The organism is Nocardioides salsibiostraticola, from assembly GCF_054783655.1.
The window spans coordinates 1-114,393 of the sequence record NZ_BAAGQD010000027.1 but is presented as its reverse complement, the minus strand read 5'-3'; the positions used below and the strand labels follow the sequence as shown (position 1 = coordinate 114,393).

At 67.2% G+C, this 114,393-nt stretch carries 106 protein-coding genes, 2 tRNA genes and 1 pseudogene (1 of these 109 only partly in view); 42 read left to right on the top strand and 67 right to left on the bottom strand.

From position 1 onward, the window contains the following. Positions 1-40, top strand: partial view of a glycosyltransferase gene (locus tag ACYVLV_RS18375; protein WP_460812518.1) — the final stretch only. 356 nt of this gene lie to the left of the window's left edge; only the last 40 of its 396 coding nucleotides appear in the window; its start codon lies off the left edge, out of view; it ends in the stop codon at positions 38-40. 337 nt (positions 41-377) lie between these two features. Next, entirely contained in the window at positions 378-1,685 is a 1,308-nt protein-coding gene (locus ACYVLV_RS18370; RefSeq protein WP_460812515.1) for an O-antigen ligase family protein, read from the top strand. 42 nt (positions 1,686-1,727) lie between these two features. Here the strand turns inward: ACYVLV_RS18370 and ACYVLV_RS18365 are convergent, their stop codons facing one another. The 15 genes from ACYVLV_RS18365 to ACYVLV_RS18295 form a co-directional block, all read right to left on the bottom strand. Continuing rightward, a complete protein-coding gene (locus tag ACYVLV_RS18365) occupies positions 1,728-2,792 on the bottom strand; it encodes an oligosaccharide flippase family protein (RefSeq protein ID WP_460812511.1) in 1,065 nt (354 codons plus the stop codon). 346 nt (positions 2,793-3,138) lie between these two features. Then, positions 3,139-4,350, bottom strand: a complete 1,212-nt coding sequence (locus tag ACYVLV_RS18360; protein WP_460812509.1) for a glycosyltransferase — start codon at positions 4,348-4,350, stop codon at positions 3,139-3,141. Further along, a complete protein-coding gene (locus ACYVLV_RS18355) occupies positions 4,343-4,696 on the bottom strand; it encodes an LbetaH domain-containing protein (protein WP_460813081.1) in 354 nt (117 codons plus the stop codon). The genes ACYVLV_RS18360 and ACYVLV_RS18355 overlap by 8 nt, the downstream gene beginning before the upstream one ends. Positions 4,697-4,902: 206 nt before the next feature. After that, a complete protein-coding gene (gene wecB / locus ACYVLV_RS18350) occupies positions 4,903-6,030 on the bottom strand; it encodes a non-hydrolyzing UDP-N-acetylglucosamine 2-epimerase (RefSeq protein ID WP_460812506.1) in 1,128 nt (375 codons plus the stop codon). Next, positions 6,027-7,154: a polysaccharide biosynthesis C-terminal domain-containing protein gene (locus ACYVLV_RS18345; RefSeq protein WP_460812503.1), complete on the bottom strand. Its 1,128-nt coding sequence runs from the start codon at positions 7,152-7,154 to the stop codon at positions 6,027-6,029. The genes wecB and ACYVLV_RS18345 overlap by 4 nt, the downstream gene beginning before the upstream one ends. Next, positions 7,151-8,191 carry a polysaccharide biosynthesis protein gene (locus ACYVLV_RS18340; RefSeq protein ID WP_460812500.1) on the bottom strand — a complete coding sequence of 347 codons (1,041 nt, stop codon included), beginning with the start codon at positions 8,189-8,191 and terminating at the stop codon, positions 7,151-7,153. Before ACYVLV_RS18340 ends, ACYVLV_RS18345 begins: the two co-directional genes overlap by 4 nt. Then, on the bottom strand, positions 8,188-9,477 hold the full coding sequence (locus tag ACYVLV_RS18335) for a glycosyltransferase family 4 protein (RefSeq protein ID WP_460812498.1): 1,290 nt from the start codon (positions 9,475-9,477) through the stop codon (positions 8,188-8,190). Before ACYVLV_RS18335 ends, ACYVLV_RS18340 begins: the two co-directional genes overlap by 4 nt. Next, complete coding sequence (locus tag ACYVLV_RS18330; RefSeq protein ID WP_460812496.1) at positions 9,474-10,118, bottom strand: acetyltransferase; 645 nt, start codon at positions 10,116-10,118, stop codon at positions 9,474-9,476. Before ACYVLV_RS18330 ends, ACYVLV_RS18335 begins: the two co-directional genes overlap by 4 nt. Further along, on the bottom strand, positions 10,111-10,725 hold the full coding sequence (locus ACYVLV_RS18325; RefSeq protein ID WP_460812494.1) for a sugar transferase: 615 nt from the start codon (positions 10,723-10,725) through the stop codon (positions 10,111-10,113). The genes ACYVLV_RS18330 and ACYVLV_RS18325 overlap by 8 nt, the downstream gene beginning before the upstream one ends. Continuing rightward, positions 10,722-11,843, bottom strand: coding sequence for a DegT/DnrJ/EryC1/StrS family aminotransferase (locus ACYVLV_RS18320; RefSeq protein WP_460812492.1), 1,122 nt, complete (start codon positions 11,841-11,843; stop codon positions 10,722-10,724). Before ACYVLV_RS18320 ends, ACYVLV_RS18325 begins: the two co-directional genes overlap by 4 nt. A gap of 16 nt (positions 11,844-11,859) precedes the next feature. Beyond that, complete coding sequence (locus ACYVLV_RS18315; RefSeq protein ID WP_460812490.1) at positions 11,860-13,599, bottom strand: DUF4012 domain-containing protein; 1,740 nt, start codon at positions 13,597-13,599, stop codon at positions 11,860-11,862. Between the two features lie 234 nt (positions 13,600-13,833). Continuing rightward, positions 13,834-14,244: a hypothetical protein gene (locus ACYVLV_RS18310; RefSeq protein WP_460812488.1), complete on the bottom strand. Its 411-nt coding sequence runs from the start codon at positions 14,242-14,244 to the stop codon at positions 13,834-13,836. Positions 14,245-14,547: 303 nt separating this feature from the next. Further along, complete coding sequence (locus ACYVLV_RS18305; RefSeq protein ID WP_460812485.1) at positions 14,548-14,958, bottom strand: hypothetical protein; 411 nt, start codon at positions 14,956-14,958, stop codon at positions 14,548-14,550. Between the two features lie 129 nt (positions 14,959-15,087). Continuing rightward, positions 15,088-15,924, bottom strand: a complete 837-nt coding sequence (locus ACYVLV_RS18300; protein ID WP_460812482.1) for a beta-keto acid cleavage family enzyme — start codon at positions 15,922-15,924, stop codon at positions 15,088-15,090. Beyond that, positions 15,921-16,850, bottom strand: coding sequence for a VanZ family protein (locus ACYVLV_RS18295; protein ID WP_460812480.1), 930 nt, complete (start codon positions 16,848-16,850; stop codon positions 15,921-15,923). The genes ACYVLV_RS18300 and ACYVLV_RS18295 overlap by 4 nt, the downstream gene beginning before the upstream one ends. A gap of 353 nt (positions 16,851-17,203) precedes the next feature. Here ACYVLV_RS18295 and ACYVLV_RS18290 point away from each other — a divergent pair. From ACYVLV_RS18290 to ACYVLV_RS18280, 3 genes and pseudogenes are all read left to right on the top strand, one after another. Further along, positions 17,204-17,689: pseudogene (locus ACYVLV_RS18290) on the top strand (IS110 family transposase); the annotation flags it as partial. Between the two features lie 256 nt (positions 17,690-17,945). Then, on the top strand, positions 17,946-18,446 hold the full coding sequence (locus ACYVLV_RS18285; protein ID WP_460812477.1) for a transposase: 501 nt from the start codon (positions 17,946-17,948) through the stop codon (positions 18,444-18,446). A gap of 241 nt (positions 18,447-18,687) precedes the next feature. Continuing rightward, on the top strand, positions 18,688-21,054 hold the full coding sequence (locus ACYVLV_RS18280; RefSeq protein ID WP_460812475.1) for a M1 family aminopeptidase: 2,367 nt from the start codon (positions 18,688-18,690) through the stop codon (positions 21,052-21,054). Between the two features lie 407 nt (positions 21,055-21,461). On the opposite strand, the gene ACYVLV_RS18275 is transcribed toward ACYVLV_RS18280, so the two are convergent. Together ACYVLV_RS18275 and metX are read right to left on the bottom strand one after the other, a co-directional pair. Next, positions 21,462-21,620, bottom strand: a complete 159-nt coding sequence (locus tag ACYVLV_RS18275; protein WP_460812472.1) for a hypothetical protein — start codon at positions 21,618-21,620, stop codon at positions 21,462-21,464. 80 nt (positions 21,621-21,700) lie between these two features. Then, positions 21,701-22,828, bottom strand: a complete 1,128-nt coding sequence (gene metX / locus ACYVLV_RS18270; protein ID WP_460812469.1) for a homoserine O-acetyltransferase MetX — start codon at positions 22,826-22,828, stop codon at positions 21,701-21,703. Positions 22,829-23,038: 210 nt separating this feature from the next. Between metX and ACYVLV_RS18265 the strand changes: the two genes are divergently transcribed. Then, positions 23,039-23,674: a hypothetical protein gene (locus tag ACYVLV_RS18265; protein WP_460812465.1), complete on the top strand. Its 636-nt coding sequence runs from the start codon at positions 23,039-23,041 to the stop codon at positions 23,672-23,674. 15 nt (positions 23,675-23,689) lie between these two features. Here ACYVLV_RS18265 and ACYVLV_RS18260 read toward each other — a convergent pair whose 3' ends face one another. Further along, on the bottom strand, positions 23,690-24,862 hold the full coding sequence (locus tag ACYVLV_RS18260) for an AI-2E family transporter (RefSeq protein WP_460812462.1): 1,173 nt from the start codon (positions 24,860-24,862) through the stop codon (positions 23,690-23,692). Between the two features lie 176 nt (positions 24,863-25,038). On the opposite strand from ACYVLV_RS18260, the gene ACYVLV_RS18255 reads away from it, so the two are divergent. Beyond that, complete coding sequence (locus ACYVLV_RS18255) at positions 25,039-25,698, top strand: fibronectin type III domain-containing protein (protein WP_460812460.1); 660 nt, start codon at positions 25,039-25,041, stop codon at positions 25,696-25,698. 115 nt (positions 25,699-25,813) lie between these two features. Here ACYVLV_RS18255 and ACYVLV_RS18250 read toward each other — a convergent pair whose 3' ends face one another. After that, positions 25,814-27,121 carry an O-acetylhomoserine aminocarboxypropyltransferase/cysteine synthase family protein gene (locus ACYVLV_RS18250; RefSeq protein ID WP_460812458.1) on the bottom strand — a complete coding sequence of 436 codons (1,308 nt, stop codon included), beginning with the start codon at positions 27,119-27,121 and terminating at the stop codon, positions 25,814-25,816. Then, entirely contained in the window at positions 27,118-27,351 is a 234-nt protein-coding gene (locus ACYVLV_RS18245) for a DUF1416 domain-containing protein (RefSeq protein ID WP_460812456.1), read from the bottom strand. The genes ACYVLV_RS18250 and ACYVLV_RS18245 overlap by 4 nt, the downstream gene beginning before the upstream one ends. A 98-nt stretch (positions 27,352-27,449) precedes the next feature. On the opposite strand from ACYVLV_RS18245, the gene ACYVLV_RS18240 reads away from it, so the two are divergent. Continuing rightward, complete coding sequence (locus tag ACYVLV_RS18240; protein ID WP_460812454.1) at positions 27,450-29,249, top strand: acyltransferase family protein; 1,800 nt, start codon at positions 27,450-27,452, stop codon at positions 29,247-29,249. A 187-nt stretch (positions 29,250-29,436) separates the two neighbouring features. On the opposite strand, the gene ACYVLV_RS18235 is transcribed toward ACYVLV_RS18240, so the two are convergent. The 6 genes from ACYVLV_RS18235 to ACYVLV_RS18210 form a co-directional block, all read right to left on the bottom strand. Continuing rightward, positions 29,437-29,733 carry a DUF1416 domain-containing protein gene (locus ACYVLV_RS18235; RefSeq protein ID WP_460812452.1) on the bottom strand — a complete coding sequence of 99 codons (297 nt, stop codon included), beginning with the start codon at positions 29,731-29,733 and terminating at the stop codon, positions 29,437-29,439. Next, entirely contained in the window at positions 29,733-30,593 is an 861-nt protein-coding gene (locus ACYVLV_RS18230; protein ID WP_460812449.1) for a sulfurtransferase, read from the bottom strand. The genes ACYVLV_RS18235 and ACYVLV_RS18230 overlap by 1 nt, the downstream gene beginning before the upstream one ends. Before the next feature lie 213 nt (positions 30,594-30,806). Beyond that, positions 30,807-31,328 carry a DUF4395 domain-containing protein gene (locus tag ACYVLV_RS18225; RefSeq protein WP_460812448.1) on the bottom strand — a complete coding sequence of 174 codons (522 nt, stop codon included), beginning with the start codon at positions 31,326-31,328 and terminating at the stop codon, positions 30,807-30,809. Positions 31,329-31,569: 241 nt separating this feature from the next. Continuing rightward, positions 31,570-32,067: a thioredoxin family protein gene (locus tag ACYVLV_RS18220; RefSeq protein WP_460812446.1), complete on the bottom strand. Its 498-nt coding sequence runs from the start codon at positions 32,065-32,067 to the stop codon at positions 31,570-31,572. Between the two features lie 3 nt (positions 32,068-32,070). Then, on the bottom strand, positions 32,071-32,346 hold the full coding sequence (locus tag ACYVLV_RS18215; RefSeq protein ID WP_460812444.1) for a MoaD/ThiS family protein: 276 nt from the start codon (positions 32,344-32,346) through the stop codon (positions 32,071-32,073). A 51-nt stretch (positions 32,347-32,397) separates the two neighbouring features. Further along, positions 32,398-34,185: a DUF4012 domain-containing protein gene (locus ACYVLV_RS18210; RefSeq protein WP_460812441.1), complete on the bottom strand. Its 1,788-nt coding sequence runs from the start codon at positions 34,183-34,185 to the stop codon at positions 32,398-32,400. A gap of 212 nt (positions 34,186-34,397) precedes the next feature. On the opposite strand from ACYVLV_RS18210, the gene ACYVLV_RS18205 reads away from it, so the two are divergent. Further along, positions 34,398-35,759, top strand: coding sequence for a tyrosine-protein kinase domain-containing protein (locus ACYVLV_RS18205; RefSeq protein ID WP_460812439.1), 1,362 nt, complete (start codon positions 34,398-34,400; stop codon positions 35,757-35,759). A gap of 15 nt (positions 35,760-35,774) precedes the next feature. Here the strand turns inward: ACYVLV_RS18205 and ACYVLV_RS18200 are convergent, their stop codons facing one another. Beyond that, the gene (locus ACYVLV_RS18200; protein WP_460812437.1) at positions 35,775-37,019 is read right to left on the bottom strand and encodes a glycosyltransferase family 4 protein; all 1,245 of its coding nucleotides are present in this window, start codon (positions 37,017-37,019) and stop codon (positions 35,775-35,777) included. Beyond that, on the bottom strand, positions 37,016-38,008 hold the full coding sequence (locus ACYVLV_RS18195; RefSeq protein WP_460812435.1) for an NAD-dependent epimerase/dehydratase family protein: 993 nt from the start codon (positions 38,006-38,008) through the stop codon (positions 37,016-37,018). Before ACYVLV_RS18195 ends, ACYVLV_RS18200 begins: the two co-directional genes overlap by 4 nt. 213 nt (positions 38,009-38,221) lie before the next feature. On the opposite strand from ACYVLV_RS18195, the gene gmd reads away from it, so the two are divergent. Both gmd and ACYVLV_RS18185 read left to right on the top strand, forming a co-directional pair. After that, complete coding sequence (gene gmd, locus ACYVLV_RS18190; protein WP_460812433.1) at positions 38,222-39,226, top strand: GDP-mannose 4,6-dehydratase; 1,005 nt, start codon at positions 38,222-38,224, stop codon at positions 39,224-39,226. Positions 39,227-39,236: 10 nt separating this feature from the next. Continuing rightward, positions 39,237-40,271, top strand: coding sequence for a GDP-mannose 4,6-dehydratase (locus ACYVLV_RS18185; protein ID WP_460812431.1), 1,035 nt, complete (start codon positions 39,237-39,239; stop codon positions 40,269-40,271). A 27-nt stretch (positions 40,272-40,298) separates the two neighbouring features. Here the strand turns inward: ACYVLV_RS18185 and ACYVLV_RS18180 are convergent, their stop codons facing one another. The 4 genes from ACYVLV_RS18180 to ACYVLV_RS18165 all read right to left on the bottom strand — a co-directional run bounded on the left by ACYVLV_RS18180 (position 40,299) and on the right by ACYVLV_RS18165 (position 44,683). Continuing rightward, the gene (locus ACYVLV_RS18180; RefSeq protein WP_460812429.1) at positions 40,299-41,366 is read right to left on the bottom strand and encodes a sulfotransferase family protein; all 1,068 of its coding nucleotides are present in this window, start codon (positions 41,364-41,366) and stop codon (positions 40,299-40,301) included. Positions 41,367-41,449: 83 nt separating this feature from the next. After that, positions 41,450-42,637: a glycosyltransferase family 61 protein gene (locus ACYVLV_RS18175; RefSeq protein ID WP_460812427.1), complete on the bottom strand. Its 1,188-nt coding sequence runs from the start codon at positions 42,635-42,637 to the stop codon at positions 41,450-41,452. After that, positions 42,634-43,668, bottom strand: coding sequence for a glycosyltransferase family protein (locus tag ACYVLV_RS18170; protein WP_460812425.1), 1,035 nt, complete (start codon positions 43,666-43,668; stop codon positions 42,634-42,636). The genes ACYVLV_RS18175 and ACYVLV_RS18170 overlap by 4 nt, the downstream gene beginning before the upstream one ends. Next, on the bottom strand, positions 43,661-44,683 hold the full coding sequence (locus ACYVLV_RS18165; protein WP_460812423.1) for a hypothetical protein: 1,023 nt from the start codon (positions 44,681-44,683) through the stop codon (positions 43,661-43,663). The genes ACYVLV_RS18170 and ACYVLV_RS18165 overlap by 8 nt, the downstream gene beginning before the upstream one ends. 155 nt (positions 44,684-44,838) lie before the next feature. Here ACYVLV_RS18165 and ACYVLV_RS18160 point away from each other — a divergent pair, with 155 nt between their 5' ends. Beyond that, positions 44,839-45,921 carry a putative sugar O-methyltransferase gene (locus ACYVLV_RS18160; RefSeq protein WP_460812421.1) on the top strand — a complete coding sequence of 361 codons (1,083 nt, stop codon included), beginning with the start codon at positions 44,839-44,841 and terminating at the stop codon, positions 45,919-45,921. A 4-nt stretch (positions 45,922-45,925) separates the two neighbouring features. On the opposite strand, the gene ACYVLV_RS18155 is transcribed toward ACYVLV_RS18160, so the two are convergent. Further along, positions 45,926-47,170: an MATE family efflux transporter gene (locus ACYVLV_RS18155; RefSeq protein ID WP_460812419.1), complete on the bottom strand. Its 1,245-nt coding sequence runs from the start codon at positions 47,168-47,170 to the stop codon at positions 45,926-45,928. A gap of 150 nt (positions 47,171-47,320) precedes the next feature. On the opposite strand from ACYVLV_RS18155, the gene ACYVLV_RS18150 reads away from it, so the two are divergent. Then, positions 47,321-48,244 carry a hypothetical protein gene (locus tag ACYVLV_RS18150; protein ID WP_460812417.1) on the top strand — a complete coding sequence of 308 codons (924 nt, stop codon included), beginning with the start codon at positions 47,321-47,323 and terminating at the stop codon, positions 48,242-48,244. Beyond that, the gene (locus ACYVLV_RS18145) at positions 48,237-49,025 is read left to right on the top strand and encodes a class I SAM-dependent methyltransferase (protein ID WP_460812415.1); all 789 of its coding nucleotides are present in this window, start codon (positions 48,237-48,239) and stop codon (positions 49,023-49,025) included. The genes ACYVLV_RS18150 and ACYVLV_RS18145 overlap by 8 nt, the downstream gene beginning before the upstream one ends. On the opposite strand, the gene ACYVLV_RS18140 is transcribed toward ACYVLV_RS18145, so the two are convergent. Further along, entirely contained in the window at positions 49,011-49,913 is a 903-nt protein-coding gene (locus tag ACYVLV_RS18140) for an FkbM family methyltransferase (RefSeq protein ID WP_460812413.1), read from the bottom strand. The two genes, ACYVLV_RS18145 and ACYVLV_RS18140, sit on opposite strands and share 15 nt — an antisense overlap. A gap of 119 nt (positions 49,914-50,032) precedes the next feature. Here ACYVLV_RS18140 and ACYVLV_RS18135 point away from each other — a divergent pair, with 119 nt between their 5' ends. Then, a complete protein-coding gene (locus ACYVLV_RS18135; RefSeq protein WP_460812411.1) occupies positions 50,033-51,091 on the top strand; it encodes a glycosyltransferase in 1,059 nt (352 codons plus the stop codon). On the opposite strand, the gene ACYVLV_RS18130 is transcribed toward ACYVLV_RS18135, so the two are convergent. Then, on the bottom strand, positions 51,054-52,385 hold the full coding sequence (locus ACYVLV_RS18130) for an O-antigen ligase family protein (protein ID WP_460812409.1): 1,332 nt from the start codon (positions 52,383-52,385) through the stop codon (positions 51,054-51,056). The genes ACYVLV_RS18135 and ACYVLV_RS18130 overlap by 38 nt on opposite strands. 181 nt (positions 52,386-52,566) lie before the next feature. Between ACYVLV_RS18130 and ACYVLV_RS18125 the strand changes: the two genes are divergently transcribed. From ACYVLV_RS18125 to ACYVLV_RS18105, 5 genes are all read left to right on the top strand, one after another. Beyond that, positions 52,567-53,307: a response regulator transcription factor gene (locus ACYVLV_RS18125; RefSeq protein ID WP_460812407.1), complete on the top strand. Its 741-nt coding sequence runs from the start codon at positions 52,567-52,569 to the stop codon at positions 53,305-53,307. A gap of 39 nt (positions 53,308-53,346) precedes the next feature. After that, positions 53,347-54,201, top strand: a complete 855-nt coding sequence (gene mshD, locus ACYVLV_RS18120) for a mycothiol synthase (RefSeq protein ID WP_460812404.1) — start codon at positions 53,347-53,349, stop codon at positions 54,199-54,201. Positions 54,202-54,264: 63 nt separating this feature from the next. Beyond that, positions 54,265-58,755: a hypothetical protein gene (locus ACYVLV_RS18115; protein ID WP_460812400.1), complete on the top strand. Its 4,491-nt coding sequence runs from the start codon at positions 54,265-54,267 to the stop codon at positions 58,753-58,755. Between the two features lie 206 nt (positions 58,756-58,961). After that, a complete protein-coding gene (locus tag ACYVLV_RS18110) occupies positions 58,962-63,026 on the top strand; it encodes a coiled-coil domain-containing protein (RefSeq protein ID WP_460812398.1) in 4,065 nt (1,354 codons plus the stop codon). 3 nt (positions 63,027-63,029) lie between these two features. After that, the gene (locus tag ACYVLV_RS18105; protein WP_460812396.1) at positions 63,030-63,671 is read left to right on the top strand and encodes a hypothetical protein; all 642 of its coding nucleotides are present in this window, start codon (positions 63,030-63,032) and stop codon (positions 63,669-63,671) included. 173 nt (positions 63,672-63,844) lie between these two features. Here the strand turns inward: ACYVLV_RS18105 and ygfZ are convergent, their stop codons facing one another. The 5 genes from ygfZ to ACYVLV_RS18080 form a co-directional block, all read right to left on the bottom strand. Beyond that, positions 63,845-64,843 (bottom strand): CAF17-like 4Fe-4S cluster assembly/insertion protein YgfZ, encoded by a 999-nt coding sequence (gene ygfZ, locus ACYVLV_RS18100; RefSeq protein WP_460812393.1) that lies wholly within the window; start codon positions 64,841-64,843, stop codon positions 63,845-63,847. Beyond that, on the bottom strand, positions 64,836-65,282 hold the full coding sequence (locus ACYVLV_RS18095) for a Fur family transcriptional regulator (RefSeq protein ID WP_460812390.1): 447 nt from the start codon (positions 65,280-65,282) through the stop codon (positions 64,836-64,838). The genes ygfZ and ACYVLV_RS18095 overlap by 8 nt, the downstream gene beginning before the upstream one ends. Further along, the gene (locus ACYVLV_RS18090) at positions 65,283-65,777 is read right to left on the bottom strand and encodes a heme-binding beta-barrel domain-containing protein (protein ID WP_460812388.1); all 495 of its coding nucleotides are present in this window, start codon (positions 65,775-65,777) and stop codon (positions 65,283-65,285) included. A 119-nt stretch (positions 65,778-65,896) separates the two neighbouring features. Continuing rightward, positions 65,897-66,259: a DsrE family protein gene (locus ACYVLV_RS18085; protein WP_460812386.1), complete on the bottom strand. Its 363-nt coding sequence runs from the start codon at positions 66,257-66,259 to the stop codon at positions 65,897-65,899. 29 nt (positions 66,260-66,288) lie between these two features. Next, entirely contained in the window at positions 66,289-67,329 is a 1,041-nt protein-coding gene (locus ACYVLV_RS18080; protein WP_460812383.1) for an alpha/beta hydrolase, read from the bottom strand. A gap of 70 nt (positions 67,330-67,399) precedes the next feature. On the opposite strand from ACYVLV_RS18080, the gene ACYVLV_RS18075 reads away from it, so the two are divergent. The 3 genes from ACYVLV_RS18075 to ACYVLV_RS18065 all read left to right on the top strand — a co-directional run bounded on the left by ACYVLV_RS18075 (position 67,400) and on the right by ACYVLV_RS18065 (position 71,378). Further along, the gene (locus tag ACYVLV_RS18075) at positions 67,400-69,613 is read left to right on the top strand and encodes an RNA degradosome polyphosphate kinase (protein WP_460812379.1); all 2,214 of its coding nucleotides are present in this window, start codon (positions 67,400-67,402) and stop codon (positions 69,611-69,613) included. A gap of 105 nt (positions 69,614-69,718) precedes the next feature. Further along, positions 69,719-70,336, top strand: a complete 618-nt coding sequence (locus tag ACYVLV_RS18070; RefSeq protein WP_460812376.1) for a DUF47 domain-containing protein — start codon at positions 69,719-69,721, stop codon at positions 70,334-70,336. Positions 70,337-70,379: 43 nt separating this feature from the next. After that, positions 70,380-71,378 carry an inorganic phosphate transporter gene (locus ACYVLV_RS18065; protein ID WP_460812374.1) on the top strand — a complete coding sequence of 333 codons (999 nt, stop codon included), beginning with the start codon at positions 70,380-70,382 and terminating at the stop codon, positions 71,376-71,378. 45 nt (positions 71,379-71,423) lie between these two features. Here the strand turns inward: ACYVLV_RS18065 and ACYVLV_RS18060 are convergent, their stop codons facing one another. Further along, the gene (locus ACYVLV_RS18060; protein WP_460812371.1) at positions 71,424-72,053 is read right to left on the bottom strand and encodes a TetR/AcrR family transcriptional regulator; all 630 of its coding nucleotides are present in this window, start codon (positions 72,051-72,053) and stop codon (positions 71,424-71,426) included. A gap of 104 nt (positions 72,054-72,157) precedes the next feature. On the opposite strand from ACYVLV_RS18060, the gene ACYVLV_RS18055 reads away from it, so the two are divergent. Next, positions 72,158-73,252 carry a zinc-binding dehydrogenase gene (locus ACYVLV_RS18055; RefSeq protein WP_460812367.1) on the top strand — a complete coding sequence of 365 codons (1,095 nt, stop codon included), beginning with the start codon at positions 72,158-72,160 and terminating at the stop codon, positions 73,250-73,252. A gap of 120 nt (positions 73,253-73,372) precedes the next feature. Further along, on the top strand, positions 73,373-74,464 hold the full coding sequence (locus ACYVLV_RS18050; RefSeq protein WP_460812363.1) for a fatty acid desaturase family protein: 1,092 nt from the start codon (positions 73,373-73,375) through the stop codon (positions 74,462-74,464). Between the two features lie 111 nt (positions 74,465-74,575). Here the strand turns inward: ACYVLV_RS18050 and ACYVLV_RS18045 are convergent, their stop codons facing one another. The 6 genes from ACYVLV_RS18045 to ACYVLV_RS18020 form a co-directional block, all read right to left on the bottom strand. After that, the gene (locus ACYVLV_RS18045) at positions 74,576-75,628 is read right to left on the bottom strand and encodes a hypothetical protein (protein ID WP_460812360.1); all 1,053 of its coding nucleotides are present in this window, start codon (positions 75,626-75,628) and stop codon (positions 74,576-74,578) included. A 130-nt stretch (positions 75,629-75,758) separates the two neighbouring features. Then, complete coding sequence (pstB, locus tag ACYVLV_RS18040) at positions 75,759-76,538, bottom strand: phosphate ABC transporter ATP-binding protein PstB (RefSeq protein WP_460812358.1); 780 nt, start codon at positions 76,536-76,538, stop codon at positions 75,759-75,761. Positions 76,539-76,561: 23 nt separating this feature from the next. After that, complete coding sequence (pstA, locus tag ACYVLV_RS18035) at positions 76,562-77,626, bottom strand: phosphate ABC transporter permease PstA (RefSeq protein ID WP_460812356.1); 1,065 nt, start codon at positions 77,624-77,626, stop codon at positions 76,562-76,564. Positions 77,627-77,630: 4 nt separating this feature from the next. Next, positions 77,631-78,587, bottom strand: coding sequence for a phosphate ABC transporter permease subunit PstC (pstC, locus tag ACYVLV_RS18030; RefSeq protein WP_460812354.1), 957 nt, complete (start codon positions 78,585-78,587; stop codon positions 77,631-77,633). A gap of 185 nt (positions 78,588-78,772) precedes the next feature. Beyond that, positions 78,773-79,873, bottom strand: coding sequence for a phosphate ABC transporter substrate-binding protein PstS (gene pstS / locus ACYVLV_RS18025; protein ID WP_460812352.1), 1,101 nt, complete (start codon positions 79,871-79,873; stop codon positions 78,773-78,775). A 196-nt stretch (positions 79,874-80,069) separates the two neighbouring features. Next, entirely contained in the window at positions 80,070-80,936 is an 867-nt protein-coding gene (locus ACYVLV_RS18020) for an NUDIX hydrolase (protein WP_460812349.1), read from the bottom strand. 47 nt (positions 80,937-80,983) lie between these two features. Between ACYVLV_RS18020 and ACYVLV_RS18015 the strand changes: the two genes are divergently transcribed. Beyond that, on the top strand, positions 80,984-82,069 hold the full coding sequence (locus tag ACYVLV_RS18015) for a hypothetical protein (protein WP_460812345.1): 1,086 nt from the start codon (positions 80,984-80,986) through the stop codon (positions 82,067-82,069). Between the two features lie 69 nt (positions 82,070-82,138). Here the strand turns inward: ACYVLV_RS18015 and ACYVLV_RS18010 are convergent, their stop codons facing one another. Together ACYVLV_RS18010 and ACYVLV_RS18005 are read right to left on the bottom strand one after the other, a co-directional pair. Then, a complete protein-coding gene (locus tag ACYVLV_RS18010) occupies positions 82,139-82,282 on the bottom strand; it encodes a hypothetical protein (RefSeq protein ID WP_460812342.1) in 144 nt (47 codons plus the stop codon). Positions 82,283-82,555: 273 nt separating this feature from the next. Further along, entirely contained in the window at positions 82,556-82,759 is a 204-nt protein-coding gene (locus tag ACYVLV_RS18005) for a cold-shock protein (protein WP_460812339.1), read from the bottom strand. A gap of 448 nt (positions 82,760-83,207) precedes the next feature. Between ACYVLV_RS18005 and ACYVLV_RS18000 the strand changes: the two genes are divergently transcribed. Together ACYVLV_RS18000 and ACYVLV_RS17995 are read left to right on the top strand one after the other, a co-directional pair. After that, positions 83,208-83,630, top strand: a complete 423-nt coding sequence (locus ACYVLV_RS18000) for a cyclic nucleotide-binding domain-containing protein (protein WP_460812337.1) — start codon at positions 83,208-83,210, stop codon at positions 83,628-83,630. 125 nt (positions 83,631-83,755) lie between these two features. Continuing rightward, a complete protein-coding gene (locus ACYVLV_RS17995; protein ID WP_460812335.1) occupies positions 83,756-84,475 on the top strand; it encodes a class I SAM-dependent methyltransferase in 720 nt (239 codons plus the stop codon). A gap of 6 nt (positions 84,476-84,481) precedes the next feature. Here the strand turns inward: ACYVLV_RS17995 and ACYVLV_RS17990 are convergent, their stop codons facing one another. Then, on the bottom strand, positions 84,482-85,060 hold the full coding sequence (locus ACYVLV_RS17990) for a DinB family protein (RefSeq protein WP_460812333.1): 579 nt from the start codon (positions 85,058-85,060) through the stop codon (positions 84,482-84,484). Positions 85,061-85,214: 154 nt separating this feature from the next. Between ACYVLV_RS17990 and ACYVLV_RS17985 the strand changes: the two genes are divergently transcribed. The 4 genes from ACYVLV_RS17985 (at position 85,215) to ACYVLV_RS17970 (ending at position 88,087) form a co-directional block, all read left to right on the top strand. Beyond that, a tRNA-Lys gene (locus ACYVLV_RS17985) sits at positions 85,215-85,287 on the top strand. A gap of 182 nt (positions 85,288-85,469) precedes the next feature. Then, entirely contained in the window at positions 85,470-86,339 is an 870-nt protein-coding gene (locus ACYVLV_RS17980; protein WP_460812331.1) for a universal stress protein, read from the top strand. Between the two features lie 27 nt (positions 86,340-86,366). Continuing rightward, positions 86,367-87,293, top strand: coding sequence for an ABC transporter ATP-binding protein (locus tag ACYVLV_RS17975; protein WP_460812329.1), 927 nt, complete (start codon positions 86,367-86,369; stop codon positions 87,291-87,293). Beyond that, positions 87,290-88,087 (top strand): hypothetical protein, encoded by a 798-nt coding sequence (locus tag ACYVLV_RS17970; protein WP_460812327.1) that lies wholly within the window; start codon positions 87,290-87,292, stop codon positions 88,085-88,087. Before ACYVLV_RS17975 ends, ACYVLV_RS17970 begins: the two co-directional genes overlap by 4 nt. Positions 88,088-88,118: 31 nt before the next feature. Here ACYVLV_RS17970 and ACYVLV_RS17965 read toward each other — a convergent pair whose 3' ends face one another. Further along, positions 88,119-88,601: a DUF2231 domain-containing protein gene (locus ACYVLV_RS17965; RefSeq protein WP_460812324.1), complete on the bottom strand. Its 483-nt coding sequence runs from the start codon at positions 88,599-88,601 to the stop codon at positions 88,119-88,121. A gap of 142 nt (positions 88,602-88,743) precedes the next feature. Beyond that, complete coding sequence (locus ACYVLV_RS17960) at positions 88,744-89,367, bottom strand: TetR/AcrR family transcriptional regulator (RefSeq protein WP_460812322.1); 624 nt, start codon at positions 89,365-89,367, stop codon at positions 88,744-88,746. Between the two features lie 97 nt (positions 89,368-89,464). Here ACYVLV_RS17960 and ACYVLV_RS17955 point away from each other — a divergent pair, with 97 nt between their 5' ends. From ACYVLV_RS17955 to ACYVLV_RS17945, 3 genes are all read left to right on the top strand, one after another. Next, a complete protein-coding gene (locus tag ACYVLV_RS17955) occupies positions 89,465-90,205 on the top strand; it encodes an esterase/lipase family protein (protein WP_460812320.1) in 741 nt (246 codons plus the stop codon). Between the two features lie 88 nt (positions 90,206-90,293). Next, a complete protein-coding gene (gene pta, locus ACYVLV_RS17950; protein WP_460812317.1) occupies positions 90,294-92,387 on the top strand; it encodes a phosphate acetyltransferase in 2,094 nt (697 codons plus the stop codon). Next, the gene (locus ACYVLV_RS17945) at positions 92,384-93,610 is read left to right on the top strand and encodes an acetate/propionate family kinase (protein WP_460812314.1); all 1,227 of its coding nucleotides are present in this window, start codon (positions 92,384-92,386) and stop codon (positions 93,608-93,610) included. The genes pta and ACYVLV_RS17945 overlap by 4 nt, the downstream gene beginning before the upstream one ends. A 79-nt stretch (positions 93,611-93,689) precedes the next feature. Here the strand turns inward: ACYVLV_RS17945 and ACYVLV_RS17940 are convergent, their stop codons facing one another. From ACYVLV_RS17940 to ACYVLV_RS17915, 6 genes are all read right to left on the bottom strand, one after another. After that, positions 93,690-94,745: an LLM class F420-dependent oxidoreductase gene (locus ACYVLV_RS17940; RefSeq protein ID WP_460812312.1), complete on the bottom strand. Its 1,056-nt coding sequence runs from the start codon at positions 94,743-94,745 to the stop codon at positions 93,690-93,692. Between the two features lie 25 nt (positions 94,746-94,770). Further along, positions 94,771-95,937, bottom strand: coding sequence for a zinc-binding dehydrogenase (locus tag ACYVLV_RS17935; protein ID WP_460812309.1), 1,167 nt, complete (start codon positions 95,935-95,937; stop codon positions 94,771-94,773). Positions 95,938-96,114: 177 nt separating this feature from the next. After that, a complete protein-coding gene (locus tag ACYVLV_RS17930) occupies positions 96,115-98,499 on the bottom strand; it encodes an enoyl-CoA hydratase-related protein (protein WP_460812307.1) in 2,385 nt (794 codons plus the stop codon). Beyond that, positions 98,499-99,767 (bottom strand): acyl-CoA dehydrogenase family protein, encoded by a 1,269-nt coding sequence (locus ACYVLV_RS17925; RefSeq protein ID WP_460812304.1) that lies wholly within the window; start codon positions 99,765-99,767, stop codon positions 98,499-98,501. The genes ACYVLV_RS17930 and ACYVLV_RS17925 overlap by 1 nt, the downstream gene beginning before the upstream one ends. Before the next feature lie 81 nt (positions 99,768-99,848). After that, entirely contained in the window at positions 99,849-100,349 is a 501-nt protein-coding gene (locus ACYVLV_RS17920) for a hypothetical protein (protein ID WP_460812302.1), read from the bottom strand. Next, positions 100,349-100,894, bottom strand: coding sequence for a hypothetical protein (locus tag ACYVLV_RS17915; RefSeq protein ID WP_460812300.1), 546 nt, complete (start codon positions 100,892-100,894; stop codon positions 100,349-100,351). Before ACYVLV_RS17915 ends, ACYVLV_RS17920 begins: the two co-directional genes overlap by 1 nt. A gap of 188 nt (positions 100,895-101,082) precedes the next feature. Here ACYVLV_RS17915 and ACYVLV_RS17910 point away from each other — a divergent pair, with 188 nt between their 5' ends. Beyond that, positions 101,083-102,237 (top strand): hypothetical protein, encoded by a 1,155-nt coding sequence (locus tag ACYVLV_RS17910; protein ID WP_460812298.1) that lies wholly within the window; start codon positions 101,083-101,085, stop codon positions 102,235-102,237. 49 nt (positions 102,238-102,286) lie between these two features. Beyond that, entirely contained in the window at positions 102,287-102,919 is a 633-nt protein-coding gene (locus tag ACYVLV_RS17905; RefSeq protein ID WP_460812295.1) for a PaaI family thioesterase, read from the top strand. 147 nt (positions 102,920-103,066) lie between these two features. Here the strand turns inward: ACYVLV_RS17905 and ACYVLV_RS17900 are convergent, their stop codons facing one another. Further along, positions 103,067-104,542, bottom strand: coding sequence for an NAD(P)/FAD-dependent oxidoreductase (locus ACYVLV_RS17900; protein ID WP_460812293.1), 1,476 nt, complete (start codon positions 104,540-104,542; stop codon positions 103,067-103,069). Between the two features lie 285 nt (positions 104,543-104,827). On the opposite strand from ACYVLV_RS17900, the gene ACYVLV_RS17895 reads away from it, so the two are divergent. From ACYVLV_RS17895 to ACYVLV_RS17885, 3 genes are read left to right on the top strand one after another with little or no spacing between them, the layout of a single operon-like run. After that, positions 104,828-105,823 (top strand): ATP-binding protein, encoded by a 996-nt coding sequence (locus tag ACYVLV_RS17895; RefSeq protein WP_460812289.1) that lies wholly within the window; start codon positions 104,828-104,830, stop codon positions 105,821-105,823. Beyond that, positions 105,820-106,251, top strand: a complete 432-nt coding sequence (locus ACYVLV_RS17890; RefSeq protein WP_460812286.1) for a fluoride efflux transporter FluC — start codon at positions 105,820-105,822, stop codon at positions 106,249-106,251. Before ACYVLV_RS17895 ends, ACYVLV_RS17890 begins: the two co-directional genes overlap by 4 nt. Next, positions 106,248-106,592 (top strand): fluoride efflux transporter FluC, encoded by a 345-nt coding sequence (locus ACYVLV_RS17885; RefSeq protein ID WP_460812282.1) that lies wholly within the window; start codon positions 106,248-106,250, stop codon positions 106,590-106,592. The genes ACYVLV_RS17890 and ACYVLV_RS17885 overlap by 4 nt, the downstream gene beginning before the upstream one ends. 34 nt (positions 106,593-106,626) lie before the next feature. Here the strand turns inward: ACYVLV_RS17885 and ACYVLV_RS17880 are convergent, their stop codons facing one another. The 5 genes from ACYVLV_RS17880 to ACYVLV_RS17860 all read right to left on the bottom strand — a co-directional run bounded on the left by ACYVLV_RS17880 (position 106,627) and on the right by ACYVLV_RS17860 (position 111,115). Continuing rightward, on the bottom strand, positions 106,627-106,983 hold the full coding sequence (locus ACYVLV_RS17880; RefSeq protein WP_460812279.1) for a metallopeptidase family protein: 357 nt from the start codon (positions 106,981-106,983) through the stop codon (positions 106,627-106,629). A 14-nt stretch (positions 106,984-106,997) separates the two neighbouring features. Further along, complete coding sequence (locus tag ACYVLV_RS17875) at positions 106,998-108,476, bottom strand: NCS2 family permease (RefSeq protein WP_460812275.1); 1,479 nt, start codon at positions 108,474-108,476, stop codon at positions 106,998-107,000. Between the two features lie 170 nt (positions 108,477-108,646). Further along, positions 108,647-108,720: transfer RNA gene (locus tag ACYVLV_RS17870), tRNA-Asp, on the bottom strand. Between the two features lie 134 nt (positions 108,721-108,854). Further along, entirely contained in the window at positions 108,855-109,538 is a 684-nt protein-coding gene (locus tag ACYVLV_RS17865) for a hypothetical protein (RefSeq protein WP_460812272.1), read from the bottom strand. Positions 109,539-109,780: 242 nt separating this feature from the next. Next, positions 109,781-111,115 carry a GAF domain-containing sensor histidine kinase gene (locus ACYVLV_RS17860; protein ID WP_460812268.1) on the bottom strand — a complete coding sequence of 445 codons (1,335 nt, stop codon included), beginning with the start codon at positions 111,113-111,115 and terminating at the stop codon, positions 109,781-109,783. A 213-nt stretch (positions 111,116-111,328) separates the two neighbouring features. Here ACYVLV_RS17860 and ACYVLV_RS17855 point away from each other — a divergent pair, with 213 nt between their 5' ends. Continuing rightward, the gene (locus tag ACYVLV_RS17855; RefSeq protein ID WP_460812266.1) at positions 111,329-112,150 is read left to right on the top strand and encodes a class I SAM-dependent methyltransferase; all 822 of its coding nucleotides are present in this window, start codon (positions 111,329-111,331) and stop codon (positions 112,148-112,150) included. Positions 112,151-112,497: 347 nt separating this feature from the next. Here ACYVLV_RS17855 and ACYVLV_RS17850 read toward each other — a convergent pair whose 3' ends face one another. From ACYVLV_RS17850 to ACYVLV_RS17840, 3 genes are all read right to left on the bottom strand, one after another. Further along, on the bottom strand, positions 112,498-112,821 hold the full coding sequence (locus ACYVLV_RS17850; RefSeq protein WP_460812263.1) for a HepT-like ribonuclease domain-containing protein: 324 nt from the start codon (positions 112,819-112,821) through the stop codon (positions 112,498-112,500). After that, entirely contained in the window at positions 112,818-113,186 is a 369-nt protein-coding gene (locus ACYVLV_RS17845) for a nucleotidyltransferase family protein (protein ID WP_460812260.1), read from the bottom strand. The genes ACYVLV_RS17850 and ACYVLV_RS17845 overlap by 4 nt, the downstream gene beginning before the upstream one ends. 378 nt (positions 113,187-113,564) lie before the next feature. Continuing rightward, complete coding sequence (locus ACYVLV_RS17840; RefSeq protein ID WP_460812258.1) at positions 113,565-113,696, bottom strand: hypothetical protein; 132 nt, start codon at positions 113,694-113,696, stop codon at positions 113,565-113,567. Positions 113,697-114,075: 379 nt separating this feature from the next. On the opposite strand from ACYVLV_RS17840, the gene ACYVLV_RS17835 reads away from it, so the two are divergent. Beyond that, positions 114,076-114,393: transposase (locus ACYVLV_RS17835; RefSeq protein ID WP_460812255.1), on the top strand; the 318-nt coding region annotated here is incomplete at its 3' end.

The following is a 114,393-nucleotide window of genomic DNA, read 5'->3' as shown; positions in this document are numbered from 1 at the left end:
CGCTGCGGCTAACGTAATCGCCGATTGGATTGGCGAGTAGGATCAGCGTCCCCCAGGGCAGAGCACCTGTATGGCCGATATGCAGTGCAAGGTTGAATTGTTCCAGCCGCGATCCGGGCGCCTACTGACCGGGGGTTTATCACCTCTGGCTCTTCCAACCATCATGCTCAATTACAAATTCGCAGGCACCAGCGGGTGACCGGGGTCAGCCACGACGGATGTGCTCATCATCCGACCCCCATCCCAGACCCAGTAACCGTCTCACACCGGAATCTTGGCGAACCATGATGCGCCCCGAAGGCGGCGAGATGCTCAATTGTGAAGGGCCGCCACAGGAGCCTGAGACACGCCCGCACCGCATGGCCTAGGATGGATCAGTGAGTCTTCCGATCGATTATCCTAAGTACAGATCCACGGAACGGCGGAGGGGGATGGCGCCGCCCGCAGAGAGGCTCCCGTGGGGGTCGGCCGAGAACCTGCTTGGCGCGGCACTCGTTCTGAGCCTCTTCGTTACTAGCTTTTCTGTCGACGCGTTCGGCGGAGCGGCAATCACCTACCGCAACATCGGCCTGGTTATTGCGGCCGGTCTAGCCAGCATCACGGTCATCCAAGCCTTCGCACCGAAGGCCAAGAGTGCCTGCATAGACGACCACCGCGGCAAAGACCTTCTGGCTCTGCTGTCCATCTGCTACTTTGGCTGGACTGGCGCTCAGAACTACCTGCTCCAGAACGACTTCATAGGCACCGCTCTGCCAGGCATTGGCTTACTCATCATTCTGGGCGCACTGCGTGCCGACCTAGCCAAAGTGGTGGCGGGTCTCAGGCGATGGCTGTTCGCGGTCGCCGTAGCGTTCATCATCCCTGCGCTGTTTAATCAGGGATTCGAGGAGAATTCGCGCACGTGGTTAGGCATCCTCCCAGGACGATACTTCGCCTTCTCCAATCCCAATGCCGTGGCATTCCTGGCCGGGATCGCCGCGCTCTTGGCGATTCCAGTCATCCGGCAAGGCAGGGGTCGAATGATGCTGCTCATCGCTTTCGTGCTCGCCATCCTGACCGCTGGCTACACCACCGCCATAGCGCTGGGTATCAGCATCTTCGCCTACCTAGCCCTGGCGCGGGTCAAACGTGTGGGACATCTGCGGTTTGGGGTCGTCAGTCTATCAATAGTGACTCCCGGACTACTCCTCTGGCTCCCTTCTGACCACGCCCTGGGGTTCCTCAGTGGCCTCCAAGAACGGGTAGACCTGAGTGGTCGCACCTTCTTGTGGGTCAGCCTTGCCCGCCTCGCGCGCGATAACGGCAACTTTTGGACCGGCATGGGCGACATTGAGCTCGCCGCCTATACGACCCCCGTGCTGGGCGTCAACTCAGCACACTCCACCCTGTTGCAACTCTTTCTCAGCGAGGGGTTCATTACTGCGACGTTCTTTATCGTGCTCGCCGGCAGCGCTGTGAATCGGATCTTGTCGTCGCCACGGAGGGCTTCGCTACCGAAGGCGAATCGGATCGCATTCGCTGTGGCCGTCTACTGGTTCGTGATTTCCCTGACCTCCACTCAACCGGGTACGGCGGTTGGGCTCTGCGTCATCCTGCTCCTCGCGGTCGCCAGTAATCAGCGGGTCGCCGACACGCCCCCGGAGGCGTCCGCAAAACCCAGTACCCTGACCCAACCTGTCACCTGATCGTGCAGCAGTCCCAATATCACGCTAAAAGTCGAAGAGCCTTCATTCCTGAGTCGCCGGCACCCAATCGCCCTTTCTGCGTTGTAGCAGCGTGAGCACGGCCCACGTTCCAATGCTGAACCCAAGCCCAACCAGTCTCCATATCGGATTCATGTTCAATGCGATGCATCCGACGGCCGCGGCTGCCGCCCCGATGGGCACAACCCATCCCCTCATCAGGTCCAGCACGACGGGGATGCGCAATCGACGTGTCATGACCAGCAGTGGCAAACCCGAGGTAAGTGCCGCGCCAACTGCATAACCTAGGGCAACCCCATCTACTCCTGCCATCGGCACTGCCAAAAGCCACGTGGCGACTCCGATTCCAGCGCCTACGAGGCCGATCTTTGCGGAGTCCCTCATCCCAGTCACACCTGTAGAGGTCAGAGCTTGAGAACCGGGCATACCTACTCCGAGGAAGGCGACTGCGCATACCAATATTGGCAGGACCTGAGCCGAGGCATCAAACCCATCCCCCCAGACCAGGGTCGTGACTTCGGGAGCCGAGAACATGACGACCAAGAAAACCGGGACGATAAGGGTAACCATCACCTGAAGCGAACGTCGCATCAGATGACGCATCCGGGCTTCGTCAGCATGTGCTTCGGCAAATGCTGGGAAGAGCACAAGCCCAACTGAGGTTGTCACGAGCGACAGCGGAGTTGCCAGCGCGAAAGCGGCGGCGTATTGGCCCGCGGCGACTCCACCGATTCCTTCCGCTGCCAGAAGGACAGAGCCCTGCAGAAAGCCTGCACTTACTAACGTGCCCAACACTCCTAGGCGAGTAAACTTGGAGATCTCTCGACGTTCAGATGCGGCTATCTCCTCCCCCCTGGGCACGGATACCCACGTCATGGCACCGCACAGCAAGGCTGTTGCAGCCACCGGCCAAAGCAGACGGATATCCCGCACCCCAAGGCTAAGCATGAGCGCCATCAGAAGAACGCCCATCACCGCGGTCAGCACTTCACTAACGACCAGGCGACGGACCTTTCCCGTCCCAAGCATGTGACTCTTCGCAAGACCGTAGACGATCAACCCGCCGATCAACGCGAGTAGCGTCGCCACATGTTGGCTTGAAGCGCCCAGACAGAGACCCCACACGGTAGCCGCAAGAAGCGCCAAAAGAAGGCCCAACTGTAGGGTCCGCCGACGTGTGTAGCGAACGATTCCATCTCTCGTGGTGGTGGGATTCTGTGTATCAGCACCATGACGAGCGAGGTATCGCGTCTGGGCAGCAGCCAAACTCGTTGGTCCAAGCAGAGTCAGAAGTTGGGCGGCGGCCAATATCCCGGCAGATTGTCCGAGGACCACGGCACCTGCAAATCGCCCGATTACCACATTCACGATGACTCTAAAGCCACCTTGAGCTAGGACGCCAAAGAATGCTAGAAGCGACGCGCTCCTGAGGCCCCTAACCAAAACGCACGCCGGAATCCGACAGCAAGCGTCGAGCTAGGGATGAGGTATTGAGCCAGCGATTCAAGGTCGCCCGGTGGATTCGGTCCGTCGTGTCGTGCGGCTCACGTCCGAATATCGCCACGGCGTCACTCAGCACCCTCCTCAGTGCGACGTTGAGCGGTTCCGTTGGCGTATATTTAATTCCAACCACCGGGTCAGTGATAAGATGCCCGACCAGATCGTTATCCGGAAGAACGACGGGCAGGCCTGTCCCCATCGACTGCTGAATGGTGATTGCCGGCATAAGTGGCCACACACCAAGGTCAGCCCCGTTAAAGGCCGCATTTAATCCAGCTGGGTCAACAAAACCTTCGATCGTGACGACGTCCCCCATCGCCCTCTTCTCCAGGATGGACCGCAGATCGAGAGTCGCCTCAGACGTGTCCGACCCAACTATATGAAGTCGGACTCTGGGAACAGTCCGAGACATACTTCCGACCGCTTCGATCAATTCGTCAACGCGTTTCTGCTTCTGTGATTTACCAGCGGCGAGAATGACGAAGTCACCCTCCGAATACCCATGGTCTTTGCGCCACTCAGCGCGAATCTCGTTCGACATATAGTATACGGATTCGTCGAACGCAAGCGGCAAAACCTCTGGAATTCTGCCTGACCCAAAGCGACTGAGACGCTCGACGGTGTTAGGAGTATAACCATATATCCGGGTCGCTTTGCGGTTCACGAGTCGATACAATCCACCCTTTGTCAGGGAAAATATGACGAACTTTGCTGCAGCAATGTTTTTGTTCAACGCTGCGTACATTGCGACGTTATCTCCGTACAAGACCAAGCGGGGGGCAGAACTACTGGAGAAACTCGCAACAGCGGGCAACCCCTGACCTGGCATTACTTGGATCACAAGGTCGTACTGCCCTTCGTCAATCAACTCCTTCGCTCGCGAGGACCACACCATCGATCGCCACTCTTGGGACCGCACGCGTGTGACCTGAACATCATCGACGCGAGTTGTCCCGGTTGGGTAAAAACGCTCCTGTCCGATCTGAAGCAGATGGTTTTGGGAGAAAATTGGACTCACTCGGTCGCTTGCCAGCACATGGGTTTCCGCGTAACGAGTGAGGGCGCGCGCCAGCCCCACCTCTTGGTACCCGCTAAACCAGTCGAAATACCCACAGACAAGGAGCACCCTCGGGCGTGGATCAGTCATTCGCGGAGTCCAATGGGGTTGCAAAGTTGGGAGCGATATTGCCTGAGTCGAGCCGCTCGCGGTGTCTTAAGCGTTCGGCTGGCGAGAAACGAGCGCGTAACCTCCGCGCTGGGTTGCCTACCCAAACCTCGTACTCGGGAACATCTCCCGTCACCACGGCGCCGGCCCCAATTACTGCTCCGTCCCCGACGCTTACGCCCCGCCGCAGAATGACCCCTCGCCCAACCCAAACGTCACGGCCAAGCAGGGTGGGAGACTGCTCAGCGCGACCAGTGAATTGAATTGGGGTGCCCACAACGGTCCAAACGTGATCCCCCCCAACGATCGCTACGTTGGGCGCCAGCATTGTATATGCACCGATTTTCGTCATGGGCGGAATCCAGCAGTTTGGACCGACAAACACGAAACGGTCTGCCTGTAAATCCCTGCTGACCTGTGCGGTGCGGTGTATTGATGCTGTTAGATGTACATCCCGCAGCCTCTTCGTCAAAATTGTTGCGCGGTTCCTGGCACCACGCAGTGCGAAGTAGACACGGCCATTGCGGTCGATGTTCATCGGGACTTCCGAATCCCTGACCACTGGTGGTGACGACCAGCCGTGGAGGAAATGAACCGCACCACACGATTGGATGTGTCGTTGACCTCGTAGCCTGCCGGATACGAAGACACCACGGGCCCATCAGCCAGCGCAATGCCCACTGCTCGCACCACGTCGTCGACTTCTAGCCCCGTCATGATGATGGAGCCGCTGTCCAGTGCCTCGGGACGCTCAATGGCGTCGCGGAGAGTTATCGCCGGGAACCCCAGGAGCGATGACTCTTCGGAGATGGTGCCGGAATCCGACAACACACAAGCAGCGTCGAGCTGGAGCTTGTTGTAGTCGTGGAAGCCGAACGGCTCCATGAAGTCGATGTTCGACAGGTCAAGACCGCTGTTGAACGCCTCAAGCCGCTTCTCTGTACGGGGGTGAGTCGACACGACCACGCGCTTGCCGAATCGGTCACGAACTGCGACCAAGCACTCGAGCAACTTCTGCAGGCGCTCGGGGAGGTCAACGTTCTCCTCACGGTGAGCGCTCACAAGGAAATACTCGCCCTTTGACAGCCCGAGACGCTCGACGGCGTCAGAGGCGTCGATCTGGCCACGAAATGTCTCCAACACCTCGCGCATGGGCGAGCCGGTCACCAAGATACGGCGCGCCTGCACGCCTTCGGCGAGCAGGTTGCGCCGAGCGTGCTCGGTGTAGGCCAGATTGAAGTCGGCGACATGGTCAACCAAGCGCCGGTTGGTCTCCTCAGGGACGTTCTCATCGAAGCACCGGTTTCCGGCCTCCATGTGATAGGTCGGGATCCTCATCCGCTTACTCATCACTGTTGCTATGCACGAGTTGGTGTCACCCAACACCAGCATCGCGCCAGGGTTCTCTTCCAGGATCACCTTCTCCGTGCCCACCAGCACTCCCCCAAGCACTGCACCCAGGCTGGAGGTGTCGACACCCATGTAGTGGTCAGGAGCCCGCAGGCCGAGATCGTCGAAGAAGACCTGGTTCAACGAGTAGTCGAAGTTCTGTCCAGTGTGGACGAGCACGTGCTCGATGCCCTCGGTCTTGTCTAGACGGTCGATCACCCTGGCCAACCGGATGATCTCCGGACGAGTGCCGACTACGGTCATGACCTTCATGCGGTCGCCTCCAAGGCGATAGTTTCTGGGAACTGGTCGGGGCTGTCCATGTCAAGCAACTGGTCAGCCCAAAACATCGTGACCAGTTCGGTGTCGCCCACATTACGGATGTTGTGCACCCACAGGGTCGGCATATCGACGAATGAGGGCTGGTCTCCGCTCAGCCGGAACGTCACCACGTCGTCATTCAGCAATCGCCGCAACTCGATCTCCGCCTCTCCTTTGACAACGAAGAAGCGCTCCACCTTGTGCAGGTGATAGTGTTCGCCCCGCTTCTGGCCCGGCAGCGTGGTCGACATGAAGGCCATCCCGGTACCGCCATGTGCGCGTACGGTCTCGAACAGGTCTCCGCGGTTGTCGGCGTGCACCTGCGGACCGATCGGCCACATCCCCGGAAAGGCCGCTGCGCGGTAGGTGTTGAACAGGTTGCGGCGTAGCGGTGTGGAGATGTCGGGGACCTCGCCACGAGTCGAGTAGAGCTCGTGGAACTCCTGGAAGAGCGACAACACCTCACCGATCCCGATCTCCTCGGCCTCGACCACCTCGCGCGTGTCTGAGCCAATGGCCGCAATTAGCGCAGCGGCAGCGTCCTGCGCATGGAGGAGCGGGATCGCCCGGTCACCGGAGACCGTCGGGGTTCTACCGGCCACTACCTCGTGCACGAAAGTGGCGACGAAGGAGTTGTAGCCGGGGCGACCGTGCTCGCCGAATAGATTCGGGAGCAGCAGATCAGCGAAGTGGCCGCCCTTGGCATGCACGGCTTTCTCGACGATAGACGCGGCTCGCGCCTTACCGCGACCGTACGGGTTGTCCAGATTGGCCTGAACAGAGTTAGCAAAGACCACGTCGATTGGTCGATTTAGCGGCGCCAGAGCGGCCACCAAGGTCTCAGCGAGGACGGAGTTGCCCTCCTCCACCTCGGCGACCGTGTCCGCACGGTTGACCCCGGCGATGTGGATCACTGCGTCTACGTCAACAAGGGCAGCAGCCAAGCGTGCGGGATCTGCAAAGTCATCGCGACCCAGCCTCACCGGCTCGATCTGGTGGAGGGCACGCAGACGGCAGGCAGTGTGCCAGCCAAGGAAGCCGTAGCCACCCGTGATGGCAACCTTGCCTAGGCTCACAGCGCCTTCTCCGGGTCCAGACCGCCTGCAAGCATCTCTCGCCGGATCTCAGGAAGCGTGAGCAGCAACCGCTTGACGCCTTCAACATCGAGGCGCTCCGCGTTGTGGGAGTGGTAGTCCTCCTCTTCGGTGGTGGCCTCGCCCTCGTCAAAGAAGAGTTCGTATTCGAGGGAACGCGCGTCCAGGGGAACGGCGTAATAGTCGCCGCGATCGTCGGCCTTTTGGCGTTCCTCGCGGCCCAGCAGAGACTCGTAAAGCTTTTCTCCGTGCCGCGTGCCAATCACGCGAATCTCAGGGGCGACCACCCCGAAGAGCGACGCAACAGCCAGAGCTAAGTCGCGCACCGTGGAAGCTGGCGCTTTGCGAACGAAGATGTCACCGGGGGTCGCGTTGCCGAACGCGTACTCCACCAGGTCGACCGAGTCCTCGAGCGACATCAAGAAACGGGTCATGTCGGGGTCAGTGATCGTGAGTGGCTTGCCCTCGAGTAACTGCTGGACGAAGACCGGAATGACCGAACCGCGGCTGTACATCACGTTGCCGTAGCGAGTGATCGAGACCGTGGTGCCGCTATCGGCCCAGTTGCGAGCGTGGGCTTGGGCGACCTTTTCCATCATGGCTTTGGAGATACCCATGGCGTTGACCGGATACACCGCCTTGTCCGTGCTCAGGCACACGACAGAGTTCACACCGGCTCGCTGCGCCGCTCGGATCACGTTGTCGCTGCCGTTGACGTTGGTCATCACTGCCTGCTGCGGGAAAAACTCACAACTGGGGACCTGTTTGAGGGCAGCCGCGTGAAAAATGTGACGGACTCCGTGGACCGCGTCCTCGACTCCTCGAGAGTCCCGCACATCACCCACGTAGAAGCGCACCCGGCTGTCGCCGAGGTCGCGACGCATGGCGTCCTGCTTGGCCTCGTCGCGGCTGAAGATTCGGATCTCCTCCACGTCCGTCTGGAGGAGACGGCGCACCATCGTTGAGCCAAAGGACCCAGTGCCTCCAGTGACCAAGATCGGGCCTTCGGTGTTGCTCACAACTTCCCCTCTTCGTGGTTGGCAGGACTAGCGCCTTTTGTTGTCCGACGTCGACATTTCGCAGCTGCTCGACCGAGTAGGCCGACGAGTCGTGCGGCACCGATATCATGCTTCATGAGGCGCTCATATGCTTCGCGGCCTCGCTCACCCATCAGTGCCAGGTTCTCGTTACTCATCGCATTGAAATCTGCCACGGCGTTTGTCACCGACACTGCATCGCCGGGCCTGGCTGCAAGACCGGCGCGCTCGCCCGTCACCACGGCCGCGCTGTCCCCGGGCGCCACAGCAAGCACGGGCAGCCCAGCCGCCAGGCCGGACTGCAGTTTGCTGGGCATGGTCACGGCAAAGAGCGGCTCATCTGCCAGGGCCACGACGTGGACATCGGCCTCTCGATTCATTCGGACGGCTTCAATTCGCGGGACGGGGTCGAGAAAGTGGATCCGGCTCGACCCGGCGGCACGACGTGTGAGATCCGGCTTGGTTACCCCGTCACCTAGCAGCACCAAGTGGGCTGGGGCCGTCGCGGGGTCAGCGAAAGCGTCGATCAGCGCATCAAGACCCTGTGCGCGCCCATGGTTGCCAGCGTAGAAGAAGAGTCTTGCGGCGTCAGGAACACCAAGGTCGGCCCTGATGGTGGAGCGCATGTCGCCCGCGGGCTCGGAGTCCGCGTCAGGAAGCCAGTTGTAGACCACCGACAATTTGTCTCGAGGAACTCCGCGCTCGGCGAGGAGATCGACCATACCCGGAGAGATCACCGCGACGTGATCGGCCATCGCGTACGCGCGACGCACGAATACATCGACGATCTTGAGCGCGACGCTCGACAGACGGCCGCCAAGGAATCCAGACGCAAAGATCGAATCCGGCCACACGTCCTGGACGAGGAGCACATACGGCGTGCCCCACAGGACTTTGCTCACCATCGCGGGAAAGGCTGCGGTCGCTGGGGACGAATACACAAGAATTGCGTCGGCCTTGCGCAGATGCGGCTGACCAAAGAAGGCGCTGCTTGCGGCCCAAGACCCGTAGTTGAGCAGCCGCTTGGCCGTGCTGGTGTCATGGCTCGCATACAAAGGTGTCCGATGGACAGGAATGCCACGCATTAGTTCACTGCGCCGCCGGGAGGCTGAGTATCCCGGAGCGACCTGACCCGACGGGTAGTTCGGCACTCCGGTCAGAACCTCGACGTCGAGGCCGAAGTCATGAAGCGAGTGGGCAATGGACTCGGGGACCGCCACTGGTTCAGGCGGATACCACTGGCACACGAACGCGACCTTGGTCGTCATCGTGCCGGCACGCCTTTCACAACAGCTCTCTTGGGCACGTCGCGGACGACGCACGCGCTCCCACCAATGAGCGCCTCACTGCCGACGACGAGTCGGTTGAGCACGACCGCGCCGACACCGATGAGCGACCCGGTCTCCACGACACAGTCCCCTGAGACCGATGACGACGGGTTCATGCTGACGAAGTCCTCGAGGACCGTGTCATGACCGATGGTCACGTTAGGATTCAGATGGACATGACGACCTAGGGTGATGTTGGTGGTCACCCTAGCCCCAGCGAGGATCACCGTGCCTTCGCCGATCACGGTGTGCGAACCGATGGTCGCCTCCGGGTGAATTAGCGTCGCTGCAGCGAAACCGGCGACGTCGAACCTGTCCGCAACAAGTTTGCGTACGGGTGGGTTGCCGATTCCGACGACGTAGTGAGGTCGCTCTACCCTCGCCATCAGATCAGCTGAGCTCCCCGCGTGGATGATCCCTCGGCTCGCGAGCCTCTCCAGATTGGTAGCCGAGGGGGAGTCATCAACTATCCCCACCAAATCCCACACCGGCGCCTGCGCCGCAGCGTTGATTGCTTCGACGACGTCGGCGGTCTCTCGCCCGAAGCCGCCAGCACCGATGATGACAAGGGGTTCAGCCACAGTCACTCCCCCTGAACTCAGACATCGTCACTTCGCCATCCGCCGAGATCCCATCACGCTTCAGGACCTGAAGGACGGTGCTCCACACGATCTTGACGTCGAGCAGGAGACTCCGAGTGTCGACGTACTCGACATCCTTGGCGAACTTCTCGTCCCAGGTGATCGCATTGCGACCACTCACTTGGGCCAGGCCAGTGACCCCGGGCCTCACCTCGTGACGGCGCATCTGCGCCGGGGTGTAGCGATCGAGATAGCGAACCAACAACGGGCGAGGTCCGACCAGGCTCATGTCGCCCTTGACCACATTCCACAAAGTCGGCAACTCGTCCAACGATGTGGACCGAAGCATCGCCCCGTACGGGGTCATGCGCTGCTCGTCCGTCACCAGACCCCTGGCCTCGTCAACCTCAAGCATCGTACGAAATTTCTTCATATTGAAGACGACGCCGTCCTTTCCCGGTCGGGGCTGAGTGAACAGCACCGGCGAGCCCATTTGCCGTCGTACGAACATCGCCACGAGCGCCTGCAAGGGCGCGGAGACCACCAGCGCGATGCCCCCGACGACGAGGTCGATGAGTCGCTTCAGCGGATCGTAGGCGCGCGTCACGCCGTAGCCTCACGAATCGCGACGGCGATCCGATCGAACTGGTCATCCCTCATGGCTGACCCACTGGGCAGCGTGAGCCCGTGGTCGAAGAGTCGCTCCGAGGTCCCGTCGATGACTCCGGTGAGACCGGCCGAGACCGGCTGCAAGTGCATCGGCTTCCACACCGGACGACTCTCGATCTTGGCCTCCGTGAGTGCCGCACTGAGCTCTTGCGCAGTCCAGCTCGACACTGCGGGGTCGACCACGATGGCGGTCAGCCAGCAGTTGTCCTCGGAGTCGTCGAGACCTCCCAGGAGACGGACACCTGGCTGTTCGGCAAAGAGTTCGGCGTAGCGACGACGCCACTCCCGACGCCGGGCGATCATGTCATCGAGTCGCGTCAGTTGAGCACGCCCGAGTGCGGCCAGGATATTGGAGAGACGGTAGTTGTAACCAACCTCGGTGTGCTCGTAGTGGGCGACCTGCTCACGCGCCTGAGTCGAGAGTTTGCGAATATGGGCAGCGAGGTCGGCGTTGTCGGTCAGCAACATTCCACCACCCGAGGTGGTCATGATCTTGTTGCCGTTGAAGGAGAGCACCGAAGCGTCGCCAAAAGAGCCAGCCGGGCGGCCCTGCCACGTGGCACCGAAGGACTCAGCCGCGTCGCAGAGTAGGCGGACGCTGGCGTCGCGAGCCACCGTCTCGATCGCGGTGTAGTCAACGCACTTGCCGAGCATGTCGACCGGCACGATGGCGGGGACGTGTTGTCCCTGGGCACGCAACTGGTTGATTGCTCGCTCAAGGAGCGCGGCCGACATGTTCCCCGACTCTTCGTCACAGTCGACGAAGAACGGCTCGGCACCCACGTAACGGATTGCGTTGACCGTGGCAGCGAAGGTCAAAGTAGAAACGGGCACTACATCACCAGGTCCCACTCCCCATGACACGAGGGCAAGGTGTAGCGCGGCGGTACCCGAGGCGAGCCCTACTGCGTGTTGCACGCCCACCCGAGCGGCAACCTCCTCCTCAAACGATACCAAGTCTGGGCCTGCCGGGGCGATCCACCCAGATCGCATGGCGGCCATCACGTAACTTTCTTCCAACCCGCCCGTGTCCGGTGGAGAGAGGAGAACTTTCATGTCACACATCCGTCACTTATGGGCATGCCGAGGGGACTGTAGCGCTGCTCTTGCCAGGTACAACGCTCGGTGTCGTACGGACCTCGACGTCGCCGGTCTGTCCCTTGGCCGTGCTCATCTTCCACGTGACGATCAAGTCGTTCCGGTTTTCAAGGAGTAACGCCAAAGTCACGGTCGGGCGACCGTTCAGGGGTAGTACCTCCGCCTCGGGTACGACCCGCCCCCCCAGGCGTATGTCGTCAATGGCCCCACCATGAGGTCCATATATTCGCACAACTGTGAACTGGGAACCTGGTTGAGTCCCGAACTTTCCTCCTCCAGTGACCGAGCTTGGCAACTCTGCAGCGTCCGCCGGCGAGATGGCCTGCCTAAGAGTCAGCATCCCGGCAAGTGATTGCGTCCCTCCAGAACAAGTTCGTGCTTCAATCTCCGCGGAGTATCGAAGATAGTAAGACATCTTCGAACCCGTAGCGTCGTTTAGGCCAATGTCGATGTGCGGCGTAGGCCCGTCATCTCCCGAGATCGCTCCAAGTACGTCGGTATGCGCCAGCATCTCGGCTTCACGGTCAACAAACGGAGCGACCAGGAATCGACCCTCGCGAGCCGACCTACTCATCCCCTCGACGAACCTCATGGGTTTCGCGAGGTCTACGGTGGCTGCCTTGAACACCGCGGCCGCAGCATCCTCAAAAAGTGCGTCCTGTGCGGCGGTGTCGAGGGTTATGTACGGCTTGTTGAGGAGCTGCTCAACGAGATTCTCGGCAGTCAGGGTCAGATCACCCACCGTGACTGGACCGGTGCCCTCAATGAGGTACGAGAGCCCAACGGGGTCGAGAGCCAAGATCCCATCCAGCGGCCGCTCCGGATATTTCGCGCTCCAATGCGCGTTCCACAATTGCGAGGCTCTCGGAAAGTCGGGAGTGAACCCCGCGTCCTGAAAGAAAACACCGAGGAGATCGCTATAGACATCATCCTCCTCGGCCGTGATCGGCAGGACCGGCCTCACCTTCCTCCCAAAGTCGCTTGCCGAGCCTTGCTCTGTCAGATCCAGTTTGCCATTATCTGCGTGTACCAGCGCCCATGAACCAGGCAGCCCGCCAGTCGCCCTGATCTCCGCGTTATTCTGAAAAATCAACAAATAGTCACGCGGCCCATTCCCACCGAGCATTGAGGGCAAGACCTCAGCAGCCTTATCCGCCGATGCGATCGAAGATGCGGCAGAGTCGAGCCGCTCCGCGTATTCGTCGAAGCGGGACCCGAATGTTCCGAAGTAGCCGGCACTATCGAGAGCTGAAACTTCAGAGTTCGCGTCCGAAAAAGCCGACGTAGCCCGGCGTAGCGGTTCCTGCAGAGTTTTCAACTTCTGCAAGTTGATACGGCCGTTCTTGGTGATGTCGTCGAGGCTACTGACGCTGTCGGCGACCGGCCGGATCCCCTCGCTGGCGATCAGGTCAAGCGAGGACGAGAGAACCTCGATGCCCTCGAAGTCGTCACCGATGAGGGGCACAAGCGTAAGCGCACCCCACCAAGGACCGCTTGTCGTGTCCGCGGCGTCAGAAGCGGCGCTCGTCAGCTCGTCGATAGCGGCGTCCCGAGCCACGACATCGTCGTTGTCCAGCGCGCGCTGAATTCTGTTGACGCTCGATTCTGCTTGAGCGAGATCCTTCTGGACGTTGAAGGCCTGCCAGCCAGTAAAGGCGGCGGCGACAACTGCTAGAACTCCCACGGCCAGGAGGATTCGCGGTCGAGTCAGCACCGGGACAGTGTGCCATTGAACGTTTGCTTTTGCGAAGGCTGAAGCGGTTTCGAGACGGTTACGAAGGTAACTTTCCGTTCGGCTGGCATCAATGCGATCGAGACACGCAGGTTGCTTGGTTTCAGGCTCGCTGCGCTCGAACCTCAACCGACGCTGCGGCGCACTATCATCTTTCTCGAAATGCAGAACGTCCCCCAGCCGAAGCTGAGGGACGTTCTACTCAAGCGATGTGTATCAGAGCACCCGCAGCAACTTGATGCCGCGCGAGCGCTTGTACGGGTCGTTCGGGCCGGGGCGGTACTTGACGATGATCTTGTACTTACCCTTGCCGAAGAGCTTGCCAGACCGAATCACCTTGGGGGTGCCGTTGTATCTAGTCGTCTTGACGCGGATCTTGCCCTTGCCCTGCTTGCGGACAACGATGATCAACTTGCCACTGGGCTTCGCGTTGCCAGCTGCGGCGATGCGGATCTTGATCCGAGCGAACGTTCGGTTCGGAACGTTGAACGGACCGGACGTGGTGGTCGCGGTCTTGATGCAGCCCGTGTACGGGCAGCGTGCGGCGGAAGCGGAGGAGCCGGTGAAGGCGACCAGGCCGCTGGCCATCATGAACGCAGTGATGACCCCTGCGAGGAACTTCTTCATGGTGTGTATCTCCTAGCGGCATGTGCATGCCTCGAAACTGTTAACCCCTGTAGGTAATCACACATCGACCTAGATGTGGACATCAGACTCCCGATTTTCGCGCTCTGAGGATTTGGACGCGTCCAATGACAGGGCGACTAAGCGGCTTCCTTGCTTTCAACCCATAGCGAATCGGCGCCTACTAGGGATCGCTCCGCTCCTGACCAGCAAATATGGCTGATCTGGACACCTCCACGCCCATGACCGAACAAATGCAGAACGTCCCCCGAGATGATCGGGGGACGTTCCTGTGGTCTAGATGGTTCAGCGAACCCGCAGGAGGTGGATGCCGCGGGACTTGCGGTAGGGGTCGTTCGGGCCGGGCTTGTACTTCACGATGACCTTGTAGTTGCCCTTACCGAAGAGTCGGCCACTGTTGACCACTGTGGGTGTGCCGCGGTACCTAAAGGTCTTCGTGCGAATCTTGCCCTTGCCCTGTTTGCGGACCACGACGATGAGAGTGCCGTTGGGGCGGGCGTTCCCGGCCGCGGCAACGCGAACCTTGACGCGGGTGGACCGGCCGTTCCTGACCCCGTAGGGACCGGAGGTGGTCGTGGCGGTATTGATGCAGCCGGTGTAGGGACAGCGCGCGGCCTGCGCGGACGTCCCCGTGAGCGCTACGAGGCCTGTAGCCATCATGAACGCGGTGACGATGACGGCGAACAGTTTCTTCATTGTGGCTTCTCCCATGTCTGCCCGAGCGGCTCGATGCAATAACCTAATAAACCACACCAACATGTGGTACCGGTAGTCCCTGTCGAGATCCGGACGGACATTTCTCCGAATCGTTGATGGCGTGTCCGCCTACTCCAGACCGAGAAGGCGTCGAGCTTCGTCCGACGTTGCCGTCGGCCGCTGCACGATGCTTCCGAGTGCCGCGGCCCTCCGGACAAGTTGGGCGTTGCTTTCTACCGCAACGCCGCGGCTCAGGGTCACCACGTCTTCCATCCCGACTCGCAGGTGTCCTCCCATGCTGAGGGCGGCCAACATCACTGGGAGGCTGGACCGGCCGATGCCGGTTGCTGACCAGGATGTAACCGCCGCGGGCATGGCAGCGAGTGCCGCGACCAGTGCTGGGGCTGTCCCGGGCATCCCGCCTGGCACGCCCATCACGAAGTCGCAGTGCACCTTGTCCCCCACGGGCAGCCCGTATCGATCGAGCAGCCTGCCGAGAGATGCCACATGGCCGAGGTCGAACAACTCGAACTCCGGGGCGAGCCCCCGCTCCTGAGCGCCTTGGTAGAGCTCGCAGATGAAGGGCCAGGGGTTGGAGAAGACATCGTCGCCGAAGTTGGTGGTGCCCATGGTCAGGCTGCACGAGTCCGGGGCCGCGTCGAGGACGGCGAGCCGGGCGTCGTACGGGTCGTGGACCGAGCCACCGGTGGACAGCTGGACGACCAGGTTGGTGCTCTCACGCAGGGCCTCGACGGTCTCGCGGAGGCGGGCCTGGTCCAGGGTCGGTCGGTGGTCGTCGTCGCGGATGTGGACGTGGATCATCGATGCGCCCGCGGCCTCACACTCGACCGCGGTTGCGACGATCTCTTCAGTGGTGGTCGGGAGATGCGGGACGTCGGCCTTGGTGGTCTCGGCCCCCGTGGGGGCCACCGTGATCATGAGGGGTGGGGTGGTGGAGGTGCTCACCTCTGCATGGTGCCAGCGCCGGTGACCGGCGTCGCTTCACCACGCTGAACCGGTTGCGTGCGTTGGTTCCACAATGCCCAGACCGCAGCCAGGATGAGGGCTCCGATCAGGGAGCCCAGGGTGTTGGCCACGATGTCGCGGGCCGATCCGCTCCTGGTGGGCAGAACGATCCGTTGGACGATCTCCACCCCGGCGCTGAGCACGAACCCAGCAACCACCCAGTCGGAGAAGGTCAGACGTCGGAGCAACAGTCCGCCGATCAGGCTCAGGGGCACCAGCATCAGGACGTTGAGTCCTCGTTCGGCGGCGGAGCTGCTGATGGTCAAACCGAACCAACCCGCGAAATCGACCAAACTGAACACACCGCGGCTTGGGACGGACGGGTTGGGCGCCCAGACCAGGTAGACGACAGCGGAGAGGTAGACGACGTAGGCGCCGATGAGCAGGTTGCGCCACGGCGGTCTCGAGAGGCCCTCCCACCGAGGGTCTGTCTCCCGGGGTGTGGGTGGGTCGAGGTTGATGCCCGCGATGACCTCGCGGACCATCGCCAACAGGAGAGCCCCCGCGAAGGCGCCCAGCGTGTTGGCCACGACGTCCTGGCTGGAGCCGGTGCGGGTGGAGAGCCCGACCAGTTGGATGAGCTCGACGGTCAGGCTTGCGATGAAGACGCCCGCCACCCAGGCGGTGGGCCGGACCTTCGGGAAAAGCAGCCCGCCCAGCAGTCCGAGCGGGACGACCAGGAGCACGTTGAGACCGAATTCCGCGGCCGAGGTCGACAGCGCTACGCCGAGCTTGTCCGTCACCGAGACCAGCTTGACGATGGCTCGGTCTCCCAGGGAGGTGCTCGGGTTGAGGACTAGTTGGGCGACGACGCCGAGGTAGGCGAGAAATGCCCCTCCGAGTAGGAGGCGGAGGGGTTTGGGCATGAGGAGAAGGATAGTTCGGGTTTGAGGGTGGTCTTGACCAGTTCGAGGGACCTGTGGTGGGTGGGTCGGTCTCCTGCTCGCCGGGTTTCGAGGCTCCTCGCTGCGCTCACTGGTGCACCATCGGGTTGTCGGTGGTTCCAGATGAGCTGCCGGTACACCCCTGGTCCCTACCGGGCCACCGCCTGCTGCGCGTGATTCTCGAGATCCACGACGAGTTCTGTGGGGCCCGGTGGGCCAGGATCCCCAGACCGGCTACAGGGCTATGCGCCGATGAGCGCCGATCAGTGAGCGACCGGCTGCGGGGTCCCGGACCACCGGGTGTTCTCTCACTGCTCCAACAGCGAGGAACCGATATGAGTGTGACCCCTCAAGCCATGAGACCGAGATTCTGTGCGGGTCTGGACTGGGCCCAAGACGACCACGCCGTATGCATCATCGACCCCCGCGGTGAGGTCATCGAACGATTCACCATCGCTCACACCGCGGCCGGAATGAAGCGACTCGTGAAACGTCTCGCCGCCGCCGATGTGCGTGAGATCGGCATCGAACGCGGCGACGGCCCCGTCATCGAGACGCTGCTAGACACCGACCTCACGGTCTTGGTGATCAGCCCGAACCAGGTCAAGAACCTCCGTTCGCGATACGGATCAGCCGGCAACAAGGACGACCGCTTCGACGCCTACGTCTTGGCCGACGTCGTACGCACCGATCGGCGGCGCCTCACACCTCTGGTGCGTTCGACTCACGCGACCAGAGTGCTACGGACCAGTGTGCGAGCACGCCGAGACCTCGTCGAGCACCGCGTCGCGACAGCGAACCAACTCCGCGCGCACCTCCAGATTGTGCTGCCTGGGGTAGTCGGACTGTTCAAGGACCTCGATTCGGCAGTGAGTTTGAGTTTCATCGAACGATTCACCACCCAGACCAAAGTCGATTGGCTCTCCCCGCAACGACTGGCTCAATGGCTGGAGAAGATCGGTTACTCCGGGAAAGACGGACCCCGCCGTCCTGCATCAACACCTCATCGCCGCACCGGCCGGCACGACCGGCCCCGATGCCCATACGACCGCAGCGGTCACCTCCGCCTACGTCGCAGTGCTACGTGTCCTGAACACCCAGATAGAGGCCCTCGCCCGCACCATCAGCGACCAGTTCGATGCCCACCCCGATCACGACCTCTTCGCGTCTCTGCCCCGCTCCGGGACCCTACGAGCAGCGCGCCTACTCGCAGAGATCGGAGACGCCCGCGGCCGATTCCCCACCGCAGCCTCCCTGGCCTGCCTAGCAGGCGTCGCACCCTCGACCCGCCAATCGGGAAAGATCAAAACCGTCACCTTCCGCTGGTCAGCCGATCGAGACCTCCGCGACGCACTGTGTGACTTCGCCGGCGACTGCCGCCGAGCGAATCCCTGGGCGCAAGACCTCTACCAACGAGCCCGAGCGCGCGGCCACGACCACCCCCACGCCGTACGGATCCTCGGCCGCGCCTGGGCCGACATCATCTGGCGATGCTGGCAAGACGGCACCACCTACCACCCCGACCGCCATAACGCGCTCCAACGCGTCCTGAACCAAACACCACCACAAGCCGCATGAAACACAGCGAAGGTTGACACAGGGCAACTCGTCACACCTCAACCACCGGCGGCGGGTGGGTTTCGAGACGGGACTTCGTCCCCGCTCCACCAGCGGCGGCGTTGGGTCGCCGGGTTTCGAGACAAGACTTCGTCTTTCCTCAACCAACGGCGAAGAGATGTAACGCTGTACTTCTGCCTTCGTTAACCCCTCTGACGACCAACGCCCAGGGGGTCGTCCCACGACACTGAGGATCTCGCTCATGCGGCTCACCCGATCTGGCTCCACCCGCCCTCTCGTCCGGTTGCTCGTGGGCGGGGTGATGGCATCCACAGTGGGCTTCGCAGTCCTACCCGCCGCCGCCGATGAGGCGACGCCCGGGGCGTTGACCAATGGGGACAGCCTGTTCCCGCACATGGGGAACGGGGGTTACGACGTCAGCAACTACGCGATCGACCTCGAGTACCTCACCAGCGGTTCGATCGAGGCGACCACGACGATCACCGCGGACGCGCCGGCTCCGCTGTCGTCGTTCGGGTTGGACTTCGAGGGTCTGACCGTCGACAGCATCACGGTGAACGATGCCGCGGCGACCTGGGCGCGTGACCAGGATGAGTCGGTGACGAAGTTCAAGCTGGTTGTCACTCCGGCCGAGCCGGTGTCCGGGGAGTTCACCACCGTGGTGACCTACTCGGGCACACCCACGGCTCACACCGACTCCGACGGCAGCATGGAGGGGTGGAACGCCACGACAGACGGTGCGGTCGCGGTCAACGAACCCGTGGGGGCGATGACGTTCTTCCCAAACAACAACACGCCCCGCGACAAGGCGACCTTCGACATCGACCTCACCGTCCCGGAGATCGTCCCCGGGGTCGGGGTCTCTGCGGTCAGCAACGGGGTCTTGCTCTCGAAGGACAGCAACGGGGACGGCACCCGGACCTGGAAGTGGCAGCAGCCCAACCAGATGGCGCCGTACCTCACGCTCGTAGCAATCGGGAACTTCACCGAGTACACCTCGACCATCCCGCTCCCCGGGGGACGCAGCACCCAGGAATGGAGTTATGAGGACCCCGCAGCCCGAGCCACCAGCGGCCAAGCCACGCAACGGGCCCGGTTCGCCGACATCTTCGCGTTCATGGAAGGGAACTACGGGCCCTACCCGGGCGCCGCAGCCGGGCTGGTCGTCGACATCTCCAGCCTCGGGTACGCCCTGGAGACCCAGGACCGCTCCTACTTCGAGGCCCAGATCGGGGCCGACACCCTGACCCACGAGATCGTCCACCAGTGGTTCGGCGACAACGTCTCCCCCACCGACTGGAACGACATCTGGCTCAACGAGGGTCCGGCGGAATACATGACCAGCGAATACAACTTCGCCGCCGGTCGAACGGCCACCACCCCGGAGACCAAGTGGTTCAACGTCTGGAACTCCACCGGCGCGGACGACGACAAGTGGAAGACCCCGCCGGCGAACATGCCCGACGACACCGACCTGTTCGGCTGGCAGATCTACACCCGCGGCGCGATGACCCTCGAGGCGCTGCGCAGCGCGGTCGGCACCGAGGCCCTCCACGCCATCATGCTCACCTGGCAGCAGCGCTTCGGCGGCGGGGACGCCTCCACGGCCGACTTCATCGCCCTGTCGGAGGAGATCTCCGGACGCGAACTCAGCGCCTTCTTCCAGGACTGGGTCTATGACGCCGACAAGCCCGCGTGGCCCCCCTCTTTCGCGCTGAGCGAGTCCGCAACCCCCGCAGGCGGGACCGCGGTTGCCGGTGGCGACACGGTGACCTACACGCTGACGGCCGCAAGCAACGGCAAGGTGCCGCTCACCGCGAGCGAGGTCACCGTCGATCTGTCCGGCCTCGACGACTCGGCCGTGGTCACCACGTTGCCCGCCGACGTGACCCGCGATGGCGACACCCTGACCTGGTCCATCCCTGAGACCGCCCTCGGAGCCAGTTCCACCATGACCTTCGACGCGGTGGTGTTCGATCAGCCCGACGACACCTCCCTCTCGGTAGTGGCCGCCCCGGTCACCCTCGGCGGAGTGTGCGAATCCTGCTCGGTGACACATCCCGTAGACACGGGCGTCTCTCCCACCCCGAAGCCGACGATCTCCGGAGTCGTCCAGGTCGGGAACCGCCTGACCGCGGACCCCGACACCGACGACGAGGGCACGCAGGTGTTCTTCCAGTGGTACCGCGACGACGAGAAGATCGCCGGCGCCAACGGGGCGGCGTACGACTTGGTTGGTGCGGACTACAACCACCGCATGACCGTGGCCGTCGGCTACCGCAAGGGCGGGGCCGACGATGACATCCAGACCAGCGAGCCCACCGACCTGGTCCGCCTCGGCGACCGGACCCGGAATCCGAAGCCGGTCGTCAAGGGCAAGACCCGGGTCGGCAAGAAGTTGCGGGCCAAGGCCGGGCGGCACGACATCGGGGCGGTGGTGCGCTACCAGTGGTACGCCAACGGCAAGAAGCTCGGCAAACAGAAGGACCGGAAGATCGTGCTCGTGAAAAGCTTCCGCGGCAAGAAGATGTCCGTGCGGGTGGTGACCCTGAAGCAGGGGTACGACAAGACATTGCGGTTCAGTAAGCGTACGTCGAAGGTGCGTTGAGTTCGCTCGTCGAAATTGGCTGAGCAGTCAGGTGGAGGGGCCTTCCCCTCCACCTGACTTAACGCTTCACCCTTTTTGCAGGGCTTCCCACATCAAGAACACCGTGATCATGGCCAGGATCGGTAGTCCCACCCACTGCATGATCATCAATCGTCGGTGTTGTGCCACCGGACTTCCGTACACGGTCCGCTTCCTTCGACGCGTACTCATATGCCCCTTCTTTTCTTGTTGTCCCGGGCACAGGATGCGGCCAACAGATTATTCGGACAAGGGGTGACCAATAAGATCCGCGTCACATTTTGCGATGGCTAGACCAGCTGGGTTTGGTTAAGAGTGGTCTTGGGTTTTGGGGGCCTGGTTTCGAGGCTCCACCAGCGCCACTCTCGCCTTGGCCAGCGACGTGTTAGTCAGACTTTGTTCATGGCCTGCCAGACCAGGAAGATCGTGATGAGGGTCAGCAGTGGGAGTCCGATCCACTGCGCGATCATCATGCGGCGGCGGTCGTCGACCACGTTGTCGTGGTGTTGACGGGTGTGGTGGTGGTGCTTTCCTCGGTGCGTGCTCATGTACTCCCCCTGAAGCGAGTGCGTCTCCCGAGCCAATATCCGCCTATCTGGGATATCGGACAAGGGGTGGTCTAGGCCGATCAGCGGAGGAAGTCTGCGACCCGACGATGGTAGCCCGGTGGGGTGAGGAGGAACGAGTCGTGGCCGTGCGGGGAGGAGATCTCGGCGAGGTCGACCTCGCGGCCGCAACGGGCGAGTTCGGCGGCCATCCGTTGGGACTGGGTGGTGTCGAAGCGCCAGTCGGAGTCGAAGGACGTGATCTGGAAGCGGGTCGGTGACGCGGCCAGTCGGGCTTCGGTCTCCGGGTCGCCGAACGGGTCGAAGTAGTCCATCAGCCGGGTCAGGTAGAGGTAGGACAGTGCGTCGAAGCGGCCCAGGAACGTTTCCCCCTGGTGTTGGAGGTAGTGCTCGACCGCGAAGTCCGGACCCAGGCGCCAGTCCCGGCCTGTCGAGTCGCGCTCGTGGTCGAACTTCGCCTCCAGCGCCTGGGCGCTGACGTAGGTGATGTGGGCCATCATCCGGGCGACCTTCTGGCCGTGGCGGGGCACGACCCCGTGCTCGACGTACCGGCCGCCGTGGAAGTCCGGGTCGGCCAGGATCGCCTCACGGGCCACCGAGGAGAAAGCGATGTTCTCCGTCGAGATCCGTGAGGAGGCGCCGACCAGGACGGCCCGGTCGATCTGGTCGGGGGCGTCGATGACCCACTGCAGGACCTGCATCCCCCCGAGCGAGCCGCCGACCGCGGCGTAGAGGCGCTCGATGCCCAGGTGGTCCAGCAGCCGTCGGTGGGCGGCGACGAGGTCGGCCATGTGCAGGATCGGGAAGTCCAGGAAGTACGGCGACCCCGTGGCCGGGTTGATCGACTGCGGCCCGGTCGTCCCCGAGCACCCGCCCAGCAGGTTCGCCGAGATCACGAAGAACCGGTCGGTGTCCAGCGGCTTGCCCGGCCCGATCAGGTTGTCCCACCAGCCCGGCTTGGTCTCCCCCTCGCGCAGACCGGCCGCGTGGGCGTCCCCGGTCAGGGCGTGGCAGACGAACAGCGCGTTGTCGCGCTCGGCGTTCAGCTCACCGTAGGTCTCAAAGACGACCTCGACGTGCTCGAGTTGCCCTCCCCCGCGCAGCGGCAGCGGGTTCTCGGCGGTGGCCAGCACCGCTCGACGGGTCTCGGTGAGACCCACCGAGTTCGATCCCGCGGAGCTGGATGGCATGGGGTCGAAACTACTGGTCGGGCGAGCCCATTCCCCGGGTGGTCCCTCCTGTCGAGACTGTGGTCACGGTGGGGTGCCGGGGAGGGGGCGGTGAGTCGGCGTACTCAGTCGATCTTGGGTGTCCGGGCGGTGCTGGCGACCCCGGTCCCGCTCCTAGATTCACCAGACCACCTCGGCAGCCCGCCGGGTGAAACCGCCCAGGAGAACCCCATGTCTCACACCGCCTCATCCCGCCGCCTGACCGCCACCCTGCTCGCGCCGGCCCTCGTCTCCGCCCTCGCGCTGGGGTTGGCGACCACCGCTGTCCCGGCCTACGCCGAGGGGAAGACCACCCACGACGCGACCGGGGACATCTACAAGTTCAACGAGCACGACTTCGACAACAACGACCTGGTCCCCGCACCCCGCCACCGCAAGGGCGACACCCTGAAGCTGCGGGTGGCCCACACCGAACGGGTGGTGCGCTTCAAGCTGAGCGTCAGCGAGCTCGAGGAGAGCAAGCGGGTCGACACCTTCGCGACCTTCGCGATGAAGACCAACACCGGCAAGCGCGCCAACCTCGAGGTCCTCATCTTCGGTGACGGGGTCCCCGACGAGCCGTACTTCTACGTCGACGGCGCCGGCGTACGCCGCGACAAGTGCCCCGGCGCCCGGATCGCTGTCGACTACGAGGCCGACACCGTGGTGGCCCGAGTCCCCCGCAAGTGCCTGAACTACCCGAAGTGGGTCAAGGGCGGGGCCGGGTTGGGGTCGCTGACCAAGACCACGACGTACGTCGACGACGTGAACCTCGACGGCGCCCCCGGTCAGGAGCTGAAGCTCGGGCCGAAGGTCCGCACCAGCTGACCCCGGGTTGTCCCGTCAGACCGGTTCCTCCTGCTCTTCGAACTCGTCCGCTTCCGGTTCCTGCAGCGCCATGGGGGGCTCGGACCGGGCGGCGACCTGTTCGTCGAGGTACCGCAGGATCACCGCGACCACCGCCATCAACGGGACCGCGAAGAAGGCGCCGACGATGCCGAACAGGGTCGACCCCAGCAGGACCGAGAGCAGCACCACGGCCGAGTGGAGTTGCATGGAGCGCGACTGGAGCATCGGGGAGAGGATGTTGCCCTCGACCTGCTGGACGACCACGATCACCACGAACACGATCAGGGCGCCCTTCCAGCCCAGCGACACCAGGGCCACCAGCACCGCGACCCCGCCGGCCACGAAGGCCCCCACGATGGGGACGAACCCGCCGAAGAAGGTCAGGACGGCCAGGGGGATGGCCAGCGGCACCCCCACGATGAGCAGGGCTGTCCCGATGAAGACCGCGTCGAGGAACGACACGATGGCCTGGGCGCGGATGAACCCGCCCAGGGTCACCCAGCACCGGTGGAAGACCTCGGCGAGGTGGGCACCGGCGTGACCGCCGGCGAGGTGGCGGACCCACGGGACGAAAGCGGGGCCGTCCTTGAGGAACAGAAACGTCAGGGCCAAGGTGACCACGAAGGTGACCGTCAGGTTGGTGACGGTGGTTACCCCGGTCAGCAGCCCGACCGCAATCGTCCCCGTCTCCCCCTGGATCCCGTCCTGCAGGCTCTGCAGCGCCTCGCCGATCTCCGTCGACGACATGAACCCTTCCTGAAGGACCCAGTCCTGAATGGACTGCAGACCCTCGACGGTCGCGGTGGCCAGGGCGTTGGACTGCCCGGCCACCGAGGGGGCGAGGGCGAACCCGAGTCCGACCAGGGCGGCGATGGGGCCCAGCATGGCCACGAACGCCGCCAACGCGGGCGGGAGCTTCCACCGACGGCGCAGGTAGATCGAGATCGGCGCCAGGACGGTGCAGATGATCAGCGCCAGGAAGACCGGGAGCAGGATCGTCCACGTCTCCATCACAATCAGCCCCACCACGATCGCGCCCAACGCGATAGCCACCCAGCGCAGGCTCCACCGCGCACTCCAGGTGATCCCGGCACCGATCAGGTGCTCTCGGGTGGGCAGGTCGTGCTCGGGCGTGCTGGTGGGGGTCGGCGCCTGGGTGGGGTCCATGGGAGAAGAGTCCCAGCAGTTCACCCTCTTAGTCCCCACCCGTTGGGGTAGTTGGTGGGTGGGTTTCGATCGCCACCGACGTTGTGGTTGTTCTCCGGACGGATTTCGACCACAACGCAGGTCGCGGCCGGTCGGGACCCTTGGCGATCCCGGACACGAGCGCCTACGGTTCCGCTATGCGCATTCTCTCGGGCCGAACCCTTGTCGGCGCCCTGGCTCTCACCCTCGTAGGTATCGCCCCTGTCACCGCGAGCCATGGGCAACCAGCTGACAGCAAGTCCGTCCAACGCGTCACGGACGCACCCGAGCCGGACGCCCCGACAGATGTGAAAGTCAGGCGAGCGAACCGGGGAGCCCTGGTCAGGTGGACCGCGCCGGCCAGCAGTTCGCCGATCACGGAGTACCGCCTCACGATCCGGCCCCAGATCCGCGAGTGGACCGTGCCCGGGAACCGGACCTCGGCCCTCATCCGGCCCCTGAAGAACGGTAGAGAGGTCACCTTCAGGGTCCAGGCGATCAGTGAGGGCGGCAAGAGCGTCAAGAGCGAGCCGAGCAACACCGTGGTCCCGGCCACCACTCCGGGCCGCGTCAGGGCGATGCGGGTCAAGGAGACCAAGAAGAAGTTCGTCATCAGGTGGCAGTACCCGAACTCGAACGGTGAACCCGTCCTGCGCTACCGGGTCCGAGTCAACGGGACCGCACAAGCGGTGTTCGGCAGGCGGTTCGTCGTTCGCAAGAACCGACCGGGGACCTATCGGATCAGGATCAGGGGAGTCAACGATGTCGGGGTGGGCCGCGCCAGCCGACTCATCGTCGTACGGGTCGCGCACCGCTAGACCTGCGTTCTGGTCGTTTTTCGGACCGGATTTCGACCACTTCGCAGGTCTCGCGGGCCAGCAGACGGCAACGGGCCGCCCACCCGAAGGTGAACGGCCCGTCGTCGACGAACGATCAGCGGCTGGCGGTCAGCGCCTGCTCGAGGTCGTCGATGATGTCGTCGATGTTCTCGATGCCGATCGAGAGCCGAACCATGTCCTCGGGGACGCCGGCGGCTTCGAGTTCTGCCGGCTCCAACTGGGAGTGCGTGGTCGTGGCGTTGTGGATCGCCAGCGACTTCGCGTCCCCGATGTTGGCCAGGTGGCTGAACAGCTTGAGCGACTCGATGAACTTCTTGCCGCCCTCGCGCCCGGACTTCAGGCCGAAGCTGAGCAGGCCGCCGTACCCCTTGCCGGTGCCGATCTTGTCGTGGATCGCCTGGTAGGGGCTGTCGTCCAGACCCGGGTAGCTCACCCACGACACGTCCTCGTGCGCCGCTAGGTGCTCGGCGACGGTGAGGGCGTTCTCGCTGTGACGCTCCATCCGCAGGTGCAGGGTCTCGAGGCCCTGGAGGAACAGCCAGGAGTTCATCGGGGTGATCGCGGCACCGGTGTTGCGCAGCAGCACGGTACGGGCCCGGATGATGTACGCCGCCGGTCCGGCGGCGTCGGTCCACACGACTCCGTGGTACGCCGGGTCGGGTGCGGTCAGGTTCGCGAACCGCTCGGCGTGCGCGGTCCAGTCGAAGTTCCCGGAGTCGACGATGACCCCACCGATCGAGGTGCCGTGGCCACCGATGAACTTGGTGGCCGCGTGCACGACCACGTCGACGCCGTGCTCGAACGGCTTGATGAGGTACGGCGTGGGCGCGGTGTTGTCCACGATGAACGGCAGCCCCTGCGCGTGAGCGGCCTCGGCCCACACCGGCAGATCGATGACGTTGATCTTCGGGTTGCCGACGGTCTCACCGAAGACGAGCTTGGTGCGCTCGTCAACGTGCTGGGCCAACTCCTCGGGCTTCTCGGGGTCGACGAACCGGACCTCGATGCCGAACTGGGGCAGCGTGTGCGCGAACAACGCGTACGTGCCGCCGTAGAGGGTCGAGAGCGCCACGATGTTGTCGCCGGCGTGCGCCAGCGTCATCACGGCGTACGTCGTCGCGGCGGAGCCGGAGGCTGTGGCCAGGGCGCCGACACCGCCCTCGAGGCGCGTCATCCGCTCCTCGAAGACCGACTGGGTCGGGTTCATGATCCGGGTGTAGATGTTGCCCGGCTCGGCCAGCGCGAACAGGTTCGCCGCGTGCTCGGTGTCGTTGAAGACGTAGGAGGTCGTCTGGTAGATCGGGACGGCCCGCGCGTTGGTCGTCGGGTCCGCCTCCTCCTGGCCGGCGTGGACCCCGAGGGTCTCGGCGCGGTAGTTCGCGCTCTTGCTCTCTTCTGTCATCTGAACACCACTACTTCCGCTAGGGAGCCGACCGCGGCCGACACCTGGTTGTCTACGGGTTCTGCTTTAGGGGCGAGCGTACGCAGGGTCCAATCGCCCCCTCCGGCGAAGAACCGGAAGTGACCCGTGGCGGAGGCTGGCACCTCGGCGGCGAACTCGCCGGTGCGGTCCAACAGCCGGACGTATGCCGACGCGACCCCGGCGTTGGCCGTGGAGCCCGCGTGACTCAATCCATCACGACCAATGGTCGGGATCGACGACGGATGGGGGCTCTCGGTGCAACACTTCCCCCGGGGAGGGGAACTGCGACGCCTACCCAAGGAAGTACATGAAATATCGTCCCGAGATCGACGGACTCCGCGCCTTCGCCGTCGTCGTGGTCATCTTGTTCCACGCCTCGCTGGGGCCATTACCCGGTGGATTCATTGGCGTGGACATCTTCTTCGTCCTCAGTGGCTATCTGATCACCACGATCATCCTCAACCAATTCTCCGAAGGAACCTTCACCTTCAGCGGATTCTGGGAGCGGCGCGCACGCAGGATTCTTCCCGCCCTGATCTTCGTTTGCCTGGCCTGCGTCCCCTTTGCCTACGCGTGGATGCTGCCCGATGAACTACAGAACTTCGGCCAATCCCTGCTGGCCACTGGCTTCTCCGCGAACAATGTCCTGCTCAGCACCACCTCCGGCTACTGGGACCTCGATTCAAACTTCAAGCCACTCCTGCACACCTGGAGCCTCGGAGTGGAGGAGCAGTACTACCTGATCGCTCCCCTGCTCCTGTTCGTGGTGTCGCGGTACGCACGCCGCGCGCTTCTGCCGGTGGTGGCCGGTCTGGGGCTGCTCAGCTTGGGGTTGGCGGAGTTCTATCTGCAGCGCAACCCGAACTTCGCGTTCTACATGCTTCCGACGAGGGCCTGGGAACTCGCGGCGGGCGCTGTGGTCTCGATGGTCCTGCTGAGGAACCCCACGATCCGTGAACACCGCGGGGCCCCCTTCGCTGCGGCGGCCGGGCTGGTGATGATCACGCTGCCGGTGTTCACCTTCGGGGAGAACACCCCGACGCCCGGGGTGGCGATGCTGCTGCCGGTCGGTGGGGTGTGCCTGCTTATCCTTGGCGCTCACGCCGAACGCGGAGTCGGACGCCTCCTCGCGACCCCAGCCCTGGTGCGCATCGGACTCATCAGTTACAGCGCCTACCTCTGGCACCAACCGCTCTTCGTGTTTGCTCGCATCTACGCCAAGGACACGCCCCCGGCCTGGGTTTTCGGTCTGTTGTCGGTCCTCACGTTCGGATTGGCCTGGCTGACCTGGAAGTTCGTCGAAACCCCCTTCCGGTCCAGGCGCACGACCAGCCGGTCAGTCGTCTTCGCCGCCTGCGGCGTGGGGGTTGCCGCCATGGCCGTCAGCGGACTCGGTCTGCACATCACCAAGGGCGTCCCATCACGGCTCCCCTTCGCCACCGGGAGTACCTACACCGCAGAGTCGACGATTGCCTACAACGTGGCTGTCTTCGCACTCAAGCAGGACGAATTCGTCGACGACGGCCGCCGCAAGGTCCTCGTCGCGGGCGATAGTTTCGCGAGGGACTTCATCAACAGCGTCAACGAATCATTTACGCCAGCCCAACTCGCCACGGTCGAAGTCGTGTACCGCAACGACTACCCCATTTGCGTTGCGGAGGCGACCGGAGCGCACCAAGCTTTGTACGACGACGCGGACGTCGTCATCTCAGCCCGCGCAATTGAGCCGTGTATCGAGGAGAACCTTTCGACCTTCACCGGTGACAACAAACCCTTCGTCGTGATCGGGACCAAGCACTTCGGTGGGAACCTCGACTGGCTGATGCGAATGGACAACTGGGCCGATCAAGTCAACGCGGTGCCCGAGCACGTGACGGAAACCGAAACTTCCCTTCAAGCGGAAGTTCCGCCCGGGAATTATGTGTCCTGGTTGGACGCCGTCGCGCGCGACGGTGAAATCCCGATCACCGACGGAGTCGGTGTTCCCCTGACCTTTGACCGACTCCACCTCAGCAAGGCGGGCGCAATCTACTTCGGCGCACGAGCCCTTCCCGGGTCGGCAGCCGAGACCGCCTTCTTTGGCCGGTTGTCGAACCTCACGCCCTAACCCGGCGGGCGGACCCGCTTTCGATCGCCCGCGTAACGCACACCTACCCGTGCACCGATGGCATGTGGCCGCTTGCTCGCTCGATCAGGCGAGAAAGGCCAGCGACCCGCTCGTGGCAGCACGGGCGGCAGGCCCGCCGCATCAGCGGCGGGCCTGCCTGCACCTTTCGGCCCGTGCGGGACGGGGGTCAGATGCTGATGGAAACCTCGGCGACCTTGCCGACCGAGGCCGACACCTTGTTGTCTACGGGGTCCGCCTTCGGCGCGAGCGTACGCAGGGTCCAATCGCCCTCTCCGGCGAAGAAGCGGAAGTGACCCGTGGCGGAGGTTGGCACCTCGGCGGTGAACTCGCCGGTCCGGTCCAGCAGCCGGACGTACGCCGACGCGACCGGCTCGCTGCCGCGCAGGACCTGGCCCTGGATGATGGCCTCCTTGTTGATGTCGACCCCGTCCAGGGACAGTCCGCCCTCAGTGGCGCCGCACATCAGTTGCCACCCTCGGGGAAGCCGGCCTCGTCGCCGAGCTGAACCGGGACACCGACCAGGGAGCCGTACTCGGTCCAGGAACCGTCGTAGTTCTTCACGTTCTTCTCGCCCAGCAGTTCCTTGAGCACGAACCACGTGTGCGAGGAACGCTCGCCGATGCGGCAGTAGGCGATGGTGTCCTTGCTCCAGTCGACCCCGGCCTCGGAGTAGATCTTCTTCAGGTCCTCATCGGACTTGAAGGTGCCGTCGTCGTTCGCGGCCTTGCTCCACGGGACGTTGGAGGCCGTGGGGATGTGGCCGGCGCGCTGGGCCTGCTCCTGCGGGAGGTGGGCCGGAGCCATCAGGCGGCCGGCGTACTCATCGGGGCTGCGGACGTCGACCAGGTTCTTGGTGCCGATCGCGGCGACCGTCTCGTCGCGGAAGGCGCGGATCGACAGGTCGGGCTCGGAGGCGGAGTACGACGTTGCGGCCCGGTCGGGCAGCTCGTCGGTCAGCTCGCGGGAGTCGAGCTCCCACTTCTTGCGGCCGCCGTCCATGAGGCGGACGTCCTGGTGGCCGTAGAGCTTGAAGTACCAGTAGGCGTAGGCCGCGAACCAGTTGTTGTTGCCGCCGTAGAGGACCACGGTGTCGTCGTTGGAGACGCCGCGCTCGGAGAGCAGGGCGGAGAACTGGGCCTGGTTGACGAAGTCGCGGCGGACCTGGTCCTGCAGGTCCGTGGTCCAGTCGAGCTTGATCGCACCGGCGATGTGGCCCTTGTCGTAGGAGCTGGTGTCTTCGTCGACCTCGATCAGGACGATGCCGTCGGTGGTCAGGTTGTCTTCGACCCACTGGGTCGAGACGAGGGAGTTCTCGCGCGTCATGGTGGTGCCTGCTTTCTTGTGGATGGCTTGTGGGGTTGCGTTTTGTCGTTGTGGGGTCGGGGTCTCGAGGCTCGGGCCTGCACACCTCAATACGCCTCGTTGGTCGAGGGGTGAGGAGCTCGTTAGCGACGAGCCTCGAAACCTCGGCAGAGGTTGCGTGATCGGTCCCGGGGTTTCGAGGCTCAGGCCTGGCGGCCTTCGCACCTCAACCACCTAGCTGGGGACGATGCGGGCTTCGTTGCTCGAGGCGATGGCCTGGATGCGGCGGAGACCGAGGTACATCTCGCAGCCGAGGCAGAAGCGGAAGACCGCGTTGAGGAGGGCTGCTGTGAGGGCGAAGCCGGTGGCGACCAGGCCGAGGGTGTCGGCTCCGGCGAGGAAGCCGGCGACACCGACCAGGGCGAAGGCGAGGCCGACGGCCTGGGCGAACCGCGGCGGGGCCGGGTCCTCGACGTCGGTGGTCGGCGAGAGGCGCGGGCGGACGAAGTTCTTGAACAACCAGGCGTGTGGGGTGCTCTGCACGCCGCGGGCTACGGCCCAGGCGAAGAGGCCCGCCTGAATGACCAGGAGGCCGGTGGCCAGGGCGCTGGGCCCGGTCAGGAGCACCGCGCCGAGGAGTAAGGCGGTCAGGGCCGCGGCGAACTGCGGCCCGCGGGCGTCGATCTGGCCCGGCGTCCCGGTGACCGGGGCGGTACGAGTGGCGAGGCTGGGGTTGTTGCTGGTGGTGGCGCTCATGGCTGATCCTTCGAAGTCCTGGGTGGCTGATGTTCCTGCTACCGGGACCCGCGGCTCTCAGATGAGCGACAAATGGGGGGTCCCGATCAGGGCATGCAACACAGTGCCGAGGACACGCGGCAGTGATCCACTGCGCGTCGCTTGGTCAACCAGGTCGAGAACATGTGCAGAACCGTAGCCACTGAACGGGACTCCCGACCAATGCTGTTCTCAACAGATGAGACGCGTGTCCACATGGTGGTCAGGAGTCCGTCTCGACGTCGATCGGAAGCGCGGCCAGAACCTGCTCCTTGCGCGGCGCACCGGCCGCCCGGGAGACCTCAACGCCGTCGGCGTTGAGGATCAGGGTGGTGGGGGTGCGCTGGACCGAGAGGCGGCGTACGAGCTCGAGGTGGTGCTCGGCGTCGATCTCCAGGTGGGCCACTCCGGGCACGACGTCAGCGATCTCGCCGAGGGTACGACGCGTGGCCCGGCACGGCGCGCAGAAGGCGGAGGAGAACTGCACGAGCGTGGCACGCTCCCCCGGGGTCGAGTCGGGCAGCGCAGCCACGACCTGGTCCCACACGGTCTCTTCGCGGACCACGGGCTCCGACGCACCGGCGGGCTCCTCGGCCGACTCGCCCGCCGAGACCTTCAGCTCGTGCGTCCCGCGGAAGCGCCCATCGGTCAGCATCCGGTAGCCGCCGAACGCCAGTGCGGCTGCCACAGCGACCAACAGCACCCAGGTTCCTGTGCTCACGACTCAACCTCCCGCGAACGGGGGTAGGAATTCCAGCGTCGACCCGGGCTCGATCAGGACCTCGTCGGCGTTCCGAGAGGCGACGGGCTGGTCGCCGACCAGGACCGAGCAGCTCTCGAGGACCGCAGCGAGCCGGGAATCGGGGTGAAGCGCGACCAGGCGCGTCTTGACCTCGGTCAGCGAGATCGGACCCTCGACCGGGACCTCGTCGACGCCACACCCGGCCGCCGCGCGAGCGGAGGCCCAGTAGTTGGCGCGGATCGTCCCGGGGGTGGTCATAGCAAGGGAACGATAGACCCGGGCCGATGTATTCCGTCTCGGCAGGCCAAGTCAGCAGGCGGACCGGGCGAGAACCGACTCGTCCTCGGGCGCAACCCCAGGGGTGACCGTCACCTCGACATCACCGTCCTGACCCGGACCGGCCTTCATCGACCAGGTGACCGTCCGGGTCTGGCCGGGATCCAGGACGAGCGCCAACGACACCACGTCGCGGCCCTCGAACCCCACCCCGGCGCCGGCAGTGGGCTGCCCGTCGATCTCGAAGTCCGACGAACTCCCGCCCACCGGGGACATCACGTGGGCCACGAGCAGTTGTTGGCCGGGCCGGAGGGATTCGTCCCGGAACGGCGCGAAGCCCTGCACGGAGTCGGGTAGCGCAGCGGCGTTCGGCGGGGTCGCCGAGGTGACGGTGAAGGAGCCGAGCAGTTCGTTGCGGCCGCCCCGACAGTTCGTCGGGGTCACGGTGACGTCGTAGTCGAGGTAGAAGGACATCTTCGACCCGGTGCCGTCGTTGAGGTAGACGCCCACCTGGGGGTTCGAACTCTCGGCGCCGACGAGCTCGCCGGCCACCTCGGTCCCCCTGATCAGGTCCTGCTCCTCCTCGACGAACGAATGCAGTTGCACCCGGCCCTCGGTCACCCCGCGCACGAGACCGCGGATCAGTTCCACCGGGTTGCCGCGGCCGTTGGCGAAGGCGTTGAACGCCTTCTTGGCCACCGCGTCGAGGATCTCGTCCTGGACCTCCGGGTCGGGGTTGCTCAGGTAGACCTGGTTCTCCACCGCCTGCACGATGTTCTCGGCGGTGAACGTGAAGCCCGCGACCTCGAGGGGCCCGGTCGCCGCGATCAGGTAGGACAGGGTCACCGGGTCGACGGTGAAGATGCCGTCGATGTCCCGATCGAACCTCGCCTTCCACCGGGCCCGCCACAGCTCGGCCGCGCGGGGGAAGTCGGGGGTGAAGTTGGCGTTGAGGAAGTAGGTGCCCATCTGGCTCCCGAACACCTCACGCTCCTCGTCGGTGAGCGGGAGGACCGGCTTGTCCAGCAGCGGGAAGTCGGCTCCACCGGACTGTTGCTGGGCGATCCTGACCCGACCATCGGCCGCGCGGACCCGCGAGATGCTCCCCGGCAGCCCGCCGGTGGACCGGATCTCCGCGTTGTTCTGGAAGATGAACAGGTAGTCCCGCTCCCCCTCCGCGCCCAGGAACGAGGGCATCAACTGAGCCGCCCGGGTGGCGATGTCCAGCGTCTCGGTGGCGGAGGTGACCTCGACCCGCAGGTCGTCGAAGGCCCGTTGGACCGGACCGGCGAACCCCGTGGAGTCGATCGGCTCCAGGCGCTCGCGGGCCTGCTCGAACGCCGTCTGACTCCGGGTGGCCGGGGCGACGAGCGCCGCGATCTCCTCGAGCGGGAACTGGGAATCGGACGGTGAGAAGGATCCGGCGTTGATTCCGCCGGCTGACTCGACCAGCGGGGGGATGGCGTCCTGTCCCAGGCCCGACAGGACGTCGGAGACCATCGTCAGACCGCGGGCGTCGTCCCCGATCAGGGGGATCCACTCCAGCAACGTCCAGCCGGGTGAGGTGGTCGCGTCGGCCGCCGCGGCACTCGAGGATTGGAACTGCGTCAGGGCCACCTCGGCCGATGGCTGGTCGCCGGCCGTGAGCGCCACCTGCAGCGACTCGGCCTGCACCTGGGCGTCGCGGAGGTTGGCGAAGGCCCGTTGGGCGCTCCAGCCCAACCACACGACCCCGAGGATCACCAGGGTCCCGGCGACCCCCAACGCGATCTGTCGACGTCGACGCCGGACGCTGCGTCGGGTACGCCGCTTCTCAGCCACGTAGGGACCGCCCGGACAGGGCTCCTCCGTGCAGTGCCCCCATATCCGGCTCCTTCGACGTCGTCAGCGACCGCGACCCTAACAAGGGACCGGCCCCCGAGGACCCGAATCCCACGACCCCGCTCAACCTGTGCACATGACCGACCGGAAGGGTGTGCCGTGACCTAGGATCCAGCGCAGGCCGGATCACCTCAGACTCACCCGGGAGACACGTGGACTTCAAGCAGTTCGCTCAACTGCTCAGACGGCGATGGTTGACCATCTTCGTGTTCACCGTCGTCGCGGTCGGCGTCAGCGCAGGATTGAGTGCGCAGGCCACCCCTCAGTACGAGTCCGAGGCCCGGGTGTTCGTCTCGGTCGACCTCCAACAGGCCAGCGACGGCGTGGCGGTCAGCCTCTTCACCGAGAGCCGGATCGGTTCCTACGCCAGCCTGGCCACCAGCGGGAACCTGATGCGACAGGTCGCCGACGACCTCGGGATCGACGTCACCACCCGCGAACTGGCCGAGCACATCACCGCGGAGGTCGTCCCGGAGACCACCATCATCCGGATCGTGGCCCGCGACGACCAGGCCGAAGGCGCCCAGCGCCTGGCGTCGATCACCGCCCAGCGCCTGACGCAGTACCTCACCGACCTCGAGACACCGAGCGGTTCGGACACCCAACTGGTGGCCACGGTCACCGACGAGGCCGGACTCCGCAACACCCCGGTCAGCCCCCGCACTCGGCTGAACCTCATCGTCGCCCTCCTGATCGGCCTGATGATCGGCACGGCGACCGCCCTGGCTCGAGAACTGCTCGACCGCACCGTCACCACGATGGAGCACGTGCGCGACGTGAGCGAGGCCCCGGTCCTGGCCAGCATCGGGGTCGACAAGCAGATCAAGAAGAGCCCCCTGCTCACCGACCTCGACTCCTTCGCCCAACGCACCGAGGCCTTCCGACTGCTGCGCACCAACCTGCGTTTCCTCGACCTCGACGAGGACCCCCGCTGCCTGGTGATCAGCAGCGCAGTGCCCAGCGAAGGCAAGACAATGACCTCGACCAACCTCGCGCTGGCGTTGGCGCAGGCGGGCCGTAACACCCTGCTCATCGACGGCGACCTGCGTCGACCGCGGGTGGCCCGGCAACTCGACCTGGACGGCGCGGTCGGTCTGACCACCGTGCTCGTCGGGTCCGCCGAGATCGAGGACGCCGTACAGGTCCACGAGGCCAGCGGACTGCACGTGCTGACCAGTGGCCCCAAACCCCCGAACCCGACCGAGATCCTGCAGTCCCGGGTCACCCACGAGACCATCAAGGAACTCATCGGGCGTTACGACATGGTCATCATCGACGCGCCCCCGCTGCTCCCGGTGGCCGACGCCTCGGTGCTCTCCACCCTCGCCGACGGCGTGATCCTGGTCGTCCGGCACGGTAAGACGACCCGCGATCAGCTCGAGCAGGCCGTGGGTCGCCTCGAACAGGTCGGCGGGCGGCTCTTCGGTGTGGTCATCAACCTCGTGCCCAAGCGTGCCTCGCGCGGCTATTACTACTACTACTACGAGGACGGCAACGCCTCCCGCGCCAAGTGACGCCGGCGCTCCCGCCTAGCCGGTGATCGCGGTGTGCAAGGTGTCCTCGAAGGTCGAGGCGCAGGTCGTGAGGTCGAACTCGCTCTCGGCCAGCTCACGGGCCCGCTTCCCCAGGTCCGAGCGGCCCTGGTGGTCGCGCAGGACGTCGGCGGCCCAGTCGGCGGCCTCGGCCAGGGAGTCCCTGTGCGGAGGCACCACGCATCCACCCGCGGTGGTGACCAGTTCGGCGGCCAGGTTGTCGGCCGGCATGAAGCCCACGATCGGGCGGCCGGCGGCCAGGTAGGACAACGTCTTCGACGGGACGGAGAAGGAACCTGCCCCGTCCTCGAGGAGCACCACCAGCAGGTCTCCGGAGGACAGCACCTCGGAGAGTCGCTCATAGGGCTGGAACGGAAGCAGGGTCAGGGCGACCCCGCACCGGGCGCTCTCCTCCTCCAGGACGGCCCGGGCCGGACCCTCGTTGACCACGACGAGGCGTACGTCGACGCCCCGGTCCATGACGGCCCGCGCGAGTCGGGGAAGCAGCGCCGGTTGGTGCTTGAGACCGAGCGTGCCGGAGTACAACAGCGTGAGTTCGGAGGACAACCCCTGCTCCTGGGACCACGGGTTGTCCCTGGGTCCGGGTCGGATCTCGCCGAGGGGCGCCCAGTTGGGGATCACGGTGACCCGATCGAGGGTCCCCCACTCGCGGTGCACGGGCAGGAAGGAGTCGGCGATGACCACGATCTGGCGGGCTCGTCGCGCCGTCCACCGTTCGGTGCGGGCGTAGCCCCACGCCAAGATGCGGAAGTAGAGCGGTTTGCTCTCCCGCGCGAAGGCGCGCACCGCGTGACCCTGGATGTCCTGGTGCCACAGGACCCACGGCGTACGCCGGATCCGCAGGAAGCAGGCGAGCAGGAACGCCATCGGCACCGGGGTGGTGGAGACCAGGACGACCTGAGGGCGAACCCGCGCGACGAGCAGCAGCAGCTCCAGGCCGAGCCAGACCTCCTGGAAGAAGCGACGGAAGAAGGCCGACTTCGCGATCCTCACCCGGCGCCCGATAACGCGGAAGCGCAGGGCACCTCCGGTCCCGCCGGCGTCGTTGGTGGCATCGTCGTCGGTCCCCAGGTTGCCCTTCCCGCTGACGTACGCCCCACAGGAGCCGTGGACGACGTCATGACCGCGCGCCGCCAGGGCTCGACTCAACTCGGCCTGGAAGGGGTGGCCGCTGAAGTCGAAGACGAGTACGCGTAGGGGGAGGTGAGCCTGGGGCGTCACTCCATCGATTTTTTGACCTCGTCGTAGACCCAACGGTAGGTGGCCTCGAGCCCGTCGGCCAGCGACGTGGACGGCTCCCAGTTGTAGTCGCGGAGGATCTGGGTGTTGTCCGAGTTGCGTCCTCGCACGCCCTGAGGGGCGTCGAGCAGGTAGGTGCGCTCGCACCGGACACCGGCGATCTCCTCGACGATGTCGACCAGTTGGTTGATCGAGACCAGTTCGGAGGAGCCCAGGTTGACCGGCTCGGCCGAGTCCCCGGCCATGATCATCTGAGTGCCCTCGACGCAGTCGTCGATGTAGGTGAAGCTCCGGGTCTGATGCCCGTCGCCCCAGATCTCCAGGCTCTGGTCACCGGTGATCATCGCGTGCGCGATCTTGCGGCAGACCGCAGCCGGCGCCTTCTCGCGCCCGCCGACGTAGGTGCCCTGGGGCCCGTAGACGTTGTGGTAGCGAGCCACCCGGGTGGTGAAGTCGTAGTCCTCAGCGAAGTGGCGGCACATCCGCTCCGCGAACAGTTTCTCCCAGCCGTAGCCGTCCTCGGGCATGGCCGGGTAGGCGTCCGCCTCGCGCAAGGCGACGACGTCGGTCTCGGTCTGCTTGTGGGCTGCGTAGACGCAGGCGGAGGAGGCGTAGAAGTAGCGCTGCACCTCGGCCTCGTGCGCGGCCTGGAGCATGTGGGTGCTGGTCAGCACCGACAGCATGCAGGCTGCCTTGTTGTTCTCGATGAAGCCCATCCCGCCCATATCTGCGGCGAGCATGTAGACCTCACTGGTGTCCGCGACCGCCGCCCGAGCATCGGCGAGCAGCGACAGATCGCCCTGCTGGTTCTGAGCGTCGCGATGGACTTGGTACCACTCCGAGGTGGGCTTGACGTCCACCACTCGCACGTCGTACCCCTGTTGGAGCAAGGAGCCAGCAAGATGGCCGCCGATGAAGCCGCCACCGCCTGCTACCAGAATCGGACCGTTTCCGCTGTTGGAGCTTTTCACCACTGATCACCCCATGTGATCTCATTTATGCGCTGCCCCCCACGGACAGGTTGTGATCGAGCTCAGCGTGTCGCTTGTGGCGGACTGGGCTGGACCGCAGCCGCACTGGTGCTTGATAGGTGCGACGCTGGGTAGACACTATCGGCCGGATGGAGCGTCTGTCACGATTCGTCCAAAACCTGTTCGTACCCCCCTCAACGAAGTAGGCATCTGTTGAATCGCACCGCCTTCATCACCGGCATCACGGGTCAAGACGGCTCCTATCTGGCCGAGTTCCTGCTGAGCAAGGGCTATGAGGTGCACGGGCTCGTACGCCGCTCCTCGGTCTTCAACCGGCAGCGGATCGACCCCATCTACCTGGACCAGGAGATGGGTCAGCGCCTTTTCCTGCACTACGGCGACATGACCGACGGCATCAGCCTGAGCAACCTGGTCCGGGAGATCCAACCCGACGAGGTCTACAACCTGGCCGCGCAGAGCCACGTCAAGGTGTCCTTCGAGATGCCGGAGTACACCGCCTCGGCGGACGGGATCGGCACCGTCCGACTCCTCGAGGCGATCCGGTCCTCGGCGCCCCAGGCCCGGTTCTACCAGGCCTCGACCTCCGAGATGTTCGGCGCGACCCCGCCTCCCCAGAGTGAGGGCACCGCGTTCTACCCACGCTCGCCGTACGGCGCGGCGAAGCTCTACGCGCACTGGAGCACCATCAACTACCGCGAGGCCTACGACCTGTACGCCGTCTCCGGGATCCTCTTCAACCACGAGTCGCCCCGTCGTGGGGAGAGCTTCGTGACCCGCAAGATCACCAAGGCCGTGGCCGCCATCCAGGCCGGGGTCCAGGACATCCTCATGCTCGGCAACCTCGACGCGGTCCGCGACTGGGGCTACGCCAAGGAGTACGTCGAGGGCATGTGGTTGATGCTCCAGGAGGACACCCCGCGCGACTACGTGCTGGCCACCGGGGTCGGCACCACCGTGCGCGAGTTCTGTGAGTTCGCCTTCGAACATGTCGGTCTCGACTGGCAGGACTACGTCATCCTCGACGAACGCTACGAGCGACCCACCGAGGTCGACGCCCTCATCGGCGACGCCAGCCTGGCGCGCGACACCCTGGGGTGGGTGCCGCAGACCCAGGTGCACGACCTGGCTCGGCTGATGGTCGACGCCGACATCTCGATCATGAACGATCTGCGCCGCGACACCCATCGTCCGGACTGAGCGGTCCCTGATGTCGCAGCCGCAGTCTGACCACCCGACGGTGGTCGTCACCGGGGCCGCGGGTCAGGACGGGATCTACCTGTCCCGCCTGCTGGCGCGTGAGGGCGCCCGCGTGGTGGGGACCGTCCGCCCGGGGTGGACCGACGCCGATCCCCGTGCGGCGTACCTGACCGACGTCGAGGTGGTCCCCCTCGACCTGCTCGACGGAGCCGGCTTCGCCGAACTGGTGCGACGGGTCCGTCCCCAGCAGATCTTCAACCTGGCTGGGTTCACCTCGGTGGGCGCCAGTTGGGGTGAGCCTGAACTGGTCGAGCAGGTCAACGCGGTCGCGGTCGAGCAGATGTTGGACGCCGTGACGCAGTACCGCGATGACCTCTCGGTCGACGTCACCTTCGTCCAGGCATCCTCCGCCGAGGAGCTCGGTGAGGCCCCGGACAGCCCCTACGCCCGGTCCAAGTCCCGGGCCCGAGCCGCCGTGGACGCGGCTCGCCGCGATCACGGCTTGCGCGCCTGCTCCGCGATCCTGCACAACCACGAGAGCCCGCTACGGCCGTCGCGGTTCGTGACCCGCAAGATCACCCGCGCCGCCGCCGAGATCAGCCTCGGCCGCAGCGACCGGTTGAGCCTGGGCAACCTGGACGTCGTCCGGGACTGGGGATCGGCGCAGGAGTACGCCGAACTGTTGAGCGGCCTGCCCGCTCGGCTGGCGGCGCAGGAGCGCCCGGGCGACGTGGTCATCTCCACCGGAGTCACCCACTCGCTGACCGACCTGATCCAGGTCGCGTTCGGCGCGGTCGGGCTCTCCGACCCGATGCAGTACGTCGACCACGATCCTGCCCTGCTCCGACCCGCGGACGCCCAGGACCTGTCCCCCGCGGCCGACGGGTTGTCGGCCACCTCTATCCGCGCCACCAGGATCAGTTTCGAGGACGTGATCACTCACATGGCACGAGTCGACCTCAAGCGGCTGCGCACAGGGGTCGAGGAGTCGGTGGACTACCTCGAGGCCCACCTCGAGGGCTATCTCGAGGCCCCCACGCACTGACCGGGTCCGGCCAGGTCGCGAAACAGCTCAGACCGACCAGTCGGCCAGTTCGAGTCCGCTGAGCTCCCGGAATCGCTGGGCATCCGGCGCGAGGACCTCTCGCAGCCGGCCCTCGAGCTCGGGGGACAGCGTGGGCCGCTCCATCGGGGACGCGAGGCGACGGCGTACGGGCCCGGACAGGCGGTCCCGGAGCCCGGGGGGCAACCGTCGCAGGGCACGACCCGGGGCTCCTCGTCGGGCTCGGGCGGCCCAACCGGAGTACTCGACCTTGGTGGAGAGGTCGTTGTGCCGGGCGTCGACGTCGACCACCGGCTCGGGGTCCACCCCCAAGAACGTGAAGACCTGCGACATCGTGCGGGCCGGCTGGTCGCCGAGATCCTTCAGGGACAGCAGGAGGATCTGGTCTCGTGGGAACCGGAGCAGGTAGGGCTCGAGCTGTTCGGCGTAGCGGCTCGCCGCCACGTAGGGGTTGTAGGGATCGTCCAGATCGGCGAAGGCATCGTCGATGCTGCGTGGCTCGAGCCCGTGGAACCGCTCCTCGGTGTAGGAGGCGATGGCTCGTGCGACCGGGTCCCGCACCAGGTAGATCAACTTCGCGTCGGGCACCAGGTCGGCGGCCCGCCCGGCCACCCCCGGGAGTGCCGGTGACCGGGTGTACATCGTGGAGCTCTCCCCCACGATGGTGGCCGGCGAGGCGAACTGTTGACGGTAGGTCTCCAACCACGACAGGTGATCGGGGTCGGTGAAGAACCGCAGCTCCTTCCAGGTGGCCATGAAGATGTCGGGGTGCTCGTCGAGATAGGCGTGCATGCTCGTCGTGCCGGCCTTGGCCGCCCCGATGAGCAGCAGGTTCGGGAGCCGTCCGCCCGTCACCGGGGGCTCCCAGCCCTCGCGTCGCCGCTCGAGGGGCGCCCGACTGGACCGCTCCTCCTGACACTGGGGGCACGCGTCGTACGACGCACCGCGGCTGGTGAGCCGCCACCCCTGGCGGGCGATCACGGGCTCGGTGTTCGTGATGATCAGCGGCAGACCGCACAGGTCACACTGCACCGTGCGCATGCTCGGGTCGCGCTCGCTGACGGAGAGGAGCGCCACGTCAGCCTTCACCCCCGGCAGGGCCCACGGTGCACACCGGCGCCTCGATGCTCATGGCCGGGACCCTATCCCCCGCGACCGGGTCACCCGAGCAGATCGTCCAGGGCATCGAGAACCTCCGCCACCGGGATCGAGACGTCGTCGAGGACGCCCGAGTTGTGGGTGGGCTCGCGCGACGGGTCCGCCACGAGGTAGCGGTAGTCGGCCTCGATGGCCTGGCCGATGGCCCACAGGCCCAGGTGCACGTAGCTGGCGGCGAACATCTCCAGCACCTTGACCCCGGGCGGCGCGAAGGTCAGGTTCGTGAGCGCCGCACCGTGCGGGGCGACGATGACCTCCGCGGTCGAGAACAGATCGATCTGCTCCCGGACGCTGAACTGTCCGGGATCCACGCACCGGAAACCACGCTTCTCCAGGTGCGGCAACAGTGCCGCCTCCTCGATGTAGCGACGGGTGTTCGGCGCCGTCCCGCGGGTGAGGTAGAGCCGCGACGAAGCCGCTTCACGGTTCGGGGCGAGGAGTCGTTCCCGCAACCACGACACCGTGCTCGGCGGTGCGTCCAGCGCCCAGTTGGGATGGCTGGGTGCCCACAGGGTGTCCGCGACGACCGTGATGCCGACTCGCGGCTGGACGAACGGTCCCGTCAGGCCAACCAGCTCGAGGAGCTGCCGCTGGTAGCGGGTCTGGTGCGGGACGACGACGGTGTTGATCGGGGTCCCCGGACAGGTCTCCTCGAAGACCCCGAGCCGCCCGATCGCGTCGTACATGAAGTGGTAGTAGTTCGAGTCCGTGCCCCGCGCGGTCAGGGTGAGCGTGTTCCCGGGCAGGTGCTCGAGGCTCCCCAGGGTCGGGCGCAGGAACAGCGGGTGCTCACGCCAGTCGGTGACCCCGAAGTACGGACTGGTCTGGTGATCGAGCACCTTGCCCGGGGTGATCACGGCTCCGTGCCGGCCGCTCACCATGCCGCCCTGCACCTCGAGGCAGTACGCCGCGGGGATGGTCGCCGTCCGGGCCCCCGCGAACACGGGATGGTCGGCGGGGCTCCCGACCGTCTCCGATCGCGTCAGCGTCACCTCCGGAGCCCCCTCGTGCAGGGTCACGCCGGATCGTTGAGCCGCCTGGGCGGACGTGGCCGCAGCGCTGCGCGGCAGCCCCCGGCGGCCGACCAGCGGCGAGATGAGACGGAACCCGAAGCCGCTGGTCCGGGTGAGGAAGCGGTGCACGAGTTTGAAGTAGCGCCACCACGGACGCAGCCAGGCCGGCAGGGTCATCGGGAGACCACCCGCGAGACCACACGCCACACCGGGGGGAAGGTGATCACCCGACGGACCGCCGCCCGCATCCACAGGGGTCGGATCACCTGCCGGGCCCACCGGGACCACTGTCCGTCGATCCGCAGCAGGTGGAGTTCCAACTCCTTCTCGACCTCGTCGTCGAGGCGGACCTCCGGCGGGTGCACCAGGGGGAAGGACATCGGTTGGGCGGGCACCGGTTCCTTGGCCGAGTGGGTGTGCGTCGCGTCCGCGCCGTACCCGTCGTTCTCGACCAGGTTGAGGGCAGGAGTCACCGAGAGGCCGTGCTGGGACATGATCGTGACCCACCAGTGGTGGTCCCACCCGCGCAGGTCTCCGTTCTCCTCCTGGGCCACCACTGCGAAGTGCTTGCGTGCCGCCTCGGTGACCAACGCCTCCGGGTGGGGCACGACCGGGGTCCTGCGTCGGCTGCGGGCGGTGCGGGGGGTCATGCCCACTCGCTCCTCGGCGCCGGCGTGGTCCCGGTCGAAGCTCGCGCGGTGCGCCTGCCACCGATCTGCCCAGGTGGCCCACCCCCACACGCTCGCCCAGGTGCTGAAGGCGTAGCTGCGTTCGGCGAAGAATTCGGCTGGGACGCCCTTGTTGTCGCCCGCGATCTGCCAGACCCGCGGCTCGTCGGCGTACCGGTCGAGCAGTTCTTCGCAGAAGGTGAAGAAGGACCGGTCGCCGATGCAGTCGTCCTCCATGACGATGGCGCGGTCGACCTGGTCGAAGACCCAGTCCATCCCCAGCTCGATGTTGGCCTCGAGACCGAGGTTCCGCTCCGCGAACCGGGTGTGCACGCGGCCAGGCCAGTCCTGGCTGGTCACCAGCCGGCGGACCTCCTCACACCGCGCCTGGTCCTCGGGGTGCGTGGACCGGGGGCCGTCGAGGATGAGAAAGACCTCGGCCGGGCGCAGCGCCTGGAGCGCCGCGACGTTGCGTCGGGTGACGTCCGGTCGGTTGAAGCCGACCAACACCACGGGGGTCTGGAACAGCGGATCAGCCACGATGGCTCCGATCGGTGAAACGAGAGATGGTCCGGGAGACACGAGCGAAACTTCCGCTGTCCGCGATCCGGCGAGCGGTGCGACGCAACCGAGAATGACGGACGAGTCGTCGCGCGATCCGAGCGGTGCGGCCCCCCACCCGGCTGAGGACGAGTTCCAGCTCCCGTTCCACCTCGACGTCGAGGGCGACGTTGGTGGGGTGAACCAGCGGGAACCCCATGGACGTGCGCGGCTGGTCGCGACGCGCCGAGTTCACGCCGTGGGTGGCGTCGGGGCCCCACCCGAGGTTCTGGACGAGGTTCACCGCAGGCGAGGCCGCGAACCTTCCGTGCGTCATCATCGTGAGCCACCAGTGCTTGTCCCAGCCGTGCGTGATCGTGTCCAGCGAGACCGCAGCCTCGGCGAAGTGATGCTCCCCCGACCTGGTCACCAACAATCCCGGCTGGGGGGCGGCGGGTGTCACCCGCTCGGGACGACCCCCGTCTGGCCCGACGTGGCTCCGCGTGAACACCTCACGGTGCTGTTGCCACCGGTCACTCCAGGTCGCCCACCCCCACACACTGGCCCACGCGGTGAACGCATAGCTCCGACCCTCGAACAAGGGCTCGGGGACCCCGAGCCCGCTTCCGGAGATCTGCCAGACCCGCGGATCGTCCCGATAACGGTCGAGCAGTTCGACGCAGTAGTCGAAGAAGGTCGGGTCGGCCAGACAGTCGTCCTCGAGCACGATGGCCTCGGGAACCTGGGCGAAGACCCAGTCCAGACCGAGCTCCACATTCGCCTCGCACCCGAGGTTCTCCTCGGCGTACCGTCGCTCGACCGTGCAGGGCCAGTCGATCTCATCGAGCTCTTCGCGCGTCGCCGCACAGGCCGCCTGGTCGCTGGGCACCGCAGCCCGTGGGCCGTCGACGATGAGGAACAGGCGATCCGGACGCGCCCGTCGTACGGCGGCCAGGGTGTCGCGCGTCAGCTGCGGCCGGTTGAAGGCGAACAGCACCACGGGGGTTTCCAGCACGTCACGTCCTCGTCGATTGCCTGATCATGCCTGCATGTCGTTCCTGCAGGTCATGCCTGATGTCGCTCGGTGTCGCCGACCGGCGCGGAGGCACAGCATTCCACTGATTGCGATTCCCAACGACGGATGCTCACGCGGCACTAGGGTGACCCACCATGCCGACCAACTCCCCCCTTCGCCCCCTCATCGCCAAGGCTCGACGCACCGATGCGCACCGCACCAAAGCCTGGGCGTTCAAGCACGCGCGTGCCGGCGCCGCCAAGGCCGGCCTCGACGTCAAACGCATCGACGACGAGGGCCGGCGCTACGTCCAGGTCTCCTACAACGACGAACTGCCCCTGCCCGACAACGCCGAGTCGACCCTGCGCAGCGACAACCCGGAGCTGATCGGGCTCGAGCAGGCGTACGCCGCCCTCGATATCCCCGCCACGGCCCACAGCCAGTGGCGAGCCGGCTTCTTGAAGAAGAGCCTCTCGATGGCGTGGTTCCGAGGGGACAACGCCTACGTGTGGCAGTTCCGGCAACTCCGGACCGCGGCCCGGGCCCGGATGTACCTCCAGTTGCTCGATGTCGAGGGCCGCGACACGTTGGGCCTCCTGCGCCGTCTCCCCGAGGACGCTCTCTTCGGGGCCTGGCTGTTCACCTACGGCCAACGGCCACCGGTCAGCCGCGACCTGCTGGACAGCGTCAACGAGATCAACTACCTGGAGAAGCACACCGGCCTGAGTGAGATTCCCGGACTACGCGTCCTGGACATCGGCGCCGGCTACGGCCGTCTGGCCTACCGGATGTCGACGGCCCTGGACAATCTCGAGGCCTACGACTGCATCGATGGTGTGGCCACCTCCACCTTCCTGTGTGACTACTACCTGCGGTTCCGTGAGGCTCCCGAATCGGTCCGGACCGTGCGCCTCGACGAGCACGAGACCCTGGCGGATCGCTACGACATCTGCGTCAACATCCACAGCTTCGCGGAGTGCTCGCTGCAAGCCATCGAGTGGTGGCTGCAGCGCATCGCCGAGCGGCAGATCGAGTGGCTGCTCATCGTGCCCAACAGCCCCCCGGAGCTCCTCAGCACCGAAGTGGACGGATCCAAGCGGGACTTCATGCCGCTCGTGCTCGACGCCGGCTATGAGTTGGTGGACAGTTCGTGGACCCACGAGAACGACGAACTGCGCGAACTCATCGACGTCGACGACAAGTTCTACCTGTTCCGGCGATCGACCCCGACGACCTGACGGGCTAGCCGGGGACCGTGGCCGCCTTGTCGGGTGATCGCATGTGCTGCTCGAAGGAGAACCACCAGAAGGTGGCCGTCAGGAGCTGACCGATCACCAGGCCCCACACGGCTCCGGAGGCATCGTTGATGACGGCGCCGCCCACCATGCCGCAGACCAGCAGCACCGAACCCACGATGTCCGCGCGCATGGATGCCTTGAACTGACGACGCCCCAGGAGCGCCGCCCGAACACCACTCGGCAGGGCCGCCGCGATGATCGACAACCCGATCGGCAGCCGCAACGGATCGATGAGGGTCCAGATGTTTCCCAGGAGGCGCGCCCCGATCTCGTCGGGCAACAACAGGAGCACCGCGAGGTTCGCCAACGCGACGGTGCCGGTGAGCATCAACGCGCGACGCTGACGTCGACGAAGGCCCCGATCCTCGGGCTGGTCCCGGGCCACATCGGTGGTCATCGACGTCGACACCGCGGCCTGCAGCGCACTCGCCGGTCGTCCCAGCAACAGGGAGGCGCGGACCGCGGCGACCGCGACCGGGCTACTGACCAGGATCATCAGGGAGGCCCCCAGCAGGGCACCTCCGGAGGCGGTGAGGTCACCCACCAGGGAACGCCAGGAGAAGTTCCACCGCTCCTTGAGCCAGCCCAGCGTCAGATCCTGCGCGGTCGGAAGTCCGTAGGTCAGCACCCAGAGTGAGGCCGCGGCACCCGAGAGCCCCCAGACCAGCAGGAGAGGTAGCAGGCTGAACGAGGCGAAGAACCCAACGGCGCTCGCCGCGGCGACCATCAGGGTCAGCCAGATCAGGTCCAACACGATCGCCTGACCCGGCATGGCGCGGCTGATGGAGATGAAACGCGCGACGTCGTGCACCTGCAGGAACGGAAGAGCCGCAGCCAGGAACATGACCGGAACGCCCATGGACGAGCCCGCAAGGAGAAGTGCCAACCCGGCCAGCAGACACAGGGCACCCCCGGCCAACGCCAGCATCACGGCGCTGCCCAGCACCGCCCAGGTCCGGCCGTCCGCGTCCTCGGGATGCACCAGCGCCGGGATCGAGATCATCGCCCGGGTGGGGCCCAGAGCGAAGGCGTAGATCAGCAGGATCAGGCTGAACCGGCCGAAGTCGGCCGGAGCCAGGACATGGGCGGCAACCAGGACGACCAACAGGTTCGATGCACTGGAGAGCGCTTGGTCCAGGGTGACCAGGCTCGTACGCCGCCCCGCCGACGCGATCGGCGCACGCCTCACCAACACCTTCTCCCACCGGAGTGCTTCACCGGGTCATGGTGACAGACGACGATCCTGGACCTGCCCATTTCGAGAGCGGAAGTGGACTAGGTTCTGGCCGTGGCCGGTAACCAGATTCGATCGCGCGTGTCCCGAGCGCGTCGGCGCCTCGTGAACGAACAGCTCCGGCAACTCCAGCACGTACGACGACACCTGGTTCGAGGCGAGGTCGACGTCCTGGTCCTGGGCGACAGCACGTGCCTCACCGCTGCTGCCCACGACACCGACCGTTCCATGATCGACGCGCTCATCGCCCGGGAGACGGGTGGCGTTCGTGTCGTGTCGCTGGCGGCACCGGGTTTCAGTGCGTTGGCCTACGTCGCGGTCCTGCGCTGGCTCGAGACCCTTTCCGTCCGTCCCCAGGCTGTCGTCGTCTCGACGGTCATCCGCACCACCACCAGCCTCCACGTGCGTGAGCACCCCCTCTACCACTACGAAACCTTCCGGCAGGCCCTCGTCGAGAGCGCCAACGCCGAGAAGCGACTCCGCTCACTGGGTCGCGGATCGGACCCACGGCCCGCGGAGTACCAAACGTTCTACGACCTGCCGGTCACGACCCGGTGGGGCGGGCCCAGCACCATCGGGTCGTTCGTCATGGAGATGAAGGGGTCCGGTCCGCACCCCTGGCCCCTCGAGCGCCGCCGTCGTCTGTTCGACTACTTCCATGGTGAGACCGTGACCCCCGACAACGCTGGCCTCGACGAGGTCGCTGCATTGGGCCGACAGCTCACCGAGTACGGCGTACCGGCCGTCGCCTACTGGGGGCGCCCCCCCATCGCCCACGGCGAGGAGTTGTACCCCGGCGAGTTCACTCCGCACGTCCTGGAGAACTGGCGACTGGTGAAGCAGGCGCTGCAGAGCGACGCCTCCGACCTCACCGTCACCGAACCGGACCTGGAGGATCACGACTTCGAATTCAGCCCCAACGGGACCGAGCACTACGCCTACGCGGGTCGCCTCAAGATCGCCCGCAGCGTGTCCGCCGCCCTCCACGAGAACGCCCTCAGCGCACCGGGAGTGAAGTTCGATGAGTGAACCGACGCCCTGCCCCGTGTGCGACGACCCCATGGCGGCCTTCGACTCCGCGGTCATCATGGACACCCACCCGGCGGACTACCACCAGTGCCCGACCTGCGGTCTGGTCGCCACGCGACCGACACCCTGGCTGGAGGAGGCCTACACGAGCGCCATCCACGGTGCCGACAACGGACTGCTCCGTCGGGCCCGTCGCCTCAGCGCCATCACGAGCGCCGTGATCCGTGCCGAGGGACTCCAGTCGGGTCGGTTCCTCGACTGGGCCGGCGGCTACGGAGTGTTCACCCAGGCGATGCGGGACCGCGGCTTGGATTTCTGGCAGTACGACGAGTACGCCCAACCGGTCTTCGCGCTCGACTTCCGCGACCAGGGTGAGGGCCGGTTCGACCTCATCACGGCCTTCGAGGTCTTCGAACACCTGGAGGATCCTCGCGTCGAACTGGCCGGACTCGCGAGTCGTACGGACCGCCTGCTGCTGACGACCGAGACCCTGCCGACGCCCACGCCCCGGGTGGCTGACTGGTGGTACTACATGCCCGAGGTGGGCCAGCACATCACCTTCCACACCCCGGGTTCACTGAGGATCCTCGCTCACCACCTGGGCTATGAGGTGATCAGCAACGGCGCCAACTGGCACCTCTTCTACCGCGGGACCATCAGCTGGCGAACCCGGCTGATCTTCTCGTCCTGGCTCGTTCGGGCCGGACGATCGGCTCGGCGTACCCGCAACGAACTCCGGCAGCGGATCAGCCGACCGACACCGGCTTCACCACCGGCTTGAGTCGACGGGCAGGGCGCTGAGCGCGGCCATCCCCTGAGCGTCCTCGGCGTGTACGGCCGCGACGTCCCAGTAGATCCGCTTGCCCGGGCGGCCCTTGAGGGGTTCGGCGAGGGTCTGTGCGCGGGAGACCACGTCGACCGTGGAGCTCAGGCCGAGGAGGGCGCCGCCGTTGTCCCAGACAGCGACGCGGTCGTACCCCAGATCCGCCAGCTCGGACCACACCGCCATCGGGTCCAGACCGGCGATGCGCGTGAGGTAGGGGTCGTACTCGAAGAACACGACCGGTTTGCTGTGCGCCCACTCCTGTGCCACGACCGGGACCAGGGCCACGTCGTACCCGTCGGTGTCGGACTTGATCAGCCGCAGGTCCTCGAAGTCGGGGTGTTGGGCCCTCAGCGCGGAGGCGGTGACCTCCGGCAACCCGGTGGCCTCCTCCCCGTGGGTGAAACGGGTCGTGCCGCCCGTGCGTACCGCGGTTGCGGCCCCGACCGACTGGGGGACGGCGAGCAACGCCTCCACCACGCTGACCCGGTCGTCGGAGGAGGTGTTGAGGTGAAGGAAATCGAGGTAGAACGGGTCGCCCTCGACGCACAGCACCCGAGCGTCGACGGCGTGGAGGATCTGCAGAGCCGAGTCCCCCACGTTGGCGCCGATGTCCAGCACGGTCAACGGACCCTGCTCCCCCATCAGCCGGGCCAACTCCACCAGATTCTGCCCGTACGCCGACCCGGGGCCGGCGTAGTCGGGCAACCGATGCGACCAGGGCAGGGTCAAGGAGACTCCCTGGACGTCTCGGACGACATGCCGATCAGGCATCAACCGGTCACGGACCAGCCAGGACACACGCCGCTTGGCCTTCTCGGGCACATCCTTGAGACTCAGCTTCATCCGGCGAACCCTAGCCCTAGGATCGGCGCCATGTTGAGCACGCGCCTAGGCGGCGACCCGGGTCTCACCCGGTGGTCGACCACGGGACAGACACCCACGTGCACCTAGTCGTCGACTGCGTGGCCGTCCAGACCGGCAGTTCGGCGATCCTGATCGAGCATCTCCTGCGTGCCTGGCGAGGCGCGTATCCCGACGACACGATCACCGTGCTGTCCGGCCCCGAGGGGCCGGCCTTCACCGCACCGTCGGGTGTCGAGGTGGAAGCACTGCAGCCGCCGGTCCCCGGTGCAGCGGGACGGATCTGGCTGCGGTCGGCGGGCGTACGCCGTGCGGCTGACGCCCTGGGTGCCGACGCGCTGCTCTCCGGGGTCCCCGCGAGCGGTCTGCTCGGCAGCCGGTGTCGACGCGGGGTGATCCTCTACGACCTGCGCCACGAGTTGCGCCCCGACCAGTTCTCACGGCGACTGCGCGCGGCTCGACGCCTGTCCTGGTCCTGGTCGATGCGACGGGCCGATCGAATCTTCACGATCTCCGAACGTACCTTGACCGATCTGGGTGTACGGCACCCGCGAGCCGCCGCCAAGGGGGTCGCCGCCCCGTTGGGTTCGGACCACGTGACCGCCTGGCCCGACGCCGAACGTGTCCACCCGCCGTACGCCCTGGCGTTCGGTCACTTCGCGAACAAGAACGCCGACGCAGTCATCCGCGCGTGGACCGACTTCAGTCGCGACCACGAGGACTGGACCCTGCGTCTGGTCGGGATGGGTGCCAGTGATCGTTCGGCCGCCGGAGAGGAGGTCCGACGAGCCGGCACGGAGCGCAGCGTCGAACTCATGCCGTGGCTGGACGATGCACAGTTCACCCGGTTGTTCGTGGGGGCGAGTCTGGTGGTGTTCCCCTCCGACTTCGAAGGCTTCGGCCTCCCCGCCGTCGAGGCGCTGCGGTTGGGTATCCCCTTGGTCATCTCGTCGGATGCGGCGCTGGCCGAGGTCACCGGGGGGCACGCTCAACTCGCGCGGTCCATGGCCCCCGACGAGGTGTCACGGGCCATGGCTCGCGCCGTGGCTTCGTCCGCCGCCGAGATCGAGGCCGGGCGGGAGCAGGCCACTCGCTTCTCGTGGATGCGAATGGCGGAAACGATCAGATCTGACCTGTCACCGCGCGACCACGACCACTAACACTTCTGGGCGCATCGCCCGGGGGGTCGCCCTTCCGAACCGACTCGAGGGCGGGAATCACCGCGAGAGCCAGCGGAACCCAGATCGTCCGGTCCCAGATCTCGGGCAAGCCGACGGCCACGCCGAGGAACGCCCACACCAAGTAGCCCAACCGTCGGTGCTCGTGGAACCCGAACAGGGGCCGGGCGAGTAGGGACAGCACCACCAGATAGGACAGCAGGCCGAACACGCCCGCCGCGACGGCCACCTCGAGGTAGATGTTGTGAATCGGGTCCACACCGGCCAGGCCGGTGCCGATCAACGGTGACTCGGAAGCGGTTCTCAGCCCGGCGTCGAAGGTCTGTTGCCGTTCGGCGTCGGCGAGTTGGGCTGATCCTCCGCCGGCCAACCGACTGATGGCCGACCCTTCATCGCTCAGGGACACCGCGAGGGGCGTTGCGAACAGTGCCAGCGCACCCACCCCGGCGAGCACGAAGGTGACCGGGGCTGACCGCTCCACCACCGGGATCATCATGATCAGGACGGCGGCAACCCCGGTGGCCGTGCGGCTTCCGCTCATGCTGAGGGACGCCAAGCTGAGCAGACCGATGCCGAAGAGGACCGCCCGGATCCGCGTGTTCTGATGTTGGTGGAAGAGATAGAGGATCATCGCGATGCTGACCAGACCGGCCAACCCGAACGCGTTCGGGTGGTGGGCCAGACCCCGGTAGCGGTCCCCCTCCACTCCGACGCCGGCCAACGCGAAGACGGTGCTGACGGCATGGCCCAGCAGATAGGCCCACAGCAGGGCGACGATCACCGCCGACGCCGGGCGCCACCACGCGACGTACGCCGGGAGGAAGCCCAGGAAGAACAGCCACTGGGCCAGGCGGAACGCATTGACCCCGGCCGCGTCGGCGGCCAGCACGCCGACCAAACCGAACGCCACCACCCCGGCGAGTCCGACGATGTACAAAGTGGGCAGGGCGAGCCGGTTCTCCAGCAACCCGGGGGCGAGGAGCACGATCCCGGTCACGAGGAAGAGGTCGGTCGGCGACACCAACCCGCCGGTCCACGACTCCAGACCGCGATACATCGGCGCGGTGGCGAAGGCCCCCACCATCAGCAACGTCCCGGTTCGTTCGGCGCCGAGGGCACCGATGACCACCAGGAACGCCGCTGCGAGCACGGCCACGATGGCGAGCACCGGGTGCCGTGTGGAGGCGAGGACGAGCACCAGAACCGTCGCCAGGCCGGCCACGGTCGAGAGGAACCGTGCTTCCGAAAGGAACCTGATCACCGGACCGCTCAACACGCGCTCAGGTTAGCCTCCCCGCCCCGGCCGCGTGCGCTCTCTCGACGAGACGACCCCTGGCGGCAGGTCCCAAATCTTTCGACGCGGGCTCGGTCACGCCGGAATGGGGTAAACTTGCCCCACCTTTCAGGCCGGAGCCCAGTGTTGCGTTTCGGTCTCACCCTCCCAAGGGAAGAGACCCATGAGTCAACTGTTGCTGCTCACCGACACTCTTGAGCCGTCCGCGGAAGTGCTGCCTGCGCTGACGTTGCTCGGCCATCACGTCAAGATCCTGCCCGCCGGGGGCAGCGCCCTGCTCGAGGCCCCCGAGTGCGATCTCCTTCTCATCGACGGCCGACGCGAGCTCGCCGGGGCCCGTGACCTGTGCCGGCTCATTCGCGCCACCGGGACCGATGTCCCCGTCGTGCTCGTCGTCACCGAGGGCGGGCTCTCCGTCGTCGCCCACGACTGGGGCTTCGACGACGTGGTGCTCTACACCTGCGGACCGGCCGAGCTCGAGGCCCGGATCCGCCTCGCCATCGGGCGACTGCGTGCCGACCGCGACGACGCGGACCCCGACTCCCACCTCATCCGCTCCGGCGAGGTCGTGGTGGACGAGGCGGCGTACACCGCCAAGGTCGGTGGGCGACACCTCGACCTGACCTACAAGGAGTTCGAGCTCCTGAAGTTCCTCGTGCAGCACCCGGGCCGCGTCTTCAACCGCCAGCAGTTGCTGCAGGAGGTCTGGGGCTACGACTACTTCGGGGGCACCCGGACCGTCGACGTCCACGTGCGCCGTCTGCGGGCCAAGCTCGGCTCCGAGCACGAGATGCTCATCGGGACCGTGCGCAACGTGGGTTACCGGTTCGTCCTGCCCGCCAAGGACAAGGCCACCCGCAAGGACTCCGCCCGGGTGTCCGAGGGCGAGACCCAGGACGCCTGACCGTTTCTCTGGTCTTCAGCTCACATCTAGGGTCGGGGCATGTCACCGGATGCGCAGACCACCGCGACCCTCGACCTGATCACCTCCGTGCGGGCTGAGTCCCTGGCCGCCGACGGGCAGGACCCGTTGGACGAGGCCGCCTCGTTGCACCTGAAGCACCGGGGGCTGGACGGTCTGACGGCGTACGTCGACGACGCTGCCCCTGGCTTCGCGCTGGTGCGCGGTGACCAACTCGACCTGACCGTGGCTCCGGACCACCGCAACCAGGGGGTCGGCGGACGCCTGCTCGGCCAGGCGCTGGAAACCGGTTCGATCGGGACCGCGTGGTCCCACGGTGACCACCCGGCCGCCGTACGACTGGCTGACCGGCACGGTTTCACCGCCGCCCGCGCGCTGTGGGTGATGCGCCGCGACGCCGCTCCCCTGCCCGCGTCCGAGGTCCCGGCCGACCTCGAGATCCGCTCGTTCGTACCCTCCGACCTCGATGCGTTGCTGCAGGTGAACGCCGAGGCCTTCGCTGCTCACCCCGAGCAGGGCCAGATGAACCGGGCCGACTTCGCCCAGCGTGCCGGGGAGGACTGGTTCGATCCCGCCGGTCTGCTGGTCGCCATCGACACCACACCGGGGCCCAGCAGCGGGGAACTGCTGGGTTTCCACTGGACCAAGCGACACTCCGCCACGGTGGGTGAGGTGTACGTCGTGGGCGTGTCCCCCCAGGCCCAGGGGCGTGGGCTCGGCCGCACGCTGACCCTGGCCGGGCTCCATCACCTCGGCGAGACCAGCGACGTACTGCTCTATGTCGAGTCCGACAACGCCCCCGCGATCCGCGTCTACTCCCAACTCGGCTTCGGGCACGACCCGAGTGACACGCACGTGCAGTACCAGCGAACCTGATCTGCGGCCCTCGTTGCGTGGAACGCCCACACACCGTCCGCTGGCGTAGGTAGCATCACAACGGTGAGTGCTCCTGAGGATGATGTGACGATCCCGCCCCCCGAGGGGCGCGAGGAGGAACGGCCCACGACGGGTGTTTTGAAACGTTTTCGTCGCAAGCCGCAGGACGAGGCCGAGGAACTGCTCGACGAGGAGTCCGCCCGGGCCTTCGTGCAGCGTTCTGCCGATCTCGACCAGAAGGCGCGAGCCAACGAACGTCCGATCGCCTCCCTGGCCAGCGCCCGGGCCGAGCGCGGCGAGGACGTCACGGTCACCACCGATCTGCGCGCCGATACGACGTCGGGTACGACGCCCTCCGCTTCCTCCTCCAACGACAGCATCGTGCGGCTCCGGTCCCGCCTCGACGCCGCCGAGAACAAGTTGGTGGAGGCCCAGGAGGAGTTGCGGGTCGCCCAGGTCGCTCGTGACGTGGCCCACCGGTCGGCCGAGGAACAGGCCAACGACGCCGGGACTGCCCAGTTGGCGCGCAACCGCGCGGAGCGGGAAGCCGCGGCGGCCCGTGACGAGCTCTTCGACGTACAACAGGCCTATGAGCGGGCGCAGACGAATCTGTCCGAGCTCAAGCGCACCGTGCAGGAGCGCACCGAGGAGGTCGAGAACCTCACCACCGAGCTCGCCCGGGTGTCCGCGGAGGGGGCCCGATCCTTGGCCCAGGCCCACGTGCAGGCCCAGGCCACCGCGGCCGAGCTGACCGCGAAGCTCGAGGCCCTCGAACAGGACCGCACGGCCGCCGAACAACGCCATACCGACCTCCAAGCCGAACACGACACCACCACCGCCCGCGCCGAGGAGGCCCAGGCCGAGGTCACCCGACTGACCGACGAGTTGGCCCAGGTGTCCGCAGAGGGTGCGCGGTCCCTGGAGCAGGCCCACGAGCAGGCACAGGCCACCGCGGCCGAGCTGACCGCGAAACTCGACGCCCTCGAACAGGACCGCACGGCCGCCGAACAACGCCATACCGACCTCCAAGCCGAACACGACACCACCACCGCCCGGGCCGGGGAGGCCCAGGCCGAGGTCACCCGCCTGACCGACGAGTTGGCCCAGGTGTCCGCGGAGGGTGCCCGATCCCTGGAGCAGGCCCACGAGCAGGCCCAGGCCACCGCGGCCGATCTGACCGCGAAACTCGACGCCCTCGAGCAGGACCGTGCGGCCATGCAGCAAGGGCACGCCGACCTTCAGGCCGAGTACGACACCACCACCGCCCGGGCCGAGGAAGCCCAGGCCGAGCTGGCCCGCCTGACCGACGAGCTGGCCCGGACCCAGGCCGAGATCGAGCAAGCCCGGCTACTCGGCGCCGAGCAGGCCGAGCAGATCGCGGGGACCGAAGCCGAACTCGCACGCCTCACCGTCGAGGCCGCCCGGTCCCAGCTGAACGCCGACCGTTTCGAGGACAGCGGCGCTGCCCTGCAGACCGAGATCGCTGAGGTGACCGAACAGCTTCGGCTCTCCCGGGACGCCGAGGCCGAGACGGCGCAGCGGGCCCACGCCACGGCGAGTGAGGTGGCCACCCTCACCACCGAACTGACCCGGCTCCAGGAGACCGCTGACCAGGAACGCGAGCGCGCCGAAGCCCAATCCGCACGGCTGGTCGAGGTCGAGGCGCAGGTCGAACAACTCACCGCGGACGCCACTCAGGCTGCCGAAGAGGCCCGGGAGGCCCAGGAGAACGCCTCGGCCACCGAGTCCGAGCTGGCACAGACGCGCGAACAACTCGAGGCCGCCCTCACCGCCAGCGCGGAGGCGACCGTCGCGGACAACGCGGCGCGGCACGACCTCGAGAGCGAGTTGGGCGCCCTGCGTCACGAACTCGACGCCATCAACGACCAGGCCCAGCGGTCCGCAACCGACTTCGAGTCCGCGCGGGAGGAGATCGCGGTCCTCGAGTCTCGACTGGCCGAGGCCTCGACCCGGGCTCGCGACGTGAAGGTCGACCTCGACGCCGCTCGCATGGTCTTGTCCAGCGCGCAGAGTGACGCGGCCGACAAGACCGTGTCGCTGGAGGCCGCTCTGGGACAGGTCGCCACGCTCGAGGACCAGATCGCCGAGGCGCAGACCGCACAGGATGCGGTGAGCCACGACCTCGACACCACCCGGGCGGCCCTGGCGACCGCCGAGTCGCAGGTGGAGTCGCTCCAGGCCGAGGTCCACGACGCCGCGGCCCGCAACGCCGCTCTGCTCGACGCCGTCGACGAAGCGGAGTCGGTTCAGGCCGCGATCCGCGAGAGTGCGGAAGCGCAGGCCCGAGAGGCCCGCGAGCGAATCGAGGTGGCCGAGAACGAGGCCGAGGAGTTGTCGCTCGAGGTCGAGGGGCTCCGCCACGAGGCCACCCAGTTTGAGCCGCGGGTGACCGCCCTGCGCGCCGAGAGCGACCAGGCGCTGGCCGAGCAACGCGCATCGACCGTCGCCCGGATCGAGGCGGCACTCACCGCCCAGACCGACGCCGAGGTCGAGGTCCGCATCCTCAGCGAACAACTGCGCCGTGCTCGCGCGCGCAGCGTCGATCTCGAACTCGAACTGGCCAAGGCAGCCGCGGGCGCACCCGGACAGGACGACCGCGAGGCCCGTCTGACCGCGGAACGCCAAGCCGTCGAACACCAGGAGCAGACCGAGGCCGCGGTCGGTCAGGTCGAGATCCTCACCGCCCGCGTAGCCGCCCTCGAAGCGAGCCTGGCGGACGCGGAGGCCAGCGCGGCCCTCCACTCCAGCGCGGTCGTTGAGACCAGCGAGTCGGACGGGGAGGCGGAGTCCACCGACACCGCGGCCGGGCCTGCGGCCCCAACCGCCCATGAGGAACGGATCCGTGAGCTCGAGGCGTCCGTCGAATCGGGCAACCTCGCACTCGAGGAAGCAGCCCAAGCCACCCAACTGCTCGAGCAGGCCTCAGCCAACGACATCGCCCGGATCTCTCACCTGACCGAGCAGCTTCAGTCCGCGGAAGCCGCGTTGGCCCATCAGGAACAGGCACAGCAGGAACAGACACAGGAGGACCAGGCACAGGAGGAGACCTCAAGCGAAGAGGTGTCCGACCTCGAGTCCCACGTCCAGGACCGCGAGATGGCCGACTCGTCTGCGCAGGAAGCCGTCGCATCCGGGGACCTTTCGGAGCCTCTCGCTGACCTGGAGGATGTCGAAGACACCGACGAGGTCGAGGACGTTCAGAACGACGACGTCACCGAGGACGTCGAGGACGTCGAGCAGGCTGAGCCCGCTGAGAACGACAACGCGGTGGAGGACGACCACGCCGGGGACGTCGGCCCGGTCGAAGAACCCGAGGACGAGGCGCAGGACGCCGTTGCTCTCGAGGCCGAGGACCCGAGCCACGACGAGGCCGAGCACTCCGCCCTCCTCGAGGGCGAGGACGTCGAAGCAGACGACGAGGCGGACGATGAGGCTGGCCCGGTCGCCGGCGGTTGGTCGGGTATCGAGGACATCCGAGACCTGGAGGACCCGGCGTACGCCGAAGACCTGGGCGACTTCGAGGCCTCGGAGGGGCTCGAGAGTGTCGAGCAGCAGGCTCACCCCACCGTGTCCATCTTCAACGCCCCGGTGGCGTCGATGGACGACACCGCCGAACGTGAGGCCATCCGCGACTGGCTGCTCGACCCGCTCGAGGAGTTCCCTCCCCCTCCGCCGGAGCCCGTGGTCGAGGAGGAGCCCTACTTCCCGACCATCTTCGACGACGACCAGGAGCGCGAACCCGAGGTCGATCCCCTCCTCGAGGACCCCGACTACGCCGCCCTGATGGCTGCCTTCGACTCAGCGATGGCCTCGACCCACGCCATGGTCGACACCGTCGAACCCGACCACGACGAGTTCTGGATCGACCCCCACGCGGTGCCGCCCGAGGAGGGCCCCGAGATGTGGGCCGCCGAGTGGTACGACCACGAGAACGACGACACCACCGACGGTTCCCCCGACCGCGACGCTGAGGACGACGCCGTGGATGCCTCCGGGCAGGATGCTGGGGACCCGAACGGGCCGTCCACGGAACAGGACGGGACGTCGTACCCCACGCAGGTGCCGGCCCCACCCCCGGCGCGGATGCTGGCCTCGACCTCGACGGGGCCCTCGGACGGCACCTACACCACCGACTCGGTCACCGGCCGAACCCCACAGATCGTGTCGGGTTTCGCCGCGGTCGGAGGGGTCGGCATCGTGATCCTGGCGGTGACCGGCTACCTGGTCAGCCCGGTCGGGATCGCCCTGATCGTGCTGGTGGTCGCCGCCGTCGCGGTGGTCCTGCGCCTGAACACCTCACGCAGCAGCGTGCAGATCCAACGCGGGGCGATGAACGTCGTACTCGGCGAGCGGCATCACACGTTCTATCTCAACGCCGAGAGCACCCAACTGACGATGACCGGAGAGCCGGGTGACCGCGACTGGAAGGTCGAGGTTCTGCGCAAGGGAATGGCGTCGGTGACCATCGACGGCCGCTCGGTGGATCCTCAACGCTTCACCGCGGCGCTGCGCGTCTGGAGACCCGACCTGTGAGATCAGGCGTCCGTAGGGTCTCGACGTGGTTCCCCACCACGTCGAGTGTCGGTAGCATCACCTACGGTGCGTGCTCCCCACCTGTCCCGTAGAGCCGTCGACATCGAGGCTCAGGTGCGCTCCGCAGTAAACTTTCCCCCGAGGCGATTGATTTCTGGTCGCCGCTTGCACGTCTTGACCCACAACCGGAACTGAGCCTCACACTGATGACTGGTACCTCCCGTTTCGCCGGTGCGACCGAGCAGGCCGAGCGCCTGCGCCGTGACGCCGAGCTGGCCGCCGCCGAACAAGCCGCCGAACGTCTCGTCGCTGAGGAGGTCGCCAAGGAGGCCCTCCAGGCGCGAGCCGAGGCCGATCGGGTCGCCAAGGGTCACGCCGAGGCTGCCGCCGAGGCCCACCAGGCCCGGCTGGAGGCCGAACGCGCCTCCACCGAGCACGCCGAGCAGCGCCGCCAGGCCGAGGAGTCGGCCGAACGCGCCGCCCGGTCGCGCGCCACCGCGGAGCAGTCCGCCCGTCAGCACGTCTCGCTGGCCGAGGCCGAGTCCTCCAAGCGCGAGTCCGCGGAGCGCCACGCCTCCGAACTCGCCGAGCGGGTCGTCAGCACCCTGAGTGAGCGGGAGGCCGCCGAACGGGCCGCCCTCGAGCAGGCTCAGCGCGCCGAGGCCGCCGAACGCGCCCGCGCCGAAGCCGACGAGAACGCCGCCGAACACGCCCGTGCCGCCGAGCAGGCCCTGGCCGACCGGGCCCAGGCCGAGGACCGTGCCCACCAGCTCGCCGAGGCCGCAGCCGAGGCCAACGACCAGTACGCCGCCGTCGTAGCCCGCGCCCAGACCGAGCGGGCCGAGCTCGAACGCGTCGCCCAGGAGCAGGCCGCCGCCCGCACCAGCGCCGAGGACGAGGTGATCCGACAGGCCGATCTGGCCCGGATCGCCCACGAGACCGCCGCCGCCGCCGAGCAGCGGGCCCAGGACTCCGCCGACGCCTCCGCTGCCGCCGCCGACGAGCACAACGCCTTCGCCGCCCAGGCCCTCGCCGACCGTGAGGCCGCCGAGCAGGCCGCGGTCGAGCAGACCCACGCCCGGCATAACGCCGACGCCGACGCCCAGGCCCACGCCGAGCGCGCCGAGCAGGCCTTCATGGACCGCGCCACCGCGGAGAACAGCGCCCGCGAGACCGCCGAGGCCGCCACCGCCGCCGCGGAGGAGTACAACGAGTTCGTCCGCCAGGCCGAGGTCGAGCGCGCCACCCTGCAGGCCGCCGCCCTCGAGGAGGCCGAGGCCCGGTCCCACGCCGAGCAGGTCGCCGCCGCCGAGGCAGGTCGCGCCCAGGCCGCCCACGAAGCCGCCACCGCCGCCGAGGAACGCGCCCGCGACACCGCCGAAGAGGCCGCCCACCAGGCCGAACAGCACCGAGCCTTCGCCGAGCAGGCGCTCGCCGATCGTCAGGTCGCCGAGCAGGTCGCCACCGAGCACACCGCAGCCCGGGTGGAGGCCGACACCGCTGCCGAGCGTCAGGCCCGCGCCGCCGAGCAGGCCGAGCTCGAGCGCACCAACGCCGAGGACCGGGCCCGCTCGATCGCCGAGTCCGCCGCCACCTCCGCCGAGGAGTACGGCGTCTTCGTCCGCGAGGCCCAACGCGAACACGAGGACCTGCAGAAGTCCGCCCTCGAGCAGACTCGGGCCCGCAAGGCCGCCGAGCAGGCCGCCGCCCGCCACGCCGCCCTGGCCGAAGAGGCCCACCACGCCGCGTCCGAGGCCGAGGAACGCGCCCGCAGCCTGGCCGAGGCCGCCGCCGCAAGTGCCGAGGAGCACGGGATCTTCGCCAGCCGTGCGCTGGATGAGCGCCACAGCGCCGAGCAGGCCGCCGCCGAACAGGCCGAGCTGGCCGAGCAGGCCCAACGCGCCCGGGAGGAGGCCGAGATCCTCGCCCGCGAGCAGGTCGAACTGGTCACCGAGGCCAACCGGGTCGCCGCCGCCGGGCAGGAACAGGCCGCCGCCTTCGCCGAGGAGGCCCGCTTGGCCCACCAGGCCCGCCGCTCCCTCGAGGAAGCTGCCAAGGAAGGGACCCGCGCCCGTCTCGAGGCCGAGGAGTCGGCCCGCGTCCAGGCCCTCGCCGCCGCGGAGGCCAGTGCCGAACGGCGTACCGCCGAGTTGTCGGCCCGCGACGCCGCCCAGGCCGCCGAGACCTCGCTGCGTGAGCACCGCGAGGCCCTGCGCATCGCTCAGGAGCAGCTGTCCAGCGCCAAGCGCGAGGCCGCCGAGCAGGCCCAGGCCCGCGCCGACGCCGAACGCACAGCCGCCCGTCACGCCCAGGCACGCGCCGAGGCCGAGACCCGGGCGGCCGACCTGGCCATCCAGTTCGCCGAGGCCCGCTCTCGCGCCATCGGCCCCGCTCAGGACGCCCCCACCCCGGTGGCCGCCGCCGCTGCGCCCGCTGCGTTGGCCCAGCCCCAGAACGACGCAACGGACTTCACAGCTGAGGAGGATGACTCCTACTACGACGAAGTCGACAGTGCCGAGTCCTCCGTTCAGGAGGCTCCTGCCTTCGAGCAGGCCCCCGACGAGTACGACAGCCAGGTCGCCGCTGATCCCGCCGCTGCCGTCGAGCAGGAGCCGGCCGCTGCCGTGCGCCCTCCTCGCCCGCCAGCCGAGGCCGCCACCGGTGAGGCCGCTGACCCCTTCAGCCCGGTCCCTCAGTCGGCCTCCGGCACGCCCACGGGCCCCAAGCCCTCCTCGCCTCCCACCGGCGAGAGCAAGGTGCGCTCCTGGTTCAAGAGCGCCCGTCCCGCCACCGGGACCCAGACCGGGACCCGCGTCAGCGCCACCATCGCGGACAAGTCCCCCTCCGAGGTTCCCGCCGCGGACGCCGATGACCCTGAGCGAGCCGGCTTAGCCGAAGCCCCATCAGAGACCCTGGACCGCTCGGAGACCGAGTACGCCGCCGACACGGACGCCGACACGGACTACGAGGCCGAGTCTGACGCCGAGGTCGCGTACGACGACGAGGTTGTCGACGACGAGGTTGCCGACGATGAGGTTGTCGACGATGAGGTTGTCGACGAGGTCGAGGACGACGTCGAATCCGTTGTTTCCGCAGAGTCCGGCATCGACATCGACTCTGACGACGCCGACGTGGTCGCCTACGCCTCCTCCGCCGACCACGGCGGCTCACCGCGCGTCGTCGAGGGTGTCGTCGTGGGCTGGGACGACATCGAACCCGTCTCCCCCGATGAGTCCGATGCGCCCGCCGATGAGTCCTCTGTCGAATCCACCGATGAGTTCGCCGCCGAAGACGACGCCGACGTCGAGCAGGACTCCGATCTGGATCTCGAGGACGACCTCGACGCCGATCCGGACGACGTCGAGGTAGCCGCCGAGGGCTCCGACGAAGACGCTCTCTGGGACAACGATGAGGACCTCGAGCAGAGCATCGACGAGGACGCCGCCGAGGAGTCCGTTGAGGAGTCCGTTGACGAGGACGAGGACGACGCACTGTCCGAGGTCGACGACGAGACCGAGGCGGACGTCGACGAGGTCGAGTTCGTCGACGACGTCGAGGACCTCTATGTCGACGATGAGGAAACCGACCTCCCTGAGGTAGAGGACGAGGCCGACGCCGAGCACGCTTCCGTCGTACCCCTCGAGGACCCCGACGAGCACGACGAGCACGACGAGCACGACGCGACCGAGGACAGCAACGACGAGCCTGAGATGGACGCCGGCCGGGCCGTGATCGCTGCCTTGCAGAGCGACGACGCCGCCACCGACGCCGATCGGGACCCGGAGCTCGCGACCGACGAGTCAGGCCCGGCGACCACGACCCTTGCCGCGCCAGTGACGGCCACCGAGCACCCGTTGAACTACCACTCCTCGCACTCCCGGCGGGGCATCACGATGCTCGCCGGCGGCGTGGCCACGGTCGCGGGAGCCATCGCGATCATCCTCGCTCTGCGCGGTGATCTGGTGACCATCGGTGGACTCGTTGCGGCCGCTGTCGCCCTGATCTCGGTCCTCGTCGTGGTGCAACTCGGCGCGATGAAGCGCAGTGTCACCCTCGAAGAGGGCGTGTTGACGGTGGTGCTCGGGGACAACCGGCACACCTTCGACCTCACCAACGACAAGACCCAGATCGACCTCGTGGGCAGCCCCGGCGACAAGGAATGGCGGATGATCCTGACCCGCCGCGGGCTTTCCTCGGTGGAGATCACTCCGGCCGCGGTCGACCCCGAGCCGTTCGTCGAAGCCGTGCGCCAGTGGCGCCACGACCTGTAATCGATGAGTGCATCCGAAGTACCACCCTCCGAGGGCCTCGGAGGCGATGACGACCTCGCCACCCAGCTGACCCACGCGCAGCGCCGGGCCGCCACCGCCGAGGCCCGGCTCGCCGAGGTCGTAGCCGAGTTGGAGATCCTCCGCGGCGGATCGACGCCCCAGCAGGAACCAGCGGACGGCGACTTCTCCCTGTTCCAGGACCAGTTGGTGAGCCAGCCCAGTCTCGCCGCCGACGGCAGCGACCCCGGCGTACTCCCGATCGCCCTGGGCGGGACCGCCCTGGTGGGCCTCATGGTCGTCGTACTCACCACCGCCAACGGGCGCCTCTTCCAGCCCTTCGGGATCGCGATGATGGCCATCACCGCGGCCCTGGCCTACTTCGCCTGGCAGACCCGGGTCGAGCGGATCGAGGTCCAGATCAGTGACGGCGGGGTCGTGTACGTCGAGCGCAGCAGCACCGGCGCCCTGCGCTTCGACCTACGCAGCACCAGCACCCACGTGACGATGACCGGTGACCCGGGCACCACGTCCTGGGAGCTGACCTTCACCCGTGGCGGTGGGCTCGACCCCTTCACCGTCACCGGTGCCATGGTCGACTCGACCGCCTTCGTCCAGCGCGTCCGCGCCTTCCGCCCCGACCTCTGACGACTCGGCGCAAGTTGACTCTCAGGAACCGCTGAGTCGGCGTTAGTTGACTCTCAGGAACCGCTGAGTCGGCGTTAGTTTTCGAAGAAGCGCCGACTCACCGTCATACCGGAGTCAACAAGCGCCGACTCACCGTCATACCGGAGTCAATAAGCGCCGACTCGCTGGACCACTCAGCGCAGGGGGCGCACATGCAGGCCGACCTCGGGGTCGACGATGACCTCTTGGGCTGCGGTCAGCCCGTCGGTGGTCAGGGTGGCGTCGAGGGCGACGTTGCGCTTGACCATGGCCAGGGCGATGGGCCCGAGCTCGTGGTGGCGGGCCGAGGAGCCGACGAAGCCCACGACCTTCTCCCCGAAGTAGATCTCCGAGCCCTGCGTGGGCAGTCGGTTCTCGGATCCGTCCAGGTGGAGCAGGGTGAGGCGGCGCGGCGGTCGGCCCAGGGTGTGGACGCGCGCGACCGTCTCCTGGCCGCGGTAGCAGCCCTTGTCGAGGTGGACCGCGGAGTCGATCCAGCCCGCTTCGTTGGGGATCGTGCGGTGGTCGGTGTCGACCCCCATACGCGGTTCGCCGCGCTCGATACGCAGCGCCTCGAAGGCCCACAAACCAGTGGCGGGTCCCGCTGCTTCGGCGTACGTCGCCAGCTCGGCTCGGGGGACGACCTCGAAGGCGGCGTACCCTCGCGGGTCCTCGGCGCCGGCGGGCACCTTGGAGGGGCGCCACATCACGGCCAACTCATCGGTGGCGTCGGTGATCTCGACGCGGGTCATGAACTTCATCTTCTCGAGGAACGCGATCAGGGCGGCGCCCGCTCCCGGCTCGGTGTGCGCGGTGAACGTCTCGTCGCCGTCGTCGCAGCCGTAGAACGCGTGCTCGACGTGCCCCTGCGGGCTGAGGATCAAGGCGGCCACGGTCTTCCCGGGGGCCAGGTTCAGCAGGTGCTGGGTGGTCAGGGAGTGCAACCAGGTCAACCGGTCGGGGCCTTGGAGGCGTACGACGTCGCGATGTGACAGGTCGACGAATCCCTCCCCCGCCACCAGGTGGCGCTGCTCGGTGTTGAACGATCCGTAGTGCGCCGCCACCGGGGCGTCGATGCCGTTGCCGGCCACCGCTCCGGGCAGTTTCATCAAGGGGCTGGTCATCAGGGGGCTGGTCGTCTCGGGGCTACTCATCGGTCGTCTTCCCTTCCTTGCAGGTGGTGCAGGAGCCAAAGATCGTCAGGTGCCCGACGTCGGCCTCGAAATCGAAGTCCGTGGCGAGCCGGTCCACCAGGGGCGCCACCACATCAGCATCAACGGAGACCACCTCCCGACAATTCCGGCATACGAGGTGGAAGTGGGTGTGATCGCGCACGGAGTGGTACGTCGGGGCGCGGTCGCTGAGGTGTGCGTGCCGCACCAACCCGAGCTCCTCGAGCACCTCCAGGGTGCGGTAGACCGTGGAGATGTTGATCGCCTGGGAGTGCTGTCGGACCTCGGTGAGGACCTCGTCCGGTGTCGCATGGCCCAGCCGGTCGACCGCGGTCAGGATCAGTTCGCGTTGCGGGGTCAGCCGGTAGCCACTGCCGCGCAATCGCTCGCGCCAGTCGGGTCCCGCCTGCTCCGTGGCCACTCAGACCCGCTGCAGGCGTGCCCACAGGTGCGGTTGGAGTTCCTGGCCCATGGCGGCCATGTCGAAGGCGTAGAGCAGGTCGCCCTCGACGTACCCGTAGAGACGCTTGCCGGCGGTGTACTCCTTGGCCGAGTCGGTGCGGGCCACCGCGTCGGTGATGACTTCGAGCTTTGCGCCGCCGGCCTCGCCGTGCCAGACCTCGGCGAATCCGGTCTGGTGAGTCAGCAGCATCTCGATCTTCCCCTCAGGGCGGCATCGGAGGAAGCCGCTCTCCATGGCGGCGTCGCGGACCTTCTCGCCCTTCTCGTCGACGATCCAGCTGCGCGAGAGGTAGTGGATGAAGGGGCGACCGTCGTGGGTGAAGATCAGCTCCTGCCCGAACTCGAACTTCTCGATCGTCGGGTAGTCGCCGTGACCGTTGCCCTGCCAGGTGCCGAGCATCCAGGCAAGGGGGCCGCAGTCGGGGTGAAGGTTGTCAGGGAACTCGAAAGGCACGTTCCGAGTGTAGGGCGTCCCAACCCGTCCTCCACCGGGGTAGTCCCTGACGCTTGTGCGACGACACGCCGTACGAACTCGCACAAACGTCAGGGACTACCCCGGTGGGGCGGGACTGGTCAGTAGACGATGGCCTGGACGTCGGGGCGCAGGATCTCCTCGGCGAACACGGCTGCGCCGGCGATGACGATGCCGGACCCCAGGTCCTCCTCGCTCAAGCCACGGCGGGCGGCGCACTGGCTGCACACGGTGATCCGGCCGGTCTCGAGGATCGCTTCGATCAGGGCGGGCAACGGGGTGGCCAGGGGAAGGTCGAAAGCCTCGGCCCGTTCGGGTACGCCGAGCCAGGCAGCTTCCCCGGTCAACCACAGGGAGACGTCGCTCCCGCCCACCGCTGCGGCCGCGGCGACGGTGAACGCCTGGTTGCAGCGCTCGAGGTCATCGGTGCCACAGGTGGCCTTGACGACGAGGGGACGGACCATGGGGTCAGGGTAGTCCCCGGAATCGAGCCCTACCCCGACGCGCGTACGCCGGCCCGCAACTTCGCGGCCACCTCGTTGACGGCCTCGCGGTTGCGGCGGCCGACCCCGACGATGTTGAAGAAGCCGTGAATCAGGTCCGGGAACCGCTTGAGTTCCACGGTGACCCCGGCATCGGCGAGTTTGCGGGCGTAGGCCTCGCCCTCGTCTCGCAGCGGGTCGAACCCCGCCGTGCAGAGGTACGCCGGCGCCAACCCCTCAGGTAGATCGGCGTGGAGCGGAGAGACCCGCGGGTCGCGAGGGTCCACGCCGTCGGCGAGGTACCCCCGGTTGGCCAGCCGCATGAAGTCCTGGGTCAGGAAGAACCCCTCGCCGAACATCTCGAAGCTGCGGGTCTCGCGAGCCGCGTCGGTGGCCGGATAGACCAACAGTTGGAAGGCCAGCGGCCAACCCCGGCGGGCGGCCTCGATCGCGAGGACCGCGGCGAGGTTGCCCCCCGCGGAGTCACCGCCGACCGCGAGACGTGCGGTGTTCGCACCCAGACTCTCGGCGTTCTCCAGCACCCATTCGTAGGCCGCCAACGCATCGTCGTACGCCGCGGGGAAAGGCTCCTCCGGCCCGAGGCGGTAGTCGATCGCCAGCACCCGCACCCCGGCCTTCTCGGCCAACAACCGGCACGGGGCGTCGTGACTGTCGAGGTCGCCGTAGATCCAGCCGCCGCCGTGGAAGAACACCAACATGGGGCTCGGGGTGACCGCGATGCTGGGGACGTAGAGCCGGGCACCGAGGTCGCCGACCTGCAGGTCGCGCACCGAACCGATCGGCAGCGAACCGCCAGCGATCTTGGAGCTGTGCACGATCTCGCGTCGACCGTCCTCCAACGGCAGCGTCTCGGCGGGTTTGCGGGTCATCGCCATCAACCGCAGCATCAGTTGCGCCTCGACGGCCAACGTCTGGCCGTCCTTGACGATGGGGGGTCCTGCGAGTCGGCGTTGGACTCGCTCGGGCAACCCCATGACCCGAGCGAACACCAGGGCTTCGATGCGGGCCGCGCCGCTCGCAAGTGGATTCACAGGCTGAACCTATGTCAACAGCGGGTCGCTCGTAACCCTTTGTTCATGGTCCGGTGAGACAATCAACAACATGTCGTTGGAGATCGTGCACCCCGCCTCGGACGAGCCCTCTGCGACGGGTCCGTCGGCGGGTTCATCGACGGGACAAACGTCAGTCCCGTCAGTAGTCCCGGAGACCGAGGCGACCGAAGACGAGGGGACCGACTTCGTCCCCACGCAGGAGTCCCTCGACGCCATCGAGGCCCACGAGGACCGGTTCCTGGACCGGGAACTGTCCTGGCTCCACTTCAACCAGCGCGTCCTCGAACTGGCCGAGGACCCGACCCTGCCGCTGCTCGAGCGCGCCCGGTTCCTGGCCATCTTCACCAGCAACCTCGACGAGTTCTTCATGGTCCGAGTCGCTGGCCTGAAGCGCCGGATCGCGACCAGCCTGGCCGTCCGGGCGGCGTCCGGGATGCTGCCCCGGGAGGTCCTCGCCTCCATCCTCGCCACGACCCGCGAGCTCAGTGAGCGCCAGGCCCGGGTCTTCCACGAGCAGATCATCCCCGCCCTGGCCGAGCAGAACATCCGCATCGTGCGCTGGGACGACCTGGCCAAGGACGAACAGAAGGACTGCAAGCGACTCTTCCGCGACCGGGTCTTCCCGGTGCTCACCCCGTTGGCCGTCGACCCGGCCCACCCGTTCCCCTACATCTCGGGGCTCTCGCTCAACCTCGCGGTGGTGTTGCGGAACCCCAAGACCGACAAGAAGCACTTCGCCCGGGTGAAGGTGCCGCAGAGCTTCGAGCGGTTCGTCGCCGTGGGCAACGACCGGTTCGTGCCCCTCGAGGACGTCATCGGCAGCCACCTCAAACGCCTCTTCCCCGGCATGGAGGTCCTCGAGGTCCACACCTTCCGCGTCACCCGCAACGAGGACGTCGAGGTCGAGGAGGACGACGCCGAGAACCTCCTGGCCGCCCTCGAGAAGGAGCTGCTGCGGCGCCGGTTCGGACCCCCGGTCCGCCTCGAGGTCGAGGAGACCATCACCTCCGAGGTCCTCGACCTGCTCGTCTCCGAGTTGGACGTCACCCGTGAGGAGGTCTTTCACCTGCCCGGCCCCCTGGATCTACGGGGTCTGCACGGCATCGCCGACCGGTCGCGGGAGGACCTGAAGTACCCCGCGTTCGTGCCCACCACCCACCACACCCTCGCCGAGGTCGAGTCCGCCGCCCCGGTCGACGTGTTCAAGGCGACCCAGCGCCGCGACGTACTCCTCCACCACCCCTACGACTCCTTCGCGACCAGCGTCCAACGCTTCATCGAGCAGGCGGCCGCGGACCCGCACGTGCTGGCCATCAAGCTGACGCTCTACCGCACCTCGGGGGACTCCCCGATCATCGACGCCCTGGTCGATGCGGCCGAGTCGGGCAAGCAGGTGCTGGTGATCGTCGAGATCAAGGCCCGCTTCGACGAGCAGGCCAACATCCGTTGGGCCCGCAAACTCGAGCAGGCCGGGTGCCACGTCGTCTACGGGCTGGTCGGCCTGAAGACCCACTGCAAGCTGGCCATGGTGGTCCGCGACGAACCCGAGGGCATCCGCCGCTACACCCACATCGGCACCGGCAACTACAACGGGAAAACGGCCCGGATGTACGAAGACCTGGGCCTGATCACCACCAACGAACAGATCGGTGAAGACATCGCCCACCTGTTCAACAACCTGTCCGGATGGTCGCGCAACGCGCAGTACTCCCAGTTGCTGGTCGCCCCGGACTCGGTGCGCAACGGCCTGATCGAGCAGGTGTACGCCGAGATCGCGAACCACCGCGCTGGACGACCCTCGGGGATCCGGATCAAGGCCAACTCCGTGGTCGACGAGGCCATCATCGACGCGCTCTACCTCGCCTCCTGCGAAGGCGTCACGGTCGAGTTGTTGGTGCGCGGCATCTGCGCTCTGCGTCCCGGCGTACCCGGATTGTCGGAGAACATCACCGTCCGCTCGATCCTGGGTCGGTTCCTGGAGCACAGCCGGGTCTTCTGGTTCGAGAACGGGGGCGAACCCACCACCTGGTTCGGCTCCGCCGACATGATGCACCGCAACCTGGACCGGCGCGTCGAGGTGCTCGTGCGGGTGCCCGACCAGGACAGCGTCGCCTCCATCGGAAAGTTGCTGGACCTGGCCTTCGACGAGAACACCGGCGCCTGGTTGCTCGAGGCCGATGGTCGATGGACCCACAACGGCGGGACCCTGCACCTCCAGGAATCCCTCATCGACAGCCAGCGTCGCCGCCGTATCTCTTCCTGACCAGCGGCCCACCCCGGGAGCACCTCACCGGTCCGGGGTGCGTCGTACGACGTTATGGCCCTAGGCTGTCGGCGTTTCCCCGCCGCCTTCCCAGGAGATTTCGTTGTGGCCCTGAAGTTTCGACCCGTCGAGGCGTCGTTCTATCGCCTCTTTGCGGAGTCAGCCCAACACCTGGTCACCGGTTCCCGGTTGCTGGCGGAGATGCTCGATGAGGGTTCGGACTCCGTCGAGGTCGCCACCCAGATGCGTGCCGCGGAGCACGCCTGCGACGAGACCACCCATGCGATCGTCAAGCAGGTCAACTCCACCTTCATCACCCCCTTCGACCGCGAGGACATCTACTCCCTCGGCTCGGCCATGGATGATGTGATGGACATGATGGACGAGGTCGTCGACCTCGTCCTGCTCTACAACGTCGTGCACCTGCCCGCCGACCTCTCGCTGCAGGTCGAACTGCTCCAGCGCTGCGCCGAACTGACCGCCGAGGCGATGCCCGGGCTGCGGTCGATGGCCTCGCTGGAGGAGTACTGGATCGAGATCAACCGGCTCGAGAACAGCGGCGACAAGAACCACCGCCAGATGCTGGCCCGCCTGTTCTCCGGGGAGTTCGAAACCCTCGAGGTGCTCAAGCTCAAGGACATCGTCGATGCCCTCGAGGGGGCGATCGACGGTTTCGAACGGGTGGCCAACATCGTCGAGCAGATCGCCGTCAAGGAGTCCTAGGTGTCCTGTTCCCTGATCTGCGAGACGGGTCGCTAGACCTCTCATGGATCTCGCGATCATCATCGCCGTCGTCGTCGTCGCCCTCACCTTCGACTACACCAACGGCTTCCACGACGCGGCCAACGCCATCGCCACCTCGGTCTCGACCCGGGCCCTGACCCCGCGCGCCGCCCTGGCGATGGCCGCGGTCATGAACTTCGTGGGCGCCTTCCTGGGCCAGAAGGTCGCCAAGACCGTCTCGGACGTCATCGATCCCGGGGTCGGCTCCGCGGGGCTCCTCATCGTGATGGCCGGCCTGATCGGGGCCATCACCTGGAACCTCATCACGTGGTACTTCGGCCTGCCCTCCTCCTCCTCCCACGCCCTGATCGGCGGCCTGGTCGGCGCCGCCATCGCCGGGGGCGTGACCGCCAACTGGTCCGTCGTGCTCGGCAAGGTCGTCATCCCGATGATCCTCTCGCCGCTGGTCGCCTTCGGCCTCGCCTTCCTGGTGATGGTGGCGATCATGTGGATCTTCCGCCGGGCCCGACCCGCGAAGGCGAACCGCGGCTTCAAGCTGGCCCAGACCGTCTCGGCCGCGGCGATGGCGCTCGGCCACGGTCTGCAGGATGCGCAGAAGACGATGGGCGTGATCTTCCTGGCCCTGCTCACCGGCGGGTACGTCGGCGCCAACGACGGGCTGCCCCTGTGGGTCATCCTCTCCGCGGCCGCCGCGATCTCCCTGGGCACCCTGTCCGGCGGACGCCGGATCATGCGCACCCTTGGTCGCCGGATCATCGACCTCGACCCGCCGCGCGGGTTCGCCGCCGAGTCGGTGGCCGCCTCGGTGCTCTACACCACGTCGTACGTCTTCGAAGCGCCGATCTCGACCACCCACACCATCACCTCCGCGGTGATGGGGGTCGGAGCGACCAAGCGGTTCTCCGCCGTCCGGTGGGGGGTGGCCCGTTCGATCCTCACCGCCTGGGTGCTGACCTTCCCGATGGCGGGCCTGGCCGCGGCGGCGTCGTACTACATGCTGCACCTCGTCGTCCCCGTCTGAGGTCTCGCTTGAGGCCGGCCTGAGGTCTGGCCGCACGACGTGACCTCACCCGGCGGCGGACCGCTCCAGTCCGTCGAGGAGCAGGGTCAGTCCGAACTCGAACTCGTCGCCGAAGTCGTATCCCGGTTGCAGGACGTGTTGGGTGGTGAACTCGAGCAGGTGGGGGTAGTCGCCGGCGGCGAACTGCGCGGTGATCGCCTCGGCGAGGTCGGACATGTCCTGCCCGCCGGTGGCCGGGAGGTTCGTCTCCTGCAGAGCGAACCCGTAGAGGTAGGCGTCGAGCAGGGCGTAGGCGTGGCCGGTCATCGCGACGGAGAATCCGGCCTCCCGCAGGCACCCGAGGACGGCGTCGTGGTGGGTGAGGGTGGCCGGCCCGGGGTGGGTGCGGGACTCCATCAGCGGGGCGGCCCACGGGTGTCGCGCCAGGACGGCGCGGGCTGAGCGGGACCGGTGCCGGATCGCTTCCTTCCAGTCGTCGCCCTCGGGCAACTCGATCTCCGCGAAGACCCGGTCGACCATGCCGTCGAGGATCGCTTCCTTGTTCGGGACGTGGTGGTAGATCGTCATCGGTTTCACGTCCAGGGCGACGGCCAGCTTGCGCAGCGTGAACCCTGCCATCCCGACCTCGTCGGCGAGGGCGACCGCGCCCTCCAGCACCCGATCCCGGCTCAGCATCCATGACCTCCCTGGTCTCGCTCTTGACGATTCGTACATTGTACGGTTACCGTCGATCGGGTCAACCCGTACTAAGTACGACCGCCATCGAGGAAGCCAGGACCATGACCCACCCCACGACCCAGAACCACCGACCGGACACCAGCCAACCCACCAACCAACCCACCAACCAACCCACCAGCCAAACCGCCGCACCACCGATGCGGGCGATCGTCCAGGACAGGTTCGGCCCCGCCGACGTCCTGGACTACACGACGATCGAGCGGCCCGGCATCGCTGAGGACCAGGTCCTCATCGAGGTCCGCGCCGCCGGGGTAGACCGCGGCACCGAACACCTCATGACGGGGCTGCCCTACCTGGTGCGCCTCGCCGGGTACGGCGTCCTGCGACCCAAGCAGCCAGTACCGGGCGCCGACGTGGCCGGGGTGGTCGTCGAGGTCGGCGACGCGGTCGACCGTTTCGCCCCGGGTGACGAGGTCTTCGGCATCGCCAGCGGATCCTTCGCGCAGTACGCCGCCGCCGACCAGAACAAGCTCGCCCACAAGCCGACGAACCTCAGTTTCGAACAGGCCGCGGTCGCGACGATCTCGGGGATCACCGCCCTGCAGGCGCTCACCGAGGTGGGGAAGGTTCAACCCGGCCAGCGGGTGCTGATCCTGGGCGCCTCCGGCGGAGTCGGGACGTACGCCGTCCAACTGGCCAAGGCCCTCGGCGCCCACGTGACCGGGGTAGCCACCACGACCAAGGTCGACCTGGTGCGCTCGCTGGGCGCGGATCGGGTGATCGACTATCTGAGGACCGACTTCGCCGATGGGTCGGACGGGTCGGACGGGGAGCACCGCTATGACCTCATCCTCGACGTCGGCGGACGCAACAGCCTGACTCGCCTACGCCGGGCGCTGACCCCGACCGGGACCCTGGTGATCGTGGGCGGCGAGGGCGGCAACCGCATCACCGGTGGCGTCGGCCGCCAGGTGCGCGCAATGGCGCTCTCCCCGTTGGTGGGCCAACGCCTCACCGCGTTCATCAACACCGAGCACTACTCCTACATCGAGCAGCTCGCCGAACACCTCGCGAGCGGTCGCGTCGTACCGGTGATCGGTCAACGCTTCGACCTCGAGGACCTTCCCGAGGCCATGCGACGCCTGGCCGCCGGCCGGGTCAGTGGCAAGACCGCCATCACCGTCGTGCCCGGCTGAGACGGTCGGCTCCCCCTCCTCCGCAAGAAGCCCTCACCTCCGACGTGCCGGGGGTACTGTGGAAAGTCCGAACCCGTCGTCCCGGACCCTGACGTCATTGAGCACGTCAGGAGGGTGACCTTGTCGTCACACAATCCACGGCACGGTGTCGGGACCTCCCGCCCCAGGACCGCGACGACAGTCACCAGTTCCTACACGGAGCTCGCGCAGGCCGTGCGCGCCTCAGGTCTGCTGAAGCGTCGCTACTGGTTCTACTGGACCCAGATCGGGTCGGCGATCGTCGCCTTCGTCGCGCTCCTGACTGCGGTGGTCGTGATCGGGGACTCCTGGTGGCAGCTCGTGCTGGCCGTTGCCCTCGGTCTGGTGGTCACCCAATTCGGCTTCCTCGGTCACGACGCCGCGCACCGGCAGATCTTCGTCAGCTCGACCTGGAACGACTGGACGTCGCGGATCCTGTCCGGACTGTTCGCCGGACTGAGCTTCGGGTGGTGGAAGGGCAAGCACAACCGGCACCACGCCTCACCGAACCGCGAGGGCCGGGACCCCGACATCGCACCGGGTGCACTCGCGTTCACCCGCGGGCTCGCCGAGACCCGCGACGTCGGCTGGCAGGGGTGGTTCCAGCGTCACCAGGGGTGGCTCTTCTTTCCTCTGTTGACGCTTGAGGGCTTCAACCTGCACGTGGCCGGGATCCGGGTGCTTCTCGGGCCGGGGCCCGTGCGGCACCGATTCGTCGAGTTGGCCCTGGTGAGTTTCCGACTCGGTGCCTATCTGGCCCTGCTCGCGATCGTGCTGCCGCCCGGCAAGGCGGTCGCTTTCGTGGTCGTCCAGACCGCGACGTTCGGGGTGTGCCTGGGCGCTTCGTTCGCGCCCAACCACAAGGGGATGCCGATCGTCCCCCGGGACCTGAAGATCGACTTCCTGCAGCGACAGGTCCTGATGTCACGCAACGTGCGCGGCAGCCTGCTCGTCGACGCCGCGATGGGGGGCCTGAACTACCAGATCGAGCACCACCTGTTCCCGAGCATGCCGCGTCCGAACCTCAAGCACGTGCAACCGATCGTCCGAGCCCACTGCGCGGCGTACGGCGTGCCCTACACCGAGCTCGGCCTGTTCGCCTCCTACGCCGTGGTGGTCGACTACCTCAACCACGTGGGTTTGCAAGCCAGGGGACCCTTCGAGTGTCCTCTGGCCTCACAGTTGCGCGACTAGCCACCGTGACCTGCGTTGTGGTCGAAATTCAGGAGAGAAAGCGACCACAACGCAGGTCGCGAGTTGGCGCGGCCACCTGCGTTGTCGTCGAAATCGTGGTCCAGAACGACGCTAGTTGACGCGCCGATAGCGCAGGAACCCGGCTCGTTGCCCCCGGCTCAGCGCGCGACGTTGGGCGACCGTGCCGGTGGGCGTCCACCAGGGAGGTGGATGGATGGTCCACGCTCGCGTGCTCTCGGCGGCGGACGCCGCTCGACCTCGAGCGGCGTGCATTCGGGCTGCCACACGGGCCGGGTCCGCGGCGTCGCCGCGCATCATGACCACCAACTCCAGGCCGAGTTCACGACACAACGCGGCGCGGTCGCGATCAGAGCGTCGCCGGTTCGCTTGCGCGTGCATCTCCCCGTCGTACTCCCCCACCATGCCAGCCTCCGGATCGAGCAGGTCCGGGGTGATCAGGTGACGCCCCAACCGATCGAAGACGGGCTGGTTGCACAAGGGTCGCGGCAACCCCGCGACGAAGATCCAGATTCCCTTCATCCGCGTCTCCCACGGCGACCAGCTGTTCTCGTCGACCCATGCCAGGGCCGCCCGCGCCTGCCGGACCCCGGTCCGCCCGTCGAGGAAACCCAGGGCCCTGAGGGTTCCGCCGTGATCGACGAGGTCGTCGTACGCCGCCATCTCCCAGCACACCGCCGCCTCCACCTCGGACTCCGCGTGACGCATCTCGTAGACGACCGAGCTGACCGCGTCGGTGATCGCCAAGCCGTCGTGGACCACCACCGTGCGCGGATCAAGCCGTTCCTCGGTGATCACGATCCCCGGTTGGGGCCGGACCTTGTCGGCCGCCAAGCACACCGGGCGAGGCACGCCGTACGCCGTGGTGCCGGTGAACCATCGACCACCCGACCAGCACACGGCCGCCCAGCCGGTGAGGGCACCACCGCCTGGACGCAACACCGCGGCCGCCTCGATGATTCGTTGCTCGGGGAGGGTGGGGTCGGCCGTGGCCGGGACGTACAGACCGCGGTTGCTGCGGCGCCACTGCCCGCCTCGTGCCATCGCTCGGGTCGGGCCGGTCAGTCCACTCGGGGCGACGGCCACCGGCGGGACGAGGTGGGGACGGTGAGGATGCCCGGGCGGGACGAACGGTGGTCGCGTCATGGAGCCAGGGTGCGACCTCCCACTGACCCTTGAGGCTCACGCACGACCTCCTGGGGAGGCGTGACCTCGCGACCTGCGTTGTGGTCGAAAAACGGGCAGGAAAACGACCAGAACGCAGGTCCCGAACCGACTACCCGAAGCGACCGGAGACGTAATCCTCGGTGGAGGGGTCGTCGGGCTGGGAGAAGATCTTCTTGGTCGGGTTGAACTCGACCAAGTGCCCCGGCCGGCCTGCGCCCTTGAGGTTGAAGAAGCCGGTGTCGTCGGAGACGCGGGCGGCCTGCTGCATGTTGTGGGTGACGATGACGATCGTGTAGTCGGTCTTCAACTCGTGGATCAGGTCCTCGATCGCAGCCGTCGAGATGGGGTCGAGGGCCGAGCACGGCTCGTCCATCAACAGCACCTGCGGTTGTACGGCGATCGCGCGGGCGATGCAGAGGCGCTGCTGCTGCCCACCGGAGAGACCCATACCGGGCTTGTTGAGGCGGTCCTTGACCTCTTCCCAAAGGTTGGCGCCCTTCAAGGAGCGCTCGACGATCTCGTCGCACTCCTTCTTGGGCAGCCGCTTGGCGTTCAGGCGGATCCCGGCCAGCACGTTGTCGTAGATCGACATCGTGGGGAACGGGTTGGGGCGCTGGAAGACCATCCCGATCTGGCGGCGTACCGCGACCGGGTCGATGTTGGGGTCGTAGAGCGACTGTCCGTCGACCACGACCTTGCCCTCGACGCGCGCGCCGGGGATCGCCTCGTGCATCCGGTTCAGCGATCGCAGGAAGGTGGACTTGCCACACCCCGACGGCCCGATGAACGCGGTCACCGCCCGGGCCCGGATGGTCATGTTGACACCCTCCACGGCGCAGAAGTCGCCGTAGTAGATGTTCAGGTCTGAGATATCGATGCTCTTGGCCATGTTGGTCTCTCCAGATTCCGTTCTCAGCGCCCGGTCTTCGGGGCGAATACGCTTCCGATCACACGCGCGATCACGTTCAGGGTCATCACGATGGTCACCAACACCAGGGCTGCGCCCCAAGCATAGGCTTCGTACTCGTCTCGGTACTGTCCCGGCGGCTCGGTGATGGAGAAGAAGATGTAGACCGGGAGGGTCGCCATCCGCTCCGAGAAGGGGTTGAAGTTCACCCCGGAGGTGAGCCCCGCAATGATCAGCAGCGGGGCCGTTTCTCCCGCGACCCGGGCGATGGCCAGGGTGACGCCGGTGACGATGCCGGCCACCGCGGTGGGCAGCACGACCTTGGTGATGGTGCGCCACTTCGGCACACCCAGGGCGTACGCCGCCTCCCGCAGCTCGTCGGGAACGAGCTTGAGCATCTCCTCGGTGGCCCGGACCACGATGGGGATCATCAGCACGCTCAGCGCGACCGCCCCACCGAACCCGAGCCGGACGCCGGGTCCGAAGAAGATGACGAACAGGGCGTAGGCGAACAGCCCGGCGACGATCGAGGGAATCCCGGTCATCACGTCGACCAGGAAGGTGATCAGCTTGGCCAGGCGTTTCCCCTTGCCGTACTCGACGAGGTAGACGGCCGTCAGTACACCGATCGGCACCGACATCAACGAGGCCAGGCCGGTGATGATCAGGGTGCCGAAGATCGCGTGGTAGATGCCGCCACCCGAGCCGAGGACGTTGAACATCGAGTTCTGGAAGAACTGCGCGGACAAGATGCCTGCGCCCTTGCTGACCACCGTGTAGAGCAGCGCGACCAACGGCAGCATGGCCGCCACGAAGGCCGACCACATCAGGAGGGTCGCGAGCCGGTCGGCGGCCTTGCGGCCACCCTCCACGGAGCGGGACCACAGCGGCAGTCCGATCATGAACGCGGCCCAGGCCAGCATGACCATTCCGACCGGCCCGGCACCGGCCAACAGCCCGAACAGGGCTCCGATGGTGGCGGCGATGCCGGCCGCGAGCGGCGTGGCCATGGCGGGCAGCCGGGGACGGGTGATCGAGAGGTCCAGGGCGGCGAGATTGTTGTCGGTCATGTCCTCACCCCCTGGCCTGTCCACGGGTCGCGATGGCGCGACCGGCGAAGTTGACGGCGAAGGTCAGCAGGAAGAGCAGCAGACCGGTGAAGATCAAGGTGTCCACCTTGGGTCCGGAAGCGTTACCGAAGTTGAGGGCGACGTTGGCCGCGATGGTCGAGGGGTTCTGCGAGGAGATCAGGTTGCTGGTGACCACGCCGTTGCCGGTGACCGCGAGCACGAGGGCCACGGCCATGGTTTCGCCGAGCGCACGACCCAGTCCGAGCATCACCGCGGAGATGACACCCGAGCGGGCGTAGGGGAAGACCGTGAGCCGGATCATCTCCCAACGGGTGGCGCCCAGAGCGAGCGCAGCCTCCTGGTGGGTAGTTGGGGTCTGGAGGAAGACCTCACGGCAGATCGCGGTGATGATCGGCAGCGCCATGATGGCCAGCACCACGCCAGCGGTGAAGATGGTGCGGCCGGTGGTCACCGGACCCTCGAAGAAGGGCAGGAAGCCGAGGTTGCGTTGCAGCCACTGGAAGACCGGGAAGATAGCGGGGGCCAGGAAGGTCAGACCCCAGAGTCCGTAGACGACGCTGGGGATGGCGGCCAACAGGTCGATCAGGGCCCCGAGCCCCTTGGCCAGCCGACGCGGCGCGTAGTGGGAGATGACCAGGGCCACACCGATGGCCAGCGGGGTCGCGATGATCATCGCGATCAAGGCGGCGACCACGGTGCCGAAAAGCAGCGGAAGCGAGTAGGCCCAGATGCTCGACTCGCCGTAGACGGCATCGCCGCTGTAACCCAGCGCCGGCATCCCCTCGACGAGGAGGAAGATCCCGACTCCGGCCAGGGCCCCGAGAATGAGCAACGCCGAGCCGAGGGACAGACCGCGGAAGGCGGCGTCCCCGAAACGTCCGGTCGACTGGTCGTCGAAGATCGTGGTGTCGCTCTCGGTGACGGATGTATCCGTGGCCACCTGGGCTCCTTTGCTGGTCTTCCGGCGTCTTGCTGGGAGGTGTTCGATCAGTGTTGCGCGATTTGGGCGTTCTGGGGAAATACTGCGACTTCCCGACTTGTGAGCCGACCCGCGACGCTGCCCGTGACGCGGATGGATCCGGACCCGCTCAGCGGGCCCGGATCCGTCACACGATCAGGCTGCGATCAGCCGACCTCGATCTTGTCGATGATCGCGGTCGCCTGGCTCTGGAGGTCCGCCGACAACGGCGCGGAGCCGGCCTCGGCTGCACCCTGCTGCTGACCCTCGTCGCTGATGACGTAGGTGACGAACGCCTTGGTCAACGCGGCGGTCTCGGCGTCGTCGTAGCTCTGGCAGGCCATGAGGTACGACGTCAGGACGATCGGGTAGGTCCCCGACTCCTCCGTGGCGAAGTCCAGGTCGAAGATCAACTCGGTCTCGCTGGCGGACTCCGCCGGCGGGGACGCTTCGAGGATCTTGGCGGCGGCCTCGGGGGCCGGGGCCACGAACTCGTCGCCCACCCCGATGCTCGCCACGCCGAGGTCACCGGCCTGGCTGGCGTCGGCGTACCCGATGGAGTTGACGCCGTTCTCGACGGCCGAGACGACACCGGAGGTGCCCTTGGCTCCCTCGCCGCGGTACTCCTCGGGCCACAGTTCGATGGCGCCGGCCTCCCACTGGTCGGGGGCGACGGCGGTCAGGTAGTCGGTGTAGTTCTCGGTCGTGCCCGACTCGTCCGAACGGTGCACCGGGTTGATGTTCTCGGCCGGGAGCGAGGCGTCGGGGTTCTCCTTGGCGATGGCCGGGTCGTCCCACTGCTTGATCTTGCCGGCGAAGATCGCGGCCAGAGTCGAGGGTGAGAGCTCCAGCTCGTCGACACCGTCGACGTTGAAGATGATCGCGATCGGGCTGATGTACGACGGCACCTCGAGCACCGTGCCACCGCAACGCTCGGCGGCGTCGGAGAGCTCGCCGTCGTCGTCGGTCAGGTAGGCGTCCGAACCGGCGAAGGGGAAGGCGCCCGAGATGAAGTTCTCGCGCCCACCACCGGAGCCGACGGGGTCGTACTCGACGGTGACGCCGGGGTTCTTGGTCTGGAAACCGACGGCCCAGGCGCCCATGGCGGCCTGCTGCGTCGAGGCGCCGCCGCCGGCGAGGGTGCCGGAGAGGGACTCATCGCCGGTGCTGCTGGAAGCTTCTTCGTTGCCTGCGCCGCAAGCGGACAGGGTCAGGGCGAGAGCTGCGATGCCGGGGATGATCCCGCGGCGGACGAAAGTGCTATTCACTTCGTTCTCCTGGTTATCGTCTGAGGTTGACGTTGATGAGTGTGCTGAGCCGAAGTGTCCTAAGCAGCGGTCGTCGGTGAACGAGCAGTGAACAGAGCAGGTTTCTAGGTGAAGCGATCGGCACCCGGGAGACGTCCATCACATGAATAGGCCCGTTGCGGGCCGATTCCGGGTTGACGACCGTCCGACGCCGTGGTCAGCGGATGAGGTGACGCTCGACGGCAACGACGTCGCCGTGGCGCAGGTGGACGACCACCATCTCCCCGGTGTCCAGTGAGGGGTCCTTCAGCCCAAGGTGGTCGAAGACCAGCGGGAGCACGGGGCGGTGGGTGCACAGCACCGATCCGTGAGGGCTTTCGGCCAACTCCTCGATGACCGCGGCGACCCGGGCCGGGGTCGCGCGCTCCTCGGTCAACCGGCGCGTGGTGTGGAGTTTGTGGCCCCAGACCTCGGTGAACGGTCGCACCGTCTGGACGCAGCGGGTGGCGCCGGAGGAGACCACACGGCGTACGTCGTAGGCGGCCAGGACCGGGACCAGCGCCTCGGCGACCGCCTCCCCGACCTTCTCGAGGGGTCGCTTCAGGTCCTCGCCGGTCCAGGTCTTGCGGGACTGCGCGTGGGCGTGGCGCAGGACCACCAGCGCACGGGTCTTGTGGCGACGCTCGTGGGCCTGGGTCAGGGTCTCGACGTCGCGGGAGTAGGTGAGCCGGGCCAGGGCGTCGTCGTACTCCACCCATTCGACCTGGTCGATCTCGTCGTTGGGGACGTAGCTGCTGACGTCGTCGTCGCCGACCACCCGTCCGACCCAGTAGTGCACCTTCTTCATGGCAACCTGGGAGTTCAGGGCGTAGCGCTGAGAGTCGAGCGGCACCCCGAGGCGTACGTCGACCCCGGTCTCCTCGGCGACCTCACGGACCGCGGCGGTCGTCGGGTGCTCCCCCGGGTCGACCTTGCCCTTGGGGAACGACCAGTCGTCGTACTTCGGGCGGTGAACCAGAAGTACGCGCTTCTTGGGGCCGAAGACGACCACCCCGCCGGCTTCGACGTCCTTGCTCTCGGGCACGCAGGTAGTCTCACATCATCGTCTGGAAAACAGGAAGAGCTAGTTACGTGACCCCTCCCTCCTTCATGGCCTCGGCACGTCCGAGGACCCTGCTGATCGGGGTGACGGTGCTCGCGGTAGTGGCGCTGGCCGGGGTGCTCGGATCGCGAATGGCCGCTGGTGGCGACGAATCCGACCTCGAGACGGCACTCACCCGTGCCCCCGAGGAGGGTCAGCGGTTCTCGTTCACCGACTGGGCCGGGGTGCGTGCGGAAATGGGTCTAGACCTGGGCTCGCCGACGATCGACCAGGTCACCAGTTTCCTCAACGCCGGCTTCGACGCCGACCTCACCTCCAACACCGCGCTGGTCGAGTCCGCCGAGCAGTTGCAGCGCGAGTTGGGCTTCTCCCCGGCTTCGATCGAGTGGGAGCTCTTCAGTCAGGACAGCATCGGCGCCGCCGTGATCGTGCGGCTCCCCAGCAGCTTCGACTTCGAGGTCCTGGGCCGCAACCTGACCCGGTTGGACTATCAGCGGCCCAAGAAGAACGACGAGGGCGACATCTGGCGCGGCAGCGCCGACCAGATCGCGCTGATCGGTGGACTCTCGCCGGTGCTGACCTACATCGGGCTCGTCCCCGACCAACACCTGCTGGTGGCCAGTGACACCCCGGACACCGCTGAACGGGCCCTGAAGGCGGCCCGGTCGCCGCACGATCTGGACGAGGGTCTCGCCGACGTGACCAAGGCTGCGGGCAACGCGCTCTCGGCGTCGGTCTACTCCGGCGATTACGCCTGCGAGGCGCTGGCGATGGCGGGGGCCGACCCCACCGATCAGGACGCGGCCGACGAGCTGCTCCAACAGGCCGGCAAGGTCAATCCGATGACCGCCTTCTCCATCTCCGCCCAGCGAGGGATGGATGTCCGGGTGGCGATGGGCTTCGAGAATGCCGATCAGGCCAAAACCAATGCCACCACGCGGTCGGTGCTCGTGCGGGGGCCGGCCCCGGGTCAGGGTGGAGACTTCACCGACCGGTTCACCGTGGATGAGGTGGCGGCCGAGGATCGTGTCGTCACGATGGATCTGACGCCGGCGGCCAACAGTTTTGTGCTCTCGGACCTCAGCAACGGGCCGGTGCTGTTCGCGACCTGCTGAGCGTGCCGCTTCAGCGGTCGTGCGGGATGGGCGAGCGGTGCGGGATCGGCGGGTAGCCGGGCCGAAGGGTCAGGCCACGCCGAGGATGCGGTCGATCTGGGCGGCGCTCAGCGGGCCTTCGCACTCACTGGCCGCAATGATCAGGTTGGTGGTCAACTCGACCTCGCCGAGCAGATCACTGTCCTCGAGGGTGACGTCGAACTGGTCGTGCATTGGGTGGATCCCCCTCATGGCAAACCTCTCACCGAGAATTGTGGGCACGTTCTGTCCGAATCGTACGGAGCGGCTGTCGGTGCTGCTGGGTGATCGGTTCGTGACATGAGCAGCATCCCCCATTCAACCGAGGTCTACACCTGAAAGTCGGAAAAGTTTCGGACGAACTAGCCCACCTGCGATGCGGCGTACGGCGGGCTGAAATGCACTACGGGGCCCCGTCTTTCGACGAGGCCCCGTAGTAGAAGGACTGGGATCAGTCCAACTGGCGAATCAGACGGCGTGGACGTTCTCAGCCTGGGGGCCCTTGGGCCCCTGGGTGACGTCGAACTCAACCTTCTGGTTCTCGTCGAGGGACTTGTAGCCCTGCGACTGGATCGCCGAGTAGTGCACGAAAACGTCGTCTCCGCCGTCCTCCTGCGCAATGAAGCCGAAACCCTTCTCGGCGTTGAACCACTTCACGGTGCCTTGAGCCATGTTACTCGTTACTCCTGTAATCGGAACGTTAGCCGCAACTTCAGCGACCACCACCAGATGCGGTGACACGTCGCCCCGACCCGTGATTGGCAACCACAAAGAAGAAACGCCGTTGGATCACAAACTCCGCAGGCGTCAGACCAGCTGGAACTTGCATCTGTTGTGCCCCGAACAGTACCAACGACCTGGTGAGAACGCCCCTTCCGGAGCACAAAAACTTTCCGCGGGGGCGAACTTCACCCATTTGGGCCCCGCGGCCCGCCTGGGAATGCAGCCTCTGCGCCCCTACCTGCTTGGGAATCACTCGGATGTAAGCGCTGTCGTGGCCGTCTGCGATGCGTGACCGGGATCTCCCACGGCCTGACGTGATAACGGTCGCTAACGGTTCGATTCGGTGCTCATGGGTGACACTCTCGACATACCGAACGTCCCACACGAAAGGCACCCCATGAAGCACAAGGACCCCAAGTTGGCTGCGCTGCACGCCCTCCCCCTCTTCGAGGGTTGCACCCAGAAGGAACTGACGCAGATCGCTTCCCTGGGCGACGTGGTCACGATGCCGGCCTCGCGCGTGCTGCTCAAGGAGGGCGGGCACCCGGACGAGGCGTACGTCGTCGTATCGGGTGAAGCGATCGTCAGCCGCGGCGAGCAGGAGATCGCCCGCGTCGGCGCTGGCGAGCTGCTCGGCGAGATGTCGATCGTCGACGGCCCCCAGTCGCGGACGGCGACGGTGACCGCGGCCACCGAGATGGACCTGCTCGTCTTCACCCCCCGCGCCTTCTCCGCCATGCTCGACGCCCAGCCCGAGGTCGCCCGCCACGTCGCCTCGACGTCGGCCGACCGCAAGAGCCGCCTGGACGACCCTGCCTGATCGCTTCGGGGTTCGGCGAGGCTTGTCCGGTCTGTCCCGGCTTAGGGGAGATAAATCCGCACCGACTGCGGATTTATCTCCCTTCATGCTGTGTATCCCTCAACCGGCCGGGGTAGAAACCTGGCATGTCTGATCCGGGAGAATGGTCCGAGACCTCTGACGCCGAGTACGACGGTTTCGCAGCCGCGTACTCGGCCAGGAACGAGAAGAGCCTCTTCAACGCCTACTACGAGCGTCCGGAGATGCTGCGGCTCGCTGGCGACGTCGCGGGTCTGGAGGTTCTCGACGCCGGGTGCGGGTCGGGCCCCCTTATGGAGGCTCTGCGGGCCCAGGGTGCGGTCGTGTACGGCTTTGATCTGAGTCCGGTGATGGTCGACCTGGCCGGCGAAAGGCTGGGCGAGGACGCGGACGTGAGAGTCGCGGACCTGGGGGCACCCCTGCCCTATCCCGACGACAGGTTCGATCTCGTCGTGGCGTCCCTGTCACTGCACTACGTGGAGGACTGGGCCTCGACACTGGCGGAGGTACGACGGGTGCTCAAGCCCGGTGGTCGGCTCACCGTCTCGATCATTCACCCGATGGTCTACGCGATCGTGTACCCCGATGCCGACTACTTCGCCCGCACCCAGTACTCCGAGGACTACGACTACGGCGATCAGACGGTGTGGATGACCTACTGGCACCGGCCCCTCCAGGACGTCCTCAACAGCTTCATCGACGCCGGGTTCGGTATCAAGCAAGTCACCGAACCTCCGCCTGCGGCTGACACTCCGGCGGAGCTGCTGCCCACCGAAGATGGGCGCTCCTTCATCTGCTTCTTGTTCGTGGAGCTCGCAGCGAGCTGAGCGCAATCACCTGGCCGTTCTGGCGGCCTCCTCGATCTCCTCGCGGCGTCGAGCCCAGAACCCTGGGTCGTGCTGGGGCACGGCCATGGCCTCCGCGTCGGTCCCCACAGCTCCGTCTAGCTCTTCACGCAGGACGTCGGCGTGGCCCGCGTGCCGACTGGTCTCGGCCAGCAGGTGAACGAGGATGTTGAACAGCGGCACCTCAGCGTCGCCCCACCAGGCGACGTGGCCTGTGGCATCGAGAGCGAGGGACTCCACGGTCGCGTCGCTGTGCGCCCACACGCGCCGGTAGCGGTCGACGACCTCGCTGCGGGACTCTTCCGCCGTCGCCCACATGTCGGCCAGCCGCTCGGCCTCGATGTCCCACCGCGGCAGGGGTTCTGGGAAGGGGCGGTCGAAGACCTCGCCGAGGTACCTCGCCTCCCAGGTCGCCAGATGCTTGACCAGACCCAACAGGTTGGTCCCCGTGATGGTCAACGGGCGGCGGACGTCGTACTCCGAGAGCCCGTCGAGCTTGGAGAGCACCGCCTCGCGCTCGTGCTTCAGATAGGTGTGCAGGTTGGCCTTCGCAGCGTCGTCGTCCATGAACCGCACCCTGCCACCGGCGCCGCCGGATGGACCAGCATCGCGATAGCTGCGCCCTCGATGCGGACCGCGGCGCCCCCGGAGATACGATCTACGCCGTCTGGATTGTTCGAGGAAGCTTCTGATGAAGTTTCCATAGTTCTTTCCATGCGCCGGGCCCTTAGCTCAATTGGCAGAGCTCCGGACTTTTAATCCGTTGGTTGTCGGTTCGAGTCCGACAGGGCCCACCCACTAGCCGCCTCACCTGTGCCGACAGGCGATGCAGGTGCGGCCTCGGGGTGACCGTCCCCCGGTTATCCCCCTCCGTCGGATCCTGATCCCGACCAAGGTCCCTCGAATCGGGGACTTCCGCCTCGCGCCCAGAAGCGCTGCATCGCGCAGGCTGGTGGTGTCGAGAGAGGAGTCCCCCATGGACCACATCGAGAACGCCATCCTGGTAGCCATCGGGCGTCACGGAAGCGACGCCGCCATCGAGTTCGCGATCAGCGAGGCCCGGCGTACCCAGAGCGCGGTGCACCTGGTCCAGGTCGCGCCGATGACCAGCCCGGTCGAGGACACCGGCACCTATCCAGCCGGTGCGGCAACCGTCGAGGCCGAGCTGGAACAAGCCCTCGCCCACGCCCGGAAGCGCGGCGCCGACACCGGGACCGACGTGTCCGGTGAGCGGATCGACAGCCGCAAGATCGTCGATGGGCTGGTCCGGGTCGCGGACCACAGTCGGATGATCGTGCTGCAGCAGCGCCGGATCGGCGGACTGCACCGGATCCTCACCGGTTCGACGATCAACGGGGTCGCCTCACGGGCCGACGTACCCGCGGTCGCAGTGCCCGAGGACTGGTCGGCGACCGCCGATGAAGCCCCGGTCACGGTGGCCGTCCAAGACGCCGGCGAGGCCCATCGGCTCCTGCGGGCGGGCTTCGAACAGGCCCGGGCGCGCGGCACCTCGCTGAACGTGCTCCACGCCTGGTGGGTTGCGGGCACCTACGAGCTGGCTCTGGTCGATGAGGACGTACGCCGCGCCTGGACCACGCGGACCCGTGCCGAGCTCGAACCGGTCATCGAGGAGTACGCGGCCGAGTTCCCCGACGTGAAGGTGGACCTCGAGATCCGCCACGGCGTACCGATCGACGCGTTGATGGAAGCCTCGCGGCGATCCTCCCTGCTGGTCCTGGGACGCCGGCACCACCTGCTGCCGCTCGGCTCCCACCTCGGACCCGTCGCCCGGACGACCCTGCACCACAGCACCTGCCCGGTGTTCATGGTCCCTGCGGCGATCTGATGCGCGCGGTTCGAGGATGCGGCTGACGTGACCCCTGCGATCGAGCGCTCCCACGAGACACCCATCGCAACCGATGGTGTCTCCAAGGCCTTCGGCCGGCACCGGGCGCTCGACGGGGTCACGCTCACCGTGGAGCCCGGTGAGGTCTTCGGCTACCTCGGACCGAACGGGTCGGGCAAGACGACCACGATCCGCCTCATCGTCGGGTTGGCCCGACCGACCGGCGGGTCGGTGCACGTGTTCGGGCTCGACGTGGCCCGGCACCGTGACGAGGTCCAGCGCCGGATCGGCTACCTGCCGGGCGACTTCACGGCGTACCCCGACCTCACCGGCGCGGAGTACCTCCGCTTCCTCGCCCGTCTCCGCGGCGGCGTCGACCCACGGATGATCACTCGCCTGGCCGATCGCCTCGATCTGGACCTCAGCCGGCGCATCGGCACCCTGTCCCACGGCAACCGGCAGAAGGTCGGGATCGTCCAGGCGATGATGCACCGGCCCGATCTGCTGGTCCTCGACGAGCCGACGGCGGGGCTCGATCCCATCGTGCAGCGCGAGTTCCTCGACCTCGTCCGGGAGGCGCGGGACGAGGGACGCACCGTGTTGCTGTCCTCCCACGTGCTGTCCGAGGTTGAGCAGGTCGCCGATCGGGTCGCGATGATCCGTGACGGCCGCCTGTTGGTCGTCGAGTCGGTTGCGGACCTCAAGGCGTGGGCCGTACGCCGCGTCGACCTGATCTTCGAAGGCCGAGCGCCATCGCGAGCCGACCTGGCCGCCACTGCCGGGGTCCGCGACGTGACGGTGACCGGGCGTACGGCGCACCTGACGCTCGAGGGATCGGCCGCCGATCTGTTGGCGAAGATCGGCCCCCTGCGCGTGGAACGGATCGTCACCCACGAGCCTGACCTCGAGGAGATCTTCCTGTCCCGATATGACGAGCCGAGGGCCGCCGGATGATCCTCACCCTGGTGAGCAGGACCCTGCGCGACCAACGCCGGCTCTTCGTGGGCTGGATGGTCGGACTCTCGGCGCTGTTGCTCGCGCTCGGGGCGATGTGGCCCTCGATCCGGGATATGCCCGGCTTCGAGGAACTGCTCGCCGGCTACCCCGAGGGCATGCGGGAGCTGTTCAACCTCGAGTCGATGAGCACCGGCCTCGGCTTCTTCAACGCCGAACTCTTCACCCTGGTCCTGCCCGCGCTGTTCATCGGTTTCGGGGTGACGCGCGGTGCGTGGTTGATCGCCGGCGAGGAGGAGGCGGGGATCACCGAGGTCTTGTTGGTGACGCCCTTGTCGACCACCACGCTCTACCTCGGGCGGGTCGCCGCGCTGACGGTGTCGGTGTTCCTGCTCGGCGCGGTGGTCGGGGCGCTGACCCTGCTGATGTCGGCGCTGTTCTCCATGGAGGTGAGCCCGCTCGACGCGGCGATCGGATCGTTGGCCATGTGCTTGATCGGGCTCGAGTACGGCCTCTTGGCGCTGTCGGTCGGCGCCATGACGGGGCGTCGTACCGTGGCGTTGGCCGTGGGCGGCGTGGCGGCCGTCGCCGGCTACGTCGTGTACGTCGCCGGTCTGCTCGTCGAGGCCCTGGACCCGCTGTTGCCGTGGTCGCCGTTCTACCAGGCGTTGGAGGGTGGGCCGCTCAGCTCGACCTTCCCGCCCCGTCTCGGGTGGTTGGTCCTGGGGAGCGTGGTCGTCCTCCTCGCCGGGATCCCGGTGTTCGCCCGGCGGGACATCCGGGCGGGTCGCTGAGTCGGTCGGGTCCGGGGTGACCGGTGGGGTGTCACTTCCCGCTGGTGGCGGCCGGGACGTCGTCCCAGACCGCGTGCGCCCCGGAGTCGCCGACCCGGTAGACCTGCACGCCCGCCGCCACGGCGACCAGCACGCTGAGGGCGGCCACCCCGGTCAGGAGGCGCTGGCCACTGGCCTTGCTTTCGCTGCTCGACTTGTTCGCGCGACGCTGCAGCCAGACCAAGGCGGCCGAGACCAACAGCAGGGCCAGGGAGAACCACACCAACGTGTCGCCGAGAGCGGCGTGGTTGCCGGGGTCGCCGACCCTCTTCTCCAGGGCCTCCCCGCTCGAGGTGGCGATCGGACAGAGGATCGTCGAGGCCAGCGCGGCGCCGACGACGAGCGGCCCGAAGGTCACCCGCCACTTCGGTCGTACGGCGATCGCCACCGTGCCGATCAGCGCGAGCGGCAGCAGCACCACGATCGCGTGCACGACGAGCGGGTGGACGGGGATGCCTGCGATGAGATCGAACATGGCGCCATGGTGGTGCGTCTGACCTGCCAGCAACCTGACTGCCTCCGCACGTCACCGACTGGGGTAGTCCCTGACGCTTATGCGACGACACGCCGTCGGAAGTCGCACAAACGTCAGGGACTACCCCGGTGGTTCACGTAGCTCAGGGTGAGGCCACGAGGCGGCGTACGAGCTCCACCGACAGGGCGTCGGTCCGGTCGCGGGTCGCGTGCCCGGCCCGCTCGAGGTCGATCAGGCCGTGTACGCCGGACCAGAGCAGCTGGGCCAGGTCGATGGCGTCCGAGGGCCATGAGGCCGGGTTGGCGGGGTCCGTCGCACGGCTGCTCTCCCGGTCACTCTCGCCATCGATGGCCGGGTGCAGGTAGGCGTCCACGGCCGCCACGATGTGGCCGAAGGACGCGATGCTCTCCTGCTGGGCGAGGGCGGAGGGGGTGAAGCCGGCGACCGCGGGGCCGAAGAGCAGTTGGTAGAGCGCGGGTCGCTCGCGGGCGCCGCGCAGGTAGACCGCCGTGCAGGCCTGCAGGTGCTCGACCGTGCCTCGCTCCCCCGGCGCCGAGCCGACGTCATAGGCCAACAGCGCGGAGGCGTGCCGGTGCAGGGCGTCGAGGAGCCCGGTCATCGACCCGTGGTGGGTGTAGACGACCTGACGCGAGACGCCCAGGGCGTCGGCGACGCGGCGTACCGACAGGGCCTCGAACCCACCGACGTCCACGATTCCCAACGCGGCGTCCACGACATCGAGCCCGGTGACCGATCCCCGTGCCATCTGTGGTCTCCCTCTCGTTGGCGTGACAATGCATGACAGTGTCATGGATGATCACTGTACGCCCACCACCGGGCCCCATGCCATGAGACGAGGATCGATGAGCACCACCGAGCGCCCCCTGCCCGCCGACTTCCCGACCGACGAGCTGCCCGAGGGGTTCCCCAGCGCCCGCGGCGTGATCGGCGAGCTCGGAACCGTCAAGGAGCCGGTCCGACTGGCGCTGGCCCATCGGCGACTGGCTGCGGCACCTCGCGGCGACGGCCGTATGACGATCACCCTGCCCGGGTGGAAGGCCTCCGGCTCCTCGATGCTGCCGATCCGTCGCTACCTGAGCGGGCGCGGACACCGCGGCGTCGACTGGGGCCTGGGGGTCAACGGCGACGACGTCGAGGCGACCCGCGACGCCTTCCTGCCCATGCTCGAGGCCCGCGTGGCCGCCGGCGACGGGCGCCCGGCGAACCTGGTCGGCTGGTCCCTGGGTGGGGTGATCGCCCGCGAGGCGGCCCGCGAACGCCCCGATCTGGTGAACCGCGTGGTCATCTTCGGCTCCCCCATCATCGGTGGACCGAGCCACACCCCGATGGCTCCGACGTACGGCGAGGCCGAGTGCGCCCGGGTCTCCGACCTGGCTGCGGTGTACGACGCCGAACGCCCGGTCACCCGACCCTTGCTGTCGGTCTTCACCCGCAACGACAACATCGTCGACTGGCGGGCCTGCATCGACCGGTTCTCCGTCGACGCCCAGCACCTCGAGGTCCGCTCGACCCACATCGGCCTTGGCCTGGACCCCGATGTGTGGGTGGCCGCGGCCCGGTTCCTGACCGAACCGCTGGGATAGTCCCTGACGTTTGTGCGACGACACGCCGTCAAAAGTCGCACAAACGTCAGGGACTACCCCGGTGATGGGGCCCCACTAGGGTTCAGACATGACCCGCAGCGTGTACGTCGCGACCGTCGAGCCCTTCACCGGCAAGTCCGCGATCGCCCTGGGCATCTTGGAACTGCTCTCCCGCCGGGTCGAACGCGTCGGGGTGTTCCGCCCGATCGTCCGGTCCGAGGCGAGCGCCGGCGAACGCGACTACGTGTTGGACCTCCTGGTCTCCCACGAGGCGGTGACCCTGACGTATGACGAGTGCGCGGGAGTGTCCTACGAGCAGGTCCACGCCGACCCGGGTGCGGCCATGGACGAGATCCTGGACCGCTACCACCGGGTCGCCGACCAGTGCGACGTCGTGGTCGTGGTGGGCAGCGACTACACCGACGTGGTCGCGCCGGCGGAGTTCGCGTTCAACGCAAGGGTCGCGGCCAACCTGGGGGCGCCGGTCGTGCTGGTCCTCAACGGATTCGACCGCAGCGTCGACCAACTGCACACGGCCGCCGACCTGACCGTCGCGGAGTTGCACGCCCACCACGCCAGCCTGTCCGCCATCGTGGTCAACCGGGTGCGCGGCGTACCGCTGGAGGACTGTGTGGAGGCCCTGTCCCATGAGGGCGTGCCGGCCTACGCCCTGCCCGAGCAGACCCTGCTGCACGAGCCGTCGGTGGCGAGCCTGATGGCGGCCTGCGACGGTCGCCTGATCGGCGGGGACCCGGAGCAGTTGCACCGGGAGGTCTCCGGGCTGGTCGTCGCCGCGATGACCCTGCCCAACGTCCTGGACCGTCTCTTCGAGGGCGCCCTGGTCGTCACCCCAGGCGACCGTCCCGAGATCGTGCTCGGCGTCCTGAACGCCCACGCCTCGGCGAACTTCCCGCAGGTCGCCGGCATCGTCCTGAACGGTGGGCTCGAGCTGGCCCCGCAGGTGCAACGACTCCTCGAGGGCCTCTCGGTCACCCTGCCGATCGTGGCCACCGATCTGGGCACCCACGCCGCGTCCGCCGTACTGACCGATCGTCGGGGGCGACTCGACAAGAACTCCCCCCGCAAGATCGCGACCGCGTTGAGCCTCTTCGCCGAACACGTCGACGGCACCGAACTGCTCGACCTGCTCGAGGTGGCCCACGCCAGCGCGGTCACCCCGTTGATGTTCGAGCACCAGCTGCTCGACACCGCGATGGCCGACCCGCAACACATCGTGTTGCCCGAGGGGAGCGACGACCGGATCCTGCGCGCCGCCGACACCCTGCTGCGCCGCAACATCGTGAACCTCACCATCCTCGGCGATCCCCGCGAGGTGCAGGCCAGGACCGCCGCGCTCGGGGTGGACCTGTCAGCCGCCCGGATCCTGGACCCGCAGGACCCCGACGACCCCGAGATCGCCGAGATGCGGGAGCGCTTCGCGGTGGAGTACCAACGCCAACGCGCGCACAAGGGCATCGACCTCGAGCGAGCCCGCGAGGTCATCATCGATTCGGCCTACTTCGGCACGATGATGGTCGAGCTCGGGCTGGCCGACGGGATGGTGTCGGGGGCGGCCCACACCACCGCCCACACGATCCGACCCGCGTTGGAGTTCGTCCGGACCGTGCCCGGGGTCTCGGTGGTCTCCTCGGTGTTCTTCATGTGCCTGTCGAACCAGGTGCTGGTCTACGGCGACTGCGCGATCATCCCCGACCCCACGGCCGAGCAGCTCGCCGACATCGCGCTCGCCTCGGCGGCCACCGCCGCCGCCTTCGGGGTGGAGCCGCGGGTCGCGATGCTGTCCTACTCCACCGGTTCGTCCGGCTCCGGGCTCGACGTGGAGAAGGTGACCCAGGCGACCGCCCTGGTCCGCGAGCGCGCCCCGGACCTGCTGGTCGAGGGCCCGATCCAGTACGACGCCGCCATCGATCCCGGGGTCGCCCAGAAGAAGCTGCCCGACTCCGAGGTCGCCGGACGCGCCACCGTCCTGATCTTCCCGGACCTCAACACCGGCAACAACACCTACAAGGCGGTGCAACGTTCGGCCGGCGCGCTGGCCATCGGACCTGTCCTCCAGGGGTTGCGCAAACCGGTCAACGACCTGTCCCGCGGAGCCACCGTTCGCGACATCCTCAACACGGTCGCGATCACCGCGATCCAGGCGCAACGCGGGTCGTCGTGAGTTCCCCTGCGTCTGGTGCGGGGTCGGCCGGGACTCGGGTGTTGGTGCTCAACGCCGGGTCGTCGTCGCTGAAGTACAGCCTCCTCGACGGGGAGACCGGGACCGAGGAGGCGTCCGGTCTGGTCGAGCGCATCGGGGAGCACGAGGGGGCGCTGACCCACGAGACGCCGGCGGGGAAGCATCACCAGGAACGGGTGGTGGCGACCTTCGCGGACGCGTTCGAGGCGGCACTGGCGGCCTTCGCCGAGCACGGTCCAGGGCTTGATCCCGAGTCATTGGCTGCGGTCGGGCACCGGGTGGTCCACGGCGGTTCACACGTCAGCGCGGCGACGCTGGTCGACGACGACCTGATCGCCACCGTGGAGGAGTTGGCCTCCCTCGCCCCGTTGCACAACCCGGCCAACGCCGAGGGTCTGCGGGTGGCGCGCGACCTGTTCCCCGGCGTACCCCAGGTGGCGGTGTTCGACACGGCCTTCCACCAGACGATGCCGGCGGTGGCCCACACCTACGCCGTACCCCGGCAGTGGCGTGAGGAGTACGCCGTCCGCCGCTACGGCTTCCACGGCACCTCGTATGCGTTCGTGTCAGGCGTCGCCGCGGACCTGCTCGGCCGCCCGTTGACGCAGACGAATTTGATCGTGTTGCACCTCGGCAACGGCGCGTCCGCGGCGGCCGTGCGGGGTGGGGTCTCGGTCGACACCTCGATGGGGATGGCCCCGTTGGAGGGGTTGGTGATGGGCACCCGATCGGGCGACCTCGACCCGGCCGTTCACGGTCACCTGCACCGCCATCACGGGTGGTCCTTGGCCGACATCGACGACGCCCTCGTCCACGACTCGGGTCTGCAGGGGCTCACCGGGGACAACGACTTCCGGGAGTTGTTGTCGCGGCGTGCGGCGGGCGAGGCGGACGCCGTACTGGCCTTCGACGTGTACGCCTACCGGATCCGGAAGTACGTCGGCGCCTACTACGCCGTCCTCGGCGAGGTCCACGGCATCGTGTTCACCGGCGGGGTCGGCGAGCACAGCCCCGACCTGCGCGCGGCCGCGGTGGGTGGGCTCGAGCGGCTCGGCATCGAGGTGGACGAGACCCTGAACCGGGTGTCGTCCGACCAGGCGCGGGTCGTCTCCCCGGTGGGCTGCGACGTACCCGTCCTCGTCGTACCCACCAACGAGGAGTTCGAGATCGCGCGGCAGGCCCTGTCCGTCGTCCAGTCGGAGTGAACCACCGGGGTAGTCCCTGACGGTTATGCGACGACACGCCGTCGAAAGTCGCACAAACGTCAGGGACTACCCCAAAGATTCAGCCGGCGATTTCCTTGAGGGCCTTGATGTCGGCGACCTGGCGTTCGTGGGTGGGGGCCAGCGGGGCGGCGTTGAGGGCGGCGACCCCGGCCTCGGCGAACGCGGCGACCCGCTCGGCGACGAACGACTTCGACCCGATGAGTTGGGTGGCGTCGATCAGACCCTGGGGTACGGCGGCGGCGGCCTCGGCCTTCTTCCCGCTCAGGTAGAGGTCCTGCATGAGGGACGCCTCCTCGGCGTACCCGAAGCGGACCGTGAGGTCGTTGTAGAAGTTCTTGCCACGCGCGCCCATCCCCCCGATGTACAGGGCGAGGCTGTCGCGGACCGCCTGCTCGGCGGTCGCCTTCTCCTCGGCGTCCTCGGTGATCATGATCCGGGTGTCGACGTTGATCTGCAGCGGCGGCAGGTCGGCCGAACGCTTGGCGGCACCGGCGGCCAGCGCCTCACCGAACGCGAGATCCGCGTGCTCGGGTGAGAAGAAGATCGGCTCCCAGGCCTCGAACAACTCGGCGGCGAGCTCGACGTTCTTGGGGCCCAGGGCGGCCAGGACGACGGGGATGTTCGCGCGCACCGGGTGGTTGATGAGCTTGAGAGAAACGCCCAGCCCGCTCCCGCCGTTCTCCTTGGTGAGCGGGATGTCGTACTTCGCCCCGTGGTGGTCGATCTTCTCGCGGCGCCACACGGTGCGCATGATCTCGATGATCTCGCGGGTGCGGGCCAAGGGGGTGTCGTACTTGACGCCGTGCCAACCCTCGATGACTTGCGGGCCCGAGGCGCCGATGCCCATCACGAAGCGGCCGTCGGAGACGTAGTCGAGGCCGGCTGCGGTCATGGCCAGCAGCGCGGGGGTGCGCGAGTAGAGGTTGAGGATGTTCGAGCAGAGCTCGACACGGTCGGTGACGGCGGCGAGGTAGCCCAACTGGGACACGGAGTCGAAGGTGTAGACCTCCGGCAGCAGGATCACGTCGAGCCCGACGGCCTCGAACTCGACCACCTTGGAGGCGATGTCCTTGAACCCGGCACCGGCGTACGGGATGGGCATTCCGATCTTCATGGGGTCTCCTGCTGGGTTGGTTGGTTCAGTGGGTCGAGGCGGTCGCGACGGACGGATCGTTCGGGGTGATGAGGATCTTGGCGTGCGTCTCGGGGTCGCCGAGGTCGGTGAAGGCGCCGGCCACCCCGTCGAGGCCGACGGTGCCGGTGATCAGCGGGGTCGGGTCGACCTTGCCGTCGGCGATCAGGTGGAGCGCGGCGCGGAACTCGTCGGGGGTGTAGCCCAGGACGAAGCGCAGGTCGATCTCCTTATTGATGGCGATCGAGGGACGGATCTGGTCGGCCCCCATGCAGACCCCGACCACAACCACGCGCGAATAGAGGGGCGCGTCGGTGATCAGGCCATTGATCATGCCGGGGACCCCGACGCACTCGAAGACGACCGGACCCGACGGGCTCGCGCCGGCCTTGTCCGCGGCCTGGAGGATCCGCCACCAGGGCAGCTTGGGTACGGCGCGCAGTTTCTCCATCGTCCCGACGGCCAACTCGAAGACGCTTCCGGCGGTGTGGAACTTCTCGCGGTGGTGGTCGAAGGGAGCCTCGACGGACGGATCGACGACCACGTCGGCGCCCATCTTGGTCGCCAGGGAGCGACGGCCGGCCGAGAAGTCGCTGGCCACCACGGTGCGCACCCCGGTCGCCTTGAGCATCGCGATCACGCCGAGCCCGATGGGACCGCAGCCGACGACGTAGGCGACCTGGTTTTTGCCCACCTGGCCGCGGCGTACGGCGTGCAGCGCGACGGCCATCGGCTCGGTCAGCGCGGCGGTGCGCAGGGAGAGCCCGTTGGGGACGGGTATGGCAAGGGACTGCTCGACCAGCACGCGCTCGGCGTACGCGCCGGGCGCCGCCACCGAGAGCCCGGTGGTGTGGACCTCCTTGCCGTGACGCAGCAGCGGCATCGCCACCACGGGGGTCCCGGCTTTGACGATCCGGCGGGTCTTCGGGCCGTGGTCGGCGACCGTGCCGCTGAACTCATGGCCGAGCACGACCGACTGGTCGGAACGCATGAAGCCGTCGTACCCGGCCGCCGCCGCATCGTCGGCCATGTCGTCACCGTGGGTGCGGGCGTGCAGGTCCGATCCGCAGATGCCGCACGCCTCGACCTCGAGGACCAACTGGCCGCGCTCAGGAGTCGGATCGGGGACGTGAGCGACGCTCAGCGTCGAGGCCTCACACGTGACAGCGCGCATGAGTGCGACCCTACTGGGCGCTCGTGATGGCCGGGTCGTGTGTCTGCCGCCGACCCCCGAGGCGTTCTCGGGCACACGACCCGAGGGGCCCGCCACGTATCGCCGAACCGAGACCCCGGTTGTGTGCCTGATGCCGAGCCAGGGATCGTTCTCAGGCACACGACCCGCCGCGCGGGGCTACTGGTTGCGCCAGACCGGGGTCGTCTTCATAGCGAAGGCGGCGATGCCCTCGATGGTGTCGCGGGCGAAGAGGAGGTCGTCGACGGCTTCGGTGGGGGCCTCGAGGGCGTCGACGGGGTCGCCGTACGCCGCGGCCTCCTCCATCAAACGCAGCGAGGCGCGCACCGAGGTGGGTGAGACGGCGACGATCTCGGCGGCCAACTCGCGTGCTGCGGCCAAGGCCCCGCCGGTCGCGACGACGCGGTTGACCACACCCCAACGCTCGGCCTCGGCTGCAGACATCGCTCGGCCGGTGAGGGCCAACTCGTATGCGAGCTTCTGCGGGACCTGGCGCGGCAGCCGCACCAGCCCACCCATGATCGCGGCCAGCCCGACCTTGACCTCGCTCAACGCGAACTTCGCCTGCTCCTCGGCGACGACCAGGTGGCAGGCCAGGGCGATCTCGAACCCGCCGCCGTACGCCGCCCCGTTGACGGCCGCGATGACCGGCTTGGCCATCCCCCGCCGGTGGGTGATGCCGCCGAAACCGGCCAGCGGGAACCACAACGAACCGCCGGTGGCGGTGTGCATCAGGTCGTTGCCGGAGCAGAAGGCCTTCTCCCCCGCCCCGGTGATGATCGCGACCCACAGGTCCCGGTCGGCCTCGAAGGCGTCGAAGACGTCGGCGAGTTCCTGGTTGGCGTCCGGGGTGAGCGCGTTGCGTGCGTCGGGCCGGTTGATGGTGATCTCGAGGACCCGCCCCTCGCGGCGTACCTCCACGAACTCATAGCTCTCGCGGAAACCAACGGCCGTGGTGGGCAGCAGCTCCTCCATGCGTTCCGGGCTCAGCGCGACCTTGTTGCCCGGTCCGGTGGCGCGGGCGAAGACCCGGCTGCCCCCGGCGTCGTCGGAGAGGAGGACGTCGATCAGCACGTCGTCCTCGCTGAGCACCCGGGCCAGGAAGCGGGCGCCGGTCGACTCCAGGCGTCCGATGACGATCCCGGTGCGTTTGCCGTTGCGTCCGAAGCGGACCGTCCAGGTCTCGATGGTGGCCCATCCGTTCGGGCGCTCGTCGACCTCGACGGTGGGCCATCGGTCGATCTGCGCCTGCCGCTCGGCGTCGTCGCCCGCACGCCACGGCGCGGGGGTGGAGGAGTAGACGCCGGCGGCGTACTTGCTCAGGGTGCCGCCGTTGGCGCCCACCAGGGTGAACGATCCCGGCGCCTTCCGGCTGGCCTCGACGGCCTCGGCGATGGCGTGCAGCGAGTAGGCGTTGCCGGGGCCGCCGAAGAAGGGCAGCCCACCGGTCAGGGTGAGCCCGCGCTTGTCGTCCGCGCGCAGCCCGAGCTCGTCGGCGACGACCGAGACCGCGATCGGGTAACAGGAGTAGAGGTCCATCGCCGACACGTCGTCGAGCTCGATCCCGGCCACGTCGAGGGCGGTGCGTACGGCGAGCGCGGAGGCCGGCGACGCACCCAGATCGGCGCGCTCCAAGAGGGGCTGCTCGCGCAGGTGGGAGTGGCCGTGGAGGAACACCCGCTGCGATTCGGGGACCCCGAGTTCGTCGGCGACGGCCACCGAGGTGACCAGGACGGCGGCGGCGAGGTTGACCTTGTCGCGGGCGACCAGACGCTGCGGGAAGGGGTCCGCGACGAGCCGGTTGTCCTCACCGACGGCCACCAACTCCTCCGCGGTTCGCCGCGTGGGCGCGAAGGCGTGCGGGTTGTCGGCCGCGACATCGCTGAGCGGGGCGAACAGCTCGCCCATGGAGCGGGCGTAGTCGGCGCGACTCTCGCCGCGGCGTACCCGTCGGGCGTTCTCGAACAGGGCGTACTGGCTGGTGGCGTCGGTCAGGCCGTGGGTGGCGGCGTACTTCGTGATGAGGCCCTTGAGCCCGAAGCCGCGGTCCTCCAGCTGGCCGGCGGGGTCCTCGGACCAGTCCACCTTCTCCCCGGCCCGTCCCAGCGCGGCCATCGTGGAGATGGCCTCGGAACCGACGACCAGCGCCACCTCCGAGCGGCCGGCGGCGATCTCGGTGGCCACCTCGATCACCAGCGACTGCGGGGACTGGCCCCCGGAGACCTCGTAGATCGCGCGGGCCGGGTCGGCCCCGATCCGGGTGCCGATCGAGCGCGGCATGTTCGTCGAGGTGCCGAACGCGGGCGGCAGACCCGGGACGGATTCGTAGAACTGTCGGGTGGCGGCGATCAGGTCGATCCGGTCGGCCGCCACTCCCCCACAACCCGCACCGGCGTCGCCCAACGCCACCGTGGCCGCTTCCGCGGCGAGGTCGGCCGGTGACAGGGCGGCGTACTGGGGGTCGTCGAGTCGTTCGGAGAACTGCCCGACCCCGATCAGGACCGGGGTCCGCGGGTCGAGCGGCTCCCCAGCCGGCTCCGCCATCAAGCGGGACCGAACTGACTGTGGATCGATCGGGGCAGCTCGACGAGCGGCTCCCGGTTCAGCTCGGCCCGGGCCAGGGTGGTCAGGTGGGCCTCGTCGGGACCGTCGAAGATCCGCATCGCGCGGTGCCAGCCGTAGAGCATGGCCAACGGGGTCGCGTCGGTGACGCCAGCGCCTCCGTGCAGCTGGATGGCCCGGTCGATGACCGAAAGCACCGCGCGGGGCACCGCGACCTTGGCCGCCGCGATGAGGTGGCGGGCCGCCTTGTTGCCCTCGCTGTCCACGACGGATGCCGCGTGGTGACACAGCGCGCGGGCCATGTCGAGCTCGATGCGGGACTCGGCGATGCGTTCGCGCACGGCGCTCTGCTCGGCCAGGGGGCCACCGAAGGCGACCCGCTCCTGGGCCCGGCTGACCATCATGGCCAGCGCGCGCTCCCCGGCGCCGAGGGCACGCATGACGTGGTGGATCCGGCCAGGTCCCAGGCGGGCCTGCGCGGCGGCGAACCCGCCACCCTCCTCACCCAGGAGGTTCTCGGCCGGGACGCGGACGTCGGTGAACTGGACGACGCAGTGGCCGTGCTGGTCCTGGCGGCCGAAGACCGGCAGGGAGCGTTGGATGTCGACGCCGGGGGTGTCGGCGGGGACGATGATCATCGACTGCTGACGGTGGGTGGCCGCGTCGGGGTCGGTCTTGCCCATCACGATCAGGACCTTGCAGCGCGGGTCGGCCGCGCCGGAGATCCACCACTTGCGACCGTTGATGACGTATTCATCCCCGTCGCGTTCGATGCGGGTCTCGATGTTGGTCGCATCCGAGCTGGCCACGGCGGGCTCGGTCATCGCGAAGGCGGAGCGGATCTCGCCGTTCATCAGAGGCGTGAGCCACCGCTCCTGCTGGGAGGGGGTGCCGATCAGGTGCAGCAACTCCATGTTGCCGGTGTCGGGGGCAGCGCAGTTGATCGCCTCGGGCGCCAGCTCCAGGCTCCAGCCGGAGAGCTCGGCGATGGGGGCGTACTCGAGCTGGGTCAGACCCGAGTCGTGGGGCAGGAAGAGGTTCCACAGTCCGCGCTCGCGGGCCTTGGTCTTGAGCTCCTCGATGACCGGCGGCACCTGGTGGTCATCGGCGTCGGCCTCCTCACGGAAGGTCTCGTAGGCCGCCTCGGCCGGCAGCACCTCGGTGCGCAGGAAGTCGAGCATGGCGTCGTACATCTCGATCGCGCGCGGGGTCGGTGCCGGGAACGCGGGGTACATGGGGCTGGAGGTCATGGCCCTAGCCAACCAGACGGTCCCCACAGCTTCGCTCAGCATGGCTGAACGAAGCCGACCGACGTCGACCGAGGTCGCGGCTCAGACCACGTCGAGGCCGGCGATCAACCAGGATCCGCCCTCGAGGCGCAGGGTCACCCGGAACCTGCCGGTGCTGGCCCCGCCCCGTAGACCGTCTTTGGTGGAGCTGACTTCGGCGATCATCAACACCACCATCGTCTCGGAGGTGGCGTCGACGACGGCGGTCTCGGTCACCTCGGCCTGCACCGACAATCCGTCCCGCTCCGCCTGGGGTGCCAGTTGACCGCTGACCAGGTCGGCGTACTCCGCCCGGTAGTCGCTGGTGAGGTACGCCTGCTCGATCCGGAGGTCGTCCTCGACGGTGGTGGGGGTGTAGCTGAGGAGCCGCTGCACGCGGGGCGCCGCCTCATCGGCGAGACCCGGCGGCGGCATCTGGGTGCGGCTGTTGGCCACCCCCACAACGAAAACCAACATCAGGGCCACGGCCACCGTGGCGACGATGACGGTGACCATGACCGCGGGACGGCACAGGACGTCGTACACCTGGGGACGTCGGCGCATCAGAGGAACTCCAGGTCATCGACGCGCCAGTCGTCGTCGATCCAAGTCACCACGACCCGCATCTGGAGATCCCGGGAGCGGGGCTCCGGTGAAGTCGTCGTGCTGGATGAACCGGAGGTCGCCACGATCACGGTGGCGCGGTCTGCGCTCATCTCGGCGATACCGCCTACCGCCACCCGGGACCGGACCTCCAGGCCCTCGGCTCGTACGTCGTCGAGGAGGGACTCGGCGAACCCGGTGAAGTCGGTGCGGAACTTGGCTGTGGTCCGGTTCGACAGCGCGGCGAGCTCAGCCTCACCCGAGGAGGCATCGAGGGACACCACCCCGAGGGCCTGTTCCTCGGCGAGGTCGAGGGCCGAGGTGGCCTGCGGATGGTCGAAGACCCCGTTGACCCCCTGCGAGCTCTTCGACGCACCATCGGTGGCCAGCAGCACGGTCACGGTGATCCCGTTGATCAACAACACCAGCGCGGCCACCGCCATCCACGCGCACTTGGTGCGCCGTCGACGGTCGCCTGGCAACAGCGTCCCGCTCGATCGCGACATCCTGACCCCCCGTTTGGTCGTCGGTCTCGCTACTGACCAACGTCCCAGCCACCTAGTCCACCCCGCCTCGTCCGAACGGTCAAAATTTCGCCCCACCCGGGGGACATTTCCGAGATTCGAGGAACTGGGGTGGACCAAGGGTCGCAATTGCGTCCCTGGCAGCCCTGGGACGCGTAGATTGCGGAGGTATGTCGGACGGAGATCGCACGGGGGGTGATCACCCTGCCCTGGACCCCTTCTTCCTGGACAACGATCCTGACGATCCGGCCCGGGCCGAAGCAGCCCGCCGTGAGGCCGAACGCATCGCCCAGGAGCGGCAGGAGGCGGCCCGTCGGATGGCGGCCGCCCGCGCCCAGATCGCGGAGTTCGATCAGGGTCGCCGCAAGGGGTCCAAGTGGGGCATGAGCAACCGCAAGGCCCGCGAGACCAGCCATCTGCTCGAGGAGATGACCCGCGAGCAGACGCCCCCTCCCGGCGACCCACCATCACCAGTGGCTCCTGCGGCCTCTGGGGGCTACCAGGCCCCGGACTACGACCGTCCCGACAGCCGTGACGCGGGCCGCGAGATCCTGGCCGCGTTCGCGGAGACCCAAGCCGAGGCTGCCGCGCAGGCGGAGGCGGAGGCGGACGAGTCGTCTCCCCGAGGGCTGCGTGGGCTGACCGGACGACGCGACAAGGACGCGGGATCCCCCGCGGAGCCCAAGCGGTCCGGCGACCGCCCCCGGCTCAGGCTGGCCGGCGGCACCCCCGAGCCTCCTGCACGGCCCAAACCCGTCGCCAAGTCGAGGGACGAGCCTCCAGCAGCGGCCACCCCAGCGACGTACGCCCCCTCGACGCGTGCGCCCTCGCCCAGTCGTGCGCGAGGCATCCACGCGGACCGCCCGCACACCGGGTTCTCGATGAATGTCGACTTCAAGCCCCGGACGATGACGCGCACGATCCTGACGTTGCTGTTGCTGCTGACCCTGGCGGCCACGGTGTTCGTGGGCCTGACCCTGGTCGACGACCAGAACACTCTCAACGTCGGTCTGACTGCTGTGCTGGCCGCGATGGCGCTGTTCATCTACTCCATCCGCGCCGGTGCTGCCGTCTCCCACCTGCGGGTCCGTGGGGGTCTGCTCGAGATCAAACGCGGTGGACGCCGAGACGTCTTCGACCTCAGCAGCCGCTTCACCCCCATCGACGTCATCGGTCGTCCCAGCCGCGCGGGGTGGAAGGTCGTGATGTTGAGGGCCGACGGGATGCCGCAACTGATCGACTCCTCGGTCGTGGACCCCAAGCACTTCTCCGAGGTGCTCGAGCACTACCGGCCCGATCTGCGGCCTACCACCGACAACCGCTGAGTCGCCCACCCGGAATAGAATTCGTTCTAGCCGCGGATAGGGTCCAGCCATGGTCGGCTACCTGCAGGATGAACTCAGTACGACGCAGGTGGCCGCCGAGGCCGACCTGTACGCACCCTTCACGCAGAGCGTGCGCGACCTGATCGACGCCACGGTCCAGACCCAGGCGTCGCCCGAGGAGATCCGGGCCGCCCAGGCCGAGATCGAGGCGATCGCCGCCCGCCTGCGCGGCGCAGGACTCGACGGCCCGTACGGCGCCCGCTTCGGTGCCGACGGCGTCGGCCGCAACTGGGGGAACGCCGTGATCGGGTTGCGCAACCCGATCGCACCACCGGTGGTCACCCAGCACGACCCGGCCGACCTCGACCGGTTGTGGGCCGACTTCCACCTCGGGGCGGCGTACGAGGGTCCGCCCAGCCTGGTCCACGGCGGGGTGCTGTCCTCGATCCTCGACCAACTCCTCGGCGAGGTGGCCAGCCAGGCCGGCAAGCCCGGGATGACCGGGACCCTGACCGTTCGCTACCGCCAGGGAACCCCGCTCGGCTCGGTGCGCGGCGAGGCCTGGGTCGACCGGGTCGAGGGCATCAAGACCTTCGCCCGCGGACACCTCCTGGGTCCCGACGGGGTCACCGCCGAAGCCGAGGGCGTGTTCATCCTGCCCCGCTGGGCCCGCGCGAGCTGACCGCGAATCGGCGTGAGTTGACGCCACAGACCCGCCGAGTCGGCGCTTGTTGAAAAAGACGCGCCGAGTCGAGCCCCCTGCCGCGTCAATTAGCGCCGACTCACCAGCAAACCAACCCAACCGATCACCCGATCGGGCCGCCAGGGGTCAGGCGGTGTGGCCGCGCTCGCCGCTGTCGGTGAGCCGGGACTGCTCCACCGCCTGCGCCTCCAGGGCTTGACGATGCGCCTCACGGTCGTACTCCCCGGGTTCGGAGACCAGGTCGGTCGCTCCCCGTCGAAGCCGATTCAACGCGGCCCGTCCGAAGATCTGTTGCTCGGTGGCGGTGCGCTCGGAGCGGCCGGTGCCCAGGAAGGAGATGGCCCAGCGGATCACGGCGGTGAAGCGGTTCTTGAAGCCGGTCAGATAGAACAGGTGCACACCCAGCCACATCAACCAGGCCAGGATCCCAGTGATCCGCAACTTGCCGACCATCGCGACGGCACGGAACCGGCTGATGATGGCCATCGACCCCTTGTCGAAGTACGAGAACGGGTCCTGGGGGGCCTTGCCCTTGAGCCTGCCGTTGATCTCGGTGGCGGCGTACTTCGCACCCTGGGTGGCCACCTGAGCCACGCCGGGCAGATTGTTCAGCGAAATCATGTCGCCCAGGACGAAGACCTCGGGGTAGCCGGGGAGAGTCAGGTCGGGGTTGACGCCGATGCGTCCGGCCCGGTCGAGTGGGGCGCCGGTCTGCGCGGCGAGAGTCTTCGTCAGCGGACTGGCCTGGACCCCGGCGGCCCACACCTTGGTGACGGCGTTGATGCGCTCGGAGCTGCCGTCGCGGTGCTGGACCTGGAGGCCGCGCTCGTCGACGTCGGTGACCATGGCGCCCAACATCACCTCGACACCCAGCTTGTTCAACTCGCGTTGGGTCCAGCCCCCGAGCTTGGCCCCGAAGGGCGGCAACACCTGGGAGGCGGCGTCGACCAGGAGGACCCGGGCGCTGCGGGAGTTGATGGCCCGGAAGTCGCGCTTGAGGGTGCGGTGGGCGAGTTCGGCGATCTGTCCGGCCATCTCGACCCCGGTCGGGCCCGCCCCGACCACCACGAAGGTGAGCAGGTGGTCGACGTCGTCGCCGCGCATGGCGGCGAGCTCGGCGAGCTCGAAGGCCCCGAATATCCGGCCGCGGAGCTCGAGGGCGTCATCGACGCTCTTCATGCCTGGGGCGAACTCGGCGAACTGGTCGTTGCCGAAGTACGACTGGCCGGCGCCGGCGGCCACGATGAGCGAGTCGTAGGACAGCGTGGTTTCTCGGCCCACGACCTGGGAGGTGACGACCCGGTCGGTGAGGTTGATACTCGTGACCTCGCCGAGCAGGACCTGGGCGTTCTTCTGGCCGCTGAGGACCTCGCGGGTCGGCGGGGCGATCTCGCCCTCGGAGAGGATCCCGGTCGCGACCTGGTAGAGCAACGGCTGGAAGAGGTGGTGGGTCGTCTTGGCGATCATCGTCACGTCGACGTCGGCCTTACGAAGCTCCTTGGTGGCGAACAGGCCGCCGAAGCCGGATCCGATGACCACCACCCGGTGCCGTCCGGCGGCTTCGGGGCTGGTCTTCGCGCTGGTGTTAGGCGTCTCGGTCACGATGGGCCTGCCATTCCTTCTGGGTACGTCTGCTGGGGTCGATCGTCGTCGTGGACGGTGCGTGGTTGCTGGCTGCACTGCTGTACCCCATTGTTCCGAGCGAGAAGCGCGGACGCGCAATCAGCAGCGTGGTCGGGTCCATCACACCAGACTGTGGGCCGGGAAGAAATGTTCGAGCGAAACGTTTCGTTGGCGCGCGGTCGGGGTAAAACCCAGATCAGCACGGCTTGCACCACTAGCATCTATGCCCGTCACGTCATCACAACCGGATCTGGAGACCTGGGTGTGCCCCTGAACCGACCAGCCCTCTCGTTGGGCGTAGGACCCCGCGGCGTTCGTGACGCCCGCACGTGGGTCCACCAGGTCTGTTCGGAAATCGGTCGGGACGATCTCCTCGAGTGCGCCGCGCTGGGCGTCTCGGAGTTGGTGACCAACGCGTTGCTGCACGCCGCACCGCCGATCCAGGTGCAGGTGCGGGGCACGGTCGACCATCCCCGGATCGAGGTTCGCGACGGTTCCACCCGTCCCCCGACCCTGCCGACCGACGCGAACTCCTTGTCGGTGGACCCAGATGCCCTCACCGATGATCTCGACGAGGTGCTGCTGACCTTCGGACGTGGTCTGGACATGGTTGCCCGCGCCTCGGTCGCCTGGGGCGCCGAGGTCGAGGAGGACGGCAAGGTGCTGTGGTTCGAACCGACCAGTGTCCTCGCCGAGGACGCCGGCACCGCGGGAGTTCTGACCGACCCGCGGCGCGATCTCGAGGACGAGTTGGCCGACTCTGGAACCGGCGCCACCACGGACCTGGTCGACGTCGACCTGCTGCACGTCCCTGTGCGGGCGCACCTGTCCTTCCAACGGCACTACCGGGAACTACGCCGCGAGCTGCGGCTCCTCTCGCTGGCCCACGAGGCTGACTACCCCCACGCGAAGAACCTCTCGGATCTGTTCGGTTCGCTCGAGGGGCGGCTACGCCGGGACCTGGCCACTGACCAGGTGGAGACCGCCCGTCGCGAGAGCGCGGAGCACGTCGACCTGAGCGTGCGGCTCTCCTCGGCCCGGGTAGTCCGGGTCCGCCAACTCTCCGAACTCCTGGACCTCGCCGACGACTTCTGCCGAGAGCAACGCCTCCTGGTCCTCGGGCGCACCGCCGAGCAGGTGCGGTTCCAGCAGTGGCTGCTGGGCCAGTACGTCGATCAGGCCGCCGGTCTGCCCGCCCAACCGTGGGTCGATGCGTCCGAGGCAACCGATACGGGGATCCGGCACACTAACGTCTCGTGACCCCTCCCCCGCCCGTCCGTCGTGACGGGTCGGGGCTGGCCGGGCTGGTCGCCCTGGCCGCCGCCGGGGGTGCGGCGGGGGCGGTGCTGCGGCACCTCCTCACGCTCACCACCGACGGCGATGGCCTGTTAGGCGTCACCCTCGCGGTCAACGCCGTGGGCGCCCTGCTGTTGGGGCTGCTCCCCCTCATCGACTCGGTACGCCGCTCCGAGGGCTGGCGGGTCGCGATCGGTCCTGGGCTGCTCGGCGGATTCACGACGCTCTCCGCCGTCAACGAGCAGAGCCGGTCCCTGCTCGCCGACGACCGGATCGTGCTCGCTGGTGGCTACCTGATCGGCACCCTGGTGGTCTGTGTGGGTGCGGCGAGGCTGGCGGCGCTGATGGTGTCCCGGGTCGCGGCCGACCGGGCGGGGAGGCGACGCACGTGATCGACGTACTCCTGATCGGGGTGGGGGCCGGTGCCGGCGCGGCACTGCGGTTCCTCGCGTCCCGACGCCTCGACGGCGAGTGGCCGCTGGGGACCCTGGCGGTCAACGTGGCCGGTTCGGTGCTGCTCGGCTTCCTGGTCGGGATCGGTCTCGGTGACCGGGGCCTCGCCCTGCTGGGCGTGGGCTTCGCCGGTGGGCTGACGACGTACAGCGCGTTCGCGGTGCAGACCCAGGTCCGGATCGCGGCGCACCCGGGCCGGGCAGCGGCGTACGCCGGAGTGACGGTGGTCGTGTCGTTCGCCGGCTGTCTGGTCGGCTACCTGCTCGGCCAGTTGCTCTGACGCCTCCCCGGAGGCCTCCCCTGAGGACACAGGCTCAGCCGTAGCCGAGTTCATGCAGGCGCGCCTCCTCGATGCCGAAGTGGTGGGCGACCTCGTGGACCACGGTGATCCGGACCTCCTCGACCAGGTGCGCCTCGTCGCGGCACATCTGTTGGAGGGGTTGGCGGAAGACGAAGATCCGGTCCGGGAGGGCGGCGGCCATGAAGCTGTCCCGCTCGGTCAGCGCGTACCCGTCGTAGAGCCCCAGCAGGTCGCGGGGTTCCCCGTCCGGCGGGGTCTCCTCGACGAGGACGACGAGGTTCTGTACGAGCGAGGCGAGTTGGTCGGGGATGCCGTCGAGGGCGCTCTCGACGAGCTCCTCGAAGCGTTCGCGGGTGACGTCGACGGGCATGGCCCCATCATGGGCTACCCGGCCAACAGGTCGGTCAGCGGATTGATCGCGAAGTAGACGAGGAACAGGACCGACACGACCCACATCAGGGCGTGCACCTCGCGGGCCTTGCCGCGGACGAGCTTGATCAGCACGTAGGCGAGGAACCCGGCGCCGATGCCGACGGTGATCGAGTAGGTGAACGGCATCAGGACGATGGTCAGGAAGGCCGGGATCCCGATCTCGACGTCGTCCCAGTCGATGCCGGTGACCTGGCGCATCATCAGGAACCCGACCAGGACGAGGGCGGGTACGGCGGCCTCGGCCGGGACGATCGCGACCAGCGGGGCGAAGAAGATGGTGAGCAGGAAAAGCAGCCCGGTGACCACGGAGGCCAGACCGGTGCGCGCACCCTCGCCGACCCCGGAGGCGGACTCGATGTAGGAGGTGTTCGAGGAGACCCCGCCGGCGCCACCGGCGATGGCGGCCAGGGAGTCGACGACCAGGATCCGCTGGGTGCGCGGGGGCGTGCCCTCCTCGTCGTTGAGGCCGGCCTCGGCGCCGATGGCGGTCATCGTGCCCATGGTGTCGAAGAAGTCGGCCAGCATCAGGGTGAAGACGAGCAGGAGCGCGGCGACGACCCCGACCTCGCGGAAGGAGCCGAGGAGGGAGAACTCGCCCAGGGTGCCGAAGTCGGGCCACTGGATGAGGTCGCGAAGGTTGTCGGGAAGGCTGGGGATGCTCAGCGCCCACCCGGTGGGGGTCTCGTTGCCAGCGCCGAAGTCGCCGATGGCCTCGGCCACGACGGCGATGACGGTGGTGACCAGGATGGCGATCAGGATCGCGCCGCGGACGCCTCGGGCCCACAGGCCGATGACGAGGATCAGGCCGATCACGAAGATCACCAGGGGCCACCCGGAGAGTTGACCGGTCTGTCCGAGTTGGACCGGGACGGTGGTGCCCGCGATGTCGGGGATGCGGCGTACGAACCCGGCATCGACGAACCCGATCAGGGCGATGAACAGGCCGATCCCCACAGAGATGGCGATCTTGAGCTGTGGGGGTACGGCGTGGAACACGGCCTCGCGGAAGCCGGTGAGGACCAGGACGAGGATCAAGATGCCCTCGATGACCACCAGGCCCATCGCGTCGGCCCAGGTCATCTGGGTGGCGATGGCGACCGCGACGAAGGCGTTGAGACCCAGACCGGTGGCCAGGGCGAGCGGGAAGTTCGCGACCAGACCCATGGTGATCGTCAGGATCCCGGCGATCAGGGCGGTACCGGCGGCGATGGCGGGCAGGTTGGGGCCCTCCCCGGGGACTCCCCCGAGGAAGTTGCCGTCGATGTCGACGGCGAAGCCGAGGATCAGCGGGTTCAGCACCACGATGTAGGCCATCGTGAAGAAGGTGACGACACCGCCACGCACCTCGCGGGCCACGGTGGAGCCGCGGTGGGTGATGTCGAAGAAGCCGTCGATGCCGGTCGCCCGGGGCCGGCTGATCTGGTCGGTCATGTGCGCAGATTGTCAGAAACGGCGGGTCTGTCAAAAATGACCACAGCCCCCGGGCCCACACGCTGGTTGAGGTGCGAGGAGCGCCAGCGACGAGCCTCGAAACCCCAGGACCACTACCCACCCGAAATGACCACAGCCCCGGATCAGATGATCCAGGGCTGTGGTGTCTGCGACCCCGACGAGACTCGAACTCGCGACCTCCGCCGTGACAGGGCGGCGCGCTAACCAACTGCGCTACGGGGCCAGGTGCTGCTGTTTCGTGCTGATATTTGCTGGGCTGAACTCGTACCCAGCAAGCGGTGGAACTCTAACCCATGGCCTCCGAGGACCGCCAATCCGGGCCCACAGACCCGGTGCGGAGCGGGCAGGACGGCAGGCTCAGAGGGGGTCGCTGATGTACGCCGTGCACTCGGCCGGGTCACCCTCGACGAGCAGGAACGGGGACACGACGGTCTCGCCCTTGGCGGGCACGAGGTCGGGGAAGTCGACCCCTCCCCCGTTGATGGCACCGGAGGCGTCGCGGCATACGACAGCGACGTCGGGGGACCTCAGGTCCTTGTTGCTGGGGTTGGCGACGGTGAAGTCGGCCGACCATTCGCCGTTCTTCTCAGTCAGGTTCGTGCCCTCGACGGACCCGAAGTCGAGCTTGGAGACGCTGTTGTCGGCCGGTTCGATGATCAGCTCGGACTCGATCGAGGCGACCTGAGCCTTGCCCTTCACGGCGCTACCGCCGACCATGGCGATGGTCTGACCGGGGAAGTTGAAGGCGGTCACCAGCGTCTCGGACCCGACGGCCTTGCCGTCAGCGTCGAGGAAGTCACTGATCAAGGTCACGTTCTGCCCCGCGACCGCGGAGGTGTTCTCAACCAGGGTGACGGACTGGATGAACTCGCCGTCCTGCGCGAACCCGGACTCGACGATCCGACCGTCGGGGTCAGCCTCCGCCTCGACGGTCTCGCCGGACGGGGTGGGCCCGTCGTCATCGCCGGTGCAGCCACCGAGGACGAGGACCGAGGCCATGGTGAGCGGGGTCAGAAACTTGAAGGCAGAAGAAAGCGTCACGAGCGTGACGGTAACCCACGGCGGGTGATCACCAGAAGTGCTTCCGCTGCGGGCCTGGGTCTCTCCCGGGAGCAGACCCAGGCCGCCAGCGCCCGCCTGACTGTGGGGGTGGAAGTCATCCGGTTGCGTCTAGTCTCGCGGAATCGAAGAGGAATGACCCCCACCCGACGGGGTGAAGATCGCCGCCGAGTTGAGGTCTCGCAGGTGACGTCGGGGGCGGTCGAAGCGCTCCCGGGGTCTCATCAGTTCCGTGGGTGACGGGCTGGGGGGTCTGTGCGCTCGGGTCGAGGGAACCGGATGGTGAAGGTGCAACCCAGCTCGGGGGCCGAGGTCAAGGTGAGGGTGCCGCCGTGGGCGGTGACGATGCGTCGCGCGTTGGGCAGGCCGAGCCCGGTGCCTTCGATACCGGAGGCTTGGGCGCGGGCGGCGCGGGCGTACTCGGTGAAGACCATTTCCTGTTCGTCGGCGGGGATTCCGGCGCCGTCGTCGGCGCAGGCGAGGACCAGTTCGGTGTCTCGGCCGTGGAGGGTGACCGAGATCCGGCCCCCGGCGGGGGTGTACTTCAGTGCGTTGCCGACCAGGTTGTCCACGGCTCTGAGCAGTTGGCTTCGGTTTCCGGGAAGGGTGAAGTCGTCACCGGCCGTCTGCAGCTCGAGGGTGACGGCGCGACGTTGGGCCACGACGCGGGAGAATGTGGCGATCTCCTCGGCAATCTCGGCCAGGTCGTGGCGGTCTTCTGAGATGTCGTCGGGTGTCGAGGTTCGAGGGGCCAGAAGTTCGTCGATGTCGCTGGTCATGCGGGCGACCGACGCCTCGATCCCCTCGAGCCGGGTGATCACCTGCCCCGTGTTCTGGTGGGGCTGAGGGCCCGTCAACTCATCGCGGGCCAGTTCGGCGTGGCTCAAGATCACCGTCAACGGCCCCTTGAGGTCGTGGGTGAGGGCAGCGGTCAGGACGCTGGTCTCCTGCTGTCGGTCCAGCAGGTCGGTGACGAGCCGTGCTTGCTGATCCAGTAGCCGGGTCCGGTCGAGTGCCAGGGCGGCTTGCCGGGCGTACATCTGGAGCAGTTCACGCTCTGCGGGTTCGGGGCGCCGTCCGTTGCGTGGCAGGTCGACCCCCAGTACGCCGAGCATCCGCCCACCCGGTGCGTTGATCGCGACGTAAAGGGTGTCCATCGGATGCCAGGCCCCAGGGTCGGCGGGCATGCCGAGGTCGGGAACCCAGGTGCTCACGATGTCCGCAGGCAACCGCTCGTGGGGGATGAAGTAGACGTCACCGTGGCGCTCGGCCCAGGAGAACTCCAGGGCGAGCTCAGCCAACGGCAGATCCTGACCGTGCATCGACGCGACCGCGTCGGTGGGGCCGACCACCGCAGCCGTGTGCAGCATCCGCTGGTCTTCCTGAAGGATCCTGATCGCGGCCATCTGATAGCCCAGTACGTCTCGGACGCCGGCGACGACGGCGTCGAGCACCGCGTCGTGGGTGGGCGCGGAGTGCAGCAGCTCCATCACCTCGACGAGGCGACGCAGGGTGTGCGTCTCGAGGGTGCTGGCTGGGGGGTATGCCGAGGCGATCATGTTCACTTCCGGTGGATTCTCAATGAGAGTAAGTGGCCTGCTGGACCCTCGGGTCCGATCTCCACAATTCGAGTGCCTGGAGACGTAGGAACTTCGCGGAGAGCCAGTACAGATTGTGAACTGGCGCCGGTCAGGATCAGGTACGACGCTGGACGGGTCGGCAACGCAGCCGACCGGGTCCGACGACGGATCAGTACGGCGAGGGAGACAGTGATGACCCAGGATGCGACCGCCCTACCCGACATCAAGGCCAAGCACCGGGCGATGTGGGCGCTCGGCGACTACGCCTCCGTCGCCGCCGACCTGATTCCGACCCTCGGCAAAGTCCTGGTCGATGCGACTGGCATCGCAGCCGGCGACCATGTGCTCGATGTCGCGGCCGGCTGTGGCAACGCTTCGTTGCCAGCCGCGAGGTGCGGCGCGCACGTGGTGGCTTCCGACCTGACACCCGAGCTGTTGGACAGTGGTCGCAAGCAGGCAGCGTCGCGGGGGCTGACCATCGAGTGGCGCGAGGCCGACTGCGAGGCGCTGCCCTTCGGTGACGGCGCATTCGATGCGGTGATCAGTTGTCTGGGTGTGATGTTCGCACCCTTCCATCAGAAGAGCGCCGACGAATTGGTCCGTGTGGCCCGCTCCGGCGGCACTATCGGCCTGCTGAACTGGACGCCGGCAGGTTTCATCGGACAGATGTTCGCAACGATCAAGCCCTACGCTCCGCCGGCGCCTGCCGGGGCGCAGCCGCCCCCGCTGTGGGGTAGCGAGGAGCACGTGCGCGGGTTGCTCGGCGACCGGGTGACCGACCTCGTGTCACGTCAAGAGAAGGTCCGGGTCGACTGCTTCGCCGATGCGTCTACTTTCCTCGGCTACTTCAAGGAGCGCTATGGACCGACGATCGCCGCCTATAAGGCGATCGCGGCCGAACCGGACAAGGTGCGGGCCCTCGACGAGGCACTGATCGACCTCGCCAGGCGGCACGACCTCGGCGACGGCGTCATGGAGTGGGAGTACCTCCTCGTCACCGCCCGCCGCCAATGAAGGGTCCGGCGCGACCGGGCTCGATCAATTCGGCACTGCAACGATGACGCCGAACAGGTACTCTGTGTACCCCCAACGGGATTCGAACCCGTGCTACCGCCGTGAAAGGCCGATCCAGGGATCACCGGACGACGTTGATAATCACTGAACGCCCAGGTCAGAGCCCTATGAAGCATTGATCGTCGCTGGTGGATATTGGTTGATTCTGGTCGTGGTGTTGCCCCAGTGTTGCCCCGAGGGGGTGCGTAGACTTCCTGTCGACTGTCCAGCACAGTCGTTGACCAAGCGTGAAGCGGGAGCTCGCCCTCTTCGTCCGATTAGTCAGGCGGGAGACGCGACCGTAATGGTCATGTGTCGGGGAGTTCGGCTCTGATCACGCGAACTATGTCTGGCAGGTCGACCTCGATCGTCTGACGCACGATGTCGGAGTCCACCAAGAGGTAACCGTGAGCGATGCGGTTGCGCATCCCCCACATGAGCTGCCAGTTGCCCCCGAACAGGTCGGACCGCACCGGGGGATCTAGTCGGGCCAGCACCTCGATTCCGGCCGACAGCCTCATGCAGATGGCGTCGATGACCAGTTGGTCCAGGTCCGAGGTGTCGGCGTACGCATGAGCCAGCTCCAAGTGGACGAGCGCCTCGCGCAGGAGTTCGTCGGTCAACCGGCTCACAGCGATACCGCCTCGGCGTAGACCCGCTCGCGCAGGTCCGGCCGAAGCGCGGATTCGGGCACCAAATCGACCGACGTACCCAACAGATCCGCGACCCGTTGCTCCAACCGACCCAACTGCATCAGGCTCAGCGGTCTGTTCATCGCGAACAGCAGGTCCACGTCAGAACCAGGTTGGTCCTCCCCCACGGCGAGCGAGCCGAAGACACGTACCCGGGTGCCGCCGGCTTCGGCCACAAACTCGCGGATCTGGTCCGCGTTGCGACGCAGGTTGCGTGCCAACGGCGACGTGCCGTGGAAGCGCAACAGTCGCGACACTTCAGGCTGGCTCCGACCGATCTGGCGGGCGATTTGGGACTGAGTCATGCCTCGGGCAGCAGCCTCCCTGACGGCGCGGACGAGTTGGGCTCGAGCTCGAGCTGTGGCCTCATCAGTGTGGCGAGCAATCTCCGCCAAGTCCCTTGACATGAAGCCACTATATCAATTGCTATAAGTGCTTGGCGGGAGCGCGAGGACGTCTTCAGCGAGATTTGCGATTGCCGATCGGCACGCGGAGCGTGCCACAGAGGGATCCCCGAGTGAGACCAGTGGATTGCCCGGCTATCGGCGGATCCGACGAAGGCTAAACCACACGTGCAAGTTGAGATTGAGCAGCGCGCTGGCCGCCGTCAGGAGGGAGAACCAGCGATCCGTCATGTCCGTAGCCAGCAATGGCCAAGTCCACGGTGACCCCAGGGCGATCAGCTAGAGCGTGGCCAGCCCGGCGCCGATATTGGCATTCGGGGTACTCCCGACGGTGAGCGAGAGTGAGAGGTATCCGAGTCCGACGAGGACCAGAGCGAGGTGGACGATCAAGAGAGTGCGTCGCGTGGTCATGAACCGCACCTTGCCTCGGTTGAAGCGGTCGGGCATGCGCCTACGTACTCAACTTCGTTCGCCGATTGCCGTTCGACTTTCGGGACGACCGGGATCTGCACCCCTCTGTGTCAAGGGGGGTTTGTAACAAGATTCTTCACGTGGGTGGGCATGTCGGCGTACCTTGGAGTATGCGGGTCCGGGCAGCGACTTACCCGGAGTGTCGATTCGCGGGTGTGAGTCGGCCGCGCTGGATTCTTTAGTCGCCCCGCGGGGCCCTCCCGGACTTGCACCCAGGGTCCTCGTGAGCCCGTGCGGCGTCGGCAACTAGTTGGCGGTAGACCACTGAATCGCCCTGGGTTGGTTGGAGTCTCCATCGTTTTGAAACGAGGATGGACTCATGCCGAAAAACAACACCCCGGGCAAGCCGACTACGCGTCGCTACAGCCCCGATGAGAAGGCCGCCGCGGTGCGGATGGTCAGGACCCTGCGGGCCGAGTTGGGCACCGAGCACGGCACGGTGCAACGCGTCGCGAACCAGCTGGGCTATGGCATCGAGTCGGTGCGGGCCTGGGTCCGTCAGGCCGACATCGATGAGGGCCACGTGCCCGGTCTCAGCACCGACGACGCGGCCAGGGTGAAGGCCCTTGAGCAGGAGAACCGTGAACTCAAACGCGCGAACGAGATTCTGAAGCGGGCAGCGAGTTTCTTCGGGGCG

What these genes read in the sequence shown, in the direction of transcription:
- ACYVLV_RS18265 (WP_460812465.1), top strand. Translation starts at nt 23,039, where the DNA reads ATGTCTCACACCGCCTCATCCCGCCGCCTGACCGCCACCCTGCTCGCG.
- ACYVLV_RS17925 (WP_460812304.1), bottom strand. Translation starts at nt 99,767, where the DNA reads ATGACCTCCAGCCCCATGTACCCCGCGTTCCCGGCACCGACCCCGCGC.
- ACYVLV_RS17995 (WP_460812335.1), top strand. Translation starts at nt 83,756, where the DNA reads ATGTCTGATCCGGGAGAATGGTCCGAGACCTCTGACGCCGAGTACGAC.
- ACYVLV_RS17860 (WP_460812268.1), bottom strand. Translation starts at nt 111,115, where the DNA reads ATGATCGCCTCGGCATACCCCCCAGCCAGCACCCTCGAGACGCACACC.
- metX (WP_460812469.1), bottom strand. Translation starts at nt 22,828, where the DNA reads ATGCCATCCAGCTCCGCGGGATCGAACTCGGTGGGTCTCACCGAGACC.
- ACYVLV_RS17960 (WP_460812322.1), bottom strand. Translation starts at nt 89,367, where the DNA reads ATGGCACGGGGATCGGTCACCGGGCTCGATGTCGTGGACGCCGCGTTG.
- ACYVLV_RS18175 (WP_460812427.1), bottom strand. Translation starts at nt 42,637, where the DNA reads ATGACCCTGCCGGCCTGGCTGCGTCCGTGGTGGCGCTACTTCAAACTC.
- ACYVLV_RS17920 (WP_460812302.1), bottom strand. Translation starts at nt 100,349, where the DNA reads ATGCGCCGACGTCCCCAGGTGTACGACGTCCTGTGCCGTCCCGCGGTC.
- pstA (WP_460812356.1), bottom strand. Translation starts at nt 77,626, where the DNA reads ATGACCGACAACAATCTCGCCGCCCTGGACCTCTCGATCACCCGTCCC.
- ACYVLV_RS17915 (WP_460812300.1), bottom strand. Translation starts at nt 100,894, where the DNA reads ATGTCGCGATCGAGCGGGACGCTGTTGCCAGGCGACCGTCGACGGCGC.
- ACYVLV_RS18145 (WP_460812415.1), top strand. Translation starts at nt 48,237, where the DNA reads ATGAGTGAACCGACGCCCTGCCCCGTGTGCGACGACCCCATGGCGGCC.
- wecB (WP_460812506.1), bottom strand. Translation starts at nt 6,030, where the DNA reads ATGAAGGTCATGACCGTAGTCGGCACTCGTCCGGAGATCATCCGGTTG.
- ACYVLV_RS17910 (WP_460812298.1), top strand. Translation starts at nt 101,083, where the DNA reads ATGTCGGACGGAGATCGCACGGGGGGTGATCACCCTGCCCTGGACCCC.
- pta (WP_460812317.1), top strand. Translation starts at nt 90,294, where the DNA reads ATGACCCGCAGCGTGTACGTCGCGACCGTCGAGCCCTTCACCGGCAAG.
- ACYVLV_RS17880 (WP_460812279.1), bottom strand. Translation starts at nt 106,983, where the DNA reads ATGCCCGTCGACGTCACCCGCGAACGCTTCGAGGAGCTCGTCGAGAGC.
- ACYVLV_RS18240 (WP_460812454.1), top strand. Translation starts at nt 27,450, where the DNA reads ATGAAATATCGTCCCGAGATCGACGGACTCCGCGCCTTCGCCGTCGTC.
- ACYVLV_RS17875 (WP_460812275.1), bottom strand. Translation starts at nt 108,476, where the DNA reads ATGACCGACCAGATCAGCCGGCCCCGGGCGACCGGCATCGACGGCTTC.
- ACYVLV_RS18085 (WP_460812386.1), bottom strand. Translation starts at nt 66,259, where the DNA reads ATGGTCCGTCCCCTCGTCGTCAAGGCCACCTGTGGCACCGATGACCTC.
- ACYVLV_RS18110 (WP_460812398.1), top strand. Translation starts at nt 58,962, where the DNA reads ATGACTGGTACCTCCCGTTTCGCCGGTGCGACCGAGCAGGCCGAGCGC.
- ACYVLV_RS18215 (WP_460812444.1), bottom strand. Translation starts at nt 32,346, where the DNA reads ATGACCACCCCCGGGACGATCCGCGCCAACTACTGGGCCTCCGCTCGC.
- ACYVLV_RS18335 (WP_460812498.1), bottom strand. Translation starts at nt 9,477, where the DNA reads ATGACGACCAAGGTCGCGTTCGTGTGCCAGTGGTATCCGCCTGAACCA.
- ACYVLV_RS18000 (WP_460812337.1), top strand. Translation starts at nt 83,208, where the DNA reads ATGAAGCACAAGGACCCCAAGTTGGCTGCGCTGCACGCCCTCCCCCTC.
- ACYVLV_RS18065 (WP_460812374.1), top strand. Translation starts at nt 70,380, where the DNA reads ATGGATCTCGCGATCATCATCGCCGTCGTCGTCGTCGCCCTCACCTTC.
- ACYVLV_RS18105 (WP_460812396.1), top strand. Translation starts at nt 63,030, where the DNA reads ATGAGTGCATCCGAAGTACCACCCTCCGAGGGCCTCGGAGGCGATGAC.
- ygfZ (WP_460812393.1), bottom strand. Translation starts at nt 64,843, where the DNA reads ATGAGTAGCCCCGAGACGACCAGCCCCCTGATGACCAGCCCCTTGATG.
- mshD (WP_460812404.1), top strand. Translation starts at nt 53,347, where the DNA reads ATGTCACCGGATGCGCAGACCACCGCGACCCTCGACCTGATCACCTCC.
- ACYVLV_RS17855 (WP_460812266.1), top strand. Translation starts at nt 111,329, where the DNA reads ATGACCCAGGATGCGACCGCCCTACCCGACATCAAGGCCAAGCACCGG.
- ACYVLV_RS18320 (WP_460812492.1), bottom strand. Translation starts at nt 11,843, where the DNA reads ATGAAAGTTCTCCTCTCTCCACCGGACACGGGCGGGTTGGAAGAAAGT.
- ACYVLV_RS18005 (WP_460812339.1), bottom strand. Translation starts at nt 82,759, where the DNA reads ATGGCTCAAGGCACCGTGAAGTGGTTCAACGCCGAGAAGGGTTTCGGC.
- ACYVLV_RS17970 (WP_460812327.1), top strand. Translation starts at nt 87,290, where the DNA reads ATGATCCTCACCCTGGTGAGCAGGACCCTGCGCGACCAACGCCGGCTC.
- ACYVLV_RS17935 (WP_460812309.1), bottom strand. Translation starts at nt 95,937, where the DNA reads ATGCGCGCTGTCACGTGTGAGGCCTCGACGCTGAGCGTCGCTCACGTC.
- ACYVLV_RS17965 (WP_460812324.1), bottom strand. Translation starts at nt 88,601, where the DNA reads ATGTTCGATCTCATCGCAGGCATCCCCGTCCACCCGCTCGTCGTGCAC.
- ACYVLV_RS18295 (WP_460812480.1), bottom strand. Translation starts at nt 16,850, where the DNA reads ATGCCCAAACCCCTCCGCCTCCTACTCGGAGGGGCATTTCTCGCCTAC.
- ACYVLV_RS17955 (WP_460812320.1), top strand. Translation starts at nt 89,465, where the DNA reads ATGAGCACCACCGAGCGCCCCCTGCCCGCCGACTTCCCGACCGACGAG.
- ACYVLV_RS18225 (WP_460812448.1), bottom strand. Translation starts at nt 31,328, where the DNA reads ATGAGCGCCACCACCAGCAACAACCCCAGCCTCGCCACTCGTACCGCC.
- ACYVLV_RS18075 (WP_460812379.1), top strand. Translation starts at nt 67,400, where the DNA reads ATGTCGTTGGAGATCGTGCACCCCGCCTCGGACGAGCCCTCTGCGACG.
- ACYVLV_RS17905 (WP_460812295.1), top strand. Translation starts at nt 102,287, where the DNA reads ATGGTCGGCTACCTGCAGGATGAACTCAGTACGACGCAGGTGGCCGCC.
- ACYVLV_RS18260 (WP_460812462.1), bottom strand. Translation starts at nt 24,862, where the DNA reads ATGGACCCCACCCAGGCGCCGACCCCCACCAGCACGCCCGAGCACGAC.
- ACYVLV_RS18045 (WP_460812360.1), bottom strand. Translation starts at nt 75,628, where the DNA reads ATGACGCGACCACCGTTCGTCCCGCCCGGGCATCCTCACCGTCCCCAC.
- ACYVLV_RS18250 (WP_460812458.1), bottom strand. Translation starts at nt 27,121, where the DNA reads ATGACAGAAGAGAGCAAGAGCGCGAACTACCGCGCCGAGACCCTCGGG.
- ACYVLV_RS18305 (WP_460812485.1), bottom strand. Translation starts at nt 14,958, where the DNA reads ATGAAGAAACTGTTCGCCGTCATCGTCACCGCGTTCATGATGGCTACA.
- ACYVLV_RS18160 (WP_460812421.1), top strand. Translation starts at nt 44,839, where the DNA reads ATGCCGACCAACTCCCCCCTTCGCCCCCTCATCGCCAAGGCTCGACGC.
- ACYVLV_RS17980 (WP_460812331.1), top strand. Translation starts at nt 85,470, where the DNA reads ATGGACCACATCGAGAACGCCATCCTGGTAGCCATCGGGCGTCACGGA.
- ACYVLV_RS18140 (WP_460812413.1), bottom strand. Translation starts at nt 49,913, where the DNA reads ATGAAGCTGAGTCTCAAGGATGTGCCCGAGAAGGCCAAGCGGCGTGTG.
- ACYVLV_RS18055 (WP_460812367.1), top strand. Translation starts at nt 72,158, where the DNA reads ATGACCCACCCCACGACCCAGAACCACCGACCGGACACCAGCCAACCC.
- ACYVLV_RS18360 (WP_460812509.1), bottom strand. Translation starts at nt 4,350, where the DNA reads ATGACTGATCCACGCCCGAGGGTGCTCCTTGTCTGTGGGTATTTCGAC.
- ACYVLV_RS18060 (WP_460812371.1), bottom strand. Translation starts at nt 72,053, where the DNA reads ATGCTGAGCCGGGATCGGGTGCTGGAGGGCGCGGTCGCCCTCGCCGAC.
- ACYVLV_RS18255 (WP_460812460.1), top strand. Translation starts at nt 25,039, where the DNA reads ATGCGCATTCTCTCGGGCCGAACCCTTGTCGGCGCCCTGGCTCTCACC.
- ACYVLV_RS18355 (WP_460813081.1), bottom strand. Translation starts at nt 4,696, where the DNA reads ATGCTGGCGCCCAACGTAGCGATCGTTGGGGGGGATCACGTTTGGACC.
- ACYVLV_RS17840 (WP_460812258.1), bottom strand. Translation starts at nt 113,696, where the DNA reads ATGACCACGCGACGCACTCTCTTGATCGTCCACCTCGCTCTGGTCCTC.
- ACYVLV_RS18125 (WP_460812407.1), top strand. Translation starts at nt 52,567, where the DNA reads ATGAGTCAACTGTTGCTGCTCACCGACACTCTTGAGCCGTCCGCGGAA.
- ACYVLV_RS17940 (WP_460812312.1), bottom strand. Translation starts at nt 94,745, where the DNA reads ATGAAGATCGGAATGCCCATCCCGTACGCCGGTGCCGGGTTCAAGGAC.
- ACYVLV_RS18235 (WP_460812452.1), bottom strand. Translation starts at nt 29,733, where the DNA reads ATGTGCGGCGCCACTGAGGGCGGACTGTCCCTGGACGGGGTCGACATC.
- ACYVLV_RS18185 (WP_460812431.1), top strand. Translation starts at nt 39,237, where the DNA reads ATGTCGCAGCCGCAGTCTGACCACCCGACGGTGGTCGTCACCGGGGCC.
- pstB (WP_460812358.1), bottom strand. Translation starts at nt 76,538, where the DNA reads ATGGCCAAGAGCATCGATATCTCAGACCTGAACATCTACTACGGCGAC.
- ACYVLV_RS17930 (WP_460812307.1), bottom strand. Translation starts at nt 98,499, where the DNA reads ATGGCGGAGCCGGCTGGGGAGCCGCTCGACCCGCGGACCCCGGTCCTG.
- ACYVLV_RS17845 (WP_460812260.1), bottom strand. Translation starts at nt 113,186, where the DNA reads ATGACTCAGTCCCAAATCGCCCGCCAGATCGGTCGGAGCCAGCCTGAA.
- ACYVLV_RS18310 (WP_460812488.1), bottom strand. Translation starts at nt 14,244, where the DNA reads ATGAAGAAGTTCCTCGCAGGGGTCATCACTGCGTTCATGATGGCCAGC.
- ACYVLV_RS17990 (WP_460812333.1), bottom strand. Translation starts at nt 85,060, where the DNA reads ATGGACGACGACGCTGCGAAGGCCAACCTGCACACCTATCTGAAGCAC.
- ACYVLV_RS18230 (WP_460812449.1), bottom strand. Translation starts at nt 30,593, where the DNA reads ATGACGCGCGAGAACTCCCTCGTCTCGACCCAGTGGGTCGAAGACAAC.
- ACYVLV_RS18275 (WP_460812472.1), bottom strand. Translation starts at nt 21,620, where the DNA reads ATGAGCACGCACCGAGGAAAGCACCACCACCACACCCGTCAACACCAC.
- ACYVLV_RS18280 (WP_460812475.1), top strand. Translation starts at nt 18,688, where the DNA reads ATGCGGCTCACCCGATCTGGCTCCACCCGCCCTCTCGTCCGGTTGCTC.
- ACYVLV_RS18010 (WP_460812342.1), bottom strand. Translation starts at nt 82,282, where the DNA reads ATGCACGACCAGTTCGACGTCACCCTCGAGGACAGTGATCTGCTCGGC.